Here is a 105,275-nt window from a genome sequence, read left to right on the forward strand (position 1 = left end):
ATACACCCCACGGAGGTGTTGGGTACCTCCGCGTTCTCGTCCAGGTTCGAGCCTGAGAAGAGCGCCCCCAAATCCAGCACCACCTTGCCAGACGCCAGGTCGAACGAGTCCAGGGCCACCTCCGGACGGTTGCCGAACGTACATCCCGCGGTGCCGTTCGTCCGGCCCTCCGGCGGCGGTGCACAGTCCGTGCTCCCCAGGTGCATGACGTGCCCTTCGGGAAGTCCCGTCGTCCGGCCCTCGATGCGCGTGAAGAGATAGCCCGAGCGCCAACTCCAGTAGAGGCTCGTGTCGTTCAGCGGCGAGGGCGCCGTGGACACGTCGAGGTGGTTCTGCGTCTCCGGCACGCCCAGCTTGAAGCGCAGGCCGGTGTAGACACCCTCGGGCGCCGTGCCGGTGATGCGCAGGTTCGTCGCCTCCGTGCCGTTGGTGCACAGGCCCGTCTTGTCCGCGAAGTCGAGCAGCGCCGTGCCTTGTGTCTGCCACCGCCCGTCCTGCTCGAGCTTCAGTGGCACCTCAGTGCCCTCGGCCGTGACGAGCCGGACGTCGTGCAGGTACACGCGCAGGTCCATGGGCTCATACGTCGTCCCCGTCGTCCCCACCCCGGTGTAGCTGCGGCCACATGCGAAGGGCTCGCTGCCCACCCGGGCCTCGAAGGGGATGGCGACTTCCATGCCATCGCCACAGCCCAGGACGCCCAGCAGCGCGAAGGGAAACAGACGGACGGCACGACGATGAGCGGACACCATGGCGGACTCCCTTGGAATGGAGTCTCCGCGTAACGCAATCCCGACGGGGGGAGAACGTGGCAAGTTGCCACAGGCCGCTGTACTTGCCCCACGGAAGGAAACAGGCGGCCAACCTCAGCCGGCTTGCACGTTGTAGCCCGCGTCGCCGTAAGGCTTGAGCCGGTCCAACCAGAGCGCTTCCAGCACCTTCAGTTCCTCCTCCGGCGCCACCACGGGCTCGTCGGAACGCTTCAGCACGTCGAGCACCTCGAAGGTGAACTGCTCCGCCCCGTAGCGCTTCCAGTCCTCCAGCAGCGTGGGCAGGCGGTCCATGCCCGTGGACAGCTCGAAGCGGATGCGATTGAGCATGCCCTGGACGTTGGCGCTCGCGCCCACCAACACCTTGCCATTGGCGAGGCAGCGCACGGCGTACACGCCCATGGGAGGCGGTGCTTCCCGGTAGGCACGTTTCAGTTCGGAGCGGCGGGAGCCAGCGGACATGGGAGACCTCGTGTCTGGGGAAGTTGAAGCGTGGGAAGGCGAATGCCGGGCGAACCGCTGGGCGAGCCGGGCCTGCGCGGCCCCATCCTTCGGCGCCATCCAGTCGCGGCCCATGAGCGACCAGTCCGCGTCCGCGGGGTCGACGCCGAGCGCCTCGACGAGGCTGGCCTCGCAGACGAAGAACTGCTCGCGGAACGGAAAGAGGAAGCCGCCCTGCGTCCGCAGGGAGTCAGCGGCCTCCGCATAGGAGGAGAACCAGCGGTTGAGGTGAGAGCCGCCCACGGGGGCGAGCAGGTGCTCGAAGTCGAGCTCACGCACCTGCTTCAGCTCACCCCAGGTGGCGTGCCCCTGCTCACGCGCGACGACGGTCAGCGCATGCTTGCGCTGCACCGTCTCCTTGCGCGCGAGCACCTCACCCAAGGGCAGTCCCGCGAAGCCGGGCAGGACGCGCAGCCGCTCCGCGGCCCGGGCCGCGCGCGACGCATCCGCCGACGCCAGCTCCTTGAGCAGGAGCGACGCACGGACCTTGCATTCGTGGAGGGTGACGACGGTTCGCATGAAAAGTCCCTTGGCGTCGGCCCTCACCCGTTCGTGGGCCGTGGAAGGAACTCATCTGGAACTGTCGAACGGCGGAGAGAAGCGAGGGTGACGTCGTCTTTTCGGGCAGGCGCCCCTCGGCACCTGGGTGGGAGTTAACGAAGCGGACCGTCCCGGTGCAAGCGCTTTCAGACGTCCGTCGGGCCAGACGCCAAGGCCTCGCCTGCCCGGTGGGATGGCTTGCAAGAGCAGTCCAGGCATCCGTGCGCGGCGCAGCTGCCGCAGCTTCGCTCCAGTTGCTTCTTCAACGCCTGGCGGGCCCGGTGGAGCCGCACGCCCGCGTTGTTCGCGGTGATGCCCGCCTCGCGCGCCACGTCCGGGACACCGCGCTCCGCCAGGTCCACCTTCCGCAGGATGTCGGCGTACTCCGGCTTGAGCGTGGGCACCAGCTCACCCACGCACGCGCAGACGGCTTGCTTCAGCTCCGTGTCCACCATGGCCCCCTCCGCCTCCTGCGCCTCGCGCTCCAGCGCGCGTCCCTCCGCCGCCTGGCGCCGGTAGTGGTCCACCAGCGCGTTGCGCAGCAGCCGGTAGAACCACGCCACCGCGCCCTCGCCCTCCTTCAGCGCGCCGCCCTTCTCCAGCGTCCTCACGAACGCGGCCTGGAGGATTTCCTCCGCGATGGCGCGGCTGCCCACGCGCCGCTCCAGGAAGGCGAGGAACTGGCGGTGGTTGTCCACCAGCGTACGCACCACCTCGTCACCCAGCTGTCCGGTCTCCGTCACGCCGCGCTCCTTTCCCACCCGTCATCTGCACATTCCGGCCCCATGTTTTCAACGCCTTGGCGCCGGCACCCGCCCCGGGCACCGGGCATTCCCGCCAAACCCTGACGTGAATGGAAGCTGCCGTGACGGAAGCGAAACCACACGAGGCATTGACAGACACCCGGGTCCACGCTTATTTCGTGCGCAGCATCAAGAGCGGCCGCCGCCTCGCGCGGTGGCCCGACAACCTGGAGTCGGACCTCCAAGGTGTCCAAACGATGCGGTTCGAGGAGCAGGGGCTCCCCGAGCAATCCAAGCGTCCGAAGCCGGAGGGCTCCCTCCCGCTTCGGTGAGAGAGGACCTCCGTGGTTCCATCCACCTGCTCCGCACCCGCACCGTTGACCGCCGCGCCTGTGTTGTCCGTGCTTTGCCGCGCGCGCGCCATGCATCGAATGCGCTGGCCCGGCGGCACGCACTAGTCCGCCAGGGCTCCCACTCCAACCCCTTCATTCTTCCCTCCGTGGGCGCTCGCGCGCCGCGTCTGGCCGGCGTGTGTCCGGCACAGGGCGCCGCGTCTGCCCTTCCCTTTCGAATCAGGGCCCGCCGGCCCCCTCGAGGTTCTTCGATGAGCAGCACGTCCCTGCAGGTGATGAAGTTCGGTGGCACGTCCGTGGGCTCGCCCACGCGGCTCCGCCAGGTGGTGGAGCTGATTGGCAAGCACGCGCGGCAAGGCCCGCTGGCAGTGGTCGTCTCCGCGATGGGCGACACCACGGACTGGCTGCTGGACGCGGCCCGCCTCGCCACCGAGGGTGACCTGGAAGGCGCGCTCGCGGTGGCCACGCGCATCGCCGACCTCGCGAAGGCCAACGCCGCGGCGCTGGCGCCCGGACAAGCCACCGCGCTGGCCGAGCGTGTCGACGGGCTCGTCGCGCCGCTGCGCCAGTTGCTCCATGGCGTCTCACTCACGCGAGAGTGCTCCGCCCCCACGAGAGACCGGGTGCTGTCGTTCGGTGAGCTGGTGTCCGCCACGCTGCTGGCGGAGCTGCTCACGGCCCATCGCACGTCCGCCACCTTCCGTGACGCGCGGCAGCTCCTGGTGACGGATGACCGCTTCGGCGCGGCGCGGGTGGACCTGGTTCGGACGCGGGAGCGACTCCAAGCCGCCCGAGAGACGTGGGGCGCTGAGGTGCCCGTGCTCCCCGGCTTCATCGCCGCCACGCCGGATGGACGCACCACCACGCTGGGCCGCAACGGCTCCGACTACACCGCGGCGCTGGTGGCCCAGGGCCTGGGCGCGTCGGAAGTCACGGTGTGGACGGACGTGCTCGGCCTGCACACCGCCGACCCGGAGCTGGTCACGGATGCCTACCCCGTGGCGCACCTCACCCATGGCGAGGGCCTGGAGCTGGCGGCGGTGGGCGCCCGCATGCTGCACCCGCGCACGATGATTCCGCTCATCGAGTCCGGAATCTCCCTGCGCATCCGCAACACCATGGAGCCGGAGCACCCGGGCACGCTCATCGACGCCATCGGTTCGCGCGACGGCCAGCGTCCCGCCTGCATCGCGACGCGCGAGGACCTGGCGCTGCTCGGCATCGAGGTGCGCAAGCTGTCCGACCAGTTCCAACTGGGAGAGCGCGTGCTGGCCGCGCTGCGAGAAGCGCGCGTCACGGTGTGGATGACCGCGCAGTCCGCCAATGGCCAGTCACTGGCCGTCGTCGTGCCTCGCCCCGACGCGGAGCACGCGCGGTCCGTGCTCGCCACCGAGCTGGCGCAGGAGCTGTCACGCCGCGAAGTGGAACCGCTGGAGGTCCGCCAGCCGGTGACGCTGCTGACGCTGGTGGCGGAGACCATGGGTCACGGCGTCAACGTGGCCGGGCGCTTCTTCAGCGCGCTGGGCGCGGTGGGCGTCAACGTGCGCGCCAGCGCCCAGGGTGCCAGCTCCCGCTCCCTTTCGTGTGTCGTCGACGCGGCGGACACCGCCGTCGCCGCGCGCACCACGCACGCGGCCTTCAACCTGGCCCACCAGCAGGTGAGCCTCTTCGTCCTCGGCCGAGGCACGGTGGGCGGACAACTGCTGGCCCAGCTGCGCGCCCAGCAGGCGCTGCTCCGGGACAGGCACGGCATCGCGCTGCGCGTCGTGGGACTGGCGGACAGCAAGCGCGCGCTCTTCGACGCGGCGGGGCTCACGCTCGACGGCGTGGAGGCGCGGCTCGAAGGCGTGACGCCCGAGGCGCCCCAGGCGCGCACCCTGGTCCCCTTGTTGGACGCGCTCCGGCGGCTGCCCGTCCCCATCCTGGTCGACTGCACCGCCGCGGGCGGGCTGGAGGCGCTCTACACGGAGGCCTTCCAGCGCGGCATCCACGTGGTGGCGGCCAACAAGAAGCCGCTGGCGCTGCCGTGGGAGGCCCGCGAAGCGCTGGTGGACACGGCGCGCCGCAACCACGTCGCGTACCACTACGAGACGACGGTGGCGTCCAGCCTGCCCGTCATCGACACGCTGGCGAACCTGGTGCGCACCGGTGACACCGTTCGCCTCATCACCGCGTCCCTGTCCGGCAGCCTGGGCTTCATCTGCAACGAACTGACGGCTGGCGTGCCCCTGTCCCGGGCCGTCCGCACCGCTCGGGAGCGCGGCTTCACGGAGCCGGACCCTCGCGAGGACTTGAGCGGCACGGACGTTGCGCGCAAGGCGCTCATCCTCGCTCGGGAGCTGGGCCTGCCGCTCTCCCTGTCGGACGTGGCGCTGGAGCCCTTCGTCGCCACAGACGAGTGCGCCAGCGTGGACTCGTTCTTCCAGGTGCTCGCCACGCAGGACGCGGCCTACGCGGAGCGTGTGGCCCGCTGCCGCCACGCCGGCACCGTGCTGCGCTACCTGGCACGCATCGACCCATCGAAGGCGGGCACGGGCAGTCCCGTCATCCGCGTGGGCCCCGTCGGCGTCGAAGCGGGCCACCCCGCGGCGGACCTCCGCGGCTCCGAGTCCTTCGTCTCCTTCACCACCACCCGCCACAGCGACTTCCCGCTCACCGTCCGGGGCGCGGGCGCGGGCGGCGCCGTCACCGCGTCCGGCGTGCTGGCGGACATCCTCCGCATCTCCCAGACGCTGCGCGGTCGCTGAGCGCGCCACCGAAAGGGTCCTCTCATGAAACTCGCCACCGCTCTCGTCCACGCCGGCGTGCGCCGCGACCCCTCCACCGGCGCGGTCGCCGTCCCCATCTACCAATCCGCCACCTTCCAGCACCCCGCGCTCGGGCAGTCCACCGGCTACGACTACTCGCGCACGCGAAACCCCACCCGCTCCGCGCTGGAAGATGCGCTGGCGCAACTGGAGGGTGGCAGCCGGGGCCTGGCCTTCAGCTCCGGCATGGCGGCGCTGCACTGTGCCCTCCAGCTCTTCGGCCCGGAGGACCACGTCCTCCTCACCGAGGACCTCTACGGCGGCACCTACCGGCTGGTGGACCGCATCCTCCACGTCCCCTGCACCTTCGTGGACACCTCGCGCCCCAGCGCCGTGCGGGACGCGCTGCGCCCCAACACCCGCGCCATCGTCGTGGAGACGCCCACCAACCCCATGATGCGCACCGCCGACCTCTCCGAACTGGCGGCCATTGCCCGCAAGGCCGGGGTGCTGCTCATCGTCGACAACACCTTCCTCACGCCGTGGCTCCAGCGCCCGCTGGAGCTGGGCGCGGACATCGTCGTGCACAGCGCGACGAAGTACCTGGCCGGACACAACGACGTCGTCGCGGGCGCGCTGGTCGTCAAGGACGCCGCGTTGGGCGAGCGACTCGCGTACCTCCAGAACGGCATCGGCGCGATTCTCGGTCCGCAGGACGCGTACCTCGTGATTCGCGGCCTGAAGACGCTGGCCCTGCGCATGGAGCGGCACCAGGCCAACGCGCGGGAAGTGGCCGCGTGGCTGCGCGCCCACCCGGGCGTGGAGCGCGTCTTCTATCCCGGCGTGGGCGGGATGCTGTCCTTCACCGTCGCCCATGTGGCCCTGGTGCCCCAGGTGCTCGCGTCCGTGCAGTTGTGTCTCTTCGCCGAGTCGCTCGGCGGCGTGGAGACGCTCATCACCTACCCCACCACGCAGACCCACGCTGACATCCCCGCCGAGCGCCGGGAGGCGCTGGGCATCTCCGACCGGCTGCTCCGGCTCTCCGTAGGAATCGAGGACTCCCATGACATCATCGCCGACCTGGCCCACGCGCTTCGCGACCCGTCTGCTGCACACGGGGCATGAGCAGGACCCCGTCACGGGCGCCGCCGCTGTCCCCATCTACCAGGTGTCCATGTTCGACCAGCCGGGCCTGGAGACGCCCGGCGAGTTCGACTACGCGCGCTCCGGCAATCCCACGCGCAAGGCCCTGGAGGGCGTGCTCGCTGCGCTGGACGAAGGCCACGCGGCCTTTGCCTTCGGCTCTGGCATGGCCGCCGTGTCCAGCGTGCTGATGCTCTTCAGCGCGGGGGACCACGTCGTCGTGACGGATGACTGTTACGGCGGCACCTACCGGGTGCTCACACGCGTCTTCAGCCGCTTCGGCCTGCAAGCCACCTTCGTGGACACCAGCGACCCGGACGCCGTGCGCGCAGCCCTCCGCCCCAACACGCGGGCGCTGCTGGTGGAGAGCGTGAGCAATCCCTTCCTCAAGCGCACCGACATCCCCGCGATGGCGCGGGTGGCCCAGGCGCATGGGGCGCTGCTCATCGTGGACAACACGTTCCTGTCCCCGGCCCTCTCGCGTCCGCTGACCGAGGGCGCGGACATCGTCATCCACTCCGCCACCAAGTACCTCGGCGGCCACAGTGACGTCGTCGCCGGGGCGGTGGTGGTGAAGACGCCCGCGCTCGCGCAGGAGCTCGGCTTCCTCCAGAACGCGGTGGGCGCGGTGCTGGGCCCCCAGGACTGCTTCCTCCTCCAGCGGGGCATCAAGACGCTGCAGGTCCGCCTGGAGCGACAGGTGCGCACGGCGGGAGCCCTGGCGAAGTGGCTCACCGAGCGGCCGGAGGTGCGGCGGGTCTTCTATCCCGGCACGGGCGCGGTGGTGTCGTTCCGGCTGGCCCAGGACACGCTGGCGGCGCCCTTCGTGGAATCGCTCCAGCTTCCCCTGCTGGGCGTTTCGCTGGGCGCGGTGGAGAGCATCGTCACCGTCCCTGCGCGGCACTCCCACGCCTCCGTCCCCATCGCCGAGCGGGAGCGCCGAGGCATCACTGACGGACTCATCCGCTTCTCGGTGGGACTGGAGGACCTGGAGGACCTGCAAGAGGACTTCGTGCGGGCATTCACGCAGGCAGACCGCGCGGCGGCATAGGCCGTCAGGTTGACATGGCGCGTCGGCTCCATTACCTGTCTGTGCCGATGCTCGCTGGTTGCGCCATGTTCGGATTCTGTCGCGGAGGCATGTGTTGTCATGCCCCCACGGGTCCGTCCGTTCGCGCGCGCTGAGCCTCCCTCACGAAACGAACCGACGTTCATCCCGGCCCGTTGCCTGCTTCGTCCAGGCACGGGCCGTCCTTCGCGCACCTCGTGCGAGCCCCCGTCCCACCTTCGCAGTCCCCAGGAGCAGTCCATGCGCGGCACCCCGGACACGAATGAGCAGCGGCCCCCTGGGCCCGCGCGAGCCACGCCCAGCCGGAGCGCCACGCCGTGATTGCGTTTCGCGGAGTCAGCAAGGTCTACACGGCGGGCGGGCGGGAGGTCGCGGCGCTGAGGAACGTGTCGCTCCGGGTGGAGGCCGGTGAAATCCACGGCGTGCTGGGACAGAGCGGCGCCGGCAAATCCACGCTCATCCGCTGCGCCAACCTCCTGGAACGCCCTACCGAGGGCTCCGTCTCCGTCGACGGACAGGACTTGCTGGCCCTCAGTCCGGAGGCACTGCGCAAGGCTCGCCAGGGCATCGGGATGATCTTCCAGCACTTCAACCTCTTCGGCTCGAAGACGGTGGCGGCGAATGTCGCGTACCCGCTGGAAGTGGCGGGCGCCCCACGCGGGGCCATCCGCGAGCGCGTGGAGGAGCTGCTGTCGCTCGTGGGACTGTCCGACAAGGCGCAGGCCTACCCTTCGCAGCTCTCCGGCGGACAGAAGCAGCGGGTGGGCATCGCGCGGGCGCTGGCGCCCCGGCCTCGCGTCCTGCTTTCCGACGAGGCCACCTCCGCGCTGGACCCGGAGACGACGCGCTCGGTGCTGGGGCTGCTGCGTGACATCAACCAGAAGCTCGGCGTGACGCTGCTCCTCATCACCCACCAGATGGACGTGGTGAAGGCCATCTGCGACTCGGCGTCGGTGCTGGAGCGGGGGCGGCTCGTGGAGCAGGGCAAGGTGACGGAGCTGCTCGCCCATCCCAGCACCCGGCTGCATCAACTGTGCTTTCCCGCCTTCGCACCGCCGACGGACACGCCCTCGGGCCGCCGCGTGGCGCTGACGCTCGCGGGCGAGCACGCCCGGCGGCCCCTCCTGGGCACCCTGGCGCGCCAGTTCGACGTGGACGCCCTGCTGGTGGAAGGCGCCATGGAGCGCGTGGGCAACACCCGCGTGGGGAGGCTCCTCGTCGACCTCCAGGGTTCCGCCGATGCCGTGAGCCAGGCACTCGCCTACCTGCGCGAGCAGGGACTGACGCTCGAGGAGGCCGCACATGGATAGCCAGCTTCCGCGCCTGCTGGGCGTGGCCACCGGTGAGACGCTCTACATGACGTCCGTGGCCGCGGCGCTCGTCCTCCTCGCGGGACTGCCCTTGGGCGTGCTGCTGGTCGTCACGGACCGGGGTGGCCTGTGGGAACGTCCGGCGCTGAACCGGGTGCTTGGTACGCTCGTCAACGTGGGCCGCTCCGTGCCGTTCATCATCCTCATGGTGGCCATCGTCCCGCTCACCCGCCTGCTGGTGGGCACCACCATCGGCACCACCGCCGCCATCGTTCCCCTGGTCGTGGCAGCCATTCCCTTCATGGGCCGCGTCGTCGAGCAGAGCCTCCGCGAAGTGGACGCCGGGCTGGTGGAGGCCGCCATCGCCATGGGCTCTACCCACCGCCGCATCGTCTTCCACGTCCTCATTCCGGAGGCGCTGCCGTCGCTCGTGCGCGGCACCGCGCTCGTCATCATCAGCCTGCTGGGTTACAGCGCCATGGCGGGCGCGGTGGGCGGCGGCGGCCTGGGCGACCTCGCGGTGAAGTACGGCTACATGCGCTTCCGCACCGACGTCATGTTGGGCTGCCTGGTCGTGTTGCTGGTGCTGGTGCAGCTCGTCCAATGGCTGGGTGACGCGCTGGCCTCCCGCTTCGACCACACCGGCGCGCGCTCGTCGCGCTGACGCGCCCTCTCCTCCCCGTTGTCACTGGAGTCTTCCGACATGAAGTCCCCCTCTCGTTCCCTGCTCACCCCGCTGCTGCTCTCCGTGACGCTGCTGCTCACGGCCTGCCAGAAGCAGGAGGCGTCCTCGGGCGAGTCCTCCGGCATCCGCACGTTGAAGGTCGGCGTCAACCCGGTGCCCCACGGAGAGATTCTCCGCGCCGCCGCCGCCGTGGCCCTGCGCGAGGGCGTGCGCGTGGACGTGGTGGAGTTCACCGACTACGTCCAGCCGAACATCGCGCTGTCGGACAAACAGCTCGACGCCAACTACTTCCAGCACGTGCCCTACCTGGAGCGCTTCGCTGGAGACAGGAAGCTCACGTTGACGAGCGCCGGCCCGGTGCACCTGGAGCCCCTGGCACTCTACTCCACGAAGTTCCGTCAGCTCGCGGAGCTGCCGGAGGGCGCGCAGGTGACGTTGCCCGCAGACCCCAGCAACCTGGCGCGGGCGCTGCGCCTGCTCGAAGCCCAGGGCCTGCTGCGCCTGCGCGAGGACGCGGGCGCCACGGCGACGGTGCGGGACGTGGTGGGCAACCCGCGCAAGCTCGACCTGCGGGAGATTGATGCGGAGCAGCAGCCCCGCACGCTGGAGGACGTGGCCGCCGCCGTCATCAACGGCAACTACTTCCTGGAGGCCCAGAAGCACCTGAAGCTGGACGCGAAGGTGCTGGCCCGCGAGGCGGCGCGGGAGAACCCCTACGCCAACGTGCTCGCCGTGCGTCAGGGTGACGAGCAGCGCCCCGAGGTGCGCACGCTGGTGAAGGCGCTCCAGTCCGACGACGTGCGCCGCTACATCGAGTCCACCTCCGGCGGCGCGGTGGTGCCCGCCTTCTGACGGATGCCACGTCTTCCTTGCGCGCCGTGCCCGGTCCGAGCATGACAGGGGCACGCGCGCGGGGCCCTCCCAGCCCCGCCAGACGAGGGAGCGAGCACATGGCCTTGCGGTTCAAGAACCTCGATGGCAGCGGACCGCAGCCGTTCAGCAGCATCTTCAAGTGGGCCGTGGCCGACAAGCTCGCCGGCCGCCGCCGCAAGGCCCCGGCCCGCGCCGAGGTCCCCCGCGTGGAGCCCGACCTCGCGCTGCTCGCCACGCCGCCCGCGACGGGAGAAGGCGCGCGGCTGACGTGGCTGGGACATGCGAGCTGGCTCGTGCAGTTGGATGGACTGTCGCTGCTCATCGACCCGGTGCTGCGCGACGCCATCAGCGGCGTCATCCGGCGCAACGTCCCGCCCGGCGTCCCCCTGGAGAAGCTGCCGCCCATCACCGCCAGCCTCGTCTCCCACAACCACTACGACCACCTGGACCTGCCCACGCTGGAGAAGGTGGGCGCGCCCATCGTCACCGGCCTGGGCCATGCGCCGGTGTTCCGGGGCTCGGGCCTGGGCGTCACGGAGCTGGACTGGTGGCGCTCCACGCAGGTGGGCGCTGTCACGGTGCACTTCGTCCCCTCGCAGCACTGGAGCCGCCGCGGCCTCAACGACGTCAACGAGATGCTGTGGGGCGGCTTCGTCATCGAAGGCTCCAGCGCCCGCGTCTTCCACTCCGGCGACACCGCCTACTTCGAGGGCTTCAAGGAGATTGGCCTGCGCTACCCGGGCATCGACGCCGCGATGCTGCCCATTGGCGCGTATGACCCGGCCTGGTTCATGCGCCGTCAGCACATGAACCCCGAGGAAGCCGTGCAGGCCTTCGAGGACCTGGGCGCCGCGCGCTTCCTGGCCATGCACTGGGGCACCTTCAAGCTCACCGACGAGCCGCTCGACGAACCGCCCCGCCGCCTGGACGCGGAGTGGACCCGGCGAGGACTGGCGCGTGAGCGCGTCGAAGTGCTGCCGGTAGGTGGAACACTCACCGTGCGCCACGGTTGAAACCCACCAGGGGCTATGTTGTGGGAAGGGCATGCTCCTGCCCACCCTCCTCGCCATGACGCTGCATCAGGCACCGTCGTCCCTCACCACCGTCTCCGAACAGAGCGGCTGGACGCGCACGGGCCGCTACCCGGAAGTGGAGTCCCTCTGCCGCGCCTTCCCCAAGGCGTTCCCCGGCAAGGTCCGCTGCGACACGATTGGCACCACGCCGGAAGGCCGGCCGCTGCTCGCGCTCGTCGCCAGCGCGGATGGCACCCTCACGCCCGCCGCCGCGGCGCGCAAGCAGCGCCCCGTCGTCTTCTTCCAGGGCGGCATCCACTCCGGTGAGATTGACGGCAAGGACGCTGGCTTCTGGCTGCTGCGCGACCTGCTCGCCGGGAAGGAGCAGCCCGGCGTCCTCAAGCGCGTCACCGCCGTCTTCGTCCCCGTCTTCAACGTGGACGGCCATGAGCGCTTCGGCCCCAACCACCGCCCCAACCAGAACGGCCCCGAGGAGATGGGTTGGCGCGCCACCGCGCAGAACCTCAACCTCAACCGCGACTACGCCAAGGCGGAGGCCCCGGAGATGGTGGCCCTGCTGAAGTACCTCCACGCGTGGGACCCGCTCGTCTACGCCGACCTGCACGCCACCAACGGCGCCAAGTTCGAACATGACGTGTCCGTGAGCATCGAGCCGCAGAAGTCCGGACCGGCCGCGCTGCGCGAGCTGGGCGTGAAGCTGCGCGAGGAGCTCTTCACCGAGCTGGAGTCCCAGCGGCACCTGCCCGTGCCCTTCTACCCGTCCTTCATCGAGGACGATGACCCCAGCTCCGGCTTCGCCTACGGTGTGCCGCCGCCGCGCTTCAGCCATGCCTACTGGGCCGCGCACCGCCGATTCGGTGTGCTGGTGGAGACGCACTCGTGGAAGCCCTATGCGGAGCGCGTGAGGGCCACGCGGAATGTCGTGGCCAGCCTGCTGCGGCTGGTGGCTCGTGACGGCGCCGCCCTGCGCGCGGCGGTGAAGGCAGCGGACGCGGCGGACGCGGCCGGCAAGACGCGCGAGGTGGTGCTCGCGTGGAAGAACACGGAGCAGAAGCGGACCATCGACTTCCGGGGCTACGCCTATGAGCGGGGCGCCTCCGACGTGTCCGGCCAGACGTGGATTCGCTACGACGACACGAAGCCCCAGGTCTGGAAGGTGCCCTACTTCGAGGAGATTCAGCCCGCGCTCACCGCCTCGCTGCCCGCGGGGGGCTACCTGGTTCCGCCCGCGCACGCCGCCTGGGTGGAAACGAAGCTGGCCGCGCACGGCCTGCGCTCGCAGCGCCTCTCCAAGCCCGTGGCCAGCGCGGCGGTGGAAAGCTTCCGCGCCACCGAGGCGAAGTGGAGCAGCCAGTCCGTGGAGAACCGGCAGACGCTCAACGTGAAGGGCGCGTGGGAGCCGCAGTCACAGGCGCTCCCCGCGGGCACGCTGTACGTGCCGGTGGCGCAGGAGGGCGTGGAGCTGGTGGCGCACCTGTTTGAGCCCACGGGGCCGGACTCGCTGCTGTCCTGGGGCTTCTTCAACGCCCACTTCGAGCAGAAGGAGTACGTGGAGGACTACGTGCTGGAGCCCTTCGCGCGGGAGCTGCTCGCGAAGGACGCTTCGGTGAAGGCGGAGTGGGAAGCGAAGTTGAAGGACCCGGCCTTCGCCAAGGACGCGCGCGCCCGCCTGCGCTTCTTCTATGAGCGCCACCCGGCCCGCGACGTCCAGCTCCGCGTCTACCCCGTGCTGCGCATCCAGGCCGCGCCCCAGGGGCTGGCGGCGGTGAAGCCCGCGAAGCCGTAGGAAGCCTGGCCATGAAATGAAGACGCCCCGGAGCCAGCAGGCCCCGGGGCGTTTTTCATTCAGCCCTGCTGACTCCGGCCTCCTTCTTCAACGAAGGCCGGAGCGCTTCCGCATCATCAGCCGATGATGCCTTCGCAGGCGCAGTAGCTCTGGTTGCAGACCGCGTTCGGACCGCAGCCGCCGCAGTCCGACTTACAGGCACAGGCGCACGTGTTGGGGTCCGCCTGGTACCGGTCACCGCAGTTCAGCGCGGCCGTGTCACACACGCAGCCGCACGCGTCCTGGCTGAACGTGAAGCCCGGCGCGCAGGTGGCCGTCTGGGCACACGTGCACGAGCAGGTGTCCGTGTTGCACGTCTCGTAGGTGCCGCACGTGCCGCCGCAGTCCGGCGCGCAGGTGAAGGCGCACACCGCGGGGTCCGTGTTGCACACCTGGCCCGGGTCACCGCCGCCGCCGCAGTCCGCCGGGCACTCGCACTGGTCCGTGGTGCGGTTGCACGTCAGCTTGCCTTCGCAGAAGTCCGGGTCGTTCGGGTCGTGGTACGGGTCCGCCGCGCACGGCGCGGGGATGCCGTTCGGGTTCGTCGTGCGGTCCGTCCAGTAGCGGTAGGACAGCGCCGCCTGGGTGGTCCCCGCGTTCTGCGGGCGGCACCCGCCGTAGAAGGACACAGCGCGGCTGATGCCGTCCACGTCGAAGCCGTGCGTGCGGCTGCGCGGCAGGTCTCCCGGCGTGGGGCACTGCGACGCGTTCGCCACCGCGTCCATGGCCACCTTCAGCGAGGCGCCGATGGGCGGCTTCTGCGTCCGGTAACCCACCGACGCGATGACGCTATCGATGATGGCGTTGATGGTGGTGGTGATGGCGTTCGAGTCCCGGATGCTGCCGTACACGCCGCCGGTGGCCTGGATGATGTCCAGGTGCCGCGGGTTCCGGGGGTCTTCCTGGGTCTGGCACCAGGTGCTGGTGTCGTTGGTGGCATTCTCGTGCGGGCAGAGGATGCCGTGCACGTCGATGGGCTGGTTCAGCGGGTTGCGGTTCGTCCCCGAGGTGTTGCCCGTGCCCAGGAAGTACTGGGCGTAGGTGTCGATGCTGTCGGTGGACTGGTCCCGCGTGTCCGTCAGGATGACGACCACGACCTTGGCGCCCGTGCGGAAGCGCGTCTCCGCCGTGCCACCGGATGAGCCCAGCAGGTTGATGACGGCGCGAGCCGCATCCAGCGGACGCTCCGTACCGTTTCCGCTCTGCCCCACCCAGCACTGCGAGTTGGACGAGCAGGTGGTGGGCTGGGTCCCCGTGGGGATGGTGACGGTGGTGCACTGGCCGTTGTTGCCGCAGGTGCTGTTCTGCGTCAGCCACGCCCGGAACTGGTTGATGTTCTGCGTGAAGCCACGCAGCAGCCCCGAGTTCGAACCACTGCCATAGGTATAGGTGGTGCTCACCATCGCCAGGCGATAATCCAGCGTCGCGTTGGCCAGCTTGGCCGCCACGGCCGAGGCCGCGTTGGCCAGCGACTGCTGCGACGAGGCCATGGAGCCGCTGTCGTCCACCACGAAGAGGAAGTCCACCACCGCCTGCCGCACGGTGAACTTCTCGCACTGCACCGCGTCCGCGTCACCGAACTGCGCCAGCGCCGAGCCACCCGCCGTGTCCGCCGTCGTGAAGAGGCTGCCCGCCTCGTTGTAACGAGACGTCGGGGTGATGGCCATCACCACCACCACGCTCTGGTCGGAGCGGTGCACGTACTGCGCCTGCATGGTGAAGGGCCCGGTGATGCCGGCCGTTCCCGTCAGCTCTCCCGTGCTTCCGGGCACCAGCGAGCGGGTCAGGGTGTTGGTGAACGTCTTCAGGTCCGCGCTACCCGACAGGGCGTAGCGCGCCGACAGCGCGGCGTAGCCGTCCCAGGTGGTGAAGGTCTGCTGGAAGTCACGCGTGGCGGAGTTGAACGACGCGGAGCGGATGCCCGCCTCGTCGTTCGTGGGGTTGGACGACGTGCCCACGCGGCCGCGCTTGTACGCAATCAGCGTCACCTGCTTGGTGGCGTCCCAGCCGATGATGCCCACCGCGTTGTTGCCATCGCGGATGGTGCGCAGGTTGGCGTCCGTGAAGGTGGAGGGCAGCGCCAGCCGCAGGTCCGCGCCGTTCTCTTCCTTGAAGGTGACGGTGCGCAGGTTGGACGTGCGGCAGGCCTGGCCCGCCGGCGTGGTGGCCGCGCCGTCGGAGGAGTCGTTCGGGTTCAGCTCGCCCGCGTCCACGCGCCCGTTCTGGTTGGCGTCCTCCGCGCCGTCCTGGATGCCGTCACCGTCGCTGTCGGGGTTCGTCGGGGACGTGGTGGTGGTCGGGTCCGCGTCGCCCACGTAGCCACAGTTCTGACGCGGCGCCTGCGCCGTCGTCACACCCAGCTCCAGGCCGTCCAGCAGGCCGTCACCGTCCGTGTCGGGGTTGGTCGGGTCCGTCTCGCCCGGGTCCACGCGGCCGTTACCGTTGGTGTCCTCACCGCGGAAGCCATTGCGACCCGGGCCGTCCTGGAGACCGTCGCAGTCGGTGTCCGCCAGGCGGGGGTCCGTCTCACCAGCGTCCACGCGGCCGTTGCGGTTCTTGTCCTCGACACCGTCCTGGATGCCGTCACCGTCCGTGTCGGCGTTGTTCGGGTCCGTGCCCGTCGCAACCTCCACCGAGTCCGGGATGCCGTCGAAGTCAGCGTCCGGAATCGACGCGGCGCAGTCCGCCACGCGCGGGTCCGTCTCGTTGCCGTCCACGATGCCGTTGCGGTTGATGTCCTCGTCACCGTCGCTGCAGGTGTCGCCGTCCGAATCCGGGGCGAGCGGGTTGGTGCCGGTGCGCGACTCCAGGCCGTCATCCAGGCCGTCGCCATCCGTGTCGCGCTTGCGCGGGTCCGTCTCACCGGGGCTCACCACGCCGTTGCGGTTGGCGTCCTCCGCACCGTCCGACAGGCCGTCACCATCCGAGTCGATGGCGTTCGGGTCCGTCTCGCCCGGGTCCCTCCGGCCGTTGCGGTTGAGGTCCTCCAGGCCGTCCGGGATGCCGTCGCCGTCCGTGTCCGCCAGCACCGGCGAGGTGCGCGTGGTCGTGTCCTGGTCACCGGGGAAGTTGCAGCGGGGGTCGGGGCTCGAGGTGCGGCCCACCTCCACGCCGTCGCGGATGCCGTCGCCATCCGTGTCACGCAGGCCGGGGTTCGTCTTCGCGCCGCCGGGATAGATGGTCGCGAACTCCTCCGCGTCCGTCAGGCCGTCACAGTCGGAGTCCTTCGTCGAGTTGTCAGGGTCATCGATATCCGTGGGCACCAAACCCGGGTCTGGGTCCGGATCCGGAATCACGCCCGCGTCTTCTTCAAGCGGGCCGGCATCCGTACCGCCGTCCCCGTCGCCGCCGGGACCAGCATCGGTGTTCGGTTGTGGATTGGGGTCAGGGTCTTTCCCACCGCCGCAGCCAGTCAGCAACGACGCTGCCAGCAACGCGCAGGTGAAATACCTCATCAGGGAGTTGCGCATCGTCTTTGACTCCAATGACTCCGACTCCAGGTGGGGGGTGAGTCGAAGCAGACTTCCATAATAGAGAACAACGCGGGAGTTTCCGAGTACCTGTTCCCCTGGGGCAACTCTCAGTCGGGGTCTGAATGATCCCAGTCCAGTGACGTGGCTGGATTGCGCCCAGGCTGTTGGTAAACGGGGTTCGCGGGTTGAGAGGGCTCGGCTATCGTCGCACCCGTGCCCGTCTTCGGTCTTGCGGCATTGTGGAATGGCTCGGCTCCCCCGGAGCGCGTGGCGGCCTGGGTGGAAGGGATTGGCGAGGTGCTCACCTCCGCGCAGTCACTCCAGCTCATGGTGGCCCTGCGCCCCGAGGAAGCAGGCATTGAATTGAAGGTGGAGGCTCCAGGCTATCCACGCTCCGCCGTGGAGCGGCTCGCGGAGGACGCGAAGCGCAGCGGCGGCACGTTCGTGGAGCTGTGGCGTCTGCCCAAGGCGGAGCGAGATGCCTTTCGCGCGGCGGCCTTCGGAGGCGGCACCACCTTCCGGGGAGACGAATGCTCCGCCGCGGCGCGGGTGCTGCAACAGCACCTGGCTACGCTGCCTGTCAGCAGCGTGCGGCCCGCGGGGCCCACCGTGGGTGGCGCCGCGGCCTCCGTGCCTCCAACGAGCCCGAAGCCCGTGGAGGCGCCCGCTCCCTCTCCCAGCAACCAGACTCACCAGGTGCTCGTCCGCCCGCCGGAGGGGCCTCAGCGTCGCGGGCGCCGCTTCGCCGTGAAGCTGGAGATGGAGTTCCGGACCGAGTTGGACTTCGTGCGTGAGCACGCCCTCAACATCTCCAACGGCGGCCTCTTCGTGCGTACCGCGCACCGGCCCCTGCCCGACAGCGTCGTCACCGTGGACGTGAAGCTGCCCAACGGCGAACGCCTGCAAGGCGACGCGGTGGTGGTCCACGTGGTGGACGACCCGTACACGGGCGGCGTGGGCCTGGCGTTCCTCAACGATGACGCCACCTTCTCCCAGACGCTGGACGACTACCTGGCGAGCCTCGCGGGTGGCGTGGGCTGAACGTGATGGAGAACGTGCGGGAAATCTGGCCTCGCGACCATGGCCGCTTCCAACTGCTGTCCCGGCTGGGACGCGGCGGCATGGCGGAGGTGTTTCTCGCGCGGATGCAGCAGGGCCCACATGCCGGAGCGCAGGTGGCCCTCAAGCGCGTGCGTCCCGAGCGCATGAGAGACGCGGAGGCCCACGAGCAGCTCCTGCACGAAGCCGAGCTCGCCCGCTGCCTGCGTCACCCATACATCGTCGGCTTCGTGGAGTACGGCGAGCTGCCGGACGGTGGCTACCTGGCGCTGGAGTTGGTGGAAGGCCCCGACCTGGGCCGCGTGCTGGCGCGGTGCCGCCGTCGCCGCATCGAGCTGCCCATCGACATCTCCGTGCTCATCGTCCGGCAGGTGCTGGAGGCCCTGTCGCACGCGCACCATGCCGTCAGCACCACGGGCCGCCCCCTGGGCGTGGTGCACTGTGACGTGTCCCCGCACAACGTGCTGCTGTCCCGCACCGGTGAGGTGAAGCTGGCGGACTTCGGCGTGGCGCGCTCCCGCGCGGGCGCGGTGCAGGACATCCGGCGGCTGGGCAAGCAGCACTACCGCTCCCCGGAGCTGCTCGCGGGCGACGTGTCCGTGGCGGTGGACCTGTGGGCGACGGCGGTGCTGCTCTACGAGCTGCTGGCGCTTGAGTCGCCCTTCCCTTCCGGCCCGGAGGAGCAGGTGGAGTCCTCCATCCGCGGCGGCCGGGTGACGCCCGTACGCATGCGTGTGCCCGGCGTCCCCGACGCGCTGGCGCTGGTGCTGGACCGCGCGCTAGCGCCCGTCCCTTCGCAGCGCTTCGGCTCCGCGGAGCAGTTCGCCCGGGCCCTGGTGCCGCTGAGCGATGACCGCGTGGCCACGCCCCTGGCCGTGGCCGCGGTGGTGCGCGGGCTGATGGAGACCTGAGCCCGCCAGGGTCCGCTACGCCACCTCCTGCTGTCCCATGGAAGGAGGCACCATGCCCGGGTCGCCCTCCACCACCAGCCGGCTGCGCCCGCCGCCCTGCTTCACCACGCGCACCTGCACGCCGATGCGCTCCGCCATGCCGCTGACGTGCGAGATGATGCCCACCTGCCGGCCCGTGGCCTGGAGCGCGTCCAGCGTGGCCAGGGCCACCTCCAGCGTCTCCGGGTCCAGCGTGCCGAAGCCCTCGTCGATGAAGAGCGTCTCCACTTGCGTCGTCTCCGACGAAAGGGACGCCAGCCCCAACGCGAGCGCCAGGGACACCAGGAAGCTCTCACCGCCGGACAGGCTGGCCACGCTGCGGACCTCGTCGCCCATGTCCCCATCCACGATTTGGAGGTCCAGGTCGTGTCCGGGCACGCGCATCAGCCGGTAGCGCCGCGCGAGCTCCCGCAGGTGCGCGTTGGCATGCAGCAGCAAGGCGTCCAGCGTGAGGCTCTGGGCGAAGACCTTGAAGCGCTTGCCGTCGTGCGAGCCGATGAGGTCGCCCAGCACCTTCCACACCTCCGCCGCGCGGCGGCCCTCCTCCAGGGCCGCGGCCTCGGTGCCGTGCCGCGCCCGCGCCGTGTCGTCCGCCTCCAGGCGCGCGTGCAGCGCGGCCTCGGCATGACGACGGGCCTCGACCTCCGCGCGCAGCCGCTCACATTCGGCGCCCGCGTCCTGCTCGGAGAGCGCCGGAGGACCGGAGTCCTCGTGCCGCGCGCGACGCTCGCTTCGCTCCGCCAGCACGGCGGTCGCCTGGGCGAGCGCCTCGCGCAGGGCCGACAGTGCGCGAGCCTCGGCTTCGCGCCAGGCCGCGTCGAATGCCAGCAGCGTCCGCACGGCCTCCAGCGTGGTCCCACGCGCGGCGAGCAGCGTTGTCAGCGCGGCGCCTTCCGACTCACGCAAGGCCAGCGCCTCCGTCCTGGCGCGCACGGCATCCTCGGCACGCGCGGTGGCGACCTGCGCCGCCTGACGCGCCGCTTCGGCGCGCTCACGTGCCTGCTCGAAGGCCGACTCCGTGGCCTCCAGCCGTGCCTGGAGTTCGGCGCGGACCTCCGCCGTGGGACGGCCGTGCAGCAGAGCCGCGCGTGCGCGGGTCAGCTCGCCGCGCTCCTGCTCCTTGCGCACGGCGAAGGCTTGATGCTCCTCGGCGTGGCGGGTGCTCACCTCCACCAATCCCTGCGCCCGGGCGCGATGACGCTGCTCCTCGGCCTCGCGCTCCTCCGCCTTCAGCCGGGCCTCCTCCTTCCCCTTCCACATCACCACCCGCTCTCCACACTTGCGGCGGAAGGTGGCCGGGTCCTCCTCCAGCTTCCGCTCCCAGCCCACGTCCGCGGTGAAGACGGGTGACACCTCCGCGAGCGCCTGCCGCAACGTCTGCTCCGCGGTCTCGAGCCGGGCATGGACGTCCTTGAGCACCGACTCCGCGCGCGACAGCGCCTCCTCCGCCCGGCGCAGCGACTCCGCCGCCACCTCGCGCCGCGTGCGCTGCGTCTCCAGCGCCGCGCGGGCCTCTCGCGCGGTGCGGGCCAGTGACTCGTCGGCCTGCTCGTCGGCCTTCAGCGCCGCCAATTGCTCCGCGACCTCGGCACGCGCCGCGTCGAGCCACGCGCCCGCCTCGGGCGAGCCCCCCACGGCCGGTGGCGACGCGTCAGCGCCTCCGGCTCGCGCCGACGACCGCGCAGCCTCGGCGCCCCCGTCCGCACTGGACATTCGAGCGCTGCCATCGGACTCCGGCACGGAGGTGGTAACGGAGGACACTTCCGCGCCGGCTTCCCGGATGGACTCCAGCCACGAGGCACGGCCCTTCCGCCAGGCTTCGCCGTGCGCCTCCGCGCGAGCTTCCGCGGACTGACTGCGCGCCTCCGCCTGTCCGGCGCGCGCATTCGCCGCCGCGCGCCGAGCGCTCGCCGCCACCTCCGCCTGGGTGGCCGCGGTCCGCTCCTTCTCCAGCGTCTCCACGCGCGAAGCTGCTTCCGCGACCAGCCCATCGAGCGCGGACACCTCGCGCGCGTAGGGGTGCTCTTCCGCGCCACACAATGGGCACGGCTCACCGTCCTTCAGCAATGTACGGTGGGACGCATAGCCCTGCGTCGCCTGCGCCAGCGACAGCGAGCGCTGCGCCTCCTTGAGCGCGGCTTCCCCCTGCGTCCGCCGGGTCTCCGCCGCGCGCGCTTCCGCCGTCGCGGCCTCGACCTCCGCCTTCGCCGCCTTCACCTCCGTGCCCGCCTCGCGAGCCTCGGCCTCATCCGCGACGAGCCCCTCGTGAGCAGTCTTCAAGCCCCGCACGGCCTCCTGCCGCGCCAACAGGCGTTCACGCTGCGCCCGCCGCTGCGCGCCCGTCTCCGTCCCCACAGCCGCCTCGGCATGCGTCGCCGCGGCCAGGGCCATCTCCTCCGCACGGACCGCGGCATCCCGCTCCCCCCGCCGAAGGCCCACCGTCTCGCGCAGTCCCTCCACCTCACCGAGCAGCCGTCCGGACTCCTCACCCGCCTTGCGCCGCTCGCCCTGCGCCCCCTCGTAGCGCTCCAGCTCGCGATGCCAGCGCGGCCACTCGCTCGTGAGCGCGACCCAGTGCGCCTTCTCCGTCAGCCAGTGCCTCGCGGCCTCCCCCTTGTCCCGTGCCTCGGCCTCGCGCACGAGCACGGCATCCAGCTCCGCCTTCGCCTCCGATAGCGCCGCCTGGGACTTCTCCGCCCGCGCCCGCGCCTCACGCGCCTCCCGGGAGACACCTTCCAGCCGCGCATCCAGTCGCGCCGCCTCCTCCAGCGCGGGACGCGTCGCCACCTCCCGCTCCTGCGCCGCGGCGCGCGCGGTCTCCGCCTCCAGTTGCCCCACCCGCCGCGCCGAGACCTCCGACAGCGCCGTCTCCACCTCCGACGCCCGCGCCACCTGAGCCGCCTCCGCCTCCGCCCACCGACGCTCCGCGGCCTCCGCCGCCGCCACCGGCCCCCGGAAGGCCTCCGCCTCGCGGACCGCCTCCAGCCGTGCCGCGCGCGGCGCCGCCTCCTCCAGGGCCGTCCTGGCCGCCTTCGCCTTCGCCTCCGCCGCGAGTTCCGCCTCCCGCAGCCCCGCCCGCGCGACATGCCACGCCGCCGCGCCCTCCGCGTCCTTGAGCAGCGCCTCCACCGCCTGACGCGCCCGGGACTCCTCACCGAGCGCCGCCGCCGCCGCCGCGCGCTCCGCCTCTGGCATCAGGGCAATCGCCGCCAATCCCTGCGCCCGCTTCGCCAGCGACTCCTGCTCCGCCTTGTTCTTCTCATGCGCGGCCATGGACAGGCGGCTGTACACCTCCGTGCCCGTCATCCGCTCCAGCAGCTCCGCGCGCTCGCTGGCATCCGCCTTGAGGAAGGCCGCGAACTCGCCCTGCGCCAGCAGCGCCGAGCGACGGAACTGGTCGAACGACAACCCCAGCCGCTCCTGGATGGCGGCCAGCACTTCGCCCTTGGTGCGGCCCGTGAGCTGCCCGGTGACCACGTCCATCAACTGCATTTCCTGGGGCCGGAAGCGCCCCTCGGCGCGGTTGCGCGCGCGCCACACGGACCAGCGCGCCCGGTAGCGCCGCCCGTCCTTGCCCAGGAAGTCCACCTCCGCGTAGCCCTCGCCCGCGCCCCGGCGCAACATGCCGCGCACGTCGTAGGCGGACAGCCGCGCGTCCTCGTCCTCGTCCGCGCGGCCCACCGGCGCGCCGCCACGTCCCCCCAGCCGGGGCGTGCGGTCGAACAGCGCCAAACACAGGGCATCCAGCAACGTGCTCTTGCCCGCGCCCGTGGCGCCGGTAATCGCGAACAGGCCCAGCCGGTCCAACGGCGGCTGGTCCAGCGCCAGCGCGAAGTCCCCCGCGAAGCTCGTCAGGTTGGAACCGCGAATCGCGAGCACCTTCACGGCGACTCCTCCTGCACGTCGGTCAGCAACGTATGGAATGCCTCCAGCAGCGCCGGTGCGGGTGGCTCCTCGAAGTCACGGGCGTAACGCGCGCGGAACACATCCTCGGGCGTGCGTTCCTTCAGGGAGAGGCCCGGCTGCACCTCCGCCAGCGCACCTCCCGTCCCGGTATAGGCGGGCGTCAGCTTCACCAGTCGCGCCGCCTTCCCCTCCAGCACCTTCTCCACCTTCTGCCGCAGCGCGGGCTCCGGCCGGGGCAACGACACGCACACCTCCAGGTAGGGCCGCCGCCACTCCAGCGTGTCCGCGTCGTGTGCCGGCAAGCCCTCCAGTTGCGTCAGCACCGCGTCCAGGGGCGCCGCGTCCCGCGAAGGGACGCGCACCATGTCCGTGGTCCGGGGCACGGGCAGGGATTGCACCTCGCGCAGCGCGTCGCCTTCCAGCTCCACCAGCAGCACCTGATGCCGGTAGCCCGCCTCCGACAGCGACAGGGGCAACGGCGAGCCGCTGTAACGCACCCCCTCGCGTCCGCCCACCCGCTGGGCCTTGTGCAGATGCCCCAGCGCCGCGTAGGCCACGTCGTCCGGGAACAGGTCCGCGGGCAGCGCGTGCTGGTTGCCACCGAGAATCTTCCGCTCGCTCAACGCGGACAGCTCCGTGCCCGTCATGTAGCAATGCCCCATGGCCACCAGCGCCTGTCCCGCCTGACGCCTGCGCCGCGCCGCGGCCAGCACCTCCGCGTACACCGCGCGCACACCCTCCACCAGCCGGTCTCCCATGTCCCCGGGCACGGGCGGCAGGTCCGAGGGACGCAGATACGGCACCGCCGCCACCCACGCCCCCACCCGTCCCTTCGCGTCGTGCAGCGGCACCAGCAGTCGCTCCTGGTCCATGGCGCCTCGGGCTCGCGGCAGTCCGCCCACCACGTGCACGCCCAGCGCCGCGAACAGCGGGTCCGGCGCGTCCAGCCGCGCCGCGGAGTCGTGGTTGCCACCAATCACCACCACGTCCAGCCGAGGCATCCGCCGCCGCGCCTTCGCGACGAACTGGTACCAGGCCGCCTGCGCCTCCGCGCTGGGGTTCGCCGTGTCGAAGATGTCCCCGGCCACCAGCAGCGCGTCCACGGACTGCGCTTCCAGGGTCTCCAGCAGCCAGTCCAGGAAGGCCGCGTGCTCCGCATCCCGCGAGACGTCGTACAGCGTGTGTCCCAGGTGCCAGTCCGACGTGTGCAGCAGGCGCATCAGGCGTCCACCCTCCCTCTTTCCCGTGGCGCTCTGGCCAGCGGGCAGCCTCCAACAGAGGGCTGCTCGCTCCAAGCGGCGGGCGCCTGCTCCCTTACTCCCTCACCCTGACATGTGCGCAAGTTCCTGTAATTCCAGGCCGTTCTGGAGAAGACGCCCCGCCACGTCCCCAACGGAGGCCCTCACGCACGGAGGGGGTTGGCCAATACGCTCCGAGCAGAGATGCTCGCGGGAATGACCGGGCTACAAATTGGCATCTTCGCCGGCATCCTCGGGGCGGGCGTCGGCGTCTCGAGCATCGTTGGCTACTTCCGCTGGCGCCGCTGGAAGCATCAAATCCAGGTTTGGCAGGACTTCGCGACCACCCGTGGCTGGTCCTTCATGCCGACGCCCGGCAGGTTCATGTACTCCGCGGGGACCTTGAAGATGGAGGGCAGCTACGCCGGGCGTCCGCTCACCCTGGAGACCGAGTACCGCCACCACGAGAAGGCGTACCGCATCGCCACCATCATCCGGCACGAGCTCGGCGACGACTTTCCGCGCGAGGTGGTCATCCGGCCCGAGGGGCTGGGCGACAAGTTCCTCAAGCTGTTCGGCGTACAGGACGAGCAAATTGGCGATGCCGGCCTCGACGCCGTGCTGGACCTGAAGAACGTCACCCCTCAGGCCCGCGCCATCCTCCTCAGCGCGGGCATGCGGCGCCCCCTGCTGAACCTGGCCCGCGCCTTCGAGGCCTTCTCCATCGAGAACGGCGTCCTGTCGGCGGAGGTGATAAACGAAGTCCCATGCACCTCCGTCGAGTTGTACGGCTTGCTGACGCCCGTGCGTGAGCTGGCCGACGCCGTGCAGGGCACGCGCGGCCATACCCAGTGGCTGTCGGAGGGCACCGGACAGGAAGGCACCCAGTCCTGAGGCTGGAGACCCTGCTGACACGCCGTGGGTCCCGCGCGTGCGGCATCCGCGCAGGGTGCTTTGCCGCCACTTCGGGAACGTCACCCTCGAGGACGAGCGGCGCCAAGCGGTGAAGCTCGGCATGCCCGGCAGCGTCGAAGCGCTGGAGTCCATGGAGACTCCAGCGCTTCTGCTCAAAGATGCCCTGCACGAGGTGGCCGAGCAGGGCCGCCCGCGCAAGAGCAGTCAGGCGCGCTCAGCTGCGACGCGACCGCCGCCGCTGGAGCACGAGCCACGCAAGCGAGCCCCAAGCCAACGGCGCCAGCGGCATCGCGTTGCAGTTGCAGCCGCCCGGCTCGTTGGGAGGCGGAGGCTCGGTTCCGGCGTCCGTCCCCCCATCCGACGACGGCGACTCACAGGGGACATCCCCCACGCACACCGTCGCCTCAGCGGAGCCCTGCTGCCCCGTCGAGTCCACCACGACGAAGCGGACGCGGTGCCAGCCCGGCGTCAGGCCCGTGGTGTCCCAGCGGCCGGGCTCGCCGCCGTAGGAGTAGGGGCTTTCGGTCCGCTCGTCGGTGTAGCGCAGCACGTCGTCCACGTAGAACTCCGCGTGCGTGCAGCCCACGTCGTCCTGGCAGTCACCGTAGAACTCCGCCGTGGCGCCGGACACATGCTCCCCGTCCTCGGGACGCGTGAGGATGGCGGTGGGCGGCGCGTTCGGGCTCACCGTGATGGTGAAGTCCTGCACGGCGTCCGGCGCGGCGCCGTTGCTCACGCGCACGGAGACCTCCACCGTGCCCGTCTCGGTGGGCTCCCAGGTGATGACGCCAGTGGCGGCATCGATGCCCATACCCGGCACCGTGCTCGCCAGCGCATACGTGGGCGCGGGGCGTGCCGTCGCCTGCACCGCATACCGGTACGGAGTGTCCACCACCGCTCGGGTCACCGGCTCGGAGAGGATGACGGGCGGAATGGAGGTCGTGTCCTGCTCGAAGGCCTCCACCTCACGCGCGTCCACGCCCGGGGCGGCCACGGTGATGATGGCCGTGGCGTCCTCGGTGTCCGCGTCCGCCGCGGCGGCCAGGGTGACGTCCTTGGGCGTGTTCCAGTCGGAGGTGGTGAAGGTCAGCGTCGCCCCGGACTGGACGGTGAGGTCCTCGTCCCCGCGGGTGCGTGCCACGGTCACCGTGACGTTGCGCGGGGGCCGCTGTGAGAGCGACACACCGAAGGTCGCCGTCCCGCCCTCCACGACCGTCACCTGCGACTCGGTCAGCACCAGGCGAGGCGAGTCGTTGTCGATGGTGGTGGCCACCACCGCCACCTCCCGCAGCCCGTCCGCTACCACCATGAAGGTGGCGACATCCGGCGTCTCGTCCTCGTCCACCGCTGCGGTGAGCGTCACCACCCGGGGCACGTTCCAGTTGGACGCGGTGAAGGTGAGCGCCGCGCCGCTGACGATGCTCAGGTCCTCGGAGCCGCCCAGCGCGCGAGAGACCTGCACGGAGACATCGGAGGCCGGCGCTTCGGCCAGGCGCACGGTGAAGACAGCGCGTCCGCCCTCCTCGACGCGCGGCTGCAGCCCGGACACCACCAGTTTCTGTCCCGGCGTCTCGGGCGTGATGCGCCGCAAGACGCCGCCCGACGCGCCGATGGTGTAGAGCGCGCCGTCCGGGCCCACCGACATGTCCACCTGCGAGGCGAAACCGGTGGCCCATTCATCCACCGTAGCCACCGAGTTGTCCTCTTCCAGGGTGACTCGCGTCAGCTGACCGGTGTTGAAGTCCCCGAAGAAGAAGTTGTCCTGGTACGCCTCGTCGAACAGGGTCGCGTCGTAGAAGGTGCCGCCCGTGATGGAGCCACCGAGTTCCTGCGTCGTGGCCGTTCCTCCGCTGCTCGCCGCGTCCGGCAGCGAAGGCTGCGACACGGTGAAGGTCGTGGGGGAAGGAACGCTGGCCACCAGCAAGAGGCCATTGAAGCTCGCATCCTCCACACCGCTGAGCGTGAGCCGCTCACCCTTGCGGAAGCCATGGTTCCCGGTGGTGGTGAAGGTGGTCACCCCGCTGCTGCGTACGGCGCCGCCCGCGGCGAGGCCGCGGGTGTCGGAACCGTTGGTTCTGTACTTGACGACGGGAGTGATGAAGTCGTTGGCGCTGGGTTGGTTGTTCTCGTAGTCGCTGTAGCCGGCATGGCTTCGGCGGGTGACGACGAAGACCTGCTCGTAGTCGGTGCCCGCGCTGTTCACCCACAACCGGCCCGTGGTGGGCTGGAAGGTGAAGGTGAAGGGATTGCGGAGGCCGCGCGCCCAGATGTACTCGTTGTTGGGCCCCACGCCGTCGTTGAAGGGGTTGTCGCTGGCGGGCGTGCCATCCGGGTTCGCGCGGCTCACCTTGGCCGCCATCGACGTCAGGTCCGCATTCACGCCCGTGCCGTTGCCCAGGTCGCCAATGGCCCAGTAGAGCTTTCCGTCCGGGCCGAAGCCAATGGCGCCGCCGTCATTGTTCGCGCCCCGCGTGGGCAGCCGACTGACGACGACGGTGCGCGCCGTGCCCCTCCCGTTCGCATCCGTGTAGCGGACAATCTGCTGCTCCGACGCGGAGACGGTGACGAAGAAATAGACGTAGCGGTTGACCACGTAGTTCGGGTCGAACGCGATACCGAGGAGGCCGCACTCGCTGCTGGTGTGGATGGCATCCTCCGTCGCGAACACCTGCGTCACCAGCGTGCTGTTCCCTGGCTGCGTTTCAGGCTGGCCGTCCTTCAGCGACACCACCCGGATTTCGCCCGTCTTGAGGGTGATGAACAGGCGGCCTGAACCGTCCGGCGCCCATGCCATCCCCGTGGCCTGCGTGAGGGTATTGGAGGTGAAGGGCGTCTCCACGAAGCCGGAGGGCACCGCGGCCCACGCGGGCGAAGACAGCCCTAACAACCCAAGCAACATCAAAGTAGAGCGCATGTGTGTTGAGGATAGCGCAATGTCTCCTCAGCACGCATGAGACGTTCGCGAGGGCACACCCCTCCTGTATTGGATTGTGTCAGTGTTTCCGCCCCCCATTGTTTGCACCAGGGTGGGCTTGCTCGTGGACAGGTGGGTGCGCGGGGCCACTCAGCCCGTCTTCGCCAACGTCTGCTCGAACAGCGCGCGAACCTGCGTGGCCAACGCCTGTGAGTCCGGACCGAAGGACTCCGGCGGCAGCGCGGGAAGCACGCGCACGCGGATGGAGGCGGTGGGACTCATCCAGGGGCCGTCTCCGTCCAGCAGCCCTGGCGTGCCCTCCACCACCACGGGCACCACTGGCACATGCTCCTCCAGCGCGAGCTGGAAGGCGCCCCGCTTGAAGGGCAGCAACTGCCCGCCCTTGGAGTACGTCCCCTCCGGGAAGATGAGCACCGGCATGCCACGACGAAGCCAGCGCCGGCACGGGTCCAGGAGCTGGTTCATGGCGGTGGACGAGCCCCGGACGATGGGCACGTAGGCCAGCAGCGTCATCATCCACCCCACCAGGGGCAGCGAGAACAGCGACGCCTTCGCCACGAACTTGTAGGGATGGAACAGGCCCATGACGGCGAGGATGTCCGCCGCAGACTGGTGGTTGACCACCATCACACAAGGCCCGGACGGAATGAGCTCACGGCCTTCGATTCGCGTGCGCCAGCCTGGGGATGCGTGCAGCCACAGGCCGTAGCACCAACGACAGACCAGTGAGTGCAAGAGCCGCCGGTCCCGGTCGAACGGGTACGTGACGACGAGCAGCAGCGCGCCCAGGGTGAACAGCACCGGGGCGGTGAGCAGGAAGACGACCCAGAACCAGAGCGTGACGGCGTACTTCATGGCGAGGCCCCAGGCATACCACCTTCGGGCCCATCCCACGCTCCCCTCCTGACGGCCCCGCATTCCCACGGCCGCGCCCCTCCCGTCCAGCCGACCGGCCCGGGGGGGCCATGGAGACCAGCCCCCAAGGGCAATCCGCCGCTCCTTGCCCGTGGACCTGCCGCTGCCATAAAGGCGGGAGCGCTCCCATGCGTCCCATCGACCCCGCGCTCCGAGCCGCCCGACTCGCCCACACGTTCGTCCCCTTCAGCCAGCTGCGCACGGCGCGGTTGCTGCTGGAGCTGAACGGTCAGCAGCCGCTCGAGGTCCAGCGCAGGCTGTTTGGCTATGACCTGACATTGAAGGCCCACCGCAGCACGACGCACATGCTGCTGTACCTGCAGGGCGACGACTTCCTGTCGGACCTCCCGCTCATCGCCCCCCATCTGCGGCCGGGCATGGTGGCCTTCGACGTGGGGGCCAACATCGGCTACCTGTCCATGTACCTGCGCAGCCGCATCGGCCCGCTGGGACAGCTCTTCAGCTTCGAGCCCGAGCCGGAGAACTACGCGGAGCTGAACGCCAACTTCCAGAACAACCACCTGCGCAACTGCCAGGCCATCCAGGCGGCGGTGGGCTCGCAGGAAGGCGTCATCACCTTCGCCACGGGCCTCAACGGACACGTTCCCGAAGAGGGCGCGGAGGGCATCACCGTCCCGGTCGTCACCGTGGACGGCTTCGTCCAGAAGCAGGGCCTGTCACACGTGGACTTCGTGAAGGTCGACGTGGAGGGCTTCGAGCTGGACGTGCTGGCCGGCATGCGGGCCACGCTCGAGCGTCCGGACAAGCCCATCCTCTACATCAAGGTCCACGCACGGGGTGAGCATGCGCGAGCCGACCCTCGCCGCGTCTGCGAGGTGCTGGAAGGTCACTACAAGAACATCCGCGCCTACGTGGCCCCCGACGACTTCAAGGCGAAGCAGAGCCACCTGCGCCGCCTGTGGGGTCGGGTGTCGCCTTTCGGAGACATTGAACAGGCGTGCCGTGTCGACCTGCGCGAAGTGAAGCAGCACGACACCCAGCGGTACCAGTTGCTCTGCCTGCCTTGAAGGGCGCGGAGCAGGCGCGCTCCGCAACGTCGGACCGGCGTCACTGCCCACACTCTCCCTTGCCCGGTGGTTGCTCGGAAGGCGTAAGGTGCCCGCCGGACCCAACCCGGAGGGAGGCAGCGAATGGACGCGCATCAGGGCCTGCATATCGAGACCCATCCCCGAGAAGGAGACCCGCTGGTTCGCGCCCGGCGGCCCGACCCGTGCGCGCTGGTGTTGTTCGGCGCCACCGGAGACCTGGCCCAGCGCAAGCTGTTCCCGGCCCTCTTCGAGTTGGCGCGAGACCACTTGCTGCCGGAGAACTTCGCCGTCGTCGCCTTCAGCCGCTCCGAAGGAGACAGCGAGGCCTTCCGCGAGCATGTGAAGGCCTCCCTGCTGAAGTTCGCCCGCACCCAGCCCCTGGACGAGGCCGTCTGGAAGGACTTCGCCCCGCGCCTGGAGCTCATCTCCGGCGGCTATGACGACCCGAAGTCCTTCGTGCGCCTGCGCGAGGAGCTCGACCGGGTCGCCCAGCGGTTCGGCACCCGGGGCAACCAGTTCTATTACCTGGCCACCCCGGCCTCCACCTTCCCCCAAATCCTCCACGGCCTGTCGGAGTCGGGGCTGCTGAAGCGCCAGGAACAGACCGACCAACGCCCGTGGCAGCGGCTCATCATCGAAAAGCCCTTCGGCCACGATTTGGAGAGCGCCCGCGCGCTCAACCGCGAGCTGGCGTCGGTGCTGGACGAGCGGCAGATATTCCGCATCGACCACTACCTGGGCAAGGAGACCGTCCAGAACATCCTCGTCTTCCGCTTCGCCAACGCCATCTTCGAGCCGCTGTGGAACCGGCAGAACATCGACCACGTGGAAATCACCGCGGCGGAGACGCTGGGCGTGGAGGGGCGCGGCGGCTTCTACGACGAGACGGGCGTCATCCGGGACATGGTGCAGAACCACCTGCTCCAGGTGCTCGCACTGTGCGCCATGGAGCCGCCCGTGTCCTTCGGCGCCGAGGACATCCGCGACGAGAAGAACAAGGTCATCCGCGCGCTGCGCCCGATGGAGGGCCGCGAGGTATCCCGCGCGGTGGTGGCCGGCCAGTACGAGGGCTACCTCCAGGAGAAGGGCGTGAAGGCCGGCTCACGCACGCCGACCTACGTTGCCATGAAGATGAACATCGACAACTGGCGCTGGGCGGGCGTGCCCTTCTATCTGCGCGCGGGAAAGAAGCTGAAGCGACGCGTGACGGAGGTGTCCATCCACTTCAAATCGGTGCCCATCAGCCTCTTCTCCGGGGAAGGCGCCACCTGCCAGCGGCTGCAGCCCAACGTGCTCACGCTGCGCATCCAGCCCCAGGAAGGCATCGCGCTCTCCTTCGAATCCAAGGTGCCCGGCGAGGATGTCAACATCGCGGGCGTCACCATGGACTTCAACTACCAGGAGACCTTCCAGCGGCCAGTCCCCGAAGCCTACGAGCGCCTGTTGCTGGACTGCATGCGCGGCAACGCCACCCTCTACGCGCGGCAGGACAGCGTGGAGCAGGCGTGGACCTTCGTGACGCCCATCCTCCAAGCCCTGGAGTCCGGCGAGGGCGGCCCGGCGCACAGCTACCCCGGTGGCAGCGCGGGCCCGGATGCCGCGGCCGCGCTGCTGGCCCGGGATGGCCGCCGGTGGACGGGCCTATGAGCGCCGCGCGCACGCACGTCGTGCCCACCGAGTCCCTGCCCCGGGAAGCCGCGGCGTGGATGGCGCGGGCGCTCCAGGACACGCTCGCCACCCAGCGTCGCGTCAGCCTGGCCCTGTCGGGCGGCAGCACGCCGGGCCCCGCGTACCGGGCGCTGGCGGCGCAGGTGCTTCCCTGGGAGCGCGTGGACGTCTACTTCGTGGACGAGCGCTTCGTTCCGCCTGACCATGCGGACAGCAACTACCGGATGGTGGAGGACACGCTGCTGCGTCCGCTTCGGCTGTCGCCGTCACAGGTGTTCCGCATGGAGGGTGAGCGCGAGGACCGGGACGCCGCCGCGAAGGACTACGCGGCGAAGCTGCCTGCTGCCCTGGACGTGGTGTTGCTGGGCATGGGAGAGGACGGGCACACGGCCAGCCTCTTCCCCGGCCACCCCGCGCTGGAGGAATCCGAGCAGCGCGTCCTGGCGGTGGTGGGGCCCAAGCCGCCGCCCTGGCGGATGACGTTGACGCTGCCGGTATTGCGGTCCGCGCGGCACGTGCTGACCCTCGTATCGGGGGCGGGCAAGCAGGACACGGTGCGCCGGGCGCTGGCGGGAGACCTGAGCCTCCCCGCCGCCCGGGTGACGAATTCGGAGTGGATGCTGGACCCCGCCGCCGCCGGGCGGTGAGGGCTCCCAGTCGCGAACTTTCCAGGAGGAACCAACGATGAGTGAGGCAGCGGGCGCGCAGTTCGGCGTGGCGGGAATGGGCGTCATGGGGGCGAGCCTCGCCCTCAACATCGCGGACCACGGCTTCCGGGTGGCCGTGTGGGACAGACATGCGGAGCGCATCGATGAGATGCACCGCAAGCACGGGCACCCCGAGGTCTGGGGCACCGAGTCGCTGGAGTCCTTCGTTCAGCGGCTGGAGCGCCCGCGCAGGGTGCTGCTGATGGTGACGGCGGGCGCGGCGGTGGACTCCATGCTGGAGCGCCTCCTGCCGCTGATGGCGGAGGGCGACGTCATCATGGACGCCGGCAACTCGTGGTTCCTGGACACGCGCCGCCGCGAGGAGCAGTGCAAGGCCAAGGGCATCCACTTCCTGGGCGTCGGCGTGTCCGGCGGCGAGGAGGGCGCGCGCAACGGCCCCTCCATCATGCCGGGCGGTGCTCCCGCGGCGTACGAACTGGTGCGTCCGGTGTTCGAAGCCATCGCCGCGAATACGGACATGGGGCCGTGTGTCACCTACGTGGGGGCGGACGGTGCCGGGCACTTCGTGAAGATGGTGCACAACGGCATCGAGTACGCGGACATGCAGTTGCTCGCGGAGACGTACGACGTGCTGCGCCGCGGGCTCGGGCTGGACACGGACGCGTTGGCGGACCTGCTGTCCCAGTGGGACCATGGCATCGCCGGCTCGTTCCTGCTGGAGACCACCATCAAGGTGCTGCGCCAGAAGGACCCGGAGACGGGCAAACCGCTGGTGGACCTGGTGTTGGACAAGGCGGGCCAGAAGGGCACCGGCAAGTGGACGGTGCAGGTGGCGCTGGATTTGGGCGTCCCGATTCCCTCCATCGCCGCGTCACTGGACGCGCGCATCCTGTCCTCCATGAAGGACGAACGCGTGGCCGCCGCGCCGAAGCTGAACGGCCCGGTGGGGCAGCTCAGCAAGGAGGAGCGGGCGCAGCTGGCGGCGTGGACACATGACGCGCTCTACGCGGCGCGGGTGGTGACGTATGCGCAGGGCATGCGGCTCATCCAGGCGGCGTCCCAGGAGTACCAGTGGAACATCAACCCGGCGGAGCTGGCGCGCATCTGGCGGGGTGGCTGCATCATCCGCGCGAAGCTGCTCACGCCGCTGCGTGAGGCCTTCCAGCAGCAGCCGACGCTGCCCAACCTGATGGTGTCCGACGCCTTCGCGCCGGTGCTGGAGCGCATGGCCCCCGCGTGGCGACAGGTGGTGGGCGTGGCCACGCGCGTGGGCATCCCCGTGCCGGTGTTCAGCGCCTCGCTGGCGTACCTGGACAGCTACCGCACCGCGGAGCTGCCGCAGAACCTCACCCAGGCCCAGCGTGACGCCTTCGGCGCGCACACGTATCAGCGCAAGGACAGACCGGAAGCGGGCTTCGTCCACACGGAGTGGGGAAAGTAGCACGGGCCTGCTTGACCCGGGCGTTCCCCAGGACGCCCGGGCCGCGGACACGGCAATTCCTGCTCATTGAATGCCCTGGCGCGCAGGACCTGAAACCATTAGCGCACTGCACCTTTCACAGACATCGCGCATCAGGCATCTTTGAAGCTCTCTTTCCGGAGCCTCGACCATGACGCTGGATGCCGGAGCGGACCTGCTGCATGCGGTACGTGAGTTGGCCCCTGCCCTCTCCGCTCGCAGTGGGGAGATTGAGCAGGCACGACAGCTCCCCTTGGACCTCATCGCCACGCTGAAGGACATCGGCGTCTACCGGATGCTTGTCCCTCGCAGCCATGGCGGGCTGGAGCTGAATCTTGTCACCGGGCTGGACATCCTCTCCGAGCTGGCCCGCGCGGACGCCTCCACCGCCTGGACGATGATGATTGCCACGGAGAGCCCCCAACTCTTCGCCCTCCTCCTCCGCGAGGAGTTCGATGCCATCTACGCCGCCGGGCCCAATGCCACCGTGGGCGGCGCCTTCAATGCCCAGGGCAAGGCCGTGCAGGTGGACGGCGGCTACCGCGTCACCGGCCACTGGAACTTCGCCACCGGCTGCCGCCAGAGTGAATGGTTGTTCGGCAACTGTGTCGTCCTTGGCGCAGACGGAAAGCCCCGCGCGGGCCCCGCCGAGGGCATGCCCGAGACGCGCGCCATGCTGCTCCCCGCCAACGAGGTCCGCATCATCGAGCACTGGGACGTGCTCGGCCTGCGCGGCACCGGCAGCCACGACATCGCCATCGACGCCTTCGTCCCCCAGCAACGCACCTTCGACATCTTCACCGGCCAGCCCTCCGTGCCGGGCGCCAACTTCGTGGTGCCGGTGCTGCACTACGCCATGCACATCGGCGCGGTGGCGGTGGGCATCGCCCAGGGCGCGGTGGACGACCTGCTCACCCTGGCCCGCGCGGGCAAGCGCCGGCTGTATGCGCGCACCTCGCTCGTGGACTCTCCTGTCTTCCGCAACCGGCTGGGCCGCGCGGAGACGGGCGCCCGCGCCGCTCACGACGCCCTCCGCCGCATGGGTGAGGTGTTCTGGGACGCCTGCCAGCAGTCCCCGGTGAAGGCCTTCGCCCTCGCGCCGCAGGTGTCCTCCACCCTGACGTGGGCCGTGGAGACAGCCGCCGAGGTCGTGACGGCCTGCTACCACGCGGGCGGCGCCACGTCCGTGCGCGATGGCGCATCACTCCAGCGCCGTTTCCGCGACATCCACACCCTCACCCAGCACGCGGCCGTGGCGGAGGGCTGGTTCACCCAGGAAGGCAGCGCGCTCCTGGGCTTCCCCGTCCTCTTCGAAGCCTGACGGCGCGCCCGCTACGTCCGCGGGGTGCGCAGCTCCGCGCGGCGAATCTTCCCGCTCACCGTCTTGGGCAGCTCGGTGACGAACTCGATTTCGCGCGGGTACTTGTAGGGCGCCGTCGTCCGCTTCACGTGCTCCTGCAACGCCTGCGCGAGCGCCGGGGAGGCCGTATGCCCCGGCGCCAGCACCACGAAGGCCTTCACCCGCTGGCCAATCTTCTCGTCCGGCACACCGATGACGGCCGACTCCGCCACCGCGTCGTGCTCCAGCAGCGCGGACTCCACCTCGAAGGGCCCCACGCGGTAGCCCGACGTCTTGATGACGTCATCCGCGCGCCCCACGAACCAGAAGTAGCCGTCCGCGTCGCGCACGGCCCGGTCTCCCGTCACGTACCAGTCACCACGCCGGCACGCCGCGTTGGCCGCGTCATCCCCGAGATAGCCCTGGAACAACCCCACGGGCCGCTCGGGCACCACCCGCACCGCGATGTCTCCCTCCTGCCCGTCCCCCACCTCCTGGCCCTGGTCGTCGATGACGCTCACCGTGAAGCCCGGGGACGGCTTGCCCATGGAACCCACGCGCGGCGCCATGGAGGGGAACATGCCCACAATCATCACCGTCTCCGTCTGCCCGTAGCCCTCATGGATGTGCAGCCCGGTGGCGTCCTTCCACGTGTCGATGACTTCCGGATTGAGCGGCTCGCCCGCGCTCACCGTGTGCCGCAGCGAGGACAGGTCGAAGTCCTTCAAGTCCTGGAGCACCAGCGCCCGCCACGCGGTGGGCGGCGCGCAGAAGGTGGTGACCTTCTGCGTCTCCAGCACCTTCAGCAGCTTCGCGGGCTCGAAGCGGCCACGGAAGTCATAGACGACGTTGCACGCGCCCTGGCTCCACGGGCCGAAGAGCTTGCCCCACGCGCACTTGGCCCAGCCGGTGTCGCTGAGCGTCAGGTGCCGGTCCTCCGGCGTCAGGTCCAGCCAGTAGCGGCCGGTAATCACGTGCCCCTGCCCGTAGCTGGCCTGCGTGTGCAGCACCATCTTCGGCATGCCCGTGGTGCCGGACGTGAAGTAGATGAGCAGCGGCGCATCCGCGCGCGTGGGCTCGAAGGCCGCGCCCGCGTCCGCATCCGCATCCGCGACGCCGGACACGTAGCGCCCCCACGGCGACGGCGCGCCCTCGCCCACCGACACCCAGGTGCGGACCTTGCCCGCCGTCCCCACCAGGCCGTCGAAGCGCTCCAGGCAACTCACGTCCGCAATCACCGCCTGGGCCTCCGCCACCTCCAACCGGTAACGAATGTCCTTCGGCGTGAGCATGGGCGTGCCCGGCATGAAGACGATGCCCGCGCGAATGCAGCCCAGCACCAGGAACCACCACTCCGGCACGCGCGGCATCATGATGAAGACCCGGTCCCCCCGGCGAAGCCCCTGCTCCGTCAGGAAGCGGGCCGCGTGCAGCGAGCGCCGCCGCAAGTCCTGCCACGTGAAGCGCCGCTCCTGCCCGGCTTCGTCGGACCACAGCAGGGCCAGCGCCTCCGGGCGCTCGGCGGCGTGCCGGTCGATGACGTCGGCCGCGAAGTTGAAGTGCTCGGGCCGCTCCCAGCGAAAGTCCCGGCGGGTGGCCTCGTAGTCCTTCATGTTCCGAGGGGGTGACAGGGGCATGGTGGCCGACTCCTGGGCGGAAGAAACCAACCGCCAGAGCCTGCCACGACACGCCAGGGACGTCCTTCACGAGTCCCGCGTTCGCCCGGTCCCGGACACGCGCCTGCACGAAGCCCACAAAAGCAAGAGGCCGGCCCTGTCACAGGCCGGCCTCCGCGCGACGTCATCCGAAGCGAGCGCTCAGTTGATTTCAGCGCACGGGAAGAGCGTGTTGTACGCACCACACGTGCGGAGCGTGGCCAGCAGCAGGTGCTCGGCGTTGGCCGCGCGGCCGGACGCCTCCTCGCTCCGGGCCCGCTCACGCTCGGCCAGCAGGTTGAGCCACGGGTCCCTGGAGCCATGAGCGTAGCGCTGCAGGGCCTTGAGCGACTCCGCATCCCGGACGGCCTCGCCCGTGTGGAGCAGCGCACCGACGTACAGGTCCGTCTCCTGGGAGGCGCGCAGTCGCTCCAGCAGCCCCGGAACCAGCGCCCCCTTCACCAGCCGCGCATAGTCCTCCGCCAGCGGCGCACGCACCTTGAAGTCGCGGGAGGCCACATCCCGGACGTAGTCCTGGAGCACCGTGCCTTCACCCAGCCCATCCAACGCCGAGGCGAACGGCAACAGGGAGGCCACCGCGTTCGCCGAAGTGGCCGTACGCACCGCTTCATAGAGGGCCGCTCGCGTCACCGCGGGCTGCTGCCGCACCAGGTACGCCGCATCCGCCGTCTTCTCGGTGAGCTGCGTCCACGTCTCCCGCACCTGGCGCTGCCACCGCGCGGCCTCCGCGTCACGCAGCGCACGCATCTCGTCCGCACGCTTCTCCGCGGCCACCTGCCAGCCCGCCGCCTGGCCCGGCAGCGACGCGACGTCGCGGAACGACGCCTCCGCCTGCTTCAGCAGGCCCAGTCCCCGCAGCGCCAGCCCCCGGTTCCACAGCGCCTGCGCATGCCGCGGCTCCTGGCGCAGCGCGCCGCCGAGCAGGTTCAGCGCTTCCTCCCACCGCTGGCCGCTGAGGGCCACCACCGCGCGGTCATTGTCCCGGTCCGCCGAGGCCGGTGCCCGCGCCAGGAAGGACTCCGCCTGCTGCCAGTCCCCGCGCAGCGCATAGGCGGCGGCGATGCCCCGGAAGTCCTGCTGCTCCTCCAGCTCCGCCAGGGGACGCAGCGGCAGCGGGTTCGCGGCGCCGGACGTGCCGCGCATCGGCTCGTAGGGCCGGAAGCGGTCCGCCATCGGGTGGCTGAGCCGCGCCTCCAAGGTCCGCACGTCCGCGCCCGCCAGCCACACGTCGGTGGGGGCCTCCGGCTGCGTCTGGAGACGGAACACGCCCACCGCCGCCAACCCCGCCGCCAACGCCACTGGCACCACCGTGCGGGACATCCGCTGCATCCACGGCCGCAGCGGCGTCACCTTCGCGGGCGGCGGCTCGGCGACGCTGGCGCTCCCCCCCAGGGCGCGGGAGGCCAGCAGCTCCAACTGAAGCAGCTCCCTCAGCCCCGCCTCGCATTCAGGGCAGCGCCCCAGGTGCTGGCGGAAGACCTCCGCGTCGGGAGCGGACAGCTCTCCGTCCACGAAGAGGTGCAGATTGGTGCATGGCGTCGTCATGAGCTCGTGGCCCCCTGCTCCCGGGCTACCGCCACCTGGGGCAGCAGCAGTTCCTTCAAATCCCTACGGGCCAGGGTGAGCCAGCTGCCCACGGTGCCCACGGGAACATTGAAATGCTCGGCGATGGCGTTGTAGCGCTTGCCCTCCGCATGCAGGCGGTAGGCATCACGCAGGTGCGGCTTCAGCCGCTCGATGGCCTTCTGGAAGGCGTCGGTGCTCACCAGCGCCCAGTTCTCCTGGGTCTCCTCTGGTGACACCGCCAAATCCTGGACCAGCGCCAGGTGCGGCATCCCCCGGGACTCCGTCCGCTGGCGGCGGCAGTAGTCCAGGAAGCGGTTCGTCATCGTCGTACACAGCCACGCAGCCGCCGCGGAGTCCGTCCGGTCCTTCAGATGCTCGAACTCCGGCATCGCCCGCTCGAAGGTCTCCTGGACGAGGTCCTCCGGCTCCAGGCTGGAGCGGGCACACAACCGGCGGGCCAGCCCCAGAAGGCTGGGCCGATGCTGACGGATGAACGCTTCGAAGCGCCTCCGGTCCCGGTTGAAGAGGTTGGACATGCAGCCCCACTCACATGCGCGCCTGCGCGTTACCCAGTCAAAGACGCGCAGCGGTCCAATCCTTGAGAAGAAAAAAAGAAGGACCGGGACAGAAAAATGCCCGGGAGGGTGAAAAACCCTGCCCGGGCCTGGAGATCAGCGGACCTGGCTGGCGTTCGGATGCTCCGGCCCGACCAGGGGAGGAACCGCCGGCGACGGCAGCGGGAGCCGCTTGCGCGGGGCGACACTGGCCGTGTCGCAGTTGACGTAGGTGTTCTTGACATGGGCTTCACCGGACTCGGAATCCAAGCTACCGGCCATAAGGGTTTCGACGGGCGTCATGAGCGCTCGCACCTCGCGATGGGGATGGTTTGAAAGCTAGACATGGATGATACGGCAACACGTACAGTTCTTATCATGACACGCGCCAACCCCGCGCATCTGACGGGGCAACTCGCGACATGGAATTCACGGAGTTCTGAATGAGCAGGGAAGATTCGCGCCTGGCATTGGAGTGGCACACCTGGCTGGCGGAGAACCTCGCCCTGGGCGTGAGCGCGGAGGACGCGCAGCGGGTGCTCGTGGATGCGGGCGTGGAGGCTTCGCTGGCGCAGCGGGAAATCGCCGCGGCACAGGCGCACCCCTACGTGGTGGCGGCGCGGCGGATTGGCCGGCGCTACGAGTGGCTGGAGGCGCTGGCGGACCTCTACGCGGAGCTGCACCGCCAGTCCGGCGCGGTGACGCTGGAGAAGCGCCGAGGGGTGAGCCCGGAGGAGTTCTTCACCCGCTACTACTTCGGTCACCGGCCGGTGGTGCTGCAAGGCTTCATGGAGGACTGGCCGGCGATGCGCCGCTGGTCGCTCGCGGACTTCCGGGAGCGCTTCGGGGACGCGGAGGTGGAAATCATGTCCGGGCGCGACGCCAACCCGGACCATGCCTCGCAGCCCGACAAACACCGCCAGGTGGTGAAGCTGCGCGACTACATCCAGCGGGTGGAGACGGGCGGCGAGACGAATGACTTCTACATGGTGCCGCGCAACGAGAACTGGAAGCGCGACGGATTGGCCCGGCTGCGCGAGGACATCCGCGCGCCCGCCGGCATCATCGACCCCGAGCTGCGTCCCGACATGACGACGCTGCTGCTGGGACCGCCGGGCACCGTCACCCCGCTCCACCATGACAACATGAACGTGCTGCTGGGCCAGGTGATGGGCCGCAAGCACGTGCGGCTGGTGCCGTCCTTCCAGCGCCACCTCGTCTACCCGCGCCATGGCACCTTCAGCTCCGTGGACGCGGCGAGCCCGGACGCGGCGCGCTTCCCGCTCTACGGCGAGGCCACCGTCCTGGAGGGCGTGGTGGAGCCGGGCGAGCTGCTCTTCCTGCCCGTGGGGTGGTGGCACTGGGTGCGCGCACTGGACGTGAGCGCCACTGTCACGTTCCATCATTTCCAGCTCCCGGGAGGCAACACGCACCTGAGGACTCCGCAGTAGACGGCCGCACCGCGTGGCCGCCTGCGCTCAATATGACTCCACGAGGATGACGTGCCGGGTCCACCCGGCACGGCTGTCCCGCTCCAGCCAGCGCTGACGCTCGTCCCGCAGCGCCACCGCCGGCGCGGCCCCTTCGCGAATGCGGCGCCGGACCCCATCGAAGAAGCGGCCGGCGGCATCCGGGATGTCCACCGTGGAGGCCAGCACCGCCCGCGCGCCCGCGTCGATGAAGGCCGCGGGCAGGCTGAAGGGCTCGTGGCTGGTGGTGGTGCTCGCCGCGCGTCCGGCGCTGCACGCCGCCAGGAACACCATGGGCGCCCCCGTGAGCGTCTGCTGCCGCACCACGTCCGCGGTGAGCGCGTAGCGGCCGCTCGTCTCCGGGGACAGCACCACCAGCGACGCATCCGAGAGCGCCGGGTCCATGATGCCGTGGGCGTGGATTTCGATTTCGGTGGCGTCCCGCATGTCCGCCAGCACGCGCGCGGGCGTGGCGTCCGAGCCGGACAGCACCTGCAGCGGCACCGCCTCCGGCTCCTGCGAGGGCAACCACTGCGGCAGCCGCGGCAGTTGGAGCAGCGCGGGCGCATCCACGCTGGAGACGACGAGCCGCCGGGCCGTGGGCGTGGTGCGCGGCTGGGCCGTGCGGCCAAGCCGGAAGCTCCAGGGCACCTCCGGCGGCAACAGGTCCGTGCGGCCGAAGACGGGCGGCCAGGCGAGCACGTCCACGCGCTCGCAGCCACGCAACACCTCACGCAGCCGATCCGGCACCAGCCGCGAGGTGTCCGCGCGGATGAATGGCCCCTGCCGGTCCGTCTCGTAGTGGCCCAACACCTGGCCTTGCGTCCCGCGCGCCACCAGCACCGTGCGCTCGCCATGCACCGCCGCCGCCAGGGCGCAGCGCTGGGGCACGGGCGTGCCAAGCTGCGCGGCCATCAACTCCAACGCCTGGGTGTACTCGCCCGCCTTGCCCGCGTCCGTGACGAGCGACGAATAGCTCAGCGCCCAGGCCTCGCGCGCCAGTGAATCTCCCCGAGGCAACGCCTCCGCCTCGGTGATGGTCTGCCGCAGCAGCGCCAGCCCCCGGGCTCTGTCGGAATCCAGCAGGAAGCGGCCCTCCACGTAACGGGCATACACCGCGTCGCTGGGCATGGGGTTGCTGTGGTCGGCCCACGTGAGGGCCTGCCGCAGCAACGCCTCGTCCCCAGGCTTCGGCCGGGTGCGCGACAGCTCCGCGAGGTTGACGGCGAACAGCAGGCTCAGCGGCTCGTTCTTGCAGGCGGCGTTCGCGTCCACCTCGCGGCGCGCGTCGTCCATGCGGTTGTCCAGGTAGTACGTGTGGGCCAGGTTCTCCCGGGGCCAGACGCAGTTGACGTGCCCGCGGGCGGACCACTCCTCCACATAGGCACGCGAGCTGGCGAAGTCCCCACGTGAGCGGGTGATGGCGGCCAGCGCCTCCAGGGCGGTGAACTCCATGTCCCATTCCCGGAGCTGGCGCGCCCAGGCCCAGGCGGCGCGGGCATGCTGCTCGCCCTCGGTGAGGCGCTGGAGGTCGGCGTAGAGGATGCCCAAGCGCAGCTCCAGGTCCACGCAGCGCGCGGACAGGCCGCCCTCGCGGCAGCGCTGGAGCGCGTTGAAGATGCGCTGCTCGGCCTTCCACCACTGGCCCTCGGCCGTCTCGCGGATGGCCTCTTCACGCTCGATGTAGAGGTTGAACCAGGGGTCGTTCTGGCGCTTCGCCCGCTCCACCACCTGCGAAAACATGCGGCGCGTGGCCCGCGTGTGCTGGGCCGTGCCCAGGAAGAGGTCGTCCTCTCCCGACGCCAGCACCCGCTCCAGCAACTTGTCCGGCCGGTTCAGCTTGCCGCGCACCAGCGACGCGTACTCACGCGACAGCGCGCCGCGGCGCGTGAAGTTCCGGCCGCTCACCCGCTTGACGTAGTCCGCCAGCGCGGAGCCGCCGTGGCCGCGGTCCAGCTCCTGCGCCAGGGGCAGCAGGGCCAGGACGCGCTCCTTCGACGGCGCCGCGCGGACCACTTCATAGAAGGCCTGCCGGACGATGCCCGGGTCCTTGCGGGCCGCCTCCAGCGGAAGAGGTGCCTGAGGGTCATCCATCAGCGCCAGCGTGGCTTCGCGCGCTTCCTTCCACCGGCGGGCGCGCTCCATCGTGGCGTCGCGTTGCTCGCGAGCGTTGGCCTTCGCCTCGCGGCTCCAGCCCGGCTCCCCCATCAGCGCCACCTGTTCGAAGGTGTCCGCCGCCTTCATCGTGAGCCCCATGGCCTGGAGCACCAGCGCGCGGTTCCACATGGCCTGCGCATGCTTCGGCTGCGCCTTCAGCACGCCGTCCAGCAACCGCAAGGCCTGCTCATGTGAGCCGCGGGCGAGGTACACCGCCGCCAAATCACTGTCGCGGTCCGGAGAGGCGGGCATGCGCTCCAGGAACGAGGCCGCCTGGTTCCACTCGCCCTGAAGGGCATACGCGGAGGCGATACCGGACAGGTCGCCCGCCTCCTCCAGCCGGGCGAGGTCTCGCAGCGGGATGGGTTCGGGAGCGACGGGGCAGCCGCCCGCCGATATGCGTGGCCGGTAGCGGTCCGCTTCGGGGTGCGTGAGCCGGGCCTCGATGCGTGACGCGGAGCGGCGCTCCGCCCAGAACTGCGCGGAGACAGGTGCCCCGCTTCCCTTGGAGGGCGTGCGGGCAAGAAGGACGGTCAACACCAAGACGGGCGTGGCCAGCGCCAGGACCAGGACTTTGTCGTACGCCGGCTTCAACATACTGCCCCCTCGGGCGCCATCCCCCAAGCAGTCGCCCAACTACCGCGTTGTACACCATCCACCGTTCCCCACCGACTTCTGGAGGAGGCTGGGCAGCCAGAAACAGACGCCTGGCTCATCGCCACCCGCGGCATTTCTCCCGCTTTTTCCAACCCACCTCCCCGACTGCCCGCCCACGATTCGCCAGGTGGTCAGGCCGTGAACCAGGCGGCCTGACCTGGAGACGGCTTGCGCCGAAAACCTTGAGTGCAGGTCCTCCCCGCATCCCTCCGGAATCACTGTCTCCGCGGAGGAAAAAGCCAGCATGACGCCAGGGGCCCGCCCGTCAGGCAGCCCTCCGCGTGAGGCGGCGGAGCCACGTCCGCCCGAGGGTTCTACGAGAGGGCACGAGCGGGAAGTAGCACGTCCGCCTGAGTGTCCCACTGCGCCAACCTGGAACGAAAGGACCTCGCTTGACGCAGCTGCTTCGACTCGCCGCCCTGGTGTCTCTGATTCCCTCGTTCGCCTCCGCGGACGTGGCGTGGAAAGGCGACTTCGAGACGGGCAATACCTCGCAGTGGACGCGCAGTCAGAGCGTCTCCAACAGCCGTCTCCAGGTGGTGACGGATGTGGTCCGCGAGGGCCGCTATGCGCTGAAGGCCACGGTGCGCCAGGGCGATGACCCCATCAACGCCAGCGGCAACCGCAATGAACTGCTCTACATCAGCCAGGAGAAGACGGACTCCACCTGGTACTACAAGTGGAGCACCCTCTTCCCCACCAACTACCCGCTCGATGACAGCTGGCAGGTCTTCGCGCAGTGGCACCAGGAGGGCTGCTGCGGCTCACCGCCGCTGGAGTTCTACGTGCGCGGCGAAGCGATGCACATGCGCGTGGGCGGCGCGAAGGGCAAGGTGCTGTGGACGGCCCCGCTCAAGCGCGGTGACTGGAGCGACTTCGTGTTGCAGGTGAAGTGGTCGCCCAACGCGAAGACGGGCTTCGTCCAGCTCTGGCACAACAACGAGGTCGTCGTGCCGAAGACCTACGTCGCGACGCAGTTCGGCAAGGAGATGAACTACCTGAAGCTGGGCCTGTACCGCGACGACGCCATCCGCCCCGAAGCCAGCGTGTACCATGACGGTTTCACCATGGCCTCGACGCTGGAGGAGGTCATGCCGCCGCCGACGACGCCGGAGCCGGCCCCCGAGCCCCCCGCACCGGAGCCCGAGCCCACCACTCCCGCGCCGGAGCAGCCAGGTGAGGACGCGCCGTCCGAGGAGCTCCCCGACGTGCCCATCGTCCGGACGCCCGACACGCAGCCGCAGACCCGCTGGGGCGTCACCACCCCCGAGGACATCCTCTCCGGGGAGAGTCCGCTGGGCGCCGACGGGTCGCGGGGCTGCAATGCCTCCGGCGGCGGAACGGCGGGTGTGCCCATCACCGCCGCGGTAGGCCTGCTCTCCTTCGCCGCGCTGTTCGCCCGCCGCCGCAAGCCAGCACAGGCTCGCGCCCACGCGAAGCGCTGAGCGGCCTCGGCATCGCGGGGCGTGTCGGTGATACGGCAGGCCCCGCGCGGCAAGGTCGCGAGTCAGGGCTCCTTGAGCAGGGGGAGCCCTGAGGTGACCTTGGCCAGCAACGTCCGCAGCGTGGTGCGCTCCTCTTCACTCAAGGGCGCCATCAGCGCGGCAATCCGCCGGTAGTGGTCCGGCAACACGCTCTCGATGAGTTGCCGAGCCTTGGGCGTGAGGCGCACCGTGTACATGCGGCGGTCCTCCGGATGGTCCTCGCGGGAGATGAGGGCATCCTTCTCCAACGTGTCCAGCAGCCCCGTCATCGTGGCCCGGCTGACGCCAGAGCTCTCCGCGAGGTCCGCGGGCGTGAGCCCACTCACGCGCTCCACGTCGTCGTCCTCAGTGGTGAGCAGTCGGACCAGCACCATGAAGCGACCCATCGACAGCCCGTGACGGCCCAGGTGCGCCTCATAGGCCCCCGACAAGTCGTGCGAGGCCCGCAGCAACGTGATGCACGTCTCGATGGCGCTGGCGTCGAGCTCGGGGAAGCGCAGCGCCAGGCGCTGGAGCCGCTCGTAGCGCGGCATCGCCGCGGGCGTCGGGGAAGTGGGAGGTCGAGTAGGCACGGCACAGGCCTCGTAAGGCTCCTAATGATTTTAGGCAATCAGAAAGGGCGCGCTCCGCACCGTGGGCTGGCGCCTGCTGGCCCGGGCGTTATGAACAGGCCGTGCTGGATGTGAAGGACGCGGCCGTGCAGACGGCCCTGCGCCGCGCGTGCGAGGAGGTCGGCTTGCCGGACTCGCTGCGGGGTTGCGTGTATCCCCTCCTTCGCGATCCGGAGGGTGACTGGCCGGGCTGCTGCGGTGGAGGCTGCCACCCGTGTGCCTCCTCCCTGGTGGACGTGGCGATGCGCACGTTGGAGCTGCTCGGCACGCCCCGGCGCGCGCCCGTGGTCGGGTGAGGTGAAGTGAGGCCGGGCAGCGGCATAGGCTGCGGGCATGAATCCCATTGTCCATGCCGAGCTGGCCTGGCTCGCGGCGCAGGGTCTGAAGGAGCGCAGGGACCGCATCCTCGTCACCTGCGCGGGACTGGCGCCGGACCTGGATGGACTCACGCTGCTCGCGGGCGAGGCGTATTACTTCCGCTATCACCACGTCATCTTCCATGGCTACGTGGGTGCCATCGTCACGGCGGTGGCCTGCGCGGCGCTGGCGCGGCAACGGCTGCGGGTGGCGGCCCTGTCCCTGTTCACCTTTCACCTGCACCTGCTCTGCGACCTCGCGGGCAGCGGCCCGGGCTGGCCCATCTACTACTACTGGCCCACGAGCATGCGGGAGTGGTTCTGGGAGGGGCAGTGGAACCTCGCCTCCTGGCAGAACGCGGTCATCGGGCTGGCCACCACGCTGCTGTGTCTGGCGTGCGCGCTGCGATTCCGACGCACCTTCGTGGAGGTGTTCTCCGCCCGGTGGGACGCGGAGGTCACGCGCACGCTCCGGCGCCGGTTCCTCCGTGAGGATTTCGTGCGGGAACCATGACGTGATTGTCCATGCGTCCGTCGCCAGCATGGACGCATGCTCATCCTCGGACTCGGGTTGATGGCAGTGGGCGTGCTGGGGGCGTCGATCGAAGCCCCCGTCACTTCAGTCACTGTCTACAGTGACCAGGCGCAAGTGGTTCGCTCCGGCAGCCTCACGGTGTCCGGCTCGCGGCGGGTGACGTTTCCCCGGCTGCCCAAGAACGTGGATACGGACTCCATCCGCGTCGAAGCCGTCGGCGCGGAGGTGTCCCACGTCGACGTGCGCACCGTGAAGGGGGAGGCCTTCTCTCACGACGAAGCCCGAAAGCTCATCGCGAGGTTGGAAGACGTCGACGTCGTGCTCGCGCGCATCGCCGCTGAGCGCAATGTTCTTCACGCGCAGATTGAAGCGCTCCGGCGTATTCGTCCCACGGTGCCGGGTGACGGCGAGGCGGCACGGGCGCAGACGCCCCCCTCCAGTTGGAGCACCGCCGCGGCCTTCCTCGTTGACAACATCGCGCGGCTCGACACTCGGATGCGAGAGCTGGAGGCACAATCCGAGACGCTCAAGAAAGAACAGCAGCAGCACAAGGAGCGCGCCTCGACGTTGGGCAAGACGTTTGGCGAACCGGGTGTCGAGGTGGGCGCAACGCTCACGGGCAAAGGCGCCACGAAGGTGACGTTGACGTATCTCACCACCGGGGCCCGCTGGTATCCCCGATATGAGTTGCAGCTCCAGCCTGAGTCGCAACGGATGCAGATGGCCTTCTACGGCCGCGTCAGTCAGGAGACGGGTGAGGATTGGGAGGGCGCGCGGCTCACGCTCAGCACCGCCCTGCCCTCCAATGCCACCGCGATGCCGAAGCTCAGCACCTGGAAGCTGGGCGTCCGGGAGCGCTTCATTCCCACGCCCCATCCCCATCAAGAGTCCATTCGGCCCGCGCAGGCCGCTCCGGACAGCCAGCCCAAGGTCACGGCCTCGGCCGACCAAGCACTGCGTGCGCAGTTGCTATTCCTGGCTGGAGCGCAGACCGGGGAGCCCCCCGCGCCCACGCAGCCCCAAGCCCCCGAGCCTCCTCGGGAAAAGGGCCGAGGCACCATCCTGGGCACCGTCATCGACGCGCAGTCCCGAAAGCCGCTTTCAGACGTGGTCGTCATCGCGACGTCCCCCTCGGCCGAGGGGGACTACGTGACAGTGACCAACGCCAAGGGTGAGTACCTCATCCCCGGGATTCCCGCGGACCTCTACACCTTGCGGTTCGAACGAGAGGCGAACAAGCCCTATGCCCGCAGCCACATCCAACTCCGTCCGGCCCGTACGATCCGCGTCAACGTGGAGCTGCTTTCCGATGCCCTGCGCGAAACAATCGGAATCAATGGCCGCGGGCCCATCATCGACGTCGGCTCCTCCATGGCGGGCGTCAATATTGACGTGAACTTCGCCCACAGGGACCCCATCCCGCAGGACGTGGGACTGAGCCCACCGCCTGCCTGGCGGCCCCCCACATTCGCCCCGGAGTCGCCCGTCGCCGTCGCGGGGGGCTACAACCTCACCTTCACCTCGCAGCATCGGGAGACGCTTCTCAGCGGCAAGGGTGAACGCAGCCTGCCCCTGGTCTCCGAATCCTGGCCCGTGCAGGTGGAGCGACAGGTGTTCCCCGCGCTCTCGCCAAACGCATACCTCGTCGCGACACTCAAAGGCGCCGCCCGGACCGTGCTTCCCGGCGGAGACGCGTCGCTCTTCGTGGGGACCGACCCGGCCGGCTCCGCGACGTTGGAGACGCTCGTCCCCGGCGGCACCTTCACCCTGCCGCTGGGCATCGACCGCGCGGTGCGCAGTGCCCGCAATGTGCGGCTCGTCGAGGCGGAGAAGGGCTTCATCTCCAAGGAAGAGGTGGGTACCTACGAAGTCACCATCGAGGTTCCCAATCCCTATCCCTTCCCGCTGGCGGTGAGCGTGATGGACCAACTCCCGCTCAACACCGACGGCAAGGTGGAGGTGGCGCTGGTCCGCGCCGTGCCCTCCGTTCAGCCCGACACGGGAACGGGGAAGCTCCAGTGGAACGTGACGGTGCCCCCGTCCAGCAAGTCCACCGTCACCTTCCAATACACCATGAGCCGCCCCAAGGGCTGGCGTCTGTACCAGAAGTAGTCCGAGGACCGCCCCATGCCTGCCCTGTCCCTGACGCTGTGGGCGCTCGTTGCGTCCGCCAAGGTGTCCACTGTCGTGGTGTACCCGGATCGTGCGCAAGTCACGCGCGAGCAGACCGTGACGTGCCGGGGCCCTACCAGCGCCCTTTTCGAAGCCGTCCCCCTGGCCGCCGTGCCCGACAGTTTGCGTGCCCGCGCCATGGGCGCCACCGTGGAAGGCCTCATCAGTGAAGAGTCCGCGCGCGAGGAAGCCCATCGCGAGGAACGCACCCGCCTGGAAGCCCGCCTGGGCGCCATCCTCCGTGAGGAAAAGGCCCACAACGATGCGGTGGCGCGAGTGAGCGACCTGAGAACGCTCGCGAATGGCTACACGGATGTCGCCGTGGACCGCATCACTCGGGAACTGACGGCTTCAAAGCCCGACCCACGTGCCTGGGCAGCCTCCCTCGATTCGGCGTTGGCCGTGCGGCAGCGCGCGATGACCGAGGCCCTGGAGGCAAGCGCCAGACTGCGCACGCTCGAGAAACAGCGCTCCCAGGTGGAAGCCGAAATGGAGATGCTCCGGCTCGACACCGAACGACAGGAACGCCGCGTGGAGGTGCGCCTGTCCTGTCCCGAAGGGGCGCGGGCCATCGTGGAGCTGACCTATCTGGTGAGCCAGGCTTCCTGGACACCCTCCTATGAGGCCCGCGCGAACGAGAACAGCCAGACGCTGGAGTTGACGACGCTGGCCACGGTGCGCCAGGCCACCGGTGAGGATTGGTCGGAGGCAAAGCTGGTGCTCTCCACGGCGCAGCCGCAACGGGACGCGACGCTTCCGGCAATCCGGCCCCTGACCGTGTTCGCGGAGGAACGGGCGAAAGAGCGCCGGGTGTTGGTGCGCCGCGACGAGCAGCCACAGCACGCCCACGCGGGAGGTACCGACAACACCGCGCGTTCGAAGGGACTCGAATCCGTACCACAGGGCCTGTCCGTGCAACTGGTGGCGCCGACCCCCGTGAGCATCCCTGGCGATGACAGCGCCGTGCGCGTGCAGGTGGCGCAGACCCGGCTCAAGGCCGCGTTCCACTGGCGCACCATCCCCAAGCTGCACCCCGTCGTCTTCCGCGTGGCCCGCTTGAACAACGCCGCCGCGTTCCCGCTGCTGCCAGGTGATGTGGACCTCTATCGTGGCGCGGGCTTCATCGGCCGCCAGTCACTGGAGCACGTGGCGCAAGGTGCCCCCTTCGAGCTGACCTTCGGCGTGGAAGAAGGCCTGCGCGTGGAGCGCCGCGTGGTGGAGGAACTCCAGCGCCCCAAGGGCCTGTTCAAGGACACGCAGCGCTTCCGGTACGCCTACCAGTTCACGCTGAACAACCTCCGCGCGCACCCGGAAGAAGTGGAGCTCTCCGACCACTTCCCCGTCTCCGAACTGGACGACGTGAAAGTGGCCCTGGAGCCCGAGACGACGGCCGGCTACACGCTCCAATCCAACGACGGCATCGCCACCTGGAAGGTGAAGCTGGCCCCGGGCGAGAAGCGGACCGTGGACTTCGCCTTCCACGTCGACGCCCCCTCCCACTACGAAACGAAGGGGCTCTGACGTCGCATCGGGGCATCCTGCCCCTCTCCGGGGCAATCTGCCCCGCCCAGGGTGGGACACGGCACCCGCGTCCCCGAGTGAGGCACCGCCCCGCCTCCGTTGGCACAGTGGATGCTTTGCGTGGGCCCAAGGAAGTACGTCCCGCCCGTCCCGACAGCCGGCGAGGGCTCGTGCGGCAAACGCCGCCTTCCTTGTTGCAGCACTCGCGGTACGTTGTGAGAACCCACCTCCGGTCCGTGCGCTCCCTCCCCCTCGAGGCGCACGGACCGGAGCAGCCTCTTTACGAACCGCCCGTGAGACTCGCCCGCAAGTTCACCCTCGCCCTCGTCCTGCTCGCCATCGCCGTCATGGCGGGCTTGCAGTACGTCCAGGTCCGCCGCGAGCTCGAGCGCTCCGCCCTGGACATGCAGCATGACCACCGGTTGCTCGGCCACACGCTCGCTGGCTCCATCGGCAAGGCGTGGCAGCTCGCCGGGGAGCGCGAGGCGCTCACCCTGCTCCACCAGGCCAACCGCTTCCAGGAGCAGGTCCACCTGCGCTGGGTGTGGCTCGATGGCGGCCCCGGCACCCCGGCCCTCACCGGCTTCCCGCCGCGCCTGCTCTCGACCCTGCTCCAGGGCAAGGACGGCTCCATGGTGGACCCCGCCGTGGACCCCGGCCTGCTTCATTCGTACACGCCGGTGCTCATCGGCAACCGGCTGGGCGCCATCGAAATCACCGAGTCGCTGGGCGAACAGCAGAAGTACGTCAACACCGTGGTCATGGGCACCTTCGCCGCCACCGCCGCCATGGCCATCGGCTTCATCGTGGCCGCCATGGCCATGGGCCGCCGGCTGGTGGGCGAGCCGGTGGACCAGCTCGTGTCTCTGGCCCACCGCATCGGCGAGGGCGACCTCACCGCCCGCGTGCCGCTCCCGCAGCGCCGCGGCGACGAGCTCACCACCCTGGCCGGCGCCATGAACCGCATGGGCGAGCAACTGGAGGAGACGCGCTCGCGCCTCGCCACGGAGACGGCCGCGCGCCTGTCCGCCGTGGACCACCTGCGTCACGCGGACCGGCTCACCACCGTGGGCAAGCTGGCCTCCGGCGTGGCGCATGAGCTGGGCACCCCGCTCAACGTCGTCATGGGCCGGGCGAAGATGATCTCCTCCGGCGAGGCGGAGGGCGAGGAAGTGGGCGAGTGCGCGCAAATCATCTCGCAGCAGGCCCAGCACATGACGGCCATCATCCGTCAGCTCCTCGACTTCGCGCGGCGGAGGAAGCCGCACCGCGCGCCAGAAGACGTGCAGGGCCTGGTCGAACGCACCCTGTCGCTGCTGCGCTCCATGGCGGCGCGAAACAGCGTCACGCTGGAGACGGACATCCCCGCGGGACTCACGGTGGAGGTGGACGCGGGCCAGGTGCAGCAGGTGCTCACCAACCTGGTGATGAACGGTGTGCAGGCCATGAAGCAGCCGGGCACAGTGCGCGTGCGCGCGGCCCACACCCGGAGCACCCCGCCCCCGGACGTGGGCGGACCCGAGGCGGACTTCGTGCGCCTGGACGTGGAGGACGAGGGCCAGGGAATTCCCGAGGACGTGCTGTCCCACCTCTTCGAGCCCTTCTTCACCACCAAGGACGTGGGAGAGGGCACCGGACTGGGCCTGTCTGTCTCCTATGGGCTCATGCTGGAGCATGGCGGCTGGATTGCCGTGCGCAGCGAGCCCGGACGCGGTAGCTGCTTCTCCATCTACCTGCCAAGGGGTGAAGACACATGCCAGGCCGCGTCCTAGTCGTCGAGGACGAGCGCGAGATGCGCGCGATGTTGGAGAAGGGGCTCACGCGCCGGGGCTTCACGCCCGTGGCGCTCCCGTCAGCGGACGAGGCCCTGGTGCGGCTGGCCGCCGAGGACTTCGACGTGGTGCTCACCGACCTGCGCATGCCCGGCATGGACGGGCTGGCGCTGTGCGAGCGCATCGCCCTCAACCGCCCGGACATCCCCGTGGTGGTGGTGACGGCCTTCGGCAGCCTGGAGACGGCGGTGGCCGCCATCCGCGCCGGCGCGTACGACTTCGTCACCAAGCCCATCGACGTGGACGCGCTGGTGCTGGTGCTGGAGCGCGCCGTGCAGCACCGCGCCCTGCGTGAAGAGGTGCGCAGGCTGCGCCAGGAGCTGGGCCGGCGCGAGGACAGCGGCACCGTGGTGGGTGAGAGCCCCGCCATGAAGCAGGCCTACGCGCTCATCGACCGCGTGGCGGACCTGGACTCCACGGTGCTGATTACCGGCGAGAGCGGCACCGGCAAGGAGGTGGCGGCCCGGGCCGTCCACACGCGCGGGCGCCGCAAGGACGGGCCCTTCGTCGCCATCAACTGCGCGGCCATGCCGGAGGCCCTGTTGGAGAGCGAGCTGTTCGGCCACGCCAAGGGCGCCTTCACCGACGCCAAGGCCGCCCGCACCGGCCTGTTCGTCCAGGCCAATGGCGGCACCCTCTTCCTGGACGAGGTGGGCGAGCTGCCCCTCACCCTCCAGCCCAAGCTGCTGCGCGCCCTGCAGGAGCGCACGGTGCGCCCGGTGGGCGGCGACACGGAGCTGCCCTTCGACGCGCGCATCGTCGCCGCCACCAACCGCGACCTGGAGCTGGCCGTGGAGGAGGACCGCTTCCGCGAGGACCTCTACTACCGGCTCAACGTCATCGGCGTGGAGCTGCCGCCGCTGCGCGCGCGCGGCAACGACGTGCTGGCCCTGTCCCAGCGCTTCATCGAGCAGTTCGCCTCGCGCACCGGGAAGCGGGTGCTGGGCCTGTCCCCCGCGGCGGCCCAGCGGCTGCTCGCCTACGGCTGGCCGGGCAACGTGCGCGAGCTGCAGAACTGCCTGGAGCGCGCGGTGGCGCTCACCTCCTTCGAGGAAATCACCGTGGACGACCTGCCCGAGCGCGTCCGCAACTACAGCCAGCCGCGCGTGGTGCCGGAGACGCAGGACGCCTCGGAGCTGGTGACGCTGGAGCAACTGGAGCGGCGCTACATCCACCGCGTTCTGGAGGCGGTGGGCGGAAGCCGCACGCTGGCGGCGCGCATCCTCGGGGTGGACCGCAAGACGCTGTACCGCAAGCTGGAGCGCGACGACGACACGCGCAAGGCCTGACGTCAGTCCACCACGTCCAGACGCACCTCGAAGAGGCAGGGCCACAGCTTGCCTGTCATGAAGATGCGGCCCGAGCCCGGCTCCACGGCGATGCCGTTGAGCACCGCCTCCGGGTTGGTCACCTGCCCCGCCACCGCGCGCGTCAGCGCCGACGCGTCGATGACGCCCACCACCGTGCCCGTGGCGGGGTCGATTTCCAGCACGTCCGAGCTGTGCCAGATGTTGGCGTAGATGACGCCGTTGGCGCACTCCAGCTCGTTGATGAGCTCCACGGGCTGGCCGCGCAGCTTCACCTGCACCGCGCCCACCAGGGCGAAGCCGTCGGGCTCGTGGAAGGTGAGCATGGTGCCGCCATCGCTGCGCACCAGCTTCCCGTTCCAGTAGCAGAGGCCCCAGCCCTCCCCCGAGTAGCGCGTGGTCCGCTCGCGCTGTGGCGGCATGCCGCTCCAGGTGAAGAGCACGCCTTCGGTCCAGGTGAGCTGGTACAGGCGCTCACCATCGCTGGCCAGGCCCTCCGCGAAGATGTTCCCCAGGCGCTCCATCCACACCGGCTGCGCGCTCTCCAGCGACAACTGCCGCAGCGTCCCCTGGTGCCCGGTGCTCTCGAAGAGGTGCCCCTGGTGGAACACCAGTCCCTGGGTGAAGGCATTCGTCGCGTGGGGATACTCACGGATGATGTGCGCCACGCGCCGCACGGGTTCCTGCACGCTGCCTCCCGCATCCGGCACCGGCCGGTTCGTGGGGCTGCAATGGCACGCCGCGCCCAGCGCGAGCAAGGACAGCAGCGAGGATGGAATCCGCATGAGACGCCTCGAGTGAAGCGGTTCGTGCGACGCCCACCGCCCCGCGCGAGCCTGGACCCAGGCCCGTCAGGGTGCAAGCACCCGCCCCACCGCGTCCATCGGATTTCTCGCCGGGCCCGCGACACTGGGCGAACAGTCAGGGCACGCGCGCCGTGAAGCCTCAGCGCGGCGGCGGTACCAGCATCTCCACCGCCTCGCACAAATCCTCCATGGCGAAGGGCTTGTTGAGCACGCGCGCCGCGCCGAGCAGCTCCGCTTCCTGGTGGAGCTGCGCATCGCCGAAGGCGGTGATGAGGATGACGGGCGTCGTCCAGCCCTCGCGGCGCAGGCGGGCCAGCACCTCGATGCCCGAGAAGCCGGGCATGCGCACGTCGGTGACGATGAGGTCGGGGACCTGCGTCTGCTGCGCGAGCAGTCCGTCCACCAGCGCCTTGACCAGCCCCGGGCCGTCCGGTGCCTCCACGACGTCATACCCGCGCCGGGACAGCGCCCGCCGCAACAGGCTGCGCATCTCGGGCTGATCCTCCCCCAGGAGGATTCGCGGAGCGCTGCGGCGCGACACCCACTCACGCGTCGACAGCGGCCACTCCCGCACCTCGTCGCTGACCGCCGTGAATTCGTCTGGCCCCATCAATGGCTGCTCCTTGTGGTGTGGTGGGCACGCCCGGCACCTGGGCCCCTCCCTCGCTTCGGGACGGGGCGGCGCCGGGCGCCCAACGCATGAGCATCCGCCGTGCCACGCCGTGGCCCCGGAGCGTTGGCCCCTGCCCGCCCGCCAGCCGACCCGCGAGGGCCCGCTCGCCCCCCATGCCTGGGCCGCCAGGAGCCCCATCCCTGTCGCCCATATAAGGAGGCGCTCCGCTTCTGGGACCGGCGCGGCACACCCGGACAGCGCGCCGGCCTGGGGGCGGGACGCTCCTGACAGGTTCCACACCCGCTGTATGGCCCGCTGGCGCCCCAGAAACGGGGGCGGGGCACGTTGCCCCGGGGAGAAATGCCCCAAGCCGGGGCAGTTTGCCCCGGGATGATGGGGCACCTGGGGCACGCACGGACCGTGGCTCCGAGGCATTCCGAGGGCGAGGAGCGTTGGCCCGCCAACTGCAATGCCTCCCAACATCGGTTCGGGCGCGGGGCTCACGCAAGAAACCCCATGGCGATGACCGCTGCTGACGTCGGGGGACAGTCGGCCGCAGGGCATCACCTTCCACCCCTCCAAGGTGGGACCTTTCTCGCGCAGGCCCCTCGCCTGGACCGGCATTTTCCCTCTCGATTGGAGAACGAACGATGGCCTGCTCGCTCCCCTCCCGCCGCTTCCTCAGTGCGCTGGTCCTTCTTCCCGCCGCCACGCTTGGCGCCTGTGGCCAGGCCATTGGCTCCGCGTCCGCGGCGTCGCCCGCTCCCACCGCCCACGTCGCCGCCGCTGTTCCGTCGCAGGCGGCGCCGCCCATCCAGAAGGCGCTCTTCAATCCGGCCGTGGCCGGAAGCCAGGGCGGCATCACCTCGCTGGCGCCGCTGGTGGACGCGGTGAAGGGCGCGGTGGTCAACGTGGAGGTGCGCGCGCGGCCCCGCAGGTCAGCCGCCATGCAGCGCCTGCCACCCGGCATCGCGGAGCGCTTCGGCCTGCCGCCCGGGTTCGGCGGCGAAGGCAACGGCCCGGCACGACAGGGCGCGGGCTCCGGCTTCATCATCGACGCCTCCGGCATCGTCCTCACCAACAACCACGTGGTGGAGGACGCCGACCAGGTGCGCGTGAAGCTGGATGACGGGCGTGCCTTCGACGCGGAGGTGATGGGCCGCGATCCGCTCACCGACGTGGCCCTGCTGAAGCTGAAGGGGGCGCCGGGCAACCTGCCGGCGGTGCCGCTGGGGGACTCGGACGCGCTGCGCGTGGGCGACGCCGTCATGGCCATTGGCAATCCCTTCGGCCTGGCGTCCAGCGTGAGCGCGGGCATCCTCTCCGCGCGGGCCCGCGACATCCAGGCGGGCCCCTATGACGAATTCCTCCAGACGGACGCCGCCATCAACCCCGGCAACTCCGGCGGGCCGCTCTTCAACATGCAGGGCGAGGTGGTGGGCATGAACACCGCCATCGTCGGCGGCGCCACGGGCATCGGCTTCGCGGTGCCCAGCAAGCTCATCCAGGCGCTGCTGCCGCAGCTCAAGGAGACGGGCGTGGTGCGTCGCGGCTGGCTGGGCCTGGCCGTACAGGACCTCACGCCGGACCTGGCGCGGGCGCTGGGCCTGGAAGCGATGAAGGGCGCGGTGGTGGCGGGCGTCAACCGCGGCAGCCCGGGCGAGCGCGCCGGCCTGCGCGAGGAGGACGTCATCACCTCCGTCAACGGCAAGCCGGTGGACTCCGCGGGCGGGCTGACGCGCGCCGTGGCCCTGCTCCAGCCCGACAGCCGCGTGAAGGTGGACCTGCTGCGCGGTGGCAAGGCGCAGTCGCTGGACGTCACCCTGGGCACGCGGCCCGCGCAGAATGGCGAGCAAGAGGTGCTTCCGCGCAACGCGTCCGCCTCCGCGCCGAGGCGGCTGGGCGTGCAGTTGTCGGACACGCGGGACGGCGGCGCGCAGGTGGTCGCCGTGGAGCCGGGCAGCCCCGCCGAGCGCGGGGGCCTGGTGCCGGGCATGGTGCTGGTCCAGGTGGGCGACCAGAAAATCGCCAGCGCGTCGGACGCCGCCCAGGCCCTGACGGCCGCGAAGCCCGGCGCCGCGCTGCTCCTGCGCGTGCGCATGCCGGGTTCGGAGTCCACGCTGCTGCGCGCGGTGGAAGTCCCGGAGCGCTGAACACGGTGGTGGGAAACTGTGGACCCCCGGGATGGTACGTAGACGACCCCGGGGGTTCTGAAACCGGAGGACACCTGACGTAGAGTCCCCTCCGTGCCGCGATGCCAGACATGCGGACGGCGCTGGGAAGGCTCTCATGCGCCGTGCCCGCCAGGACCGCCTCCTCAGGGAGACACGCCCTCGCCGTCCCCTGTGCCCGCTGTTCCGGGCTACCAGGTGGACGGCGTCTTCGCGCGAGGAGGCTTCGGCGTGCTGCTGGGCGCCCAGCGCGAAGCGGACGGCCTGCGCGTGGCCATCAAGGTGGCCCGTGGGAGCAACTGGCTGGGCCGCGCCCAGCTCGCCCGTGAGTCAGAGGCCCTGCGCGTGCTCGGGCCGCCCACGGTGCCCGCGCTCTACGAGGCGGGCGCCCTGACGGGTGGCGCGCGCTTCCTGGCCATGGAGTACGTGCCACTCCCCACCCTGGCGGACCGGCTGGCTCGCGCCGCGGGACCGCTGCCCCCCGACGAGCTGGCGCCTCGCGCGCTGGCCGTGGTGGACACGGTGGCTCAGGTCCACGCACACGGGCTCGCCCACTGCGACCTCAAGCCGGAGCACCTCTTCGTCGATGAAGCGACGGGCCGCGTGCGCGTCTTCGACTTCGGCCTGGTGCGGGGCGCCACCACGGAGAGCGCCTCGCAGCCCAGCGATGCCTCCACGCCCAGTGACGCGTCTGGCTTCGCCGGCACCGCGGAGTACATGGCCCCCGAGCAATGTGCGGGCAACGCGGACATCTCCACGCGCACGGACGTGTACGCGCTGGGCGTCCTCCTCTACGAGATGCTCACCGGACGGCCGCCCTTCTTCGGTCCCACTCCGGACGTGCTCCAGGCCCACCTGTCGCTGCGCCCGCCGCCCCCGTCCGACTTCGCGCCCGTGCCGCCCGCGGTGGAGGAGGTGGTGCTGCGCTGTCTGGCGAAGGAGCCCGCCCGCCGTCCGGAGAACGCCGCCGCGCTGGGCAGCGCGCTGCGCGAGGCCTTCGAGCACGCCCACCGCGCCACCGAGCCCGCGACGCCTCGGCCCGCGGCGCCGGGCGAGCCGCGCCCCGCGCAGGTACGCCGCTCCGTCGCCATCCTGTTCCTCACCTCGCGCGCCAACCCCGTGTCGCTCCAGAAGGCCCTGGCCTCCTATGGCGGGCACCTGGCCTTCTCCGACGCCCAGCGCATCGCCGCCGTCTTCGACCCGGACGCGGGAGAGAACCCGGTGCGCCGCGCCATGCGCGCCGCGGAAGGATTGGCGGAGCGGGGCCTGTCGGCCAACGGCCTCGTGGACGTGTCCGCCGTCACCGTGCAGCGCCGTCCCACCGGCGCGCCGCGCTACCTGGGCGCCATCCTGTCCCGCGAGGACCGCTACCCCAGCGGGCCCGAGGCCCATGGCCTCCTGCTGTCTCCCGCCGCCGCCGAGGCCGTGCCCGAGGTGCCCTGCATGGAGGTGCCGGAGCTGCGGGGCCTGTTGCGCCCCGCGCCGCCGGGCGCCGCGCCCCGTCCGGACATCACCGTCCTCCAACTCGGCAGCGAGGTGCTGGTGGGCCGCGAGGCGGAGCTGGCCGAGCTGCTGGAGAGCGCGCGCTCCGCGGTGGGCGGCGCCACGCCCACCATCGTCACCGTCTTGAGCGAGCGCGGCCTGGGCAAGAGCCACCTGGCCGCAACCCTCGCCCGCCGTCTGCAACTGCTGCTGCCCCACGCGCGGGTGTACAGCTCGCGCTCCCGGGAGCCGGTGCAGGGCGACCCCGACGGCACCCTGCGCACGCTGCTGCGGTGCGCCCTCAACGCCTTCGAGCGCGACGACACGGACACCGAGCAGCAGACACGCGCCGCCATCCTCCAGCGCCTGGGCCCCACGCTGGGCACCGAGCTGTGGCCCGGCGTGGCCGCCACGCTGGGTTGGTACACGCCCGGTGGCCCGGAGCTCCAGAGCTGGGCCGCCGCGCCCGGTGCGCTTCGCTCGCTGGCCATGCGCGCCGCCGGTGAGTTGCTGGCCGCCAATGCCCGCGAGCGTCCGCTGTGCCTCGTCCTGGACGACGCGCACTTCGCGGAGGAGACGGCGCTGGACGCGCTGGAGTACGCCTGCCTCGCCGAGGCCAGTGTCCCGTTGTGGGTGTGCGTGCTGGCGCGCCCGGGCTTCGAGAAGAGCCGTCCCACCTGGGGCACTCGCGCCGCGAAGCAGGCCACGTTGTCCCTGCCGGTGCTGGCGGCCGACCAGGCGCAGTCGCTGTGCCGCCTGCTGCTCAAGCCAGTGGAGAACGTGCCCGCGCAGGCGGTGGAGCGCATCGTCGAGCGCGCGCAATACGTCCCCCTCTACCTGGTGGAGCTGGTGCGCGGCCTCAAGCGCCAGGGCCTGGTGCGCCAGCGCGCGCCGGGAGGGAGCTGGTACCTCGTCACAGACGGGCTGGAGAAGGTGCCCGAGCTGCGGCTGGTGGAGTGGCTGGCGGACCGCGAGCTGGGCGCGCTGCCGCCATCACTGGCCGCACACGCGCGCCTGTGCGCGATGCTGGGCACGGACTTCACCGCGGCCACGGCCGAAGGCGTGGTGCGCGAGCTGGAGCGCGAAGGCGCCGCGGGCGGCTTCCCCCTGGACGCGGGCCACGCCACCAAGCGGCTCCTGGACTCCGGCTTGCTGGTGTCCCACCGTCACGATGGGTTGAGCTTCCGCAACGAGCTGCTGCGCGAGGCGGTGGCCTCCACCCTGCCCGCCGCCGAGCGCGAGCACGTCCACCACGCCGCCTACCGCTACTTCCTCAGCGCGGCCGGCGCCGGTGAGCGCCAGCGTCTGCCTCGCCTGGCCCTGCACGCCGCCGCCGCCGGGCGCCGCGACGAGGCCGCCGCGCTCTCCATCGACCTGGCCGAGTCCGCCCGGGGCCGCCACGCGTTCCTCGACGCCGAGGCCATGTACACGCGGGCGCTGGAGCTGCTGGAGCCCACCGACGAGCTGCGCTGCCTCACCGCGCTGCGCGGCCGGGGCCTGATGCGCATCCGCATTGGCCGGTATGACGACTCGCTGGCGGACTTCGCCGCGGCCCGCGAGCGTGCCCGCCGGCTGGGCCACACGCGCACGGAAGTGGAGCTGCTGCTGGACGAGGCCATGGCGCTGGACTGGGTGAACGACTACACGCGCAGCGAGGCCCGCGCGCTGGAGGCCCAACAGCTGGCGGCCACCGTGGCCTCGCCCTACGTGCAGGCGCGGCTGCTGCTGGCGCTGGGACGCGCCCAGTTCCGCAAGGGTGAGTGGCAGGAGGCGCGCATGCCCCTGGAGGCCGCCGCCGAGCGCGCGCGCCGCCTGGGCGACGCGGGCTATGAGACGCAGGTGGTGGCGCAGTTGCTGCTGGCCGTCATCCTTCCCAACCTGGGCGACATCGACGAGACGGAGCACGTGCTCACCGAGGTCATCACCGCCTGCACCGAGCGCGGTGACCACTTCCACCTGGGCAGCGCCATCAACAACCGGCGCAACTTGTGGGTGGCGCGCAAGGAGCTGACGCGGGCGCTGAAGGACCAGGAGCGCTTCATGCACCTGGGCCGCGAACTGGGCATGGTGGGCTGGGAGTACTTCGCCGAGCACAACCTCGGTGAGCTGCACTACCAGGCCGGCGACGCCGACGCCGCGGCGCCCCACATCGCTCGCGCCATTGCGTTGGAGCGACGGCACCCGGAGGTGGCGTCACGCCCGTGGGCCCTGCTGCTCCAGGCGCGAGCCCTGGCCTGGATGGGCCGGCACACCCGTGCCCGCGAGGTGCTGGCCCAGGTGCGGCACGTGATGGCGGAAGGCCCGCCGGGCGTGGAGCTGAGCCCGTCCGAGGAGGTCCTCTTCTCCATGGTGGAGCTGGCCACCCGCGACGCCGCCCCCGAGGCGTGGTGGTCCCTGCGCGAGCGCTCCGCGCAGGTGTCCGTGGAGCAGGAGCCGCTGGAGGTCCTGGAGATGATGGGGCTGGCGGCGCTGCGCCGGGGCGACCGGGAAGAGGCCGCGCGCGTGCTGCGCGAGGCCCTGGAGCGCGCGCGGCACGTGCCCAACCTCATGGAGGGCCGCATCCGCCGCTCCCTGGAGAAGGTGCTCGAGTCTTCGTCGGCTACGTGAGGCCGAAGGCCATCAGCGCGGCGATGAGCACGCCCGCCAGCGACTCGCCCGCGATGGAGCCCGCCGCCAGCGTGGACGTGTCCCGGTCCGCCGCCTGGGGCCAGCGCCAACGCGCCGCCGCCAGTCCCAGCGCGCCCAGGCACAGCGTCACCGCGTAGTAGGCCGGCAGGATGAAGCCGATGCCCAGCGCCACCGGCAGCGGCAGCCACCGCGCCGCCCGGCCACGGGACACAAAAGTGAGCAGTGCGCCCACGCCCACGGCCACGCAGGCCGCCAGCGCCGCGTGAGGCGGCAGCCCGTCCAGCCCTCGCACCGCCACCTCCGCCACCGCGCGGAACTGGTGGGCGAAGGGCGCGGGCAGCGCCTCCGAGCCCAGGCCGTGCGTCCTGGACAGCAGCAGGTACACCGGCACGCCCACCACCGAGCCCGCCAGCACGCCCACGAGCTGCGCGGCGAGCTGGTGGCGCGCGGAGGCCCCAAGCAGGTGCCCCGCCTTGAGCGACCACATGCTGACGCCCGTCTGCGCGGCCGCGCCTGACACCACGGCGCCCGCGGCGACGTTGGGCGCCATGGCCCCCGGCAGCAGCGCGCCGAAGATGACCTGCGTCACCTGCCCCATCTGCGTCACGGGGGACACGTCCACCTGTCCGGCGCCGCGCGCGCACACCGCGCACAGGGGCAGCACCAGCACCAACGCCAGCAGCATGTACGGCACGCTGAGGCCGAACAGCGCCGAGCCCACCACCACCGCCAGCACGCACGCCGCCAGGCCCGCGCCCAGCGCCCAGGACGGCACCGCCGCGCCCCGCCCCAGGCTGCTCACGTCACGCGCCGCGCTCAGGAAGTCGCGCGCCTGCGCCAACAGCGCCGCCAGGGCCGAGCCCACCATCAGCCCCACGCCCGGCCACGTGAGCCAGGCGGAGAGCGTCTCGTAGCGCGTATCCGCCAGCACACCCGCGCCCGCGAGCCCCGGCGCCAGCACGCCCCACGCCACCACCGCGCCCGCCAGCATGCTCAGGCCCAGGCGCGGCCCCGTCATCATGCCAATGGCCAGCAGCATGGGGCTCCACCCCACGCCCCACGTCAGCGACGCGGCGGGAAGGCCCGCCAGCGTGCCGGGCAGCGCCGTCATCCCAGGCAGCCATTTGAACGCATCCCGCGCGGCGGTGACCGCCACCGCCGCCACGCCCGCGCCCGCCAGCAGCCGTCCACGGCCCGCGCGGACCGTGTCGCCCGTGGACGCGTGCATCGCGGTAATCAGCTCCGCGGTGGCGATGCCGGTGGGAAACGGCAGGGCCTCCTGGGCCACCAGCCGACGCCGCAACAGGTGCGCGGCGAGCACGCCCAACACCCCCAGCGCCACGCTCCACACCGCCACACCCCAGCCCGGGACGGAGGTGCCCAGCAGCGTCAGCGCTGGCAACGCGCCCAAGAGGCCCGCCGCCGCCGGCATGGCCCCCACGGCCGCCGCCGCCGTCTGCGTGAGGTTGTTCTCCAACGGCGTATAGGGCACGCCGCGCCTGCGGGACACCGAGGCCAGGGCGCTGAAGCCCAGCACCGCGGCGGTGACGGAGCCGCTCTCCCACCAGCCCGTCTTCAGCCCCATGTACACATTGGTGATGGCCAGCAGCCCACCAATGAGCAGGCCCATGCCCAGCGCGCGCGTCGTCAACTCCAGCGCCGCGGGGCGCTCCGTCACCAGGGACAGGGAGGGCGCGGGCGCGACCTCCGAAGGGTCCTTTCCAGAGAGGCCACTCACCGGGTGGCTCATCGCCCCGCCTCGGCGGAGCGGCCCACGAGCTCGCGCAACTGCATCAGGTCCAGCGGCTTGGCAATCTTGGCGTTGGGCACGTCACGCAGGAACGACACCGTGCGCGGCGTGAAGGCGCCGCCCGTCATGAACACCATGCGTCCAGCCTGCTCCGGGGCGCAGCGGCCCAGCTCGTGGTACAGGTCCATGCCCGTCATCCCGGGCATCATCACATCACAGAGGATGAGGTCGAAACGGCCGCCGTCGCTCACCAGCCGCAGCGCGGCCTGGGCGCTGTTCGCGGTGGACACCTCGTGGTCCGCGGCCAGCGAGCGCTGGAGCGCCAACGTCACGTTGGGCTCGTCATCCACCACCAGGATGCGCGCGCGCGCGTTGGCCTGCATGGTGGCGGACAGGCGCGGCAGCACCTCCAGCTCGCGCGTGGCGGCGCACAGCACCACGCGGAAGGTGCTGCCCCGGCCCGGCTCGCTCTCCGCCTGGATGGCGCCGCCCATGGATTCGATGATGCCGTGGCAGATGGACAGCCCCAGCCCCGTGCCCACGCCCACCGGCTTGGTGGTGAAGAACGGGTCGAAGATGCGGCCCAGCACCTCCTGCCCCATGCCCATGCCCGTGTCGCGGACCTCCACCACCACCCGGTCCTTCTCTCCGGCGCGGATGACCACGCGAATCTCGTGCTCCACGCCCGGCGTGCCCTCCTCCGGAATCGCCTGCGCCGCGTTGAGCAGCAGGTTGAGGAACACCTGGCACAGCCGCGACTCGCTGGCTTCCACCGGCGCCACCGGCTCGAACTCCGTCACCAGCCGCGCCCGGTGGCGGATGACGTTGTCCGCCATCTTGCACGCCAGCTCCACCGCCCGGCGCACGTCCACCGGCATCAGTCGCGTCTCCTGCTCACCGCGCGCGAAGACCTTCAGGTCGCGGACGATGGTGGCGATGCGCTCCGCGCCTTCCGCTGTCTCACGCACCAATTGCTGCAACGACGCCACGGGCGCCGCCGGTGCCTGGCTCTCCAGCCGCTCCAGCCCTTCGCGGATGAGGTGCAGGTTGACGAGCATGTAGGCCAGCGGGTTGTTGATTTCGTGCGCCACGCCCGCGCCCAGCGTGCCCACCGACGCCAGCCGGTCCGCCACCACCAGGTGCGCCTGGAGCTGCTTCCGCTCCGTCGTGTCGCGGTGGACCATGATGTTGGCGATGGCGCGCCCCTCGCTGTCGCGCAGCGGTACGACGACGGACTCGCACCAGCAGGTGGTGCCGTCGTGGCGCTTGAACTCCAGCTCTCCGGACCAGCGCCCCTGCTTGTCCAGCGCGGTGAGTATCAGGCCGGTGAGCCGGTCGGGCTCATCCGGGTGCAGCACGCTGAAGAGCGTCTGGCCCAGCGCTTCTGATTTCTGCCGCCCGAACATGCGCTCGGCGCTGGAGTTCCAGTCGATGATGCCGCCGCCCAGGTCGGTAATCACCACGCCGTCGTAGATGCTCTCGAAGATGAGCGATTGGCGGTGCAGCTCCTGCTCGGCCAGCTTGCGCGCGGTGATGTCCATCACCGTGCCCGTCACCCGCGCCGGCGCGCCCGAGGCGTCACACAGCACGTCACCCTTGCAGGAAATCCACCGCCAGCCGCTCCCCTGCGGCTCGATGCGGTACTCCACGTCCACCTGCGTCTTCTTCTCCAGCGCGGCGCCCAGCACCTCGCTCACGCGCGGCAGGTCCGCTGGGTGCACCACCTCCGACAGCTCCATGGCGCGGCCGGACAGCTTCCCCACGGGAAGCCCCAGCAGCCGGTCCACCTGCTCGCTCCACGTCACCCGGCCGCTCTGCGCGTTCCAGTCCCAGATGCCCACGCGCGCGGCGGTCAGCGCCTGGCGAAGCTGCTCCTCCCGCTGCTCCAGGACCTCGCGCTTGGAGAAGCGGAACACGGTGACGGTGCCGATCTGCAGCCGGTCCCCTTCCATCAACTCGGCGGTGCTGACGGGCACGCCGTTGAGCAGCGTGCCGTTGGTGGAGTCCAGGTCGGTGACGTGGCAGGCACCGTCGCCCGCACGAACGACGCGCGCGTGCTTGCGCGACACCCCGTGGTCGTCGATGCGCACGGTGACGTCGGAACCGCGGCCGATGATGTGCTCGCCCTGGTCCAGGCGGTAGGCCTTGCCGATGGCTGCCGGCGTGGTGGTGCTGATGAGGATGAGGCAGGCTCCCGTGGAGGACGGTGGCGCCAAGGCAAGGCCCGCGCACGTCGTGAGTTCATCCAACGTCGTCATGTCGCAGCCCCCCGACGCTCGCCCGAAGCCCCTGCTCTCCCGCCATCCCCGCGCTCTCTCTCCGTGCGAAGTGTCACGCCCCCTGAATCCCATCAGTGCCAGGGCCCCTCCGTCCAATCCCCCCCGACTCCAGGGCAGCAGACCTTCCGCCAGCGAACACCCCGCGGGACGCGCCCACGTCCTCCCCGATGGGTGGCCAACGCCCACACGCCGATGCCGCGGCGCGGCGGGAATTCAATCCGGCGTCAGAGCAGACTCCTGGGGGAAAGGTGTAAGGATGAGGCACCCCATGGCGGCGGACTCCGAGAGCACCTTTCGCATCCAGGCCCGAGCGGACCTGCATGCATCCGAGCGGGCCCAGAGCGAACCTTCCCGTGCGCAGCGAGGCCCGGGCACGCTGGCCGGGGAGTACGTCCTCAAGGCACTGCTCGCCTCGGGCGGGCACGGCAGCGTGTACGAGGCGGAGCACCGCATCCTGGGCCGGCGGGCCGCGGTGAAGGTCCTCCACCCGCACCTGGCGGACCAGGGGGAGATGCTCAAGCGCTTCGTGCGCGAGGCGCGCGTGGTGAACCAGATTCGCCACCCCAACATCGTGGACGTGTACGACTTCGGGCTGATGCCGGACGGCAGCCCCTACTACGTCATGGAGCTGCTCACCGGCCGCACGCTCAGCCAGGTGGTGCAGGAGCGCGGGCGGCTGTCGTCGACGCGCGCGCTCGCGTACCTGGAGCCCGTCTGCGGCGCGCTGGAGGCCGCGCACCGTGCGGGCGTCGTCCACCGCGACTTGAAGGCCAGCAACATCCTCGTCGTGGAGGAAGGTGAGCGCCCCCGGGTGAAGCTGCTGGACTTCGGCATCGCCAAGCTGCTGCACGCCGAGCCTTCGCAGGAAGGGCTCACCATCGCCGGCCAGCGGCTGGGCACCGCGCACGCCATGGCGCCCGAGCAGTTCCGCGGCGGCCCCATTGGCCCGCACACGGACATCTACGCGCTGGGCGTGCTGCTGCATCAGCTCATCACCGGCCGCTATCCCTTCCAGTGCGAGGACCGGATGGAGCTGGAGCGGCTGCACCTGGAGGCGCCCGCGCCCCGGCCCAGCGCCATCGCCGCGGTGTCCCCGGCGGTGGACGCGGTGGTGCTGCGCTGCCTGGAGAAGGACGGCAGCCGCCGCTTCGGCAGCGTGACCGCCTTCCTCGCCGCGCTCAGCGAAGCGGCCGAGGAGCCCGTCCAGCCCACGCGCCGCACGCGGCTGGCGCTGGCCGTCCACGCCGAGGTCGTCCTCGCCGCCTCCGCCCAGGATGATGACGCCGTGTACGCGGTGCTCGCGGACGTGCTGGATGGGCTCGAGCAGGGCCTGCGCGGCGGCGGCTTCCTGCTGGCGCTCCAGTCCGGCACCTCCCTGCTGGCCGTGCACCCGCTGGACCACGGCGCCCCCAGCGCCGAGCGCACCGAGTACCTGCGCGAGGCGGAGCGCACGCTGCGGGTGCTCCAGGACATGGCGCAGAAGCTGGCGGACCCGGTGAACGCCCGCGTCCACCTCTGTGTCCACCTGGGCCAGGCGGAGACGCGCGGGGACTCCTCGGAGTCGGAAGTCGTGGGAGGCCCCGTCACCGACGTGGGCACCTGGCGCCTGCGCACCGCGGATGGCTTCGCGCTCACACCAGCGGCGTCGCTCGCACTGGAGTTCGACGAGAGCGACTAGCTGACGGAAAACACGTATCTGTTATCAGCTTGCGAGCAGGTGAGCGTGACGTCGTCGCCCATGACACAGACCAGGTGTCTCCGGGCAGACCCCCACCCGAATATTCCCGCCGGGCCATATTTTCTCACGACTTGAACACCGTCACACTGGCCTCACCCATCAGCGACAGTGTTTCAGTTCGTGGGAGCTGGAACTGATGGCATCCGGGGAGCAGGAATTGCTCGCTCCCCGAAACGGGGGAAAGCCATGCGTCTCATGCCAGCGTTTCTGTCTGGATTCCGAATCAATCACGGCCTGAAATACCTGCGCCGGCCGCGTATCGCCGGAGGGTTGCTGGGGCTGGCGCTGGGATTCGGAGGCGGGGCATGTGGTCCAGCGGAGCTTGCGGGTGATACGTGGACGCTGTGCGAAGCCCACGGGTCGGCCGAATCAGGCAACGGATTGTCGACCAATGGCTTGTCAACCAATGGTCTTTCAACCAACGGACTGTCCACCAATGGCTTATCAACCAATGGGCTCTCCACGATTGGATTCTCCAACTGGTTCAACCAGGACCCCGCACGCGCCAATGAACTCATGCGTTACATCATCCGGTGCGCGGCGAAGGAGAATCAGCAGCACAAGTACACCAACCCGGTGACGGGGGTGAGGTACACCTGGGAAGGAGGCCTGGGCCTCGCACTCAACTGGGCCACGGGCGCACCGGCGACTGCCCAGGAAGAAGAAATCGTCTCAGCCTGCCTGGCGGCCCATGTGAACAAGTTCGGGCTTCCCGTCGCCATCTCCGTGTTGGGCCGCAACGCGCGGGGCGGTGCCCTGCCGTACACGGAGCAGGAGCTGTCGACGTTCAGCGAGCGGGAGGCGTGCTTCTTCGGCAACCTCTTCGACGGCACCGGCGTCTTCGCCGCCACGGACCGCGGCTACCTGCGCGAGGACGAAAGCACCGTGCGCGCCTGCGGACTGCCCTCGAGCCCCACCCACGCGGACTGCCTGCCCATCATCCACGCGGGCACCTGCGAGTCGCTCTGCCAACGCGCCGCCACGGCGGCCCTCCCCGTCGACCAGGACGCGGACAGGAAGAACCCGCCCCCCTCCGGCGAGCCGCCCTATTACGAAACCTGCACCTATAACGGACGGACCTTCCAGCCGCTCACGACGCGTCTGCAGCCACGCGACATCCACCGCTGTGGAGACGGCGTCTGTCAGCTCACGGAACGTTGCGGTGACGGCGTCGTGGCGGGAAGCTGCCAGGCGGACTGCGGCACGTGCCCCTACTGATGCAGCGGGTGCTCGGATGGAACACACTGCCTCCGTCCTGCGGCGCACGCTGTCACCATCCTTCCGTCCCTTGCCCCTGACCGCCATGACAGTGTTGACTACGCGGGTCTGTCACGACTCGGGGATTTTCCACGAACAGACACCACACCGCTGGAGCCGGACGTGATGACGCTGCGAGCGAGGGTGATGCTGATGTCGGCGGTGGCACAGCGGCGCGGAACACTGCGGCGCGCCTTCGACACGCTCCAGGGCCCCACCGTGAATGGCGTGCGGCTTCGCGCGCCGCGGTCCTCCACACGGGAGGCGGCGCTGCTGGAGGAGACGGTCCGCGAACGGACCGCGGCGCTGGAGGCGGCCAACGTCAAGCTGTCCCGCAGCCTGGAGCAGCTGCGCGCCACCCAGGCGCAGCTGCTGTTCGCGGATCGGCTGATTGCGCTGGGCCGCATCGCCGCGGGCGTGGGACACGAAATCAACAACCCGCTGGCCTTCATCCTCAGCAACCTGGAGTACATCCACCAGGAGCTGCAGCAGAAGGAGCACCTGTCCGAGCGGGACCGGCAGGAGGTGCTGGAGGCGCTGGCGGAGACGCGCGACGGCGCGGAGCGCATCCGCCTCATCGTCCGGGACCTGCAGACGCTGTCACGCGCGGAGGATGTGGGCACGGGTCCGTCGGACCTGGGCTCGGTGGTGCGCACGGCGGCGAAGATGGCCATGCACGAGCTGCGGCACCGCGCGCGGCTAGTGGTGGAGTGTGAGGGCCTGCCGCCGGTCCAGGGCAACGGCGCGCGGCTGGGTCAGGTGTTCCTCAACCTGCTGCTCAACGCGGCGCAGTCCATCGTCCCCGGCGAGGTGGAGAAGAACGAGGTCCACATCGTCGCCTGCGAGTCGAAGGCTGGACGGGTGGCGGTGGAGGTGCGCGACACCGGCTGCGGCATCTCCCCGGAGCATCGCGAGCGCATCTTCGACCCGTTCTTCACCACCAAGCCCCTGGGCGTGGGCACGGGCCTGGGGCTGGCGGTGTGCCATGGCATCGTGACGTCGCTGGGCGGCACCCTGACGGTGGAGAGCGCCCCGGAGCGGGGCAGCATCTTCCGCGTCACGTTGCCCGTGGCCGGCGCCTTCGCCCAGGCGCCTCGCGCTCCGCAGCAAGCGGACGCGGTGGCCTGAGCGACTCCGGCGCCAGGCTCGCGTCGTACGGCGTCATCCCCTGCATCGGCGGCGCATAGAGGTGCAGGGACACCGCCCCGTGGCGGGACGCATTGTCGATGCGGTGGATGGTGTCCGGAAACTCCACCAGGAGGTCGCCCTCGCTCGCGCCCGCGATGACCTCGGGCACCAGCCGGTCCCCCGCCCACGCGAAGCGCGTCTCTCGCAGCATGCCCCGCACCAGCCAGGAGGCCCCTCCGGAGCCGCCATGGTCATGGACACGGGACGCCTGCCCGGGGAGCCAGGAGACGAGCAGCAGCTCGCACGCTGCGGTCCGGGCAATCGTCTGCCGCGTGTAGCCCGAGGGCTCGAAGCGCACCAGTTTGTCCAGCAGTCCCCAGTCGACCCTGCTGGAGCGCAGCCGCTCCACCAGCCAGGCCATGGAGACGATGTCTTCTGTCCGTTCCGGCAATGGCCAGCCGAGCAGCGCCTGGGCCACCGCGCCGTGCTCACGCTGGTCGATGATGGGCTCGCGCATGGTGTTTCCCCCGCGTGTGCGACGGAGTGTGAGCACGGAACAGGCCCGTGCCCAGGGAGGAGGGCCGGGCATCCGGGCCCGGCGCCTGGACACCCGGCCGCCACCAGAGGATGCCAGCGAGCAGGTCAGGACCTACGATGGGTGCGTGCGAGCACTGGGGTGGTGGGATGTGGCCATCGTGGGGGGAGGCGCCAGCGGCACGCTGCTGGCCGTGCACCTCCTGAGGAGCGCGCGGGCGCCGCTCCACGTGGCCTTGGTGGAGCGGAGTGGGCGGGCGGGCCTGGGGCTGGCGTATTCGACGACGAGCCCGTGTCACCTGCTGAACGTGCCAGCGGCGCGGATGGGGGCCCTCGCGGACGACCCGGAGCACTTCCTGCGCTGGGTGCGCCGTGAGCTGCCTGACACGGCGCCCGGCGCGTTCATCTCCCGCCAGCGCTATGGCCGCTACCTGGAGTCGGTGCTGCGCGAGGCGCGCGCCCAGGCCGCGCAGGGCGTGCATCTGGAAGTGGTGACCAGCGACGTCGCCTCGGTCGAGGAGACGGACGACGGCGCGGTGCGCGTCGCCCTGGCCAGCGGGGGACAGCTGGAGGCCCGGACCGTGGTGCTGGCCCTGGGCAATGCGCTGCCCTCCAACCTGCGCGTCCCCGACGGCGGGCTGTACGCCAGCCGCCGGTATCACCGCTCCCCCTGGGCTCAAGACGCGCTCCAGGGCGTGTCCGCCACCGACGACGTGCTGCTCATCGGCACGGGGCTCACCATGGTGGACACCGTGTTGTCGCTGATGGAGATGGGACACCAGGGGCACATCCATGCGCTGTCCCGGCACGGCCTGTTGCCCCACGTGCACCAGGAGTTCCCCCGGGCAGGCGCCACCACGTATGCCTCGCCCGGCATCCGGGAGGCGCTGCGGGCCCTGCGCCAGGAGGTGCGGCGCGAGCGCGGCGACATGCGCGTGACGGGCACGCACTCCGTCCCCGTGCGCATCCGCCCCATCCTCCACCTCTTGCGCCGGGAGGTGCGGCGCGCGGCGGAGGCGGGCGCGGACTGGCGGACGGTGGTGGACGCACTGCGGCCCGTGACGATACCGCTTTGGCAGCGGTTGCCGGTGGGTGAGCGGCAGCGCTTCCTCCGGCATCTGCGCTCGTACTGGGACGTGCACCGGCACCGGATGGCGCCCAGCATCGGCGAGACGATGGAGCGGCTGCGGCGCGAGGGCCGGCTGACGCTCCATGCGGCGCGCGTCCGGGGCTTCGCGCTGGAGGCGTCCGGCGTGGAAGTCCGCGTGCGCCCTCGGGGCCAGGGCGAGGAGGAGACGCTGCACGTCCAGCACGTCATCAACTGCACGGGGCCGGAGGGCGCCATGACGCGCGGCCATCCGGTGCTGGGTGGGCTGGTGGAGACCGGGCTGGTGCGCCCGGACGTCCTGGGCATGGGACTGGCCACGGACGCTGACGGCGCGCTGCTGGACGCGGGCGGACGCGCCTCTGGACGCCTCTACACCCTGGGCCCGCCGCGCCGGGGCGAGCTGTGGGAGACGACGGCCGTCCCCGAGATTCGAGGACAGGCGCGGGAGCTGGCGTGGCACCTGCTCCAGCGCCTGCCATCCACGCGCGCGCCTTGGCCGGTGATGGAAGCGGCGGGCGCTCCGCTCGACGGGTAGCGCCCGGCGTTACTCGGCGGACACCGCCACGATGCCCAGTCCTTCCACCGTGAGCTGCACCCGGTCCCCCGGACGCAGCATGTGCGCCGCGGTGGCGGCGCCCGCGAGCACGATGCTCCCCGCCGGCAACACCTGGCCGCGCTGGGCCAGCAGCTCACACAACTGGATGACGGAGACGACAGGGTCGCCAGAGATGGCATCCGCGCGGGCAGATTGAACGGGCTCGCCATTCACCGACAGGGTCATCTCCAGCCGCGTGAGGTCCATCGCGCGCGGAGGATGCTCGGTGGTGCCCAGCACGAACAGCGAGGACGACGCGTTGTCCGCCACCACGTCCGGCAGGGAGAAGTACTTGAAGTCGCGGTAGCGCGAGTCGAGGATTTCCATCGCCGCGAACACGGACTCGCAGGCGTCCAACACCTCATCGCGCGTCACCGTGCCGCGAAGCTCACGCGCGGTGCGGAAGGCGATCTCCGGCTCGATTTTCGGGTGGACGCCCTGTGACAACTGAATCACGCCGCCGGCGGGCACCTGCATCCGGTCCGTGAGCACGCCATACACGGGCGAGTCCAGGTTCATCTGCTTGCGCTTGGCCTCGGAGGTGAGGCCCATCTTCAAGCCCACCACGCGCTCGCCGTGGGACAGGCGCAGCCGGATTCCAGCCTCCTGGATGGCGTAGGCATCCGGCACGCTCAACGCGGGGTGCTCGCGGGTGAGGGGCGCCACTTCGCGACGCTCCAGCCTGGCCGAGTCCAGGAAATGTGCCAGTGCCTCGTGGTCCACGGTCGCGGTCATCCCCGTCCCTCTCTTCGTCGTTCCGGCCACGCCAGGATGGCGCACCGCCCGGATGGTGGCGCGGAGCTTCCGGCACCCGAACGCGGACGCGCAAGTCTCGCGAACGCGGCCCGGCCTGAAGCGGACGCTGGCCTTTCAGCCCGCCGTGCTACATAGCGCAGAGCCCCCGGCCGGGTGGGATTCTCCGAAGGAGCTGTTTTCATGCGATACCCCAGCATCATCGCGGCCCTGCTTTTCACCGCCACCACCGCGAGCGCCCAGGAATACGACGAGCACGCCCACGACGGCTTCTACCTGCGCCTGCAGGTGGGCGGTGGCTATCTCCGAGCCAAGGCGACTGACATCTCGCCCGAGCTCGTGGTGAAGGGCGGCGGCGCCAACATCAACGCGGAGCTCGGCTTCGCGCTCGTCAACAACTTCATCCTCTACGCGAAGTTCTACGGTGCGTCCGCCCCCAACCCGAGCCTCCAGGTGGGGGACCTCACCGTCGAAGGGCAGAACGAGAACTTGAGCGAGAACTTCGGCGCCGTGGGCCTGGGCGTCACCTACTACATCATGCCCGCGAACGTGTATCTGTCCGGCGCGCTCACGTACACGCAGCTCAGCGTCACCGACGACGGCGAGAAGGTGGCCGAGTCGGACATCGGCGGCGGACTGCACCTGGGCGTGGGCAAGGAGTGGTGGGTGAGCAAGAACTGGGGCCTCGGCATCGGCGCCGAGCTGGCCCTGGGCCGCATCCGGAACGAGTCGAACAGCGATAGCTGGAACGTCACCAACGTGTCGCTCGTCTTCTCCGCGACGTACAACTGAACGGCGCCGCCGCGGAGGCCAGCCTCAGCCCTGCTGGTTGAGGCTGGCCGCGAGCGCGCGCACCGCCACGCGCGGGCTGAAGCGCACACCCAGGGTCCCCACCCAGTTGAGCAGTCCGTGGATGGAGAGCACCCGGCCGCGCATCATCATCGCGTAGGCATGGGCGGCCACGTCCTCCGCCTTGGCCACGCCCGGCCGCTGGAACAGCCGCGTCTGGCCGTTGCCCGCGCGTTGGGTGAATTCCGTGTGCGTGGCACCCGGGCAGTGGCACGTCACCGTCACACCCGAGCCCTTCAGTTCGTGCGCCAGCGCCTCCGACAGGGACACCACGAAGGCCTTGGTCGCGAAGTACGTGGCCATGAAGGGGCCGGGCTGGAAGGCCGCGGTGGAGGCGACGTTGAGGATGCGCCCGCTGCCCCGCTCCTGCATGGGCCGCGCGAACAGGTGTGACAGCTTCAGGAGGGCGGTGCAGTTGACCTCCACCATCTCCGCCTCCCGCGCCAGGTCCTGCGCCAGGAAGGGACCGCACGAGCCGAAGCCCGCGTTGTTCACCAGGAACTCCACCGCCAGCCCCTTCGCGCGCACGGCCTCGAAGAGCTGCTCGGGAGTCTCCGGCCGGCCCAGGTCCGCTGGGAAGACGTGTGCCTTCACGCCATGGGCCTGCTCCAGCTTCGCCGCCAGCGCCTCCAGCCGAGTCGCGCTGCGCGCGACCAGGATGACGTCGTGTCCGTCCTTCGCGAACAGGTGTGCGAACTGCTCTCCCAAACCCGCCGAAGCCCCGGTGATGAGCGCCACTTTCCGCGACATGATGTCTCCTCCAGGTGCCGCGTTATAGCCGAGCGGTTCGCGCGTGGCGGTCCCGCCAACATTCATCCACCCCGGCAGGCGGGGCTGACGGGCGGCCTCGTGGCTTCAGGGAACGCCCACCGCTTGCCGCGTCCCGGTGGGGTGGTGAGCTTCCCGTCCACCCAGGGAGGGGCGACCTATGAAGCGGGGCATTCTCACGGGCTTCACCACCGGGCTGCTGACGGCCACCTCGGCCTCCGCATGCCCCACCTGCCGCCCCGACGTGGTGGCCGCCATCCTCGATGAGCACTTCTGGGGCCGGCTGTCCCTCACCGCCCTGCCCTTCCTCATCCTCGTGCTCATCCTGGGCGCGCTGTACTTCGCCACGCGAGAAATCCCTCCCCCCGTGCCGGTGAAGCAGCGCGCGCGGAGACAGGGGCGGGAGCGCTCCCGATGAGTGCCCGGAATCGCGGCCCGCTCGTGCTCGCGGGACTGCTGCTGGGCGTGGGCCTGGGCGGCTTCGTCGACGGCATCCTCCTGCACCAGATTCTCCAGTGGCACCACATGCTCTCCACGCCACTGCCGCCCGATGACGTGGTCCGCATCAAGGTGAACATGTTCTGGGATGGCCTCTTCCATGCCCTCACCTGGGTGATGACGCTGGCGGGCGTGTGGACGCTCTGGCGCGTGGGACAGCGCTCCGACGTGCCGTGGTCCACCAGGACCTTCGTGGGCGCCATGCTGGCGGGCTGGGGCTTCTTCAACGTCGTCGAGGGAATCCTCGACCACCAGCTCTTCGACCTGCACCACGTCAAGCCCGGGCCGAACCAGCTCGCGTGGGATGTGGGCTTCCTCGTCTTCGGCGCACTGCTCATCGCCGTGGGCTGGGCGTTGGGCCGCGCGGGCCGTGAGGACCGGGTCCCCCGGGGCGGACTGCGCGTGCCCCACCCCGCGCACTGATAGCGGCTTCACCACCTGGCGCAGCTGGCAACCCCCGAGCGTTCGCGCAGTGCGGCATTCCTCGTGCCTTCCAGGCGAGCGGCCCCGATTCCATGACAGTGGACTGCGGGCGCGCGTGGCGCTGGTGAGGTACGGAGGGGCGGCGTACATTGCGCGCCCTCCCACAGGGCTGGCGGGGTTCACCGTCGCCGGGCCATGGGCAGGCGCTACCGGAGGGCTCGGCCATGGAGAAGGTACTCAACTACATCGGTGGTGAGCTGCTGCCCGCACGCGGAGGCGGGTGGCTGGACAAGCCCGAGCCCGCGACGGCCGAGACGTATGCCCACGTGCCGGACTCCGACGCGTCCGACGTCCAGCACGCGGTGGAGGCCGCCGCGCGGGCCTTCCCCGCCTGGGCCGCCACCCCGGCCACCGAGCGCTCGCGCATGCTGCGCCGTATCGCGGACGGCATCCGGAGCCGCCTGGATGCCTTCGCCCGCGCGGAGTCCATCGACACCGGCAAGCCGCTATCGGTCGCCTCCACGGTGGACATCCCGCGCAGCATCCTCAACTTCGAGTTCTTCGCGGACGCGGTGACGCAGTTCTCCAGCGAGGCGCACCAGACGGACGACGTGGCCCTCAACTACACCCTGCGCGCGCCGCTGGGCGTGGTGGGCTGCATCTCCCCGTGGAACCTGCCGCTGTACCTGCTGACGTGGAAGATTGCCCCGGCACTCGCCATGGGGAACTGCGTGGTGGCCAAGCCGTCCGAGGTGACGCCGATGACGGCGTACCTGCTGGCCCAGGTCTGCCGCGACGTGGGCCTGCCGCCGGGCGTGCTCAACCTGGTGCACGGCCTGGGCCCCAAGGTGGGCGCCGCGATGAGCGAGCACCCGGACATCAGCGCCATCTCCTTCACCGGCAGCACTCGCACCGGCGCGGAGATTGCCCGCGTGGCCGCGCCCGCCTTCAAGAAGCTGTCGCTGGAGATGGGCGGCAAGAATCCCAACGTCATCTTCGCGGACTGTGACTTCGATGAGGCGCTGGCCACCACGCTGCGCTCGTCCTTCGCCAACCAGGGGCAAATCTGCCTCTGCGGCCCGCGCATCTTCGTCCAGCGGCCCCTCTACGAGCGCTTCAAGGAGGCGCTGGTCACCCGCACGCGCGCGCTCAAGGTGGGAGACCCGCTGGAGGCGGGCACGGACCAGGGCGCGCTGGTGTCGCAGCAGCACTTCGACAAGGTGCTGGGCTACGTGAGCCTGGCGAAGCAGGAGGGTGGCCGCATCCTCACCGGCGGACAGCACGCCAGCGTGCCCGGACGCTGCCGCAACGGCTGGTTCGTGGAGCCCACCCTCATCGAGGGCCTGGACGCGGGGTGCCGCACCAACCAGGAAGAAATCTTCGGCCCGGTGGCCAGCATCATGCCCTTCGACTCGGAGGACGAGGTGCTCGCGTGGGCCAACTCCACCCGGTACGGCCTGGCCGCCAGCGTGTGGACCCAGGACGTGAAGCGCGCGCACCGCTTCGCCTCGCGGCTGAACAGCGGCATCGTCTGGGTGAACACGTGGATGCTGCGCGATTTGCGCACGCCCTTCGGCGGCGTGAAGGACTCCGGTGTGGGACGCGAGGGCGGCTGGGACGCGCTGCGCTTCTTCACCGAGCCGAAGAACGTCTGCATCAAGCTGTGAGCCCCCTACCCCCCACGTGAGGAGAGCACGCCGTGAGCAGTGACAGCGCACGAGTCGATTCGCAGAAGGCCCCCGAACCGGTGGGCCTGTACCCCCACGCCCGGCGCGTGGGCAACCTCCTGTTCCTGTCCGGCGTGGGCCCGCGCGAGCGCGGCACGAAGAAGATTCCCGGTGTGGAGCTGGACGCGGAGGGCAACATCGTCTCGTACGACATCGAGGCGCAGTGCCACTCGGTGTTCCGCAACGTCCGCTACATCCTGGAGGACGCGGGCGCGTCCTGGGACAAGCTGGTGGACGTGACGGTGTACCTCACCGACATGAAGAAGGACTTCCCCACCTTCAACCGGCTGTGGGCGGAGTACTTCAAGGACAACCCGCCGTGCCGCACCACGCTCGAAATCAACCGGCTGCCCACACCGATTGCCATCGAGCTCAAGTGCATCGCCACCATCGGAGGTGAATGAATGGGCCGCCTGACCCCCATCAACTTCAAGAAGTGGATTGATGAGCACCGCCACCTGCTCAAGCCCCCCGTGGGCAACCAGCAGGTGTGGGAGGACCGGGAGTTCATGGTCACCGTCGTCGGCGGGCCCAACGCGCGCACGGACTTCCACATCAACGAGGGCGAGGAGTTCTTCTACCAGCTCGAGGGCACGATGAACCTGCGGGTCATCGACGAGGGCCAGGTGCAGGACATCCCCATCCACGAAGGGGAGATATTCCTGCTGCCGCCCAACGTGCCCCACTCGCCCCAGCGTCCCGCGGGTACGGTGGGCCTGGTGCTGGAGCGCCGCCGCCAGCCGAAGGAGCTGGATGGCTTCATGTGGCTGTGCCCGCAGTGCGGCGAGAAGCTCTACGAAGAGTTCGTGCATGTCACCAACCTGGTGACGCAGCTTCCGCCCATCTTCGAGCACTTCTACGACAACCCCGACAACTGCACCTGCAAGAAGTGCGGGACGAAGGTGGTCAAGGGAGGTCCCGCCCGTTGAAGGTCGACATCCACACGCACCTCCTCCCCGCCGACCTGCCGCGCTTCGCCGAGCGCTACGGCTACGGCGGCTTCATCACCCTGGACCACCACGCGCCCTGCCGCGCGCGCATGCTCCGGGATGACGGCAAGTTCTTCCGCGAAATCGAAAGCAACTGCTGGGACCCGGTGAAGCGCATCGAGGAGTGCGACGCGGCCGGCGTCCACGTCCAGGTGCTGTCCACGATTCCCGTGATGTTCGGCTACTGGACGAAGCCGGAGCACGGCGCGGACCTGGCGCGCTTCCTCAATGACCACCTCGCCTCCGTGGTGCACGCGCACCCCAAGCGCTTCGTGGGCCTGGGCACGGTGCCGCTCCAGTCCCCGGAGCTGGCGGTGCGCGAGCTGGAGCGCTGCGTGAAGGAGCTGGGGCTCGCGGGTGTGCAGATTGGCTCGCACGTCAACGACTGGAACCTGTCCGACCCGGCGCTGTTCCCCTTCTTCGAGGCCGCCAGCGAGCTGGGCGCGTCCGTCTTCGTCCACCCGTGGGACATGATGGGCGAGGCGAAGATGCAGAAGTACTGGCTGCCGTGGCTGGTGGGCATGCCGGCCGAGGTGTCGCTGGCCATCTGCTCCGTCATCTTCGGCGGCGTGCTGGAGCGGCTGCCCAAGCTGCGCTTCGCCTTCGCGCACGGCGGCGGCGCCTTCCCGCACACGCTCGGCCGGATTCAGCACGGCTTCGAGGCCCGACCGGACCTCGTGGCCGTGGACAACAAGGTGCCACCCCGGGACTACCTGGGCCGCTTCTGGGTGGACTCGCTGGTCCACGACCCGGACGCGCTGCGCTTCATCGTCCGCCTCTTCGGGCAGGACAAGGTGGCGCTCGGCAGTGACTACCCCTTCCCCCTGGGCGAGGACCGCCCGGGCACGCTCATCGAGTCCCTGACCGAGCTGGAGCCCGCCGCGCGGGAGCGGCTGCTCTGGCGCAACGCCTTCGATTGGCTGGGACGCGCCCCCGAGGACTTCGCACCATGACGACGCCGCACCCCTTCGAGGACTCCGAGTCCTTCGCGCGGAAGCTGGACGCGGAAGACACGCTGCGCGGCTACCGCGACGCGTTCCACTTCCCGCCCGGCCCGGACGGCAAGCCCGTGGTGTACCTGGCGGGCAACTCGCTGGGCCTCCAGCCGCGCAACGCCGCGCGCTACATCCAGGAGGAGCTGGAGGACTGGGCGCGGCTGGGCGTGGAGGGACACCACCACGGCCGCCACCCGTGGCTGCACTACCACGAGCTCGTCACCGAGCACGCCGCGCGGCTGGTGGGCGCCAAGCCGTTGGAAGTGGTGGTGATGAACACCCTGTCGGTGAACCTGCACCTGATGATGGTGTCGTTCTACCGGCCCACGAAGCAGCGCTTCAAAATCCTGGTGGAGGCCGGCGCCTTCCCGTCGGACCAGTACGCCGTCGCCTCCCAGGTGCGCTTCCACGGCTACGACGCGCGTGAGGCCGTGCTGGAGCTCAAGCCCCGCGCGGGCGAGGAGACGCTGCGCACCGAGGACATCCTCGCCACGCTGGAGCAGCACGGCCACGAGGTGGCGCTGGTGATGCTGGGCAGCGTGAACTACCTCACCGGGCAGGCCTTCGACCTGGCCGCGATTACGAAGGCCGCGCACGCCAAGGGCTGCTTCGTCGGCTTCGACCTGGCGCACGGCGCGGGCAACCTGAAGCTGTCGCTGCACGAAGACGGGCCGGACTTCGCGGTGTGGTGCTCGTACAAGTACCTCAACGCGGGCCCGGGCGCGCTGGGCGGCGTGTTCGTCCACGAGCGGCACGCGAACACCAAGGACCTGCCCCGCTTCGAGGGCTGGTGGGGTCACGACAAGCAGACGCGCTTCCAGATGGGGCCCACCTTCAGCGCGCTGCCGGGCGCGGAGGGGTGGCAGCTCTCCAACCCGCCCATCTTCCAGCTCGCGGCGCTGCGCGCGTCCCTGGAGCTGTTCGACCAGGCCGGCATGGCGGCGCTGCGCGCCAAGAGCGAGCGCCTCACCGGCTTCCTGGAGTTCCTGTTGGACAGGCTGCCCGAGGGCTTCGTGCGCATCACCACGCCCCGGGACGTGAAGCAGCGCGGCGCCCAGCTCTCCCTGCGCTTCCGGGGCGAGCCCCAGGGCCTGCTGAAGCGGCTGGGCGACGCGGGCATCATCTGCGACTTCCGCAAGCCGGACATCATCCGCGCCGCCCCCGCGCCGCTCTACAACTCCTTCACGGACGTGTACCGCTTCGTGAAGACGCTCGAGGGCCACGCCCGTGAGTGAGGCGCGCAAGGACACCGTCACCGTGGTGGGCGCGGGGCTGGTGGGCTCGCTGCTCTCCATCTACCTGGCGCGCCGGGGCCACCCCGTGGAGCTGCTGGAGCGGCGCCCGGACATGCGGCGCGAGCTGGTCGACGCGGGCCGCTCCATCAACCTGGCCATCTCCACGCGCGGGCTGCACGCGCTGCGGCAGGTGGGCCTGGAAGACGAGGCGCTGAAGCACGCCATCCCCATGCGCGGGCGGATGATTCACCCGCCGCAAGGCGAGCTCGTCTACCAGCCCTACGGCAAGGACGACTCGCAGCACATCAACGCGATGTCGCGCGGGTGGCTGAACGCCTTCCTCATGACGGCGGCGGAGGCCACCGGGAAGGTGCGCATCCGCTTCAAGCAGCGGGTGACGGATGTGGACTTCGGCTCGGGCGCGCTCACGGTGCACGACGACGCCACCGGAGAGGCGCGCCAGGAGCCCGGCCGCGTGGTGTTCGGCACGGACGGCTCCGCCTCCGCCATCCGCCAGGCCTTGGAGAAGCGGCCGGACTTCCAGGGGACGCAGGAGCAGCTCGGCCACGGGTACAAGGAGTTGACGATTCCGGCGGGTCCCGGCGGCGCGTTCCAGATGGAGAAGCACGCGCTCCACATCTGGCCTCGCGGCACGTTCATGTTGATCGCACTGCCCGACGAGGAAGGCAGCTTCACCTGCACGTTGTTCCTGCCCTGGCAGGGGCCGGTGAGCTTCGCGTCCCTGGACACACCCGCGAAGCTGGAGGCGTTCTTCGGCGCGCAGTTCCCAGACGCAAAGGCGCTCATCCCGGACCTGGTGGAGACGTTCTTCTCGCGTCCCACGGGCAGCATGGTGACGGTGAAGGGCGCGCCCTGGCACGCGGGTGGACAGACGCTGCTGCTGGGCGACGCGGCGCACGCCATCGTCCCGTTCTTCGGCCAGGGGATGAACTGCGGCTTCGAGGACTGCGTCGTCCTGGACCAACTGCTGGGACAGGGCGCCGGCTGGGAGCAGCTCTTCACGGACTTCGAACGCCTGCGCAAGACGAACGCGGACGCCATCGCCGACATGGCGGTGGAGAACTTCGTCGAGATGCGCGACAGCACCGGCGACCCGCGCTTCCAGTTCCGGAAGGCCGTGGAGAAGGTGCTGCTCAACGCCTTCCCGGGCGAGTTCGTCAGTCGTTACTCCCTGGTGAGCTTCAGCCACGTGCCCTACCGGCTGGCCTATCAGGTGGGTGCGCTGACGGACGGCATCGTCTCCGAGCTGAGTGAGGGCCTGTCGCGGGCGGAGGACGTGGACCTGAAGCGCGCGGCGGAGCTCATCCGGAGCCGGCTGACACCATTCATGAAGGAGCACGCTGATGGATTTCGGACTGAAGGGTAGGCGCGCGCTGGTGATGGGCGCGTCCGCGGGGCTGGGCTACGCCATCGCGGAGGCGCTGGTGAAGGAAGGCGCCACGGTGGCCATCTGCTCGCGCGGTGGCGACAAGCTGGAGCAGGCCGCGAAGAAGCTGGGCGCGGCGCTCGCGGTGCCGTGTGACTTGACGCAGCCCGGGGCCGCGAAGGCGCTGGTCGAAACCGTCAACGCGAAGCTGGGCGGCGTGGACGTCCTCGTGGTGAACACGGGCGGGCCCCCGGCGGGCGGCTTCGAGTCGCTGACGGCGGAGCAGTGGCAGCTCGGCTTCCAGAGCCTGTGGATGGCCGCGGTGGACGGCATCCAGGCGGTGCTCCCGGGGATGAAGGAGCGCCAGTGGGGGCGCATCGTCCTGGTGACGTCGCTGGCGGCGCGCGAGGCGATGAGCAACCTGACCATCTCCAACGGCCTGCGCGCGGGCCTGCTCGGGCTCGTGAAGACGGTGAGCAACGAGGTGGCGCAGCACGGCGTCACGCTGAACGCGGTGCTACCGGGCTATCACGCCACCGAGCGCATGCAGCAGCTCGGGCTGACGGATGAGAAGGTGGCGCCGCAGATTCCCGCGCGGAGACTGGGCCGCCCGGAGGAGCTGGCCGCGCTCACGGCGTTCCTCTCCTCCGAGCAGGCGTCGTACATCACCGGTCAGTCCATCGCGGTGGACGGCGGCGCGCAGCGGGGCTTCTGAGCCAACGGGACTCGGAGGCCGGTGCGCCCACTCACACCAGGGAGCGCACGGCCTCCACCACCTTGCTCCACTCCGGAGCCTTGGGGTCGATGACCTCGAAGTGCCCCGCGCCCGGCAACGTGACGCAGCGGACGTCGTCTCCCAGCTCACGGCCGCGCGCGCAGAAGTCCTCGCTCATCAACACGGGCACGGTGTCGTCCTCCGCTCCGTGGATGAGCACCTGGGGCACCCCGAGCGGCTGGAGCGCCGCGGGCGAGGCCGTGCGATAGCGCTCCGGCACCGAGGACGGCGTGCCGCCCAGGAACGTCTCCACGATGCCGTCCCCCAGCCGGTGCGTGAACGCGCGCGGCAGGTCCACGACGCCCGCCAGCGGCACCACGCCATGCAGGGGCAACGGCGCCGCACTGTAAAGCGCATCGCCGGGCCGCAGCCGGTGCCTGGCCCCCAGCCACGCCGCCAAGTGCCCTCCCGCCGAGTGGCCGAGCGCCACGACGCGTGAGAGGTCCAGCGCATGAGCCTGTGCGAGCGTGCGCAGGAAGTCAGTGCCGCGCGCCACATCCTCCAGCGTGCCGGGCCAGCCACCGCCGTCGTGCCCCACGCGCCGGTACTCCAGGCTCCACGTCGCGAAGCCGCGCCGGGTCAGGTCCGCGCACAGGTGCCCGGCATGCTCCAGGTCGTACTTCGCGCGCCAGAAGCCGCCATGGATGACGACCACCACCGGGTGCGGCCCAGGTCCTTCGGGCATTCGCAGGTCCCCGAACTGGTGGGGCTCCCCGCCATACGCCATGCGCGCATCCGCGGTGGGAGCGGGCGTCTCCAGGACCCACATCGAGCTCATGCGGACATCCTACTCCGCGGCATTCGCCCGCCTGCCTGGCGCCGACCGGGCGCCCTCCCCACGGCCACTCGGCCCACTTCCCGGACGCCCGCAACGGGCCTATCCAGTGCCAGAGCCGCCCCCGGTCCAGCCCCACCGTCCCCGGCCGCCCCAGTGCCCACCGGCCATCCGACCGGGGGCCCCCCTGGCAGGCGTGAGTGTCATCCAGCGGGCTCCGAAGGTTTCATTGCTAAGATTTTATGCTCCACATCTTCAGATTTGGGCTTGATTTCCACTCGGCAAATGTAAATACCAGGGCCCACGGATTCATCCCGCCGCACCGACGGCGAAGAATCCGGCCTGGGAGGCACGAACAATGGACGCGAAGGGGCTACGGACGTTCCTGGAGATTCCCTACGACGAGCTCGAGGAGCGCAACCTCAAGGTCAAGGAGCAGCGCCTCAAGCACATCGCGCCGGAGAAGCTCCGTGATGAGCGCATCGAGTACCTGACGAAGGAACGCGCCATCAAGGCGGTCACCGTGTGCTTCACCGACCTCGAGGGTCGGCTGCACATGTTGGACTACGACAAGAAGTTCCTCATCAAGAGCGCCGACAACCTCACCTTCGACGGCTCCTCCATCCGGGGCTTCTCCGCGCAGCAGGAGAGCGACCTGCGGCTGAACATCGACTGGAGCGCCTTCTACTGGCTGCCCTCGGACATCTTCGGTCCGGGCAAGGTGCTGGTGTTCAGCGAGGTGCACGAGCGTGACGGCACGCAGTACCACTCCGACCTGCGTGGCCGGCTGAAGCAGCTCACCGAGTCGATGTACCAGAAAGACGGCACGGTGGTTCACGCGGCGCCTGAAATCGAGGGCTTCCTCTTCAAGGGCCGCGACGCCGAGCACCACTTCCACGAGAAGGGCCACTTCGACTTCATCTCCACCGGCGGCTACTACCACTCGCTGCCCGGTGACGTGCTGCGCACGTTCATCGACAAGGTGGCCGAGGCCCAGCGCGCCATGGGCTTCCAGAACGAGAAGGACCACCCCGAAGTGGCGCCCAGCCAGTTCGAGATAAACTTCTCGTACAGCGAGGCCCTCATCGCGGCCGACCAGATTCAGCTCTACAAGCTGCTCAGCCGCCAGGTGGCCGCGCAGCTGGACTGCACCGCCAGCTTCCTCCCGAAGCCGGTGACGGGCGTCAATGGCAACGGCATGCACATGAACCTGTCGCTGTCCAAGGGCGGGAAGAACCTCTTCCACGACCAGAACGGACCGGATGGCCTCAGCCCCATGGGCTGGGACTTCATCGACCGCCTCCTCACCAGCGCGAATGACATCTGCCTCACGCTCAACTCCAGCGTGAACGCGTACCGCCGCCTGGACCCGCACTTCGAGGCCCCCAACCAGATCAAGGCCAGCGCCAACAACCGCGGTGCCATGGTGCGCATCCCCTTCGGGAACGAGCGCAGCGCGCGCATCGAGTGCCGCTCGGTGGCGCCGGACGCCAACCCGTACCTGGTGCTCTACACCCTGCTGCGCACCGGCCTGGAGGGCCCGCAGCCGCAGGAGGACGCGGAGACCAAGCGCAGCCGCACCCGCTTCCTGCCGGACAACATCTTCGACGCCATCCGCATCTTCAAGGGCAGCCAGTTCGTGGCGTCCATCCTGGGTGAGGGCGTGCAGAGCAAGTTCGCCGAGCTCAAGACGAGCACGGCCGAGCGCAGCCCGAAGCAGCTGGGCACCCGTGTGAAGTACTCGGAGGTCAAGTTCCACCACGAGGTCACCAACCAGTACCTCTGGAACCAGTTCTAGGAACGGACGTCCGCACCGCCGGATTTCAGGAGCCGCCGCCCTCCCGCGACATGGGGAGGCGGCGGCTTCGTCCGTTACAGCGGCTCGCTGCGAAGCGCCGCTGACGGCTCGGAAGCCCGGGGCCGCGACAGCCGCAGCAGCACCACGCCAGCGATGAGGGTGAGGGCCATGGTGACGCCTTCACGTGGGTTGGCGCCGAAGGCCACCAACGTCAGCCCCAGCCCCAGCGTGGGCACCGCCAGCAAGGCGTGAAGTGGACGCAGCCTCCGCTCGCGCCGCCAGGCCAGCGCGGCCAGCGCCGCGGACGTGACGCCGTACTGCATCAGCACCGCGATGCTGGAGAGGGCGAACAGCTCCGACAGGTCACCCAGGTTGACGAACAGCAGGACCAGCGCCCAGGTGACAGCCAGCGCGCGCACCGGCACGCCTCCGGCGGACATCCCGTCCAGCCCCAGCAGCGTGTGCGCGCCCGACGCCAGCGCGGACAGGTAGCGCGGCGTCGTCACCATCATCCCCAGGCAGATGCCCAGCGCGGACACGCTGGTGCCCGCCTTCACCCACCCTTCGAGCCCGGGCCCGCCCCACACGCCCGCCGCCGCGGCCAGCGGCGCGGCCTGTGAGGCCAGCTCCGGCAGCGCGGCCACGCACGCCCACACCAGGCCCACGTACAGCAGCACCGCCACCAGCAGCGAGCCCACCGTGGCCAGCGGCACGGTGCGCGACGACGAGCGCACCTGCCCCGCAATCACCGGGACGATTTCGAAGCCCTGGTAGGCGAACATCACCGTCAACCCCGCCCGCAGCCACGACACGTCCACGGCCGGGCCCGCGGGCACCGCCGCGGCGGGAGGTGGCCCCGACAGCGCCAGGAACGCCACCAGCAACGCGGCCAGCGGCAGCAGCTTGAAGACGGTGAGCGCCGTCCAGGTCCCCGCCGACACGCGGATGCCGGACGCCACCACGCCCGCCAGCGCCGTGACGAGGACGGAGGCGAGCACCGACTGCCCCAGGGCGCCCTCCAGGCCCAGGGAGGGCGCCACCGCCTGGGAGAGGCCCGCCACCACCGCGGCGGTGCTCAGGAACGCGCTGACGTAGGCCACCCACCCCACCAGGAAGGACGCCCGCTCTCCAAAGGCCGCGCGCGCGAAGAGGACGGGACCGCCGTCCGCGTCGAAACGCCGGCCCAGCACGGCGAAGGCCAGCGCCACCGGTATCAACGCGAGCCCGGTGAGCGCGAAGGCGGCAATGGCGCTGGCCCCCGGCGCCAGCGCGGCGACCTCCGCCGGGGCGAAGAAGATGCCGACGCCGACGATGCCATTGACGCCAAGCGAGAGGAGCTGGAACGGCCCCACCGGACGCGACGCGGATGCGACAGCGGGGGCGGAGGAAGGAACCGGCACGGAGGTAGTTCACTACACCTCAGCGCCTGACACCAACGCACCGGGTGGGTCCCCCCGATATGGTTGTGGGCGCCGAGCGTTTCAGCCCGACATCCAGGCCGTTTGCCTGAAGCACGGCCCTGAGGAGGGTTCGATGCGGCTTCACGGTGCGCTGATGGGACTGACTCTGATGTGCGCTGGCTGCGCGACGCTGAGCCGGGGTTTCGGCGCCACGGCCAACGAGGACACGGGCGAGTACGAAACGCCGGCAGAAGAGCTGGTGTACATCGTCCCCGCCGAGGACGCGATGATGGTGGCGCGCCGCATCCTGGAAGAGCAGCGCTACGACGTCATGGAGAAGGAAGGCGGGCTGGAGATGTTCTCCTCCGCCCATGAGCCCGGAAAGAACATGCCGGGCCTGCGCACCATCGAGCGCTACTACATCAAGGGCGAGCGGCTGGGGCCGCGGCAGACCGTCGTGCGCGTCTTCCGGCTCAGCTACAACGAGATGGAGACCCAACTGGAGATTCCGCCACAGGTGGCGGGCAAGCGGGAGGCGGCCATGTTCGCCGCGCTGGATGCCCATCCCTTTGACGCCACACGGGACGCCTTCACCTACGCGAACGGCCCCAGTGGCCCCCGGGCGGTTCCCATGGAGGACCCGTTCAAGAACGCGCCGGGCATGGAGCGCATGCGAATGGTGCGCGGCGTGCGCGACCTGGACATCGAGCGGACCTTGCTGCAACGGCTGGAGATGGTGCCCGCCCTGGAGCTGGTGGGCAGCAACGCGCCCGTGCCCATCCGCTCCGTGACGCCAGAAGGAGGACAGACGGAGCAGGCGCAGCAGGCGCCGGAGTGTGGCACCCCGGTGGACGGCGCCGGCCCGCTGATGGCGCCAGGGCACGTGCTGCTGCTGGCGGACCCCCTGGGCACGCGGGAGTTGCCCGCGGCGGCGCTGCGGATGCTCTGTGAAGCCACGGCCCAGGGCCTGCCGGTGACGCTGGCGCTGTCGCTGCCTGCCTCCGAGCAGCCGCTGCTGGAGACCTACCTGGCGAGCCCGGGTCAGCACCAGGACCTCCAGTCGATGATGAGCGAGAGCCCCTTCTGGCGCCGCACCTATCAGGACGGCCGCAGCAGCAGCGCCATGCTCTGGCTCATCGAACAGGCACGCCGGCTGCGCGCCGCTGGCAAGGACATCTCCGTGGTGGCCTTCGACGCCGAGAAGGCCCAGGGCAACGAGCGCGAGGCGGAGATGGCCCGGCACCTGCTGGCCCACCAGCAGACACGCGCCCAGGCCTGGACGCTGGTGCTCGCGGGTGGCACGCACGTGCGGACGGCGGGCGTGAACTGGGACAGCGACTATGCGCCGCTGGGAGCGCGGCTGGCCCAGGTCCTCCCGTCGGTGCGCGCGCTCGACGTGGGCTTCACGCGAGGCACGCAGTTCTCCTGCCGCTTCAACGTCTGGGACGCGGTGGAGTGCAACGTGTTCGCCATCAGTCCCACAAAAGAGGTCCGGCAGAAGCCCGACATCGCCTCCGGGGTGCGGCTCTTCCCGCAGCCGCTCGCGGAGGGCTTTCACGGCCGCCTCTACGTGGGGGCGCTGAGCGCGTCACCTCCGGCGCTCCATCGGCTGGCCCCCACCACCGCCGCCCAGACACCGCCCGCCACCTCGCCGTAGAAACGGCAAGTCCTGCCGGGGTTGGCAAGCCTTGCCGCACCGGAATGGCGCGGGCGCGGCAACATCTGCTTCACCTGCCATGGATTCCCCGGCACGGACGCCGTGCAATGGCTGGCATCCGGGTTGCTCTTCCCCTGCTCGCCACGCTCCGCCGGCCCGCATGACGCGGTGCCGCGACGAGGCGTGAAGCCAGGAAGAGCTCCATGAAGAAGTCGCTTTCGTTCGTGTCGAAGTCCGTTGCCGCGCTCGCGATGCTCAGCACCCTGCCCGCCTTCGCGGGGACCGCGACCTACTCGGGCGCGCTCTGTACGTCGGTCTCGGGCTTCCACAACCCGACCGTCTTCCGCAGTGGCCGCCTCCTCAACTCCAACGCGAATACGCTCGAGGTCGTCTGCCCGATTCAGCGCAACATCGCCGCGCCCTCTTTCTCTGAATCGCTGTCCGTCAGCGTCACCGCGCTGGACCCGCACCTGACGGAGAACGTCTGCTGCACCGCGACGGTGGCCGAGAAGGACGGCTCCTCCCTGGCTTCGTCCTCTGCGTGCTCCAGTTGGGGCGCGGACACGGCCAACCACAACTCCTTCTCCATCAACCTCCCGTCGGTGTTCGCGGGCATCAACGGCTACGTGAGCCTGCGCTGCGTGCTGCCGGGGCAGTACACCAGCGGCTCCAGCACGTACGCGTCCGTCCTCGCCAGCTTCGTCGTCACGGAGTAGCCACCATGCGACAGGTTCGTTGGGGAATCCTGGGTCTGGCCACGGCCGCCGTTGCCGCCGCCGGTGGGTGGAGCATGTGGGGGGCCACGCCCGAAGCCACACCGGCGCGCGCGGAAGCCGCCGAGGCCCGGCCCGGGTCCCCAGCGGACCTGACGTCGGAGGTGCGGGCATTGCGCGCGGAGCTGGAGGCGCTGCGCCGGGGACACGGGCACCTGCTGCAACGCGTGGAGTCCGTGGGGCGCCCCACGCCGCTGCCCTTGCCCGAAGAAGCGGCAGCGCCCGGAACCCAGGCGGCTGCGCCCACCGCGCAAACCCTGGCCGCGCTGGAGGTTGCTCGCGAGGAGCGGCGACAGGAGTTGGAAGCCGAGCTGCAGGCCGCCGCCCATACCGAGCCGCGTGACAGGGAATGGGCGGGACAGACGGAGACGCTCGTCACCCGTGCGTTCAGCGGTCCGGACTTCGCGGGCTCACGTCTGACGCGCGTGGACTGCCGCACCCGGATGTGTGTGCTGGAGGTGGAGCATGACGCGGCCGAGGCACGCGCGGAATTGCTGTCATCCCTGATGATGGTGAACGGCCTGCAGGGACAGGCGGTGATGCGGCTCGCGGACGACGGAAGCCGGCTGGCCTCGCGCATCTACCTGTCGCGTGCGGGGGAGTCTCTTCCAATGACGCTGCGGCCATGAGCCAGCCAGACGTGTGGAATCCGAGCCGGCGCATGCCCGGGCGGCCCCCCGGTTGCCCGGTCCAGTGTGGGCGTGCCAGCATTCGCAGGCCCGACATGGCCCATTCACAGCCCAGTGCCCGCGACACGCGCCCTCTTGGGAGCGCGCCGGAATCCTCGGACTCCGGCGCCTCGTATCTCCTGGTGTTGGAGGGAGACTCGACGTCTCGGTTCTCTCTTCCCGCCGAAGGCGTGGTGCTGGTGGGCCGCGACGAACAGGCGGACCTGTGCCTGCGCGACGACAGCGTGTCACGCCGCCATGCGCGTCTGGTGTTGACGGAGGAAGGCGCGCGTCTGGTGGACCTGGGCAGCCACAACGGCACCACCCTCAACGGCCGCCCCGTGGACACCGCGCAGCCCCTGCTGTCCGGTGACGTGGTGTCCTTTGGCGCGGTGGTCGCGGTGGTGCGCACGCGTGCACGCGCCGCGCCCGCGCACGCCCCGCTCCAGGCGGAACGGCTGATGGCGCGGCTGCGCGAGGAAGCGGAACGCGCCTTGCGGTATGGCAGGCCGCTCACCGCACTGGTGCTCGCGCTGCCGCAGCAGGGCTGCGTGGGACACGAAGCCGCGGAGGCACTGCTGGCGGCGGAGGCGGGCCCCGCGGAGGCCGCGGGCTGGCTGGACAGCTCTCACCTGCTGTGGATGATGCCCGAGGTCTCCGGAGAGCCGGGCGAGGATGGCCTGGGTGAGCGCGTCGGTGCGCTGCTGGCCGCATGTCCCCAGGGGCGCCTGGGCATCGCGACCTGTCCTTCGGACGGCTGCGACGCGGAGTCCCTGGTGGCGGCGGCGCGTGCTGCGGCCCGGACCGCGGTGTCCGGTGCGTGGGCTCCCGCGGCTGAAGGCATCACCCGCCTGACGTTGGCGGACCGCACCGTGCTGGTCGCGGACCCCGCCATGGCACAGCTCTACGCGTTGCTGCGCAGGCTGGCGGCCAGCGAGCTGCCCGTGCTGGTGTGCGGTGAAACGGGCGTGGGCAAGGAGAACGCCGCCTTCGCCGTGCACCACTGGTCTCCGCGCTCGGACAAGTCCTTCATCGCCATCAACTGCGCGGCCCTGCCGGAGGGGCTGGTGGAGAGCGAGCTCTTCGGCCATGAGCGCGGCGCCTTCACGGGGGCCAACACCACACGCGTGGGCCTGTTGGAGAGCGCCCAGGGCGGCACCGTCTTCCTGGACGAGGTGGGCGAGCTGCCTCCCTCCGCGCAGGCCAAGCTGCTGCGTGCGTTGGAGGTCCGCCGCATCACCCGCGTGGGCGACGTGCGGGAGCGCCCCATCGACTTGCGCGTGGTGGCCGCCACGCACCGGGACCTGGAAGCGGAGGTGGCCGCGGGGCGGTTCCGGGAGGACTTGTACTTCCGGCTCGGCGCGGCGACGGTGCTGCTGCCACCGCTGCGAGAGCGCCCGCGCGAGGTGCCGCTCCTGGCGCGCGACTTCCTGGCCCGGGCGTGCCAGTCGCTGGGCCGTGAGGAGATGGAGCTGTCCGCGGGCACGCTGTATGCCCTGTCCCGCCATGCGTGGCCCGGCAACGTGCGCGAGCTGCGCAACCTGATGGACTACGCGGCGGCCGCCGTGCCGGAGAACGTGGTGGAGCCGCACCACCTTCCCTCGCGCATGCAGCCTCGTGGCGCCAGCGCGCCCGCGCAGTCCTTGGCGCAGGACCTGGAACCTGCTCCCGCGGTGGCCGAACGGGTGTCGCCCCAGAAGACGCGGGTTCCCCTGGCCCAGGAGATTCGAGACCTGGAGCGCCACCGCATGCAGGAGGCGCTCGATGAGGCAGAGGGCGTCCAGACTCGCGCGGCGGCGATGATTGGCATGCCCATCCGAACCTTCTCGTTCAAGCTGAAGCAGCTTGGGCTGCAACCCCGCACCTCCCGCAAAGGGCCGCCCATCGGATGAAATCCTCCTCCGGGCGATTGGATCCCCCCGCGGAGTTCGAGGAGTACCGGCTGCTGCGCCCCCTGGGGCACGGCGCCATGGGACAGGTGTTCCTGGCGCAGGACACGCTGTTGGACCGGCAGGTGGCGGTGAAGTTCATCGCCACGGCGCAGGGCCGGCTGCCGGACGCGGCGGCGCGCGCGCGCTTCTTCCAGGAGGCGCGCGCCATCGCCCGGCTCCAGCACCCCAACGTGGTGGCCATCCACCGCGTCGGCGAGGTGCGCGGCCAGCCCTACCTGGTGTCCGAGCTCATCCGAGGAGAGCCGCTGGACCGATTGCAGCGGCCGGTGGATGCACAGCGGGCGCTCGCGTTGGGCCTTGGGCTCGCCAGAGGGCTGGCCGCGGCGCACCGGCGCGGCATCCTCCACCGGGACATCAAGCCCGCCAATGCCATCCTGTCCGAGGACGGCGAGGTGAAGCTGCTCGACTTCGGACTCGCGGAGTCCGCGTTCGCGGAGGAGGAGCACCCCGTCTCGGCGGCGGGCGCGGACGTTCCGGCGTCACCAGGACCGAGCCCCAAAGATACCCGGCCGATGCCTGGGCCACGGCCCACGGACACCCGGCCGCTCTCCATCATGCAGGGGCGCGATACCGGCCCGCGCCCCGACACCGGGGCAAGCGACGCCCCATCGCCACACGCCGATGAGGCCCGCCAGGATTTCGTTCCAGGCACGCCGCTCTATCTCGCGCCCGAGCTGTGGCGCGGTGAGCCCGCCAGCCGGGCCAGCGACGTCTATGCGCTGGGCGTCCTCCTCTACGAACTGTGCGCGGGCCACGCGCCCCATGAGGGCGTACCGTTGGAGCAGCTCGGGGCCGCGATACAGGAGCGCCCCCCGCCCCCCCTCGCCGAGCGCGCACCAGGAGCGTCGCCAGCCTTCGCCGCCATCGTGGACCGATGCGTCGACGCGGACCCGGCCCGGCGCTACGAGTCGGGTGACGCACTTCGGGAAGCACTCGAAGCGCTGAGCACGCCCACGCGCGCCAGTGCCATCCCGGCTGGCAATCCCTACCTGGGCCTGCGGGCCTTCGATGCCGCGCACCGGAGCGTCTTCTTCGGCCGCGAACCCGAGCTGCGAGAGGTCCTGGACCGGCTGCGCGGCGACACCTTCGTCCTGCTGGCGGGCGACTCCGGCGTGGGCAAATCCTCGCTGTGCCGGGCGGGCATTCTCGCTGCTGTCAGCCAGAGCGGCCTGGAGGATGGCGGGCCCGCATGGGCAGTCATCTCCGGGACACCCGGGCGCCGTCCGCTGGAGACCTGGGTGGAGCTGCTAGCCCCCGTGGTCGGAGAGAGCGCGGATGCCTTGCGCGCACGCCTCGCCACCGAGGAGCCCGGCGTCCTGGCCCGAGCCCTGCGCCGCCGGCCCACGAACGCTCCACCCCTGCTCCTCTTCATCGACCAGCTCGAGGAGCTCGTCACCTTCTCGGAGCCCACGCAGGCGGCCCGGCTCGCCGAGGAACTGGCCCTGGTGCTGCGTCGCGCGCCCCGCTTCCGCCTCCTCGCCACCGCTCGCAGCGACTGCCTCACACGGCTGGTGGCGCTCCCAGGTCTGGGTGATGAACTTCCGCGCGCGCTCCACCTGCTGCGCGCCCTCTCCGAACACGGGCTGCGAGAAGCCGTGGCGGGCCCCCTCCGCGTGCTGGGCATGCGCTTCGAAAGCCCCGCCATGGTGGACGCACTGGTCGCCTCCGCGGCGCGGGCCGAGGGAGGACTGCCCCTGCTCCAGTTCGCGCTGGAGGCACTCTGGGAGGCACGAGACTCCCAACGCCAGCTCATCCCCGCCGCCGCACTGGAGGCCCTGGGCGGCGTGGAAGGCGCGCTGGCCCGTCACGCGGACGCCGTGGTCGCCCGTCTCCGGCCGGAGCAACGGCCTCGCGCCCGGGCGATGCTCCTGGAGCTGGTGACGCCCGAGGGCACGCGCCTGCGCCGCACCCAGGAGGAGCTGCTGCGTGGTCCCGACGACGACGCCGGACGCGCGGTGCTGGACGGACTGGTGCGCGGCCGGCTGCTCACCGCGGGCGAGGCGGAGGACGGAGACGGCGTGTACACGCTGGCCCATGAGAGCCTCGTCACCGGCTGGGACACCCTGCGCGGGTGGTTGGGGCAGGACGAGCAACGCCGGGCCGTGCGAATGCGCCTGGAGCGCGCCGCCGCGGAGTGGGAGCGGCTGGGCCACCCGCCCGAGCTGCTCTACGGCGAGCGGCAGCTCACCGAGAGCCGCGCCGCGGGCCTTTCCCATGTCGAGAAGCCGCGGGAGCGCGACTTCCTCTCCCGCTCACGAAGGGCCGTGCGTCGGCGCCGGGTGACGCGCTGGCTGGCCGTCGCCCTGGTGCCCCTGGTGCTGGGAGGCGTGGTGGGCGTCACTCGCGTGCAGGCCCGGGCGCAACTGGATGCCCGCATCAACCGCCACCTGGACGAGGCCCAGGCGCAGCAGGTCGCGTTGGACATGCACCGCGCCGAGTTGGACCAACTGAGCGCCGAAGCCTTCACCCTGTTCGACACGCCGGGCCCTCAGAACCGCGAAGCGGCCGAAGCCGTGTGGAGCCGCGCCCAACAGACCCGGCAGGCGGTGGAGGAGACCGCGCTGCGCGCCATGTCGGAGCTGGAGGCCGCCTGGGGTCTGGCGCCCGGAAACCCTCGGGTGAGCCCGCTCATGGCCAACTTGTTGGTAACGCGCGTGGAGTTCGCCGAACAGGAACGCCAACCCGAGCAGCGCGCGCAGTGGCTCGCGCGGCTCGGGGCCCATGACCCCATGGGCGAGCTGCGCCGGGGGCTGACGGCACCGGCACGGCTGACGCTCACCAGCGAGCCCGCGGGCGCTCGCGTGCGGCTGCTGGAGCCCACGGCAGAGGGAGCGCCCGTCCCGGGACGCGACCTGGGGCAGACGCCCCTGCACGAGGTGGCACTGCCCGCGGGGTCCCACCTCCTGGTGCTGGAAGCGCCGGGCCGGTTTCCGGTGCGCGTCCCCGTGCTCCTCGCATCCGGCGAGCGGCTGGCGCTGGACGTGCCCCTTCCAGCCGCGGAGTCGGTACCCGAGGGCTTCGTGCACATCCCCGCCGGACGCTTCCTCCAGGGCGCGTCGGAGAGCGAGTACCTGCGGCGTGCCTTCTTCTTCGCGCCGCCACTGCATCGCGTGGACACGGGCGCGTACCTCATCGCGCGGCACGAGGTGACGTTCGCGCAGTACATCGCCTTCCTGGAGACGCTGCCCCCGGAGGAGCGCGCCGCGCGGATGCCGGGCTCGCGCCGCCGCCTCACCGTGGTGGACCTGGCCCACGAGCCGGATGGCCGCTGGCGGCTCACCCTGCGCCCCGCGTCTGCCAGCTACAGCGTGAGGGACGGTGAACGACTGCGCTACGGCAAGCGGGACCGCCGGCAGGAGCAGGACTGGCTGCGCTTCCCCGTGTCCGCCGTCTCCTTCGACGATGCCCTGGCCTACGTGGCGTGGCTGGACCGTACCGGTCAGGTGCCGGGCGCGCGCATGTGCACGGAGCGGGAGTGGGAACGGGCCGCGCGAGGCGCGGACGGCCGCCGCTACCCCGCGGGCGACTGGCTGGCGCCCGACGACGCCAACCATGACGCCACCTATGGCCGGGAGCCCTGGGGCTTCGGCCCCGACGAAGTGGGCAGCCACCCGCGCTCGCGGAGCCCCTTCGGCGTGGACGACATGGTGGGCAACGTGTGGGAGTGGACGCGCTCCGACGTGGACCCGGAGAAGCCGTCCGCCCAGGGTGGCAGTTGGTACCAGAGCGACCTGACGGCCCACACCGCCAACCGGGACCGCGTGGAGCGGACGCAGCGAGAGGCCCTCATCGGCTTTCGCGTCTGCGCCACGCCGCGCCCCTGAACGGGCGTCCCCAGCCGGCAATCCCTGCCAGCCCCCTGGCAATCCTTGCCGTCCATTCCTGCCCGCAACGCATGCCAGGACACGGCTGCCTGCAAGTCCTGCCAGGGACACCGGCCACCGGGCGGCACGCGCTGGGTGGCATGGCGGATGCTCTGTCACCGCGTACTCCACGATGACCGAGGTGTCTCACGTGACGCTCCGCCTCCGCATGCTCCCGCCCTGTCTCGCCATCTACCTGCTCTCCGCCTGCGCGCCCCCCGTGGACGAAACGGACACGGCGCTGACCCAGCAAGCCTTCGCGGGTGACGAGGAGGACCCCGACTCCCACTCCCAAGGTACCCAGCTCCACGCAACTCCCGTGCGCACCGTGATGTACGACGACGCACTCGTGCAGCACGACGGTGCGCTCCGGGTCGCCACCCTGAAACTGATGCGCGGGGAAATCGTGGCCAACATGCCCCTCTCCGTGGATGGCACCACGCCGAGCATGATGTTTTGCGGCGGGGGGGCGCCCGCGAACGAGACGCGAAGCTGTGGCTTCATCGTGGACGGGCAAGGCGTCTGTTCGCCAGGAAAGGCCGTCGCGCTCGTGGGAGGCGACAGCGGCTCCCTTCGAAACCGGTGTACGGGGGCCCCCGTGGTCCGCGTCTGCGCGGGCGAGGCCCCGTGCGAGCACCAGGGGCCGGGCTATCTCGCCTCCGCCAACAGCAGCTTCTCCCTCAACAACTGCCCCGCCGTCACGTTCACCTGTCCCTCCAGCGGCGTGTACACCGCGCTCGCGGGACCGGGCACGCCCAACACCACCTGGGTGATGCAGCTGACGAGCCGGTCGAGCACCTACCCCACGACACGCAAGGTCCTCCGAGGCGAGGAACTGATTGGCGCGCGGCTCCGTCAGCCGTCCACGGGCCCCGCCCTGGTGGTCGAGGACGTCATCAACGGGAACGCGCTCCCCAACACCGAAGGCTCCGGCATGTGGGAGCCGAGCGGGTACACCTTCCTCTACCAGGTGCGCTACACGACGGCGTCCGTGCCCCTGTGCCCGACTGGGGCGAACTGGGCCGTTCCAGTGAAGGGACTCTTCGACCTGCAGGGAACCCGGTACGAGAGCCCCCGGGGCTTCACGCTGGGCTGCGACGCGGGCGTCATCGCCAAGTGCTACCGCTGGGGCTACCAGCCGTGGCTGGACGGCGCGACGCCCGGGCCCGTCACCGAGGCGCACTGGTCCTGCACCCGCATGGCCCGCGCCGACTACTGTGGCCAGGGAACATCCTTCACCCTGGACGGCACCCGCATCCGTCCCTGGGACGCCCTGACGCCGGCCATCATCTCCGCGCCCTCGCCGGACTCCAGCTCGAATGACCTGACCTTCGAAGCGGGTTGGAACACCGCGGGCCCCGCGTGCCTCAGCCACCTGCGCTGGAAGCACCTGACCGCGCCCTGCGTGCCGCTCAATCCCCCCATCTACGATGAGAACGGCAACATCGTGAACGACTGCAGGGACCCGAACACGCCCTACGCCCCGGGCAAGTGCGCGGAGATTTGCGACGACGCAGCGCAGGCGGCCCAGTACTACGGCAGCCGCGTCTTCAACCACTCCGCCATCAACACGCCCTGACTCACGTACCCGCGAGGCGGTCCCAGTCCTCCTCGCCCTGGAAGACGTGCACCGCCAACCGCTCGCACACGGACTGGTGCGAGCGCGCGGCGGCGCCGCCCACCCAGACGGGCAGCCCCCTGGGCAGCGCCTGCCTCAAACGCGTCAGGGTGTCCTCGAAGGACTCGGCGCTCCGGCTGGCCACCGTGGACAGCCCCACGAAGTCGGGCCGCAGCGCCAATACCGCGCGGCCCAGGTCCTCCGCGGGAACGCGCTGCCCCAGCAGCGTCACCCGCACGCCCAGGTGCCGCAGCCGCAGCGCCGCTCCCAGCAGGCCCATCTCGTGCTCCTCTTCCGGAAAGCACGCCAGGACGCCATGCCGGTGCCGCCCCAAGGGCGCCGCGTGCAGCAGGCTCACCAGCCGCGCCCGCACCATCTGCGACACCAGGTGCTCCTGCGCCACCGTCAGCGTGCCCGACTCCCAGCGCTCGCCCACGTCGCAGAGCAGGGGCGCCAGCACCTCATCGAAGGCCTTGAGCGGGGGCAGCGCGGCCAGCACCTCGTCGAGCACGTCCGACACGCGCGGCTGGTCATACGCCTGGGCGGCGGCGAGCACGGACTCCCGCCACGTCTCCGCATGTGGTCGCGCGTCCGGGCCGGCCCCCCGCCCCGCGGCGTCCGCCTCCAGCCCCTCCATCAACTGAGGCAGCAGCTTCGCCGCCTCGCTGATGGCCACGCCTTCGTCGGTCAACCGCTTGAGCTGCTTGAGCACCGCCACGTCCCGGTCCGTATAGGCGCGGTAGCCCGCGGGGGTGCGGCGCGGCGTGAGCACGCCGTAGCGGCGCTCCCAGGCCCGGATGAGCTCCACCCGGACTCCTGCCAACTCCGCGGCGATGTTGATTCGATAGGTGCGCTCAGCCATGTCGCTACGGCAAGACTACGGGCGATTCTGAGCGTTGCGCACCTGGTTCCAGATGGCCACCAGCTCTTCCGACGACTCCGCGTACTGCGCGCCGAGCGAGAAAATGGCCTTCAGGTGCTCGCGAGCCCCCAGCCCGCCGACGACCACGGGAAAGGGCGCGCAGGCCCGGAGCGCGTCTTCCAGGACGGACGCGAACTCCTCCGGCGCACGGGCGCGCACGAAGGACAGCGCCACCACGTCCGGCCGCACCTGCACGCAGGCCCCTTGCAGCGCCGCCGCCGGGGTGTCCGCGCCCAGCATCGTCACCCGCCACCCCTTGCGCTTGAGGTGGATGCCCAGCAGCAGCAGGCCGCCTTCATGGTGGTCCCCCGCCGGGCAGGCGAGCAGGGCACGAGGGCCGGCAGGCGCGGAGGACAGGGCGTCATACACCTGCCGCAGGCGCTGACGGATGAGGGCGGAGGCCAGGTGCTCCCGCGCGACGTCCAGCCGCACGCCCATCTCCCGCAGCAGGGGTAGCAGGAAGCCGTCACAGTAGGCCTCCACGTCCATGACGGTCTGCGCGTCATCCAGCACGCGCGTCACCTCATCCCCTTCCAGGACCCCCACGGAGGACCAGAAGCGCTCGCTCAGGCGCTCGGCTTCGGGCTGCTCACGCGGCGGCTCCGTCTTCACCTGGGCGATGGCCTCGCTCACCGACAGGCCTTCCTCCTGGATGAGCCGGGCCACCCGGCGGACGGCCTCCACCTCCTCGCGCGAATAGACGCGGTAGTTGTTGCTTTCGCTGCGCAGCGGACGTGGGAAGCCGTAGCGCCGCTCCCAGGCGCGCAGCGTCGCCTCGCGGATGCCCGTCATGCGCGCGATGGTGCGGATGCGCAACGTCATGACGCCAGCCCCCGGGCCGCGTCCCAGCGCTCCGCCACGCCTCGCGCTCCGGACACCCTGCGCGTGAAGCCCTCCATGGACGTCACCGCCGCCAGTCGCCGCACCACCGTCTCCAATCCCTCCTGGAAGACGGACATGTCACCAGGCGGATGCGGGGTGCCCACCTCCAGCAACACGTCTGGACGCTCGTGTTCGAAGAAGCCGTAGCGCACCGCGATGGGCAGGCACTCCACCTTCGCCACCCGCGCCAGCAGCTCCACGCCCCGCTCCAGTCGCAGTGGGAGCACGCCGAAGGGGCGGTGCTCGCCCTCCGGGAAGACGAACACCACCGCGCGGGGCTTGCGCAGCAGCTCCTTCGCGTAGCGCAGCGACGCCACCGGCGACGTCGCATCCTTGCGCCGGATGCTGAAGGCACCGATGCGCGTGAGGAAGCGGTAGCGGCGCAGGTTCTCCTCATCCATGAGGCAGTAGCCGTCCCAACCCGCCGTCTGGCAGAGCTGGTTGAGCACGAAGCCGTCCCACCAGTTGGAGTGGTTCAGGTACACCAGCCGGCCCGGCCCTCCCGGCGGAAGCGTCCCGCGCACCCACAATCCCCGGAACGCCGAGCGGAACTTCCATCCGATGTACCGGTCCCACGCCCAGCCCAGCGGGCCGCCTTTCGCCGCGTGAATCACGACGCCCGGGCCTCCCCCAGCAGCGCCACCAACCCGGTGAACAGCGCCAGGCCCAGCGACACCAACACGCTGGTAATCAGGAAGAAGACCACCTCTTCCAGGGGCACCACGCCCAGGTACACGCCCAGGTGCTTGCCTTCACCGAAGTTCCAGATGCCGGTGGAGATGGCCAGGTGGTCCGCGATGGACAGGTACAGCCCCATGATGAAGGCCGGCGGCAGCACCGCCTTGAGCACCGCGCCGGAGCGTTCCTTGTAGTGGCGCACCAGCACCACCAACTGGAAGGCGATGACCGGCAGCGTCCAGCCCAACAGGTGGATGAGGTATGCCCACTTCGTCTCCATCATGGCGCCACCTCCCGAGCCGTCAGCGCGCCATCGCGGCGCTCACCCGCCTCCGCCGCGGGCCGAGTCGCCTGGGCATCCGGCGCCAGCGCACGCGCCAGCCGGGCCTGGGCCCACAGCCCCACCAGCAGCGTCTGCAGGCCGAAGAAGAGGTACTCCTCCAGCGGCAGGTACCCCAGCTTGATGCCCCAGATGCGCTCGGGGTCGAAGCCCCACAGGCCCCACTTCACCGCCAGGTTGTCCCAGGGCGACGTCGCCGCATACACGACGATGAGCAGGAGCCCCATGGGCGCCAGGCTCCTGGCCGTGAAGGTGCGGCGGTAGCGCCACGCCAGGAAGAGAATGGGCACTACCACGAACAGCCCGAGGAATCGCGCGTACGTCATCCGGGTCCTCCACTCAGCTCCGGAGCCACCCGTATCATTCGGCCTCCGGGTCGCAACGCATAGGTCTGCCCTCGCCACGTCACCGTGCCCTGCTGCCACAGCGAGCGCAGGAAGGCCGCCAGCAAGAGCGCTTCGCCCAACAACCAGTCCGTCACCGCGTAGGCCCGCCCCGCGTCCGCCACCGGCGCGTGGAGCCCGGCCAACCGCAGCGCCAGCAAGGTCCGCACGGCCACCAATCCCACCACCGAGCCCGCCAACACGGGCGACCCCAGCGCCGCGGCCAGCACCGTCAGCGGCAGCGTCGGCGTGAAGAGCAGCGGCACCGTGGGATACAGCGCGGGCCGGTGACTGGCCAGCACCTGCATCCAGCGCGTGAAGCGCGACAGGGGCGCCGCCCAGGGCACCTCGGCGTCCAGGGGGACCACCGCCGGGGCGCGGCTCAGCACCACACCCAGTCCCTGAGCGTGAAGACGCTTGGCCAACTCCAGGTCCTCGCCGATGTGGTCCGCGAGCCGCCGCAGCGACGCCACGGCCACGGGAGACAAGCCCAAGGCCTTGCCACACACGGCCTTGGCGCCCGCGCTCATCGCATCCAGGGCCCGGAAGCTGTGGTGGGTGTAACGCAGAAGGCCCGCCATGGCCCGGCTCGCGCCGTCCCGAGGCCCTACTGGCAGCGGCGCCGCGGTGCTCAGTGCGGCGCCCACGGCCACTGGCACGGCCAGGCCCTCCACCAGCGCGCCCGTCACCGCCACGTCCGCGTCCACCGACAGCACCACCCGGTCGCCCACGGGCAACACGTCCAGCGCATAAATCAGGTGTCCCACCTTCCGGTTGGGCGTCAGCGGATCGCTGGGAAGCCACCGCACGCCCGGGGCGAGCCGGGGACGGTAGGGCGACACCACCACCTGCTCCAACGGCCCGGCGTAGTCGATGGACTGCGCCAGATTCTCCAGCTCTCGAGGCGTGGGCGCGTCCACCGGGCGCAGCAGCAACACGGGCGGCAGCGCACCGAGCTGGGGAGCAGCGCCAGCCCGCGCGCGCGACAGACGCACGCACGCCACCGCGCTGAAGCCCGTGGCCACGGCGCACCACGCCAGGGACGCGAGGACGAGCGCGCTCATGCCGCCCGTCCCATGCGCGTGCGGAAGTGCGCCATCCAGCGGATGAAGGGCGAGTGGAAGCGACGGAAGTCCGCCACCTCGCCCAGCGAGTCCAGAGGCCCCTGGCGCGCCTCCAGCCGTGCGTAGAAGGGCGACGACTCCAGCAGCTTCGGCTGTCCCACCACCACGTTGCCCGCGTGCAGGCGTGACGGCACGCGCAGGCCCCAGCCCGTGATGTGGGTGGGCCGCGCCTCCACCAACGCGGGGCCCCGTTCGCAGCGCACTCCGCGCGCGCCCGCCACCACTCGCAGCGGCGCGACACCTTCAGGCAGGTGGTAGTCCACCACCGTCTCGTCCTCGCGGTGCGTGCGAGCCCAGTGCCACCCCGACAACCGCGCGCCCAGCAGCTCTCCGCCGTGGTTGGTGTCGTGGTAGCCCAGGCCACTCGCCTCGATGCCCAGCGAGGACACCTCCAGCCGTGCCTGCGAGCGAGGCGCCAGTGCCTGCCAGTAGTGCGGCAGCCCCGGCATGAGCTGCACCACCTCGCCCACGGGCGTCATCGGCTCCAGCGTCAGGCTGGCGCGCACGGGCCGGCCCCACGGCGCCGTCCCGTCGTCCACGGCCATCCGCACCGTGCCGTCCCCCTCGTACGACAGCGTGGAGCGACCGATACGCAGCCGGCCCGGAGCATCCAGCTCCGCGCGCGCGTACTCGCTGAGGACCCACAGCCGCCGCACACCCGCGTGGTACAGCGCGAAGTTCACCGCGCTGTGCTCCAGCGGCCGTCCGCCCCGCCGCGCCGCCACCGAGTACCGGGGCGAGAACAGCGAACCCAGCATGAAGATGCACACCGCGCTGTAGGGCCCCGCGGTGACGTCCGCATAGAACCAGCGGTAGGTGCCCGCCGCATCCGGCAGGGCGGGGAGTTTCGCCAAGCGCATCATGCATCCCTCCGGAGGTGCTGCGAAGCCAGCTCCGCGGCGAAGCGGCCGGACAACATCACCAGCGGCACGCCGCCGCCTGGATGCGTGCCGCCGCCCGCGAAGAACAGGCCCGGCGTGTTGCCGCGGATGCGCGGTCGGCGGAAGGGGCCGAACTTCCCGTGCGGCAGGAAGCCGTAGATGGAGCCGCCCGGAGCGCCCTGCGCGGCCAGGTCCACCGGCGAGCGCTGGCCGATGACTCGCACGCGCCCCTTGAGCGCCGGGTAGTGCCGGCACAGGCGCTCCACCATCTGCGCCTTCACGCGCTCGGCGCCTGCTTCCCAGTCCCGGGTGGCCTGCTCCGCGCCGCGCGCGTCCACGGGCAGCGCGGGCGCGTTCACCATGACGAACAACCCGGTGCGGCCCGGAGGCACCATGCTCTCGTCGGTGGCGGAGGGGTTGCAGAAGTACACCGTCGGGTCGGACGCGAGCTGTCCGCCGAACAGCTCGTCGAACTCGCGCCGGTAGTCACCACCGAAGAGCACCGTGTGGTGCGGTAGCGCCACGCGGCCCTCCACCTCCAACAGCAACACGAAGCCAGACAGCGCCAGCGGCTCCTTCGCGCGAGCAAGCCGCTCCAGCGGGTCCGCGTTCACCACCACGCTGTCGAAGCGCTCCGTGCCCTCCCGCGGGCCCACCTGGTAGCCCTCGCGCGTGCGCTCGAAGCGAGCCCGCATGTCCAGGTGGATGCGCACGCCCAGCCGGCGCACGGCCTGCCCCAGCGCATCCACCAACGCGCCGATGCCGCCGCGGACGTGGTGCACGCCATAGGCATGCTCGATGTGGGGAATCAGCGCGAAGGCCGCGCTGGCCTCGTAGGGTGACGCGCCCGTGTACGTGGCGAAGCGGCCCACGTACTGCCGCAGGTGGTCCGTCTTGAAGTGCCGGGCCGCCAGTTCGTGCAGCGTGCCCATCTTCATCCCCGCCACGACGGCCCCCACGCCGCGCTTCGCCACGCGCGCCATGAAGCCCGCCATGCCCTCGAAGGGGGCCTCCAGGTATGGCTCGCCCGCGGCCCGCCAGATGGCCGCGGCCTCCGTGTAGAAGCCGCGGATGCCGTCGCGCTCACCCGGGCGGACACCCGCCGCGCTCTCCGCCATCCGCTCCACGTCCTTGTAGGCCGTGAAGTCACACCCGTCCTCGAAGCGGTAGGCGCACTGCGGCTCCAGCTCCGTGAAGCGCGGCAGCAGGTCCTCGGCGCCCAGTTGCTGGAAGGTGCCACGCACCAGGTGCGGCAGCGTCAGCAACGTGGGCCCCGTGTCCAGGGTGATGCCATTCACGGTGACGGCCTGGGCCTTGCCGCCCAGCGAGGCGCCCCGCTCGAACAGCGTCACCTCATGCCCGTCCTTCGCCAGCAGCCCGGCGGCCGTCAGTCCACCGATGCCGCCGCCCACCACCGCGACGCGGGTGCGCTTCACGCTCCACCACCCATGCATCGCCGAAGCGCCGTCTTCATTCCCTCGCCACGCATGACGCCCTCACCCTCCCGCCCCGGTGGGGAGCAGCGGCATGCGCACCTCGCCCCGGGGGGCAGGAAGCACCGCGGCGGGCCGCACCATGGCCGCGGAAGCCAGCGCGAGCTTGCGGCGCGTCGTCACGTGGGCCCGGGCGCTGAACACGTCGTAGTCGCGCGCTTCGATGTCGCGCAGGATGTCGCCGTAGATGGCGCCCATCAGCCGCACCATCCGCTGACTGCCGAAGCCCGTCAGGTAGCGCACCCCGGCCGCCGCCCGCGCGTAGTACGCCCGCGAGCGCTCCACCTGGAAGCGCATGAAGGACCGCCAGCGCACGTCCACCTGTCCGCGCCGCAAGTCGTCCTCCGACAATCCGAAGGCGGCCAACTCCTCGGCGGGCAGGTACACCCGGCCGCGCTCCCAATCTTCGCGCACGTCGCGGAGGATGTTGGTGAGCTGCATGGCCCGGCCCAGGTCGGCCGCGGGCTCCACCGCCGCCGCGTCCGAGCACCCCAGCACCGGCGTCAGCATCAGCCCCACCACACCCGCCACGCGGTAGCAGTAGAGGTCCAGCTCCGCCCAGGTGGCGTAGCGGTGCTTCGTCAGGTCCATCTCCATTCCGGAGATGAGGTCCTGGAAGGGCTGCTCCGGAATCCGGAAGTGGCGCACCGTGTGCTCGAGCGCGGCGAACTCCCGCGCATCCCACGGCGTCGCGGCCTCGCTGCCCTTCACCCGGTCCGCGGGCGGCCCCAGCTCGCGCGAGGCCAGCTCCGGCATGGGCAGGTATAGCTCCGCCACGCGCTGCCGCGCCCGCGCCAGCCGCACCGGCAACGCATCGGCCGCGCTCGCCGCGTCGTCCCCGTCCACCATGTCGTCCAGGCGCCGGCAGAAGGCGTAGAGCGCGAACGCCGCCTTCCGGCGCAAGCCGAAGAGCAGGTACGAGGCGAAGAAGAAGCTCTTGGCGTGATGGCGCGTCACCTGCTTCGCCAGCACATAGCCGCGCCCCACCAGCGCCTTGTCGACAGACGGGCTCACGCGGCCACCCCTTCCAGCGGCGTGGCGGCGGCCGTCCGAGGCGACAGCGAAACGCCCTGCGCGTGGGCCCACGTCATCAGCCGCTCCGTCACCAGCCGCGCGGAGATGAGCACCGTGGGCAGCCCCGTCCCCGGCTGCGTGGAAGCACCGACGAAGAAGAGGTTCTTCACCCGCGCGTCCTGGTTGGACGGACGGAAGGGGCCAATCTGCGTGAAGTTCTGGGACAGGCCGAAGGCGCTGCCTCGCGCCAGGTTGAAGGTGCCGGCCCAGTCATCCGGGGTGAAGACACGCTCCACCTCAACGTCCGACTCCAGCGACGGGAAGCCCAGCTCCGCCATGCGCGCGAAGAACTTCGCGCGTACCTTGGGCCCCTCCACCTTCCAGTCCAGGTCCGGGTGCTGGTGCGGCACGGGCACCAGCACATAGAGCGCGTCCTTGCCCTCGGGCGCCAGGGACGCGTCGGTGCGCGTGGGCGCGTTGACGTAGAAGCTGGGGTCCTCCGGCACTCGGAAGCGCTCGAAGATGTCGTCGAAGGAGCCCTTGTAGTCCCGGCCGAACACCACGTTGTGGTGCAAGAGTTCCGGGTAGCGCCGCTTCATGCCCAGGTAGAGCATGTAGCCGCTGGACGTGTAGCGCAGCTTCTCCTTGCGCTTGAGCGTCGTCGCCTTCGGGTCCAGCAGCTTCTCGTACGCGTAGGGCAGGTCCGCGTTGCACAGCACCGCGTCCGCCTCCACCACCTCGCCGCCCTCCAACCGCACGCCTCGAGTCCGGCCGCCATCGGTGAGGATGCACTCCACGGGCGCGCCGTAGTGGAGGCGCACACCCTCCTCGCGCGCCAGCCGCTCCAGGGCCTGGGGAATGGCATACAGGCCGCCCTTGGGGAACCAGATGCCCACCCCCAGCTCGGAGAAGGGCAGCAAGCCGTACACCGCGGGCGACGCGTAGGGCGACACGCCCAGGTACATCGTCTGGAAGGTCATCGCCGCGCGCAGCCGCTCGTCCTGGAAGAAGCGGCTGACGTCCCCGTACATGCGGCGGTGAGCGCGGACCTGGAAGATGCGCGCGAGCACGCGCGGCGAGAGGTAGTCGCGCAGGCCCGCGTAGTTGCGCCCCACCAGGTGGTCCAGGCTCGTTCGGTACTGGACGCGGCCCTGGGCCAGGAAGGCGAGGTAGCGCGCGTAGCTGCCGGGCTCCACGCGCTCCAGCTCGCGGCCCATGGCGCACAGCTCTGACGTGAAGGTGACATCCGAACCGTCCCGGAAGTGGACCCGATAGTTCGGGTCGCACTTGAGCAGCGTCAGGTAGTCCTCGATGCGGCGGCCCACCGCGCGGAAGGTCTCCTCGAACACCTCCGGCATCAGCACGATGGTGGGGCCCAGGTCCCACGTGAAGCCATCCACCTGCAATCGGTTGCAGCGCCCGCCCGGTCCCTGCGTCTTCTCGAAGACCTGGACGTCGAAGCCCTGGTGCGCCAGCCGGGCAGCGGCGGCCAGCCCGCCCACGCC

Annotated in this window: 80 protein-coding genes and 1 riboswitch (1 of these 81 cut by a window edge); of the genes, 47 read left to right on the forward strand and 33 right to left on the reverse strand. The window is 70.6% G+C overall.

The window, feature by feature from the left end; all coding sequences use genetic code 11:
* From FMP39_RS01615 to FMP39_RS01625, 3 genes are all read right to left on the reverse strand, one after another.
* Positions 1-749, reverse strand: the 5' portion of a protein-coding gene (locus tag FMP39_RS01615) for an MbnP family copper-binding protein (RefSeq protein WP_368667054.1). Its footprint begins 109 nt before the window's first position; 749 of the gene's 858 nt are visible here — the first part of the coding sequence; the start codon lies at positions 747-749; its stop codon lies off the left edge, out of view.
* 114 nt (positions 750-863) lie between these two features.
* Positions 864-1,787, reverse strand: coding sequence for a GIY-YIG nuclease family protein (locus FMP39_RS01620; RefSeq protein WP_194858192.1), 924 nt, complete (start codon positions 1,785-1,787; stop codon positions 864-866).
* A gap of 167 nt (positions 1,788-1,954) precedes the next feature.
* Complete coding sequence (locus FMP39_RS01625) at positions 1,955-2,551, reverse strand: RNA polymerase sigma factor (protein ID WP_228557553.1); 597 nt, start codon at positions 2,549-2,551, stop codon at positions 1,955-1,957.
* Between the two features lie 181 nt (positions 2,552-2,732).
* A riboswitch (SAM-I-IV-variant riboswitch) is annotated at positions 2,733-2,855 on the forward strand.
* Positions 2,856-3,155: 300 nt separating this feature from the next.
* On the opposite strand from FMP39_RS01625, the gene thrA reads away from it, so the two are divergent.
* From thrA to FMP39_RS01665, 8 genes are all read left to right on the forward strand, one after another.
* Complete coding sequence (gene thrA, locus FMP39_RS01630) at positions 3,156-5,651, forward strand: bifunctional aspartate kinase/homoserine dehydrogenase I (protein ID WP_141588274.1); 2,496 nt, start codon at positions 3,156-3,158, stop codon at positions 5,649-5,651.
* 24 nt (positions 5,652-5,675) lie between these two features.
* The gene (locus FMP39_RS01635; RefSeq protein WP_141588275.1) at positions 5,676-6,776 is read left to right on the forward strand and encodes an aminotransferase class I/II-fold pyridoxal phosphate-dependent enzyme; all 1,101 of its coding nucleotides are present in this window, start codon (positions 5,676-5,678) and stop codon (positions 6,774-6,776) included.
* Positions 6,715-7,845 carry a PLP-dependent aspartate aminotransferase family protein gene (locus FMP39_RS01640; RefSeq protein ID WP_141588276.1) on the forward strand — a complete coding sequence of 377 codons (1,131 nt, stop codon included), beginning with the start codon at positions 6,715-6,717 and terminating at the stop codon, positions 7,843-7,845. The genes FMP39_RS01635 and FMP39_RS01640 overlap by 62 nt, the downstream gene beginning before the upstream one ends.
* 335 nt (positions 7,846-8,180) lie before the next feature.
* Positions 8,181-9,173, forward strand: coding sequence for a methionine ABC transporter ATP-binding protein (locus FMP39_RS01645; protein WP_141588277.1), 993 nt, complete (start codon positions 8,181-8,183; stop codon positions 9,171-9,173).
* Positions 9,166-9,837, forward strand: a complete 672-nt coding sequence (locus FMP39_RS01650; RefSeq protein WP_141588278.1) for a methionine ABC transporter permease — start codon at positions 9,166-9,168, stop codon at positions 9,835-9,837. Before FMP39_RS01645 ends, FMP39_RS01650 begins: the two co-directional genes overlap by 8 nt.
* A 39-nt stretch (positions 9,838-9,876) precedes the next feature.
* Entirely contained in the window at positions 9,877-10,710 is an 834-nt protein-coding gene (locus tag FMP39_RS01655) for a MetQ/NlpA family ABC transporter substrate-binding protein (protein WP_141588279.1), read from the forward strand.
* A gap of 98 nt (positions 10,711-10,808) precedes the next feature.
* Positions 10,809-11,744: an MBL fold metallo-hydrolase gene (locus FMP39_RS01660; RefSeq protein WP_011551086.1), complete on the forward strand. Its 936-nt coding sequence runs from the start codon at positions 10,809-10,811 to the stop codon at positions 11,742-11,744.
* A gap of 31 nt (positions 11,745-11,775) precedes the next feature.
* The gene (locus FMP39_RS01665) at positions 11,776-13,551 is read left to right on the forward strand and encodes a M14 family metallopeptidase (RefSeq protein ID WP_141588280.1); all 1,776 of its coding nucleotides are present in this window, start codon (positions 11,776-11,778) and stop codon (positions 13,549-13,551) included.
* A 116-nt stretch (positions 13,552-13,667) separates the two neighbouring features.
* Here the strand turns inward: FMP39_RS01665 and cglD are convergent, their stop codons facing one another.
* The gene (gene cglD, locus FMP39_RS01670; RefSeq protein WP_141588281.1) at positions 13,668-17,060 is read right to left on the reverse strand and encodes an adventurous gliding motility lipoprotein CglD; all 3,393 of its coding nucleotides are present in this window, start codon (positions 17,058-17,060) and stop codon (positions 13,668-13,670) included.
* 216 nt (positions 17,061-17,276) lie between these two features.
* On the opposite strand from cglD, the gene FMP39_RS01675 reads away from it, so the two are divergent.
* Together FMP39_RS01675 and FMP39_RS01680 are read left to right on the forward strand one after the other, a co-directional pair.
* On the forward strand, positions 17,277-18,104 hold the full coding sequence (locus tag FMP39_RS01675) for a TIGR02266 family protein (RefSeq protein WP_141588282.1): 828 nt from the start codon (positions 17,277-17,279) through the stop codon (positions 18,102-18,104).
* Between the two features lie 5 nt (positions 18,105-18,109).
* Complete coding sequence (locus tag FMP39_RS01680) at positions 18,110-19,033, forward strand: serine/threonine-protein kinase (RefSeq protein WP_141588341.1); 924 nt, start codon at positions 18,110-18,112, stop codon at positions 19,031-19,033.
* Positions 19,034-19,048: 15 nt separating this feature from the next.
* Here FMP39_RS01680 and FMP39_RS01685 read toward each other — a convergent pair whose 3' ends face one another.
* Both FMP39_RS01685 and FMP39_RS01690 read right to left on the reverse strand, forming a co-directional pair.
* Positions 19,049-22,957, reverse strand: coding sequence for an AAA family ATPase (locus tag FMP39_RS01685; RefSeq protein ID WP_141588283.1), 3,909 nt, complete (start codon positions 22,955-22,957; stop codon positions 19,049-19,051).
* The gene (locus FMP39_RS01690) at positions 22,954-24,198 is read right to left on the reverse strand and encodes an exonuclease SbcCD subunit D C-terminal domain-containing protein (RefSeq protein WP_141588284.1); all 1,245 of its coding nucleotides are present in this window, start codon (positions 24,196-24,198) and stop codon (positions 22,954-22,956) included. Before FMP39_RS01690 ends, FMP39_RS01685 begins: the two co-directional genes overlap by 4 nt.
* A 234-nt stretch (positions 24,199-24,432) precedes the next feature.
* Here FMP39_RS01690 and FMP39_RS01695 point away from each other — a divergent pair, with 234 nt between their 5' ends.
* Positions 24,433-25,110 (forward strand): hypothetical protein, encoded by a 678-nt coding sequence (locus FMP39_RS01695; protein WP_228557554.1) that lies wholly within the window; start codon positions 24,433-24,435, stop codon positions 25,108-25,110.
* 235 nt (positions 25,111-25,345) lie between these two features.
* Here FMP39_RS01695 and FMP39_RS01700 read toward each other — a convergent pair whose 3' ends face one another.
* Positions 25,346-28,045: a PQQ-dependent sugar dehydrogenase gene (locus FMP39_RS01700; RefSeq protein ID WP_141588286.1), complete on the reverse strand. Its 2,700-nt coding sequence runs from the start codon at positions 28,043-28,045 to the stop codon at positions 25,346-25,348.
* A 150-nt stretch (positions 28,046-28,195) separates the two neighbouring features.
* Positions 28,196-28,921, reverse strand: coding sequence for a 1-acyl-sn-glycerol-3-phosphate acyltransferase (locus FMP39_RS01705; RefSeq protein ID WP_141588287.1), 726 nt, complete (start codon positions 28,919-28,921; stop codon positions 28,196-28,198).
* 188 nt (positions 28,922-29,109) lie between these two features.
* Between FMP39_RS01705 and FMP39_RS01710 the strand changes: the two genes are divergently transcribed.
* From FMP39_RS01710 to FMP39_RS01730, 5 genes are all read left to right on the forward strand, one after another.
* Positions 29,110-30,009, forward strand: coding sequence for an FkbM family methyltransferase (locus tag FMP39_RS01710; RefSeq protein WP_141588288.1), 900 nt, complete (start codon positions 29,110-29,112; stop codon positions 30,007-30,009).
* Positions 30,010-30,132: 123 nt separating this feature from the next.
* Positions 30,133-31,677, forward strand: coding sequence for a glucose-6-phosphate dehydrogenase (gene zwf / locus FMP39_RS01715; protein ID WP_141588289.1), 1,545 nt, complete (start codon positions 30,133-30,135; stop codon positions 31,675-31,677).
* The gene (pgl, locus tag FMP39_RS01720; RefSeq protein ID WP_141588290.1) at positions 31,674-32,345 is read left to right on the forward strand and encodes a 6-phosphogluconolactonase; all 672 of its coding nucleotides are present in this window, start codon (positions 31,674-31,676) and stop codon (positions 32,343-32,345) included. The genes zwf and pgl overlap by 4 nt, the downstream gene beginning before the upstream one ends.
* Before the next feature lie 37 nt (positions 32,346-32,382).
* Positions 32,383-33,807: an NADP-dependent phosphogluconate dehydrogenase gene (gene gndA, locus FMP39_RS01725; protein WP_141588291.1), complete on the forward strand. Its 1,425-nt coding sequence runs from the start codon at positions 32,383-32,385 to the stop codon at positions 33,805-33,807.
* Between the two features lie 169 nt (positions 33,808-33,976).
* On the forward strand, positions 33,977-35,146 hold the full coding sequence (locus FMP39_RS01730) for an acyl-CoA dehydrogenase family protein (protein ID WP_141588292.1): 1,170 nt from the start codon (positions 33,977-33,979) through the stop codon (positions 35,144-35,146).
* An 11-nt stretch (positions 35,147-35,157) separates the two neighbouring features.
* Here FMP39_RS01730 and FMP39_RS01735 read toward each other — a convergent pair whose 3' ends face one another.
* From FMP39_RS01735 to FMP39_RS01750, 4 genes are all read right to left on the reverse strand, one after another.
* Entirely contained in the window at positions 35,158-36,801 is a 1,644-nt protein-coding gene (locus tag FMP39_RS01735; protein WP_194858193.1) for an acyl-CoA synthetase, read from the reverse strand.
* A gap of 180 nt (positions 36,802-36,981) precedes the next feature.
* Positions 36,982-38,385, reverse strand: a complete 1,404-nt coding sequence (locus FMP39_RS38530) for a zf-HC2 domain-containing protein (RefSeq protein ID WP_141588293.1) — start codon at positions 38,383-38,385, stop codon at positions 36,982-36,984.
* The gene (locus tag FMP39_RS01745) at positions 38,382-38,942 is read right to left on the reverse strand and encodes an RNA polymerase sigma factor (RefSeq protein ID WP_090485326.1); all 561 of its coding nucleotides are present in this window, start codon (positions 38,940-38,942) and stop codon (positions 38,382-38,384) included. The genes FMP39_RS38530 and FMP39_RS01745 overlap by 4 nt, the downstream gene beginning before the upstream one ends.
* Before the next feature lie 135 nt (positions 38,943-39,077).
* The gene (locus FMP39_RS01750) at positions 39,078-39,263 is read right to left on the reverse strand and encodes a hypothetical protein (RefSeq protein ID WP_141588294.1); all 186 of its coding nucleotides are present in this window, start codon (positions 39,261-39,263) and stop codon (positions 39,078-39,080) included.
* A gap of 140 nt (positions 39,264-39,403) precedes the next feature.
* Between FMP39_RS01750 and FMP39_RS01755 the strand changes: the two genes are divergently transcribed.
* Positions 39,404-40,411: a cupin-like domain-containing protein gene (locus tag FMP39_RS01755; protein WP_141588295.1), complete on the forward strand. Its 1,008-nt coding sequence runs from the start codon at positions 39,404-39,406 to the stop codon at positions 40,409-40,411.
* A gap of 27 nt (positions 40,412-40,438) precedes the next feature.
* Here the strand turns inward: FMP39_RS01755 and FMP39_RS01760 are convergent, their stop codons facing one another.
* A complete protein-coding gene (locus tag FMP39_RS01760; protein WP_141588296.1) occupies positions 40,439-43,183 on the reverse strand; it encodes a CHAT domain-containing protein in 2,745 nt (914 codons plus the stop codon).
* Between the two features lie 452 nt (positions 43,184-43,635).
* Between FMP39_RS01760 and FMP39_RS01765 the strand changes: the two genes are divergently transcribed.
* Positions 43,636-44,688: a heparin lyase I family protein gene (locus FMP39_RS01765; protein WP_141588297.1), complete on the forward strand. Its 1,053-nt coding sequence runs from the start codon at positions 43,636-43,638 to the stop codon at positions 44,686-44,688.
* 62 nt (positions 44,689-44,750) lie between these two features.
* Here FMP39_RS01765 and FMP39_RS01770 read toward each other — a convergent pair whose 3' ends face one another.
* Complete coding sequence (locus FMP39_RS01770; RefSeq protein WP_141588298.1) at positions 44,751-45,299, reverse strand: MarR family winged helix-turn-helix transcriptional regulator; 549 nt, start codon at positions 45,297-45,299, stop codon at positions 44,751-44,753.
* Between the two features lie 101 nt (positions 45,300-45,400).
* On the opposite strand from FMP39_RS01770, the gene FMP39_RS01775 reads away from it, so the two are divergent.
* The 6 genes from FMP39_RS01775 (at position 45,401) to FMP39_RS01800 (ending at position 53,043) form a co-directional block, all read left to right on the forward strand.
* Positions 45,401-45,634, forward strand: a complete 234-nt coding sequence (locus FMP39_RS01775) for a hypothetical protein (protein ID WP_090485340.1) — start codon at positions 45,401-45,403, stop codon at positions 45,632-45,634.
* A 37-nt stretch (positions 45,635-45,671) separates the two neighbouring features.
* Complete coding sequence (locus tag FMP39_RS01780; RefSeq protein ID WP_090485344.1) at positions 45,672-46,208, forward strand: metal-dependent hydrolase; 537 nt, start codon at positions 45,672-45,674, stop codon at positions 46,206-46,208.
* A gap of 36 nt (positions 46,209-46,244) precedes the next feature.
* The gene (locus tag FMP39_RS01785) at positions 46,245-48,341 is read left to right on the forward strand and encodes a mucoidy inhibitor MuiA family protein (RefSeq protein ID WP_141588299.1); all 2,097 of its coding nucleotides are present in this window, start codon (positions 46,245-46,247) and stop codon (positions 48,339-48,341) included.
* Between the two features lie 15 nt (positions 48,342-48,356).
* Positions 48,357-49,922, forward strand: coding sequence for a mucoidy inhibitor MuiA family protein (locus tag FMP39_RS01790; protein WP_141588300.1), 1,566 nt, complete (start codon positions 48,357-48,359; stop codon positions 49,920-49,922).
* 293 nt (positions 49,923-50,215) lie between these two features.
* Positions 50,216-51,694, forward strand: coding sequence for a HAMP domain-containing sensor histidine kinase (locus FMP39_RS01795; protein WP_141588301.1), 1,479 nt, complete (start codon positions 50,216-50,218; stop codon positions 51,692-51,694).
* Positions 51,676-53,043, forward strand: a complete 1,368-nt coding sequence (locus FMP39_RS01800; RefSeq protein ID WP_141588302.1) for a sigma-54 dependent transcriptional regulator — start codon at positions 51,676-51,678, stop codon at positions 53,041-53,043. Before FMP39_RS01795 ends, FMP39_RS01800 begins: the two co-directional genes overlap by 19 nt.
* Positions 53,044-53,045: 2 nt before the next feature.
* Here the strand turns inward: FMP39_RS01800 and FMP39_RS01805 are convergent, their stop codons facing one another.
* Both FMP39_RS01805 and FMP39_RS01810 read right to left on the reverse strand, forming a co-directional pair.
* A complete protein-coding gene (locus FMP39_RS01805; protein ID WP_141588303.1) occupies positions 53,046-53,846 on the reverse strand; it encodes a glutaminyl-peptide cyclotransferase in 801 nt (266 codons plus the stop codon).
* A 160-nt stretch (positions 53,847-54,006) separates the two neighbouring features.
* The gene (locus tag FMP39_RS01810) at positions 54,007-54,477 is read right to left on the reverse strand and encodes a response regulator (RefSeq protein ID WP_020478154.1); all 471 of its coding nucleotides are present in this window, start codon (positions 54,475-54,477) and stop codon (positions 54,007-54,009) included.
* Positions 54,478-55,130: 653 nt separating this feature from the next.
* Between FMP39_RS01810 and FMP39_RS01815 the strand changes: the two genes are divergently transcribed.
* On the forward strand, positions 55,131-56,633 hold the full coding sequence (locus tag FMP39_RS01815) for a Do family serine endopeptidase (protein ID WP_141588304.1): 1,503 nt from the start codon (positions 55,131-55,133) through the stop codon (positions 56,631-56,633).
* 93 nt (positions 56,634-56,726) lie between these two features.
* Complete coding sequence (locus FMP39_RS01820; protein ID WP_141588305.1) at positions 56,727-60,740, forward strand: serine/threonine-protein kinase PknK; 4,014 nt, start codon at positions 56,727-56,729, stop codon at positions 60,738-60,740.
* On the opposite strand, the gene FMP39_RS01825 is transcribed toward FMP39_RS01820, so the two are convergent.
* Both FMP39_RS01825 and FMP39_RS01830 read right to left on the reverse strand, forming a co-directional pair.
* Positions 60,733-62,511, reverse strand: coding sequence for an OPT family oligopeptide transporter (locus FMP39_RS01825; RefSeq protein WP_141588306.1), 1,779 nt, complete (start codon positions 62,509-62,511; stop codon positions 60,733-60,735). The two genes, FMP39_RS01820 and FMP39_RS01825, sit on opposite strands and share 8 nt — an antisense overlap.
* Complete coding sequence (locus tag FMP39_RS01830; RefSeq protein WP_194858194.1) at positions 62,508-64,769, reverse strand: PAS domain S-box protein; 2,262 nt, start codon at positions 64,767-64,769, stop codon at positions 62,508-62,510. Before FMP39_RS01830 ends, FMP39_RS01825 begins: the two co-directional genes overlap by 4 nt.
* Before the next feature lie 289 nt (positions 64,770-65,058).
* Between FMP39_RS01830 and FMP39_RS01835 the strand changes: the two genes are divergently transcribed.
* From FMP39_RS01835 to FMP39_RS01845, 3 genes are all read left to right on the forward strand, one after another.
* Complete coding sequence (locus FMP39_RS01835) at positions 65,059-66,468, forward strand: serine/threonine-protein kinase (RefSeq protein ID WP_141588308.1); 1,410 nt, start codon at positions 65,059-65,061, stop codon at positions 66,466-66,468.
* Between the two features lie 576 nt (positions 66,469-67,044).
* Complete coding sequence (locus tag FMP39_RS01840) at positions 67,045-67,746, forward strand: hypothetical protein (RefSeq protein WP_228557556.1); 702 nt, start codon at positions 67,045-67,047, stop codon at positions 67,744-67,746.
* A 165-nt stretch (positions 67,747-67,911) separates the two neighbouring features.
* On the forward strand, positions 67,912-68,913 hold the full coding sequence (locus FMP39_RS01845) for a sensor histidine kinase (RefSeq protein WP_141588343.1): 1,002 nt from the start codon (positions 67,912-67,914) through the stop codon (positions 68,911-68,913).
* On the opposite strand, the gene FMP39_RS01850 is transcribed toward FMP39_RS01845, so the two are convergent.
* Positions 68,843-69,430, reverse strand: coding sequence for a cysteine dioxygenase family protein (locus tag FMP39_RS01850; protein ID WP_141588310.1), 588 nt, complete (start codon positions 69,428-69,430; stop codon positions 68,843-68,845). The genes FMP39_RS01845 and FMP39_RS01850 overlap by 71 nt on opposite strands.
* A gap of 28 nt (positions 69,431-69,458) precedes the next feature.
* Between FMP39_RS01850 and FMP39_RS01855 the strand changes: the two genes are divergently transcribed.
* Positions 69,459-71,090, forward strand: a complete 1,632-nt coding sequence (locus tag FMP39_RS01855; RefSeq protein ID WP_228557557.1) for an FAD/NAD(P)-binding protein — start codon at positions 69,459-69,461, stop codon at positions 71,088-71,090.
* Between the two features lie 9 nt (positions 71,091-71,099).
* Here FMP39_RS01855 and FMP39_RS01860 read toward each other — a convergent pair whose 3' ends face one another.
* Positions 71,100-71,885, reverse strand: a complete 786-nt coding sequence (locus FMP39_RS01860) for a 2-keto-4-pentenoate hydratase (RefSeq protein ID WP_141588312.1) — start codon at positions 71,883-71,885, stop codon at positions 71,100-71,102.
* Positions 71,886-72,086: 201 nt separating this feature from the next.
* Between FMP39_RS01860 and FMP39_RS01865 the strand changes: the two genes are divergently transcribed.
* Positions 72,087-72,695: an outer membrane beta-barrel protein gene (locus tag FMP39_RS01865; RefSeq protein WP_228557558.1), complete on the forward strand. Its 609-nt coding sequence runs from the start codon at positions 72,087-72,089 to the stop codon at positions 72,693-72,695.
* 24 nt (positions 72,696-72,719) lie between these two features.
* Here FMP39_RS01865 and FMP39_RS01870 read toward each other — a convergent pair whose 3' ends face one another.
* Complete coding sequence (locus tag FMP39_RS01870) at positions 72,720-73,502, reverse strand: SDR family oxidoreductase (protein ID WP_141588314.1); 783 nt, start codon at positions 73,500-73,502, stop codon at positions 72,720-72,722.
* Between the two features lie 178 nt (positions 73,503-73,680).
* Between FMP39_RS01870 and FMP39_RS01875 the strand changes: the two genes are divergently transcribed.
* From FMP39_RS01875 to FMP39_RS01915, 9 genes are all read left to right on the forward strand, one after another.
* Complete coding sequence (locus FMP39_RS01875) at positions 73,681-73,938, forward strand: hypothetical protein (RefSeq protein ID WP_141588315.1); 258 nt, start codon at positions 73,681-73,683, stop codon at positions 73,936-73,938.
* A complete protein-coding gene (locus FMP39_RS01880) occupies positions 73,935-74,441 on the forward strand; it encodes a DUF2243 domain-containing protein (protein WP_141588316.1) in 507 nt (168 codons plus the stop codon). Before FMP39_RS01875 ends, FMP39_RS01880 begins: the two co-directional genes overlap by 4 nt.
* A gap of 224 nt (positions 74,442-74,665) precedes the next feature.
* Complete coding sequence (locus FMP39_RS01885) at positions 74,666-76,108, forward strand: aldehyde dehydrogenase (protein ID WP_141588317.1); 1,443 nt, start codon at positions 74,666-74,668, stop codon at positions 76,106-76,108.
* Between the two features lie 32 nt (positions 76,109-76,140).
* Complete coding sequence (locus FMP39_RS01890; RefSeq protein WP_011551041.1) at positions 76,141-76,572, forward strand: RidA family protein; 432 nt, start codon at positions 76,141-76,143, stop codon at positions 76,570-76,572.
* Complete coding sequence (gene nbaC / locus FMP39_RS01895) at positions 76,573-77,097, forward strand: 3-hydroxyanthranilate 3,4-dioxygenase (protein ID WP_141588318.1); 525 nt, start codon at positions 76,573-76,575, stop codon at positions 77,095-77,097.
* Positions 77,094-78,110, forward strand: coding sequence for an amidohydrolase family protein (locus FMP39_RS01900; protein WP_141588319.1), 1,017 nt, complete (start codon positions 77,094-77,096; stop codon positions 78,108-78,110). The genes nbaC and FMP39_RS01900 overlap by 4 nt, the downstream gene beginning before the upstream one ends.
* Positions 78,107-79,387: a kynureninase gene (gene kynU / locus FMP39_RS01905; RefSeq protein WP_141588320.1), complete on the forward strand. Its 1,281-nt coding sequence runs from the start codon at positions 78,107-78,109 to the stop codon at positions 79,385-79,387. The genes FMP39_RS01900 and kynU overlap by 4 nt, the downstream gene beginning before the upstream one ends.
* The gene (locus FMP39_RS01910; RefSeq protein WP_141588321.1) at positions 79,380-80,774 is read left to right on the forward strand and encodes an NAD(P)/FAD-dependent oxidoreductase; all 1,395 of its coding nucleotides are present in this window, start codon (positions 79,380-79,382) and stop codon (positions 80,772-80,774) included. Before kynU ends, FMP39_RS01910 begins: the two co-directional genes overlap by 8 nt.
* Positions 80,752-81,489 (forward strand): SDR family oxidoreductase, encoded by a 738-nt coding sequence (locus FMP39_RS01915; protein ID WP_090485419.1) that lies wholly within the window; start codon positions 80,752-80,754, stop codon positions 81,487-81,489. The genes FMP39_RS01910 and FMP39_RS01915 overlap by 23 nt, the downstream gene beginning before the upstream one ends.
* Before the next feature lie 31 nt (positions 81,490-81,520).
* Here FMP39_RS01915 and FMP39_RS01920 read toward each other — a convergent pair whose 3' ends face one another.
* Positions 81,521-82,327, reverse strand: a complete 807-nt coding sequence (locus tag FMP39_RS01920; protein ID WP_141588322.1) for a S9 family peptidase — start codon at positions 82,325-82,327, stop codon at positions 81,521-81,523.
* 355 nt (positions 82,328-82,682) lie between these two features.
* Here FMP39_RS01920 and FMP39_RS01925 point away from each other — a divergent pair, with 355 nt between their 5' ends.
* A complete protein-coding gene (locus tag FMP39_RS01925) occupies positions 82,683-84,122 on the forward strand; it encodes a glutamine synthetase family protein (RefSeq protein ID WP_141588323.1) in 1,440 nt (479 codons plus the stop codon).
* 74 nt (positions 84,123-84,196) lie between these two features.
* On the opposite strand, the gene FMP39_RS01930 is transcribed toward FMP39_RS01925, so the two are convergent.
* Positions 84,197-85,474 (reverse strand): APC family permease, encoded by a 1,278-nt coding sequence (locus tag FMP39_RS01930; RefSeq protein WP_141588344.1) that lies wholly within the window; start codon positions 85,472-85,474, stop codon positions 84,197-84,199.
* Between the two features lie 181 nt (positions 85,475-85,655).
* On the opposite strand from FMP39_RS01930, the gene FMP39_RS01935 reads away from it, so the two are divergent.
* From FMP39_RS01935 to FMP39_RS01960, 6 genes are all read left to right on the forward strand, one after another.
* A complete protein-coding gene (locus FMP39_RS01935; RefSeq protein ID WP_141588324.1) occupies positions 85,656-87,179 on the forward strand; it encodes a hypothetical protein in 1,524 nt (507 codons plus the stop codon).
* 203 nt (positions 87,180-87,382) lie between these two features.
* Positions 87,383-87,895, forward strand: a complete 513-nt coding sequence (locus FMP39_RS01940) for a hypothetical protein (protein WP_141588325.1) — start codon at positions 87,383-87,385, stop codon at positions 87,893-87,895.
* 5 nt (positions 87,896-87,900) lie between these two features.
* Positions 87,901-88,581 (forward strand): hypothetical protein, encoded by a 681-nt coding sequence (locus tag FMP39_RS01945; protein ID WP_141588326.1) that lies wholly within the window; start codon positions 87,901-87,903, stop codon positions 88,579-88,581.
* A gap of 182 nt (positions 88,582-88,763) precedes the next feature.
* Positions 88,764-90,512 carry a sigma 54-interacting transcriptional regulator gene (locus FMP39_RS01950; RefSeq protein ID WP_141588345.1) on the forward strand — a complete coding sequence of 583 codons (1,749 nt, stop codon included), beginning with the start codon at positions 88,764-88,766 and terminating at the stop codon, positions 90,510-90,512.
* Positions 90,509-94,396, forward strand: coding sequence for an SUMF1/EgtB/PvdO family nonheme iron enzyme (locus FMP39_RS01955; protein ID WP_141588327.1), 3,888 nt, complete (start codon positions 90,509-90,511; stop codon positions 94,394-94,396). Before FMP39_RS01950 ends, FMP39_RS01955 begins: the two co-directional genes overlap by 4 nt.
* A 208-nt stretch (positions 94,397-94,604) precedes the next feature.
* Entirely contained in the window at positions 94,605-96,014 is a 1,410-nt protein-coding gene (locus tag FMP39_RS01960; protein WP_228557561.1) for an ADYC domain-containing protein, read from the forward strand.
* A gap of 1 nt (position 96,015) precedes the next feature.
* Here the strand turns inward: FMP39_RS01960 and FMP39_RS01965 are convergent, their stop codons facing one another.
* The 10 genes from FMP39_RS01965 to FMP39_RS02010 form a co-directional block, all read right to left on the reverse strand.
* Positions 96,016-96,915 carry a MerR family transcriptional regulator gene (locus FMP39_RS01965; protein WP_141588329.1) on the reverse strand — a complete coding sequence of 300 codons (900 nt, stop codon included), beginning with the start codon at positions 96,913-96,915 and terminating at the stop codon, positions 96,016-96,018.
* 15 nt (positions 96,916-96,930) lie between these two features.
* Positions 96,931-97,797, reverse strand: a complete 867-nt coding sequence (locus tag FMP39_RS01970; RefSeq protein WP_141588330.1) for a MerR family transcriptional regulator — start codon at positions 97,795-97,797, stop codon at positions 96,931-96,933.
* The gene (locus FMP39_RS01975; RefSeq protein WP_141588331.1) at positions 97,794-98,471 is read right to left on the reverse strand and encodes a lysophospholipid acyltransferase family protein; all 678 of its coding nucleotides are present in this window, start codon (positions 98,469-98,471) and stop codon (positions 97,794-97,796) included. Before FMP39_RS01975 ends, FMP39_RS01970 begins: the two co-directional genes overlap by 4 nt.
* The gene (locus tag FMP39_RS01980) at positions 98,468-98,818 is read right to left on the reverse strand and encodes a lycopene cyclase domain-containing protein (RefSeq protein WP_011551022.1); all 351 of its coding nucleotides are present in this window, start codon (positions 98,816-98,818) and stop codon (positions 98,468-98,470) included. The genes FMP39_RS01975 and FMP39_RS01980 overlap by 4 nt, the downstream gene beginning before the upstream one ends.
* Positions 98,815-99,201: a lycopene cyclase domain-containing protein gene (locus tag FMP39_RS01985; RefSeq protein WP_141588332.1), complete on the reverse strand. Its 387-nt coding sequence runs from the start codon at positions 99,199-99,201 to the stop codon at positions 98,815-98,817. The genes FMP39_RS01980 and FMP39_RS01985 overlap by 4 nt, the downstream gene beginning before the upstream one ends.
* A complete protein-coding gene (locus FMP39_RS01990) occupies positions 99,198-100,322 on the reverse strand; it encodes a glycosyltransferase (protein WP_141588333.1) in 1,125 nt (374 codons plus the stop codon). The genes FMP39_RS01985 and FMP39_RS01990 overlap by 4 nt, the downstream gene beginning before the upstream one ends.
* A complete protein-coding gene (locus FMP39_RS01995; protein ID WP_141588334.1) occupies positions 100,319-101,245 on the reverse strand; it encodes a carotenoid 1,2-hydratase in 927 nt (308 codons plus the stop codon). The genes FMP39_RS01990 and FMP39_RS01995 overlap by 4 nt, the downstream gene beginning before the upstream one ends.
* Positions 101,242-102,699, reverse strand: a complete 1,458-nt coding sequence (locus FMP39_RS02000; RefSeq protein ID WP_141588335.1) for an NAD(P)/FAD-dependent oxidoreductase — start codon at positions 102,697-102,699, stop codon at positions 101,242-101,244. Before FMP39_RS02000 ends, FMP39_RS01995 begins: the two co-directional genes overlap by 4 nt.
* Before the next feature lie 60 nt (positions 102,700-102,759).
* Positions 102,760-103,770, reverse strand: a complete 1,011-nt coding sequence (locus FMP39_RS02005) for a phytoene/squalene synthase family protein (RefSeq protein WP_141588336.1) — start codon at positions 103,768-103,770, stop codon at positions 102,760-102,762.
* On the reverse strand, positions 103,767-105,275 hold a 1,509-nt coding region (locus tag FMP39_RS02010), incomplete at its 5' end, for an NAD(P)/FAD-dependent oxidoreductase (RefSeq protein WP_141588337.1). The genes FMP39_RS02005 and FMP39_RS02010, both read right to left, overlap by 4 nt.

Origin of the sequence: Myxococcus sp. AB056 (assembly GCF_006547365.1) — a bacterium.
GTDB classification, from domain to species: Bacteria; Myxococcota; Myxococcia; order Myxococcales; family Myxococcaceae; genus Myxococcus; species Myxococcus virescens.

Bases quoted from the DNA above. Each gene is read 5' to 3' on its own strand.
- FMP39_RS01815 (WP_141588304.1), top strand. From the start codon at position 55,131: ATGGCCTGCTCGCTCCCCTCCCGCCGCTTCCTCAGTGCGCTGGTCCTT.
- nbaC (WP_141588318.1), top strand. From the start codon at position 76,573: ATGGGCCGCCTGACCCCCATCAACTTCAAGAAGTGGATTGATGAGCAC.
- FMP39_RS01745 (WP_090485326.1), bottom strand. From the start codon at position 38,942: ATGTCCAACCTCTTCAACCGGGACCGGAGGCGCTTCGAAGCGTTCATC.
- FMP39_RS01650 (WP_141588278.1), top strand. From the start codon at position 9,166: ATGGATAGCCAGCTTCCGCGCCTGCTGGGCGTGGCCACCGGTGAGACG.
- FMP39_RS01995 (WP_141588334.1), bottom strand. From the start codon at position 101,245: ATGATGCGCTTGGCGAAACTCCCCGCCCTGCCGGATGCGGCGGGCACC.
- FMP39_RS01965 (WP_141588329.1), bottom strand. From the start codon at position 96,915: ATGGCTGAGCGCACCTATCGAATCAACATCGCCGCGGAGTTGGCAGGA.
- FMP39_RS01970 (WP_141588330.1), bottom strand. From the start codon at position 97,797: ATGACGTTGCGCATCCGCACCATCGCGCGCATGACGGGCATCCGCGAG.
- FMP39_RS01870 (WP_141588314.1), bottom strand. From the start codon at position 73,502: ATGTCGCGGAAAGTGGCGCTCATCACCGGGGCTTCGGCGGGTTTGGGA.
- FMP39_RS01850 (WP_141588310.1), bottom strand. From the start codon at position 69,430: ATGCGCGAGCCCATCATCGACCAGCGTGAGCACGGCGCGGTGGCCCAG.
- FMP39_RS01875 (WP_141588315.1), top strand. From the start codon at position 73,681: ATGAAGCGGGGCATTCTCACGGGCTTCACCACCGGGCTGCTGACGGCC.
- FMP39_RS01730 (WP_141588292.1), top strand. From the start codon at position 33,977: ATGACGCTGGATGCCGGAGCGGACCTGCTGCATGCGGTACGTGAGTTG.
- gndA (WP_141588291.1), top strand. From the start codon at position 32,383: ATGAGTGAGGCAGCGGGCGCGCAGTTCGGCGTGGCGGGAATGGGCGTC.
- FMP39_RS01955 (WP_141588327.1), top strand. From the start codon at position 90,509: ATGAAATCCTCCTCCGGGCGATTGGATCCCCCCGCGGAGTTCGAGGAG.
- FMP39_RS01790 (WP_141588300.1), top strand. From the start codon at position 48,357: ATGCCTGCCCTGTCCCTGACGCTGTGGGCGCTCGTTGCGTCCGCCAAG.
- FMP39_RS01635 (WP_141588275.1), top strand. From the start codon at position 5,676: ATGAAACTCGCCACCGCTCTCGTCCACGCCGGCGTGCGCCGCGACCCC.
- FMP39_RS01840 (WP_228557556.1), top strand. From the start codon at position 67,045: ATGCGTTACATCATCCGGTGCGCGGCGAAGGAGAATCAGCAGCACAAG.
- kynU (WP_141588320.1), top strand. From the start codon at position 78,107: ATGACGACGCCGCACCCCTTCGAGGACTCCGAGTCCTTCGCGCGGAAG.
- FMP39_RS01825 (WP_141588306.1), bottom strand. From the start codon at position 62,511: ATGAGCCACCCGGTGAGTGGCCTCTCTGGAAAGGACCCTTCGGAGGTC.
- FMP39_RS01980 (WP_011551022.1), bottom strand. From the start codon at position 98,818: ATGATGGAGACGAAGTGGGCATACCTCATCCACCTGTTGGGCTGGACG.
- FMP39_RS01985 (WP_141588332.1), bottom strand. From the start codon at position 99,201: ATGACGTACGCGCGATTCCTCGGGCTGTTCGTGGTAGTGCCCATTCTC.
- FMP39_RS01620 (WP_194858192.1), bottom strand. From the start codon at position 1,787: ATGCGAACCGTCGTCACCCTCCACGAATGCAAGGTCCGTGCGTCGCTC.
- FMP39_RS01935 (WP_141588324.1), top strand. From the start codon at position 85,656: ATGCGGCTTCACGGTGCGCTGATGGGACTGACTCTGATGTGCGCTGGC.
- FMP39_RS01845 (WP_141588343.1), top strand. From the start codon at position 67,912: ATGACGCTGCGAGCGAGGGTGATGCTGATGTCGGCGGTGGCACAGCGG.
- FMP39_RS01880 (WP_141588316.1), top strand. From the start codon at position 73,935: ATGAGTGCCCGGAATCGCGGCCCGCTCGTGCTCGCGGGACTGCTGCTG.
- FMP39_RS01810 (WP_020478154.1), bottom strand. From the start codon at position 54,477: ATGGGGCCAGACGAATTCACGGCGGTCAGCGACGAGGTGCGGGAGTGG.
- FMP39_RS01700 (WP_141588286.1), bottom strand. From the start codon at position 28,045: ATGCGCTCTACTTTGATGTTGCTTGGGTTGTTAGGGCTGTCTTCGCCC.
- FMP39_RS01655 (WP_141588279.1), top strand. From the start codon at position 9,877: ATGAAGTCCCCCTCTCGTTCCCTGCTCACCCCGCTGCTGCTCTCCGTG.
- FMP39_RS01940 (WP_141588325.1), top strand. From the start codon at position 87,383: ATGAAGAAGTCGCTTTCGTTCGTGTCGAAGTCCGTTGCCGCGCTCGCG.
- FMP39_RS01680 (WP_141588341.1), top strand. From the start codon at position 18,110: ATGGAGAACGTGCGGGAAATCTGGCCTCGCGACCATGGCCGCTTCCAA.
- FMP39_RS01705 (WP_141588287.1), bottom strand. From the start codon at position 28,921: ATGAAGTACGCCGTCACGCTCTGGTTCTGGGTCGTCTTCCTGCTCACC.
- FMP39_RS01990 (WP_141588333.1), bottom strand. From the start codon at position 100,322: ATGAGCGCGCTCGTCCTCGCGTCCCTGGCGTGGTGCGCCGTGGCCACG.
- FMP39_RS01785 (WP_141588299.1), top strand. From the start codon at position 46,245: ATGCTCATCCTCGGACTCGGGTTGATGGCAGTGGGCGTGCTGGGGGCG.
- FMP39_RS01735 (WP_194858193.1), bottom strand. From the start codon at position 36,801: ATGCCCCTGTCACCCCCTCGGAACATGAAGGACTACGAGGCCACCCGC.
- FMP39_RS01920 (WP_141588322.1), bottom strand. From the start codon at position 82,327: ATGAGCTCGATGTGGGTCCTGGAGACGCCCGCTCCCACCGCGGATGCG.
- FMP39_RS01800 (WP_141588302.1), top strand. From the start codon at position 51,676: ATGCCAGGCCGCGTCCTAGTCGTCGAGGACGAGCGCGAGATGCGCGCG.
- FMP39_RS01665 (WP_141588280.1), top strand. From the start codon at position 11,776: ATGCTCCTGCCCACCCTCCTCGCCATGACGCTGCATCAGGCACCGTCG.
- FMP39_RS01710 (WP_141588288.1), top strand. From the start codon at position 29,110: ATGCGTCCCATCGACCCCGCGCTCCGAGCCGCCCGACTCGCCCACACG.
- FMP39_RS01860 (WP_141588312.1), bottom strand. From the start codon at position 71,885: ATGACCGCGACCGTGGACCACGAGGCACTGGCACATTTCCTGGACTCG.
- pgl (WP_141588290.1), top strand. From the start codon at position 31,674: ATGAGCGCCGCGCGCACGCACGTCGTGCCCACCGAGTCCCTGCCCCGG.
- FMP39_RS01960 (WP_228557561.1), top strand. From the start codon at position 94,605: ATGCTCCCGCCCTGTCTCGCCATCTACCTGCTCTCCGCCTGCGCGCCC.
- thrA (WP_141588274.1), top strand. From the start codon at position 3,156: ATGAGCAGCACGTCCCTGCAGGTGATGAAGTTCGGTGGCACGTCCGTG.
- FMP39_RS01695 (WP_228557554.1), top strand. From the start codon at position 24,433: ATGACCGGGCTACAAATTGGCATCTTCGCCGGCATCCTCGGGGCGGGC.
- FMP39_RS01865 (WP_228557558.1), top strand. From the start codon at position 72,087: ATGCGATACCCCAGCATCATCGCGGCCCTGCTTTTCACCGCCACCACC.
- FMP39_RS01760 (WP_141588296.1), bottom strand. From the start codon at position 43,183: ATGTTGAAGCCGGCGTACGACAAAGTCCTGGTCCTGGCGCTGGCCACG.
- FMP39_RS01885 (WP_141588317.1), top strand. From the start codon at position 74,666: ATGGAGAAGGTACTCAACTACATCGGTGGTGAGCTGCTGCCCGCACGC.
- FMP39_RS01750 (WP_141588294.1), bottom strand. From the start codon at position 39,263: ATGACGCCCGTCGAAACCCTTATGGCCGGTAGCTTGGATTCCGAGTCC.
- FMP39_RS01660 (WP_011551086.1), top strand. From the start codon at position 10,809: ATGGCCTTGCGGTTCAAGAACCTCGATGGCAGCGGACCGCAGCCGTTC.
- FMP39_RS01755 (WP_141588295.1), top strand. From the start codon at position 39,404: ATGAGCAGGGAAGATTCGCGCCTGGCATTGGAGTGGCACACCTGGCTG.
- cglD (WP_141588281.1), bottom strand. From the start codon at position 17,060: ATGCGCAACTCCCTGATGAGGTATTTCACCTGCGCGTTGCTGGCAGCG.
- FMP39_RS38530 (WP_141588293.1), bottom strand. From the start codon at position 38,385: ATGACGACGCCATGCACCAATCTGCACCTCTTCGTGGACGGAGAGCTG.
- FMP39_RS01640 (WP_141588276.1), top strand. From the start codon at position 6,715: ATGACATCATCGCCGACCTGGCCCACGCGCTTCGCGACCCGTCTGCTG.
- FMP39_RS01780 (WP_090485344.1), top strand. From the start codon at position 45,672: ATGAATCCCATTGTCCATGCCGAGCTGGCCTGGCTCGCGGCGCAGGGT.
- FMP39_RS01690 (WP_141588284.1), bottom strand. From the start codon at position 24,198: ATGCGCCTGCTGCACACGTCGGACTGGCACCTGGGACACACGCTGTAC.
- FMP39_RS01925 (WP_141588323.1), top strand. From the start codon at position 82,683: ATGGACGCGAAGGGGCTACGGACGTTCCTGGAGATTCCCTACGACGAG.
- FMP39_RS01830 (WP_194858194.1), bottom strand. From the start codon at position 64,769: ATGACGACGTTGGATGAACTCACGACGTGCGCGGGCCTTGCCTTGGCG.
- zwf (WP_141588289.1), top strand. From the start codon at position 30,133: ATGGACGCGCATCAGGGCCTGCATATCGAGACCCATCCCCGAGAAGGA.
- FMP39_RS01915 (WP_090485419.1), top strand. From the start codon at position 80,752: ATGGATTTCGGACTGAAGGGTAGGCGCGCGCTGGTGATGGGCGCGTCC.
- FMP39_RS01805 (WP_141588303.1), bottom strand. From the start codon at position 53,846: ATGCGGATTCCATCCTCGCTGCTGTCCTTGCTCGCGCTGGGCGCGGCG.
- FMP39_RS01945 (WP_141588326.1), top strand. From the start codon at position 87,901: ATGCGACAGGTTCGTTGGGGAATCCTGGGTCTGGCCACGGCCGCCGTT.
- FMP39_RS01835 (WP_141588308.1), top strand. From the start codon at position 65,059: ATGGCGGCGGACTCCGAGAGCACCTTTCGCATCCAGGCCCGAGCGGAC.